This window comes from Massilia pseudoviolaceinigra (genome assembly GCF_030846505.1).
GTDB classification, from domain to species: domain Bacteria; phylum Pseudomonadota; class Gammaproteobacteria; order Burkholderiales; family Burkholderiaceae_D; genus Telluria_A; species Telluria_A violaceinigra.
In genome coordinates this window covers 1-87,827 of the sequence record NZ_JAVCWL010000034.1, presented here as the reverse complement: position 1 = coordinate 87,827, position 87,827 = coordinate 1, and the positions used below count along the sequence as shown (strand labels likewise).

At 64.0% G+C, this 87,827-nt stretch carries 80 protein-coding genes and 2 tRNA genes; 34 read left to right on the top strand and 48 right to left on the bottom strand.

What is annotated here, in order from left to right; all coding sequences use genetic code 11:
* Nucleotides 1-218: 218 nt before the first annotated feature.
* Nucleotides 219-3,626 (top strand): RICIN domain-containing protein, encoded by a 3,408-nt coding sequence (locus RBA40_RS26990; protein ID WP_306651390.1) that lies wholly within the window; start codon nt 219-221, stop codon nt 3,624-3,626.
* 84 nt (nt 3,627-3,710) lie between these two features.
* Here the strand turns inward: RBA40_RS26990 and cueR are convergent, their stop codons facing one another.
* Nucleotides 3,711-4,100 (bottom strand): Cu(I)-responsive transcriptional regulator, encoded by a 390-nt coding sequence (cueR, locus tag RBA40_RS26985; protein WP_306651394.1) that lies wholly within the window; start codon nt 4,098-4,100, stop codon nt 3,711-3,713.
* Between the two features lie 2 nt (nt 4,101-4,102).
* On the bottom strand, nt 4,103-6,328 hold the full coding sequence (locus tag RBA40_RS26980) for a heavy metal translocating P-type ATPase (protein WP_306651389.1): 2,226 nt from the start codon (nt 6,326-6,328) through the stop codon (nt 4,103-4,105).
* A gap of 139 nt (nt 6,329-6,467) precedes the next feature.
* Between RBA40_RS26980 and RBA40_RS26975 the strand changes: the two genes are divergently transcribed.
* Genes RBA40_RS26975 through RBA40_RS26950 form a run of 6 tightly spaced genes read left to right on the top strand, consistent with a single transcriptional unit; the run spans nt 6,468 to nt 10,754 of the window.
* Nucleotides 6,468-6,668 carry a heavy-metal-associated domain-containing protein gene (locus RBA40_RS26975; protein ID WP_306651388.1) on the top strand — a complete coding sequence of 67 codons (201 nt, stop codon included), beginning with the start codon at nt 6,468-6,470 and terminating at the stop codon, nt 6,666-6,668.
* A gap of 42 nt (nt 6,669-6,710) precedes the next feature.
* Nucleotides 6,711-7,070, top strand: coding sequence for a hypothetical protein (locus RBA40_RS26970; RefSeq protein WP_306651386.1), 360 nt, complete (start codon nt 6,711-6,713; stop codon nt 7,068-7,070).
* A gap of 56 nt (nt 7,071-7,126) precedes the next feature.
* Nucleotides 7,127-7,474, top strand: a complete 348-nt coding sequence (locus tag RBA40_RS26965) for a hypothetical protein (RefSeq protein ID WP_306651385.1) — start codon at nt 7,127-7,129, stop codon at nt 7,472-7,474.
* A 2-nt stretch (nt 7,475-7,476) separates the two neighbouring features.
* Nucleotides 7,477-8,889, top strand: a complete 1,413-nt coding sequence (locus RBA40_RS26960) for a TolC family protein (RefSeq protein ID WP_306651384.1) — start codon at nt 7,477-7,479, stop codon at nt 8,887-8,889.
* Nucleotides 8,890-8,902: 13 nt separating this feature from the next.
* The gene (locus RBA40_RS26955; protein ID WP_306651383.1) at nt 8,903-10,297 is read left to right on the top strand and encodes a multicopper oxidase family protein; all 1,395 of its coding nucleotides are present in this window, start codon (nt 8,903-8,905) and stop codon (nt 10,295-10,297) included.
* A gap of 28 nt (nt 10,298-10,325) precedes the next feature.
* Nucleotides 10,326-10,754, top strand: coding sequence for a YybH family protein (locus RBA40_RS26950; protein ID WP_099874869.1), 429 nt, complete (start codon nt 10,326-10,328; stop codon nt 10,752-10,754).
* Nucleotides 10,755-10,804: 50 nt separating this feature from the next.
* Here the strand turns inward: RBA40_RS26950 and RBA40_RS26945 are convergent, their stop codons facing one another.
* The 6 genes from RBA40_RS26945 to RBA40_RS26920 all read right to left on the bottom strand — a co-directional run bounded on the left by RBA40_RS26945 (nt 10,805) and on the right by RBA40_RS26920 (nt 17,199).
* Complete coding sequence (locus RBA40_RS26945; RefSeq protein WP_306651382.1) at nt 10,805-11,335, bottom strand: GNAT family N-acetyltransferase; 531 nt, start codon at nt 11,333-11,335, stop codon at nt 10,805-10,807.
* 10 nt (nt 11,336-11,345) lie between these two features.
* Nucleotides 11,346-12,239, bottom strand: coding sequence for an SMP-30/gluconolactonase/LRE family protein (locus RBA40_RS26940; protein WP_306651381.1), 894 nt, complete (start codon nt 12,237-12,239; stop codon nt 11,346-11,348).
* A 7-nt stretch (nt 12,240-12,246) separates the two neighbouring features.
* Nucleotides 12,247-13,614 (bottom strand): MFS transporter, encoded by a 1,368-nt coding sequence (locus tag RBA40_RS26935; protein ID WP_306651380.1) that lies wholly within the window; start codon nt 13,612-13,614, stop codon nt 12,247-12,249.
* Between the two features lie 84 nt (nt 13,615-13,698).
* A complete protein-coding gene (locus RBA40_RS26930; RefSeq protein WP_306651379.1) occupies nt 13,699-15,279 on the bottom strand; it encodes an aldehyde dehydrogenase (NADP(+)) in 1,581 nt (526 codons plus the stop codon).
* Between the two features lie 20 nt (nt 15,280-15,299).
* Nucleotides 15,300-16,211, bottom strand: coding sequence for a 5-dehydro-4-deoxyglucarate dehydratase (kdgD, locus tag RBA40_RS26925; RefSeq protein ID WP_306651377.1), 912 nt, complete (start codon nt 16,209-16,211; stop codon nt 15,300-15,302).
* Nucleotides 16,212-16,443: 232 nt separating this feature from the next.
* Entirely contained in the window at nt 16,444-17,199 is a 756-nt protein-coding gene (locus RBA40_RS26920; RefSeq protein ID WP_306651375.1) for a FadR/GntR family transcriptional regulator, read from the bottom strand.
* A 97-nt stretch (nt 17,200-17,296) separates the two neighbouring features.
* On the opposite strand from RBA40_RS26920, the gene RBA40_RS26915 reads away from it, so the two are divergent.
* From RBA40_RS26915 to RBA40_RS26900, 4 genes are all read left to right on the top strand, one after another.
* Entirely contained in the window at nt 17,297-17,554 is a 258-nt protein-coding gene (locus RBA40_RS26915) for a YkgJ family cysteine cluster protein (RefSeq protein ID WP_306651373.1), read from the top strand.
* A gap of 372 nt (nt 17,555-17,926) precedes the next feature.
* Nucleotides 17,927-18,589: a hypothetical protein gene (locus RBA40_RS26910; RefSeq protein WP_306651372.1), complete on the top strand. Its 663-nt coding sequence runs from the start codon at nt 17,927-17,929 to the stop codon at nt 18,587-18,589.
* On the top strand, nt 18,586-18,777 hold the full coding sequence (locus tag RBA40_RS26905) for a hypothetical protein (protein WP_306651371.1): 192 nt from the start codon (nt 18,586-18,588) through the stop codon (nt 18,775-18,777). Before RBA40_RS26910 ends, RBA40_RS26905 begins: the two co-directional genes overlap by 4 nt.
* Before the next feature lie 338 nt (nt 18,778-19,115).
* On the top strand, nt 19,116-21,791 hold the full coding sequence (locus RBA40_RS26900) for a TonB-dependent receptor (protein WP_306651370.1): 2,676 nt from the start codon (nt 19,116-19,118) through the stop codon (nt 21,789-21,791).
* 97 nt (nt 21,792-21,888) lie between these two features.
* Here RBA40_RS26900 and axe2C read toward each other — a convergent pair whose 3' ends face one another.
* From axe2C to RBA40_RS26875, 5 genes are read right to left on the bottom strand one after another with little or no spacing between them, the layout of a single operon-like run.
* Nucleotides 21,889-22,935 (bottom strand): bifunctional acetylxylan esterase/glucomannan deacetylase AxeC2, encoded by a 1,047-nt coding sequence (axe2C, locus tag RBA40_RS26895; protein ID WP_306651369.1) that lies wholly within the window; start codon nt 22,933-22,935, stop codon nt 21,889-21,891.
* Nucleotides 22,936-22,941: 6 nt separating this feature from the next.
* The gene (locus RBA40_RS26890) at nt 22,942-23,694 is read right to left on the bottom strand and encodes a GDSL-type esterase/lipase family protein (RefSeq protein WP_306651368.1); all 753 of its coding nucleotides are present in this window, start codon (nt 23,692-23,694) and stop codon (nt 22,942-22,944) included.
* Nucleotides 23,695-23,700: 6 nt separating this feature from the next.
* Nucleotides 23,701-24,909: a glycoside hydrolase family 27 protein gene (locus RBA40_RS26885; protein ID WP_306651366.1), complete on the bottom strand. Its 1,209-nt coding sequence runs from the start codon at nt 24,907-24,909 to the stop codon at nt 23,701-23,703.
* Nucleotides 24,910-24,929: 20 nt separating this feature from the next.
* On the bottom strand, nt 24,930-26,264 hold the full coding sequence (locus RBA40_RS26880; protein WP_306651365.1) for a glycoside hydrolase 5 family protein: 1,335 nt from the start codon (nt 26,262-26,264) through the stop codon (nt 24,930-24,932).
* 6 nt (nt 26,265-26,270) lie between these two features.
* Nucleotides 26,271-28,529: a glycoside hydrolase family 3 C-terminal domain-containing protein gene (locus RBA40_RS26875; protein WP_306651364.1), complete on the bottom strand. Its 2,259-nt coding sequence runs from the start codon at nt 28,527-28,529 to the stop codon at nt 26,271-26,273.
* A gap of 392 nt (nt 28,530-28,921) precedes the next feature.
* Here RBA40_RS26875 and RBA40_RS26870 point away from each other — a divergent pair, with 392 nt between their 5' ends.
* The 5 genes from RBA40_RS26870 to recQ all read left to right on the top strand — a co-directional run bounded on the left by RBA40_RS26870 (nt 28,922) and on the right by recQ (nt 35,142).
* Nucleotides 28,922-29,941 carry a LacI family DNA-binding transcriptional regulator gene (locus RBA40_RS26870; RefSeq protein WP_306651362.1) on the top strand — a complete coding sequence of 340 codons (1,020 nt, stop codon included), beginning with the start codon at nt 28,922-28,924 and terminating at the stop codon, nt 29,939-29,941.
* A 143-nt stretch (nt 29,942-30,084) separates the two neighbouring features.
* Nucleotides 30,085-31,293, top strand: coding sequence for an AGE family epimerase/isomerase (locus RBA40_RS26865; RefSeq protein WP_306651360.1), 1,209 nt, complete (start codon nt 30,085-30,087; stop codon nt 31,291-31,293).
* Between the two features lies 1 nt (nt 31,294).
* Nucleotides 31,295-32,212 carry a carbohydrate kinase family protein gene (locus RBA40_RS26860; protein ID WP_306651359.1) on the top strand — a complete coding sequence of 306 codons (918 nt, stop codon included), beginning with the start codon at nt 31,295-31,297 and terminating at the stop codon, nt 32,210-32,212.
* 261 nt (nt 32,213-32,473) lie between these two features.
* Entirely contained in the window at nt 32,474-33,307 is an 834-nt protein-coding gene (locus RBA40_RS26855) for an undecaprenyl-diphosphate phosphatase (protein ID WP_306651392.1), read from the top strand.
* 11 nt (nt 33,308-33,318) lie between these two features.
* On the top strand, nt 33,319-35,142 hold the full coding sequence (gene recQ / locus RBA40_RS26850) for a DNA helicase RecQ (protein ID WP_306651357.1): 1,824 nt from the start codon (nt 33,319-33,321) through the stop codon (nt 35,140-35,142).
* A 3-nt stretch (nt 35,143-35,145) separates the two neighbouring features.
* Here recQ and RBA40_RS26845 read toward each other — a convergent pair whose 3' ends face one another.
* Complete coding sequence (locus tag RBA40_RS26845; RefSeq protein WP_306651356.1) at nt 35,146-36,033, bottom strand: AraC family transcriptional regulator; 888 nt, start codon at nt 36,031-36,033, stop codon at nt 35,146-35,148.
* Nucleotides 36,034-36,134: 101 nt separating this feature from the next.
* On the opposite strand from RBA40_RS26845, the gene RBA40_RS26840 reads away from it, so the two are divergent.
* A complete protein-coding gene (locus RBA40_RS26840) occupies nt 36,135-37,064 on the top strand; it encodes a DMT family transporter (protein WP_306651354.1) in 930 nt (309 codons plus the stop codon).
* Here the strand turns inward: RBA40_RS26840 and RBA40_RS26835 are convergent.
* The 4 genes from RBA40_RS26835 to RBA40_RS26820 all read right to left on the bottom strand — a co-directional run bounded on the left by RBA40_RS26835 (nt 36,988) and on the right by RBA40_RS26820 (nt 40,019).
* Nucleotides 36,988-38,163, bottom strand: coding sequence for a DUF418 domain-containing protein (locus tag RBA40_RS26835; RefSeq protein ID WP_306651353.1), 1,176 nt, complete (start codon nt 38,161-38,163; stop codon nt 36,988-36,990). The genes RBA40_RS26840 and RBA40_RS26835 overlap by 77 nt on opposite strands.
* 128 nt (nt 38,164-38,291) lie before the next feature.
* Nucleotides 38,292-38,972: a tRNA (guanosine(46)-N7)-methyltransferase TrmB gene (trmB, locus tag RBA40_RS26830; RefSeq protein WP_306651391.1), complete on the bottom strand. Its 681-nt coding sequence runs from the start codon at nt 38,970-38,972 to the stop codon at nt 38,292-38,294.
* A gap of 138 nt (nt 38,973-39,110) precedes the next feature.
* Entirely contained in the window at nt 39,111-39,524 is a 414-nt protein-coding gene (locus RBA40_RS26825; protein ID WP_306651352.1) for a phage holin family protein, read from the bottom strand.
* 282 nt (nt 39,525-39,806) lie between these two features.
* Nucleotides 39,807-40,019: a helix-turn-helix transcriptional regulator gene (locus RBA40_RS26820; protein ID WP_167089216.1), complete on the bottom strand. Its 213-nt coding sequence runs from the start codon at nt 40,017-40,019 to the stop codon at nt 39,807-39,809.
* 88 nt (nt 40,020-40,107) lie between these two features.
* On the opposite strand from RBA40_RS26820, the gene RBA40_RS26815 reads away from it, so the two are divergent.
* From RBA40_RS26815 to RBA40_RS26800, 4 genes are all read left to right on the top strand, one after another.
* On the top strand, nt 40,108-40,815 hold the full coding sequence (locus RBA40_RS26815) for a LexA family transcriptional regulator (protein WP_306651350.1): 708 nt from the start codon (nt 40,108-40,110) through the stop codon (nt 40,813-40,815).
* Nucleotides 40,816-40,889: 74 nt separating this feature from the next.
* Entirely contained in the window at nt 40,890-41,621 is a 732-nt protein-coding gene (locus tag RBA40_RS26810) for a hypothetical protein (RefSeq protein WP_306651348.1), read from the top strand.
* On the top strand, nt 41,618-42,148 hold the full coding sequence (locus RBA40_RS26805) for a type II toxin-antitoxin system VapC family toxin (protein ID WP_306651347.1): 531 nt from the start codon (nt 41,618-41,620) through the stop codon (nt 42,146-42,148). The genes RBA40_RS26810 and RBA40_RS26805 overlap by 4 nt, the downstream gene beginning before the upstream one ends.
* The gene (locus RBA40_RS26800) at nt 42,145-42,426 is read left to right on the top strand and encodes a hypothetical protein (protein WP_306651345.1); all 282 of its coding nucleotides are present in this window, start codon (nt 42,145-42,147) and stop codon (nt 42,424-42,426) included. The genes RBA40_RS26805 and RBA40_RS26800 overlap by 4 nt, the downstream gene beginning before the upstream one ends.
* A 502-nt stretch (nt 42,427-42,928) precedes the next feature.
* Here the strand turns inward: RBA40_RS26800 and RBA40_RS26795 are convergent.
* Nucleotides 42,929-43,002 (bottom strand) — tRNA-Gly (locus tag RBA40_RS26795).
* Nucleotides 43,003-43,101: 99 nt separating this feature from the next.
* Between RBA40_RS26795 and RBA40_RS26790 the strand changes: the two genes are divergently transcribed.
* Nucleotides 43,102-43,278 (top strand): hypothetical protein, encoded by a 177-nt coding sequence (locus RBA40_RS26790; RefSeq protein ID WP_306651344.1) that lies wholly within the window; start codon nt 43,102-43,104, stop codon nt 43,276-43,278.
* 331 nt (nt 43,279-43,609) lie between these two features.
* Here RBA40_RS26790 and RBA40_RS26785 read toward each other — a convergent pair.
* A tRNA-Arg gene (locus tag RBA40_RS26785) sits at nt 43,610-43,685 on the bottom strand.
* Between the two features lie 284 nt (nt 43,686-43,969).
* Between RBA40_RS26785 and RBA40_RS26780 the strand changes: the two genes are divergently transcribed.
* The gene (locus RBA40_RS26780) at nt 43,970-45,094 is read left to right on the top strand and encodes a hypothetical protein (protein ID WP_306651342.1); all 1,125 of its coding nucleotides are present in this window, start codon (nt 43,970-43,972) and stop codon (nt 45,092-45,094) included.
* 27 nt (nt 45,095-45,121) lie between these two features.
* On the opposite strand, the gene RBA40_RS26775 is transcribed toward RBA40_RS26780, so the two are convergent.
* The 13 genes from RBA40_RS26775 to leuS form a co-directional block, all read right to left on the bottom strand.
* Nucleotides 45,122-46,603 (bottom strand): UdgX family uracil-DNA binding protein, encoded by a 1,482-nt coding sequence (locus RBA40_RS26775; RefSeq protein ID WP_306651340.1) that lies wholly within the window; start codon nt 46,601-46,603, stop codon nt 45,122-45,124.
* Entirely contained in the window at nt 46,579-47,811 is a 1,233-nt protein-coding gene (locus tag RBA40_RS26770; protein WP_306651338.1) for a putative DNA modification/repair radical SAM protein, read from the bottom strand. The genes RBA40_RS26775 and RBA40_RS26770 overlap by 25 nt, the downstream gene beginning before the upstream one ends.
* Before the next feature lie 92 nt (nt 47,812-47,903).
* Nucleotides 47,904-48,632: a PEP-CTERM sorting domain-containing protein gene (locus tag RBA40_RS26765; RefSeq protein ID WP_306651336.1), complete on the bottom strand. Its 729-nt coding sequence runs from the start codon at nt 48,630-48,632 to the stop codon at nt 47,904-47,906.
* Between the two features lie 8 nt (nt 48,633-48,640).
* On the bottom strand, nt 48,641-49,453 hold the full coding sequence (locus RBA40_RS26760) for a PEP-CTERM sorting domain-containing protein (protein ID WP_306651335.1): 813 nt from the start codon (nt 49,451-49,453) through the stop codon (nt 48,641-48,643).
* A 160-nt stretch (nt 49,454-49,613) separates the two neighbouring features.
* Nucleotides 49,614-51,860, bottom strand: a complete 2,247-nt coding sequence (locus RBA40_RS26755; protein WP_306651332.1) for a putative bifunctional diguanylate cyclase/phosphodiesterase — start codon at nt 51,858-51,860, stop codon at nt 49,614-49,616.
* 332 nt (nt 51,861-52,192) lie between these two features.
* On the bottom strand, nt 52,193-53,470 hold the full coding sequence (locus RBA40_RS26750; protein ID WP_306651330.1) for a multidrug effflux MFS transporter: 1,278 nt from the start codon (nt 53,468-53,470) through the stop codon (nt 52,193-52,195).
* Nucleotides 53,471-53,472: 2 nt separating this feature from the next.
* Complete coding sequence (locus RBA40_RS26745) at nt 53,473-54,675, bottom strand: THUMP domain-containing class I SAM-dependent RNA methyltransferase (RefSeq protein ID WP_374710556.1); 1,203 nt, start codon at nt 54,673-54,675, stop codon at nt 53,473-53,475.
* 121 nt (nt 54,676-54,796) lie between these two features.
* A complete protein-coding gene (locus RBA40_RS26740; protein ID WP_306651326.1) occupies nt 54,797-55,396 on the bottom strand; it encodes a 2-hydroxychromene-2-carboxylate isomerase in 600 nt (199 codons plus the stop codon).
* 10 nt (nt 55,397-55,406) lie between these two features.
* The gene (locus RBA40_RS26735) at nt 55,407-55,817 is read right to left on the bottom strand and encodes a CopD family protein (protein ID WP_306651324.1); all 411 of its coding nucleotides are present in this window, start codon (nt 55,815-55,817) and stop codon (nt 55,407-55,409) included.
* A gap of 16 nt (nt 55,818-55,833) precedes the next feature.
* Nucleotides 55,834-57,099 (bottom strand): glutamate-5-semialdehyde dehydrogenase, encoded by a 1,266-nt coding sequence (locus RBA40_RS26730; RefSeq protein WP_306651322.1) that lies wholly within the window; start codon nt 57,097-57,099, stop codon nt 55,834-55,836.
* Between the two features lie 64 nt (nt 57,100-57,163).
* A complete protein-coding gene (gene holA, locus RBA40_RS26725) occupies nt 57,164-58,180 on the bottom strand; it encodes a DNA polymerase III subunit delta (protein ID WP_306626176.1) in 1,017 nt (338 codons plus the stop codon).
* A gap of 9 nt (nt 58,181-58,189) precedes the next feature.
* Complete coding sequence (locus RBA40_RS26720; RefSeq protein ID WP_306651320.1) at nt 58,190-58,708, bottom strand: LPS-assembly lipoprotein LptE; 519 nt, start codon at nt 58,706-58,708, stop codon at nt 58,190-58,192.
* Between the two features lie 3 nt (nt 58,709-58,711).
* Complete coding sequence (gene leuS / locus RBA40_RS26715; protein WP_306651319.1) at nt 58,712-61,366, bottom strand: leucine--tRNA ligase; 2,655 nt, start codon at nt 61,364-61,366, stop codon at nt 58,712-58,714.
* A gap of 246 nt (nt 61,367-61,612) precedes the next feature.
* Here leuS and RBA40_RS26710 point away from each other — a divergent pair, with 246 nt between their 5' ends.
* From RBA40_RS26710 to RBA40_RS26700, 3 genes are all read left to right on the top strand, one after another.
* Nucleotides 61,613-62,233, top strand: a complete 621-nt coding sequence (locus tag RBA40_RS26710; RefSeq protein WP_306651318.1) for a hypothetical protein — start codon at nt 61,613-61,615, stop codon at nt 62,231-62,233.
* A 64-nt stretch (nt 62,234-62,297) separates the two neighbouring features.
* A complete protein-coding gene (locus RBA40_RS26705; RefSeq protein WP_306651317.1) occupies nt 62,298-63,065 on the top strand; it encodes a DUF6597 domain-containing transcriptional factor in 768 nt (255 codons plus the stop codon).
* A gap of 72 nt (nt 63,066-63,137) precedes the next feature.
* Nucleotides 63,138-63,500 (top strand): VOC family protein, encoded by a 363-nt coding sequence (locus RBA40_RS26700; RefSeq protein WP_306651315.1) that lies wholly within the window; start codon nt 63,138-63,140, stop codon nt 63,498-63,500.
* Nucleotides 63,501-63,554: 54 nt separating this feature from the next.
* On the opposite strand, the gene RBA40_RS26695 is transcribed toward RBA40_RS26700, so the two are convergent.
* Genes RBA40_RS26695 through RBA40_RS26675 form a run of 5 tightly spaced genes read right to left on the bottom strand, consistent with a single transcriptional unit; the run spans nt 63,555 to nt 66,400 of the window.
* Nucleotides 63,555-63,881, bottom strand: coding sequence for a barstar family protein (locus RBA40_RS26695; protein WP_306651313.1), 327 nt, complete (start codon nt 63,879-63,881; stop codon nt 63,555-63,557).
* Between the two features lies 1 nt (nt 63,882).
* On the bottom strand, nt 63,883-64,305 hold the full coding sequence (locus RBA40_RS26690) for an ExbD/TolR family protein (protein ID WP_306651311.1): 423 nt from the start codon (nt 64,303-64,305) through the stop codon (nt 63,883-63,885).
* A gap of 10 nt (nt 64,306-64,315) precedes the next feature.
* The gene (locus RBA40_RS26685; protein WP_306651309.1) at nt 64,316-64,972 is read right to left on the bottom strand and encodes a MotA/TolQ/ExbB proton channel family protein; all 657 of its coding nucleotides are present in this window, start codon (nt 64,970-64,972) and stop codon (nt 64,316-64,318) included.
* A gap of 8 nt (nt 64,973-64,980) precedes the next feature.
* Complete coding sequence (dapB, locus tag RBA40_RS26680) at nt 64,981-65,790, bottom strand: 4-hydroxy-tetrahydrodipicolinate reductase (protein ID WP_306651307.1); 810 nt, start codon at nt 65,788-65,790, stop codon at nt 64,981-64,983.
* Nucleotides 65,791-65,839: 49 nt separating this feature from the next.
* Complete coding sequence (locus tag RBA40_RS26675; RefSeq protein ID WP_306651305.1) at nt 65,840-66,400, bottom strand: outer membrane protein assembly factor BamE; 561 nt, start codon at nt 66,398-66,400, stop codon at nt 65,840-65,842.
* A gap of 90 nt (nt 66,401-66,490) precedes the next feature.
* Here RBA40_RS26675 and fur point away from each other — a divergent pair, with 90 nt between their 5' ends.
* A complete protein-coding gene (fur, locus tag RBA40_RS26670; RefSeq protein ID WP_054264984.1) occupies nt 66,491-66,919 on the top strand; it encodes a ferric iron uptake transcriptional regulator in 429 nt (142 codons plus the stop codon).
* Between the two features lie 33 nt (nt 66,920-66,952).
* Here the strand turns inward: fur and hrcA are convergent, their stop codons facing one another.
* Together hrcA and RBA40_RS26660 are read right to left on the bottom strand one after the other, a co-directional pair.
* Nucleotides 66,953-67,969, bottom strand: coding sequence for a heat-inducible transcriptional repressor HrcA (gene hrcA, locus RBA40_RS26665; RefSeq protein ID WP_306626187.1), 1,017 nt, complete (start codon nt 67,967-67,969; stop codon nt 66,953-66,955).
* A 118-nt stretch (nt 67,970-68,087) separates the two neighbouring features.
* A complete protein-coding gene (locus tag RBA40_RS26660) occupies nt 68,088-68,804 on the bottom strand; it encodes an HAD family hydrolase (RefSeq protein WP_306651304.1) in 717 nt (238 codons plus the stop codon).
* 237 nt (nt 68,805-69,041) lie between these two features.
* On the opposite strand from RBA40_RS26660, the gene RBA40_RS26655 reads away from it, so the two are divergent.
* Both RBA40_RS26655 and RBA40_RS26650 read left to right on the top strand, forming a co-directional pair.
* Nucleotides 69,042-69,650 carry a hypothetical protein gene (locus tag RBA40_RS26655; RefSeq protein WP_306651302.1) on the top strand — a complete coding sequence of 203 codons (609 nt, stop codon included), beginning with the start codon at nt 69,042-69,044 and terminating at the stop codon, nt 69,648-69,650.
* A 50-nt stretch (nt 69,651-69,700) separates the two neighbouring features.
* Nucleotides 69,701-70,339, top strand: coding sequence for a hypothetical protein (locus RBA40_RS26650; protein WP_306651300.1), 639 nt, complete (start codon nt 69,701-69,703; stop codon nt 70,337-70,339).
* Nucleotides 70,340-70,516: 177 nt separating this feature from the next.
* Here RBA40_RS26650 and RBA40_RS26645 read toward each other — a convergent pair whose 3' ends face one another.
* A complete protein-coding gene (locus tag RBA40_RS26645; protein ID WP_306651299.1) occupies nt 70,517-71,995 on the bottom strand; it encodes a serine hydrolase in 1,479 nt (492 codons plus the stop codon).
* A gap of 240 nt (nt 71,996-72,235) precedes the next feature.
* On the opposite strand from RBA40_RS26645, the gene RBA40_RS26640 reads away from it, so the two are divergent.
* On the top strand, nt 72,236-74,488 hold the full coding sequence (locus RBA40_RS26640) for a PhoX family protein (RefSeq protein ID WP_306651298.1): 2,253 nt from the start codon (nt 72,236-72,238) through the stop codon (nt 74,486-74,488).
* Between the two features lie 139 nt (nt 74,489-74,627).
* Here the strand turns inward: RBA40_RS26640 and RBA40_RS26635 are convergent, their stop codons facing one another.
* From RBA40_RS26635 to RBA40_RS26615, 5 genes are all read right to left on the bottom strand, one after another.
* Complete coding sequence (locus RBA40_RS26635; protein WP_306651296.1) at nt 74,628-74,978, bottom strand: DUF5710 domain-containing protein; 351 nt, start codon at nt 74,976-74,978, stop codon at nt 74,628-74,630.
* Nucleotides 74,979-75,004: 26 nt separating this feature from the next.
* Entirely contained in the window at nt 75,005-75,784 is a 780-nt protein-coding gene (gene rsmA / locus RBA40_RS26630) for a 16S rRNA (adenine(1518)-N(6)/adenine(1519)-N(6))-dimethyltransferase RsmA (RefSeq protein WP_306651294.1), read from the bottom strand.
* Nucleotides 75,785-75,805: 21 nt separating this feature from the next.
* A complete protein-coding gene (gene pdxA / locus RBA40_RS26625) occupies nt 75,806-76,864 on the bottom strand; it encodes a 4-hydroxythreonine-4-phosphate dehydrogenase PdxA (RefSeq protein WP_306651292.1) in 1,059 nt (352 codons plus the stop codon).
* Nucleotides 76,865-76,868: 4 nt separating this feature from the next.
* Nucleotides 76,869-78,263, bottom strand: a complete 1,395-nt coding sequence (locus RBA40_RS26620) for a peptidylprolyl isomerase (protein ID WP_306651290.1) — start codon at nt 78,261-78,263, stop codon at nt 76,869-76,871.
* Between the two features lie 74 nt (nt 78,264-78,337).
* The gene (locus tag RBA40_RS26615) at nt 78,338-80,575 is read right to left on the bottom strand and encodes an LPS-assembly protein LptD (RefSeq protein WP_306651288.1); all 2,238 of its coding nucleotides are present in this window, start codon (nt 80,573-80,575) and stop codon (nt 78,338-78,340) included.
* A 97-nt stretch (nt 80,576-80,672) separates the two neighbouring features.
* Between RBA40_RS26615 and RBA40_RS26610 the strand changes: the two genes are divergently transcribed.
* The 4 genes from RBA40_RS26610 to RBA40_RS26595 are packed head-to-tail and all read left to right on the top strand — an operon-like array spanning nt 80,673 to nt 84,949.
* Nucleotides 80,673-81,728: an aminoglycoside phosphotransferase family protein gene (locus RBA40_RS26610; protein ID WP_306651286.1), complete on the top strand. Its 1,056-nt coding sequence runs from the start codon at nt 80,673-80,675 to the stop codon at nt 81,726-81,728.
* A gap of 13 nt (nt 81,729-81,741) precedes the next feature.
* Nucleotides 81,742-82,464, top strand: a complete 723-nt coding sequence (gene murU, locus RBA40_RS26605; RefSeq protein ID WP_306651284.1) for an N-acetylmuramate alpha-1-phosphate uridylyltransferase MurU — start codon at nt 81,742-81,744, stop codon at nt 82,462-82,464.
* Nucleotides 82,461-83,795, top strand: coding sequence for a Xaa-Pro aminopeptidase (gene pepP, locus RBA40_RS26600; protein ID WP_306651282.1), 1,335 nt, complete (start codon nt 82,461-82,463; stop codon nt 83,793-83,795). Before murU ends, pepP begins: the two co-directional genes overlap by 4 nt.
* Complete coding sequence (locus RBA40_RS26595; RefSeq protein WP_306651281.1) at nt 83,795-84,949, top strand: FAD-dependent monooxygenase; 1,155 nt, start codon at nt 83,795-83,797, stop codon at nt 84,947-84,949. The genes pepP and RBA40_RS26595 overlap by 1 nt, the downstream gene beginning before the upstream one ends.
* A gap of 36 nt (nt 84,950-84,985) precedes the next feature.
* On the opposite strand, the gene RBA40_RS26590 is transcribed toward RBA40_RS26595, so the two are convergent.
* Complete coding sequence (locus tag RBA40_RS26590) at nt 84,986-86,653, bottom strand: methyl-accepting chemotaxis protein (RefSeq protein ID WP_306651279.1); 1,668 nt, start codon at nt 86,651-86,653, stop codon at nt 84,986-84,988.
* A 457-nt stretch (nt 86,654-87,110) separates the two neighbouring features.
* Entirely contained in the window at nt 87,111-87,446 is a 336-nt protein-coding gene (locus RBA40_RS26585; protein ID WP_306651278.1) for a hypothetical protein, read from the bottom strand.
* Nucleotides 87,447-87,827: the final 381 nt, after the last annotated feature.

Here is an 87,827-nt window from a genome sequence, read left to right as displayed (position 1 = left end):
GCTGGTACCGATTAAGTTGCGCCAGATCAGCTAGTCGGTACCGGTTCGCATTGGCACGAGCCTGCCATCGAGCATGTGGGGCAAGCGCAGGCTAACGATCCTAATAGTTATTGCCGTGATCCAGGCGAACTTGAATAATTGGACATCGCCGCGCCGATGGGTCTTCATCGCCTCGTCTGACCACGCGCTTCTCCCTCCAACGTTTCCCGGACCCAACGATGACTGACTTCTTCAAGCCCGTTTTACCGGTGTTTCTCGCGCTGCCCTTCGTATCGGCCCAGGCGGCCGTCACCGTCACGGACGAGGGCTACAATCTGGTCTCCCAGCGCGGCTCCCGCTGCATGGATGTGTGGAAGGAGTCGACGGACAATGGCGCCGCCGCCGTCACCTCCCTGTGCAGCGGCCAGTTGTCGCAAGCCTGGTTTCTGGTACCCGTGGGCGACGAGACGTACCAGATCGTCACGCCGACGACGGGCAAATGCCTGGACGTCGGCGGCGGCTCGCGCGTCGATGGCGCGACCGTCAATCAGTGGCAGTGCAACACGACGCTGAACAACCAGCGCTGGCGCATCACCCCGACCACCACTGGCACGGTCGAGATTGTCGCCAGACACAGCGGCCTTTGCCTGAGCGCCCCCGCTGCCGGCGGCCAGCTCGAACAACGCGCTTGCACCAGACAAGCCGAGCAAGCGTGGGGATTGGTCAAGCAAACCTTTACCGTCAAAAACGTGGCGTCGAACCTGTGTCTCGAAGTGGGCGGCAGCTCCGGCGTGGATGGCGCCAAGGTCAACCAATATGCGTGCGGTCCGTTCAATAACAAAGAGTGGACGCTCAAGCGGCGCACCAACGATCAGTTCAGCGTCGTCAACGGCGGCAGCGGCAAATGCATGAATGCCGAGCCTGGCGCCGCGGGCGCGCCGCCGCTGCTGGCGCAACGCAGCTGCAACGCGGCCCAGCCGACCCAGTCGTGGCGCGCCGATGCGCAAGGCGGCAACCAGTACCGCCTGGCCTCGGCGCACAACGCGCTGTGCGCGGAAGTACCGGGCGCATCGAAGGCAAATGGCGTCCAGCTGACCCAGGCCGCGTGCGGCGCCGCAACCCATCAGCGTTGGGATATGCGCTCGCGCAACGCAGGTCCCCGGCGCGACACGCATACCCAGCTGGCCACGGAGGTGGCCGCGATGCTCGTGCCCGGCACGCCGCTGGCCGATGCCTTCCATGCCGCGCTGCTGCACGGCGACGCGAGCGGGGCGCTGACCGGCTACCGCAACACCGTGCTCGAGCGCTTGCGCACCATGGCGCTGGGCCAGTTTCCCCAACACTCCTGGAAGGCCAGCAGCGTGATCCGCGCCGACGCGGCCTATCTGATCGGCGCGCGGGTGGGAACGGCGCCCGATCCGCGCGATCCGTTCGGCATGCGCGGCGACCCGAAGCTGGCGGCCACCCGGATCAACTGGATCGTACCTCAAGGCAAATCCTATCTGACAAGCTATTGCGACTTCAACGCGCTCGTGTCCCTCCCGTCGGCCTATCATGCCCATCCCCACAACCCCGACTTCATCAGCAAGTGGTTCCAGATTGCCGGCGACTTCGCGCGCAACCAGGCAAACGATATCGCCCCGCTGCTGGCGCAGAAAATCGACTTTCCTTGCCGTTGGGATGGCAACTCCGGCTCGGTCCTGGGTCAGGCTATGCGTACGGGCAATATGATCCAGGCGATGGGTGCCTTTGCCAAGATCCTCGGCGACCAGCAGGCCGAGAGCGCGCAGTCGCCGGCGGCGCATCCGGTTGCGTGGCGCGAGGTGCTGACGCAGCGCGACGGCCCGATCGCGCAGGCGGCCTACGATGCCATTGCCCTGGACGATTTTTACGCAGTCGTGCGCTCGCTGGTCAAGGATCACCCGCCGGCGATGCTGCAGGCTTACGAAAAGGCCGCCTCCGGCCGGGCGCCGGACCAGCGCCGCTTCGGCTTTACGGCACTGCTCTTCATCAACAAGCTGTTTCCTGAATTTCAGGCCGTGCGCGATATAACGCCGCGGGTGGAACTGGCCTTCGAAAAATTCATCGATGAATCGTTTCATCGGGATGGCGCGATGCTGGAACCGTCGTTCAACTACAACTTGAGCGCCGCCGAGGGCGAGTCCGTCCTGCTGGAACTGGGCCACGCCCGCGATGCCGTCTGGGCCAAGCCGCTCGCGGAGCGCTTGCAGGATTTCGAGCGCTTCATGCGCAGCGTGACCTTGCCCACCGGGTATCTGCCGATGGAAGGCGAATACGTACCGAGGATCGCCAAGCCGGTGTGGGAATCGCCTGCGATCTGGGAGCAATGGGCTCAGCAGCAGCGCAACACCCTTGCCGAAAAACTCTATAACCATCCGTTCAAGGGAGACGACATCGACCGCGTGGCCGCCGGCGGCAAACTCGATTTCACCTCGATCAGCTTCCCCTACAGCGGCTACGCGGTGCTGCGCAAGGACTGGAGCACCTTCTCGCCTTACCTGTACATGAGCGCATTCCGGCCAACCGTCGGGCATCAGATGGGCAACCGTAATTCGGTGCAGATCCATGCGTTCGGACGGCCGCTGATCGTCATCCCGGGCGGCGACAGCTACAGCGCGGTCACGCCAGGGACAAAGGAAGCATTCTTCGGTGCCGAACGCACCCGCAAGACTAACACGATCATGGTCAACGGCCTCGATCAAAGCTTCGGCATGGAGCACTGGACGGCAAGCGCGCCCACGCCGATACAGGCACGTTCGGCCTTCACCCCCCACGTCGACTTCGTCGAAGGCTTGCATCGCAACGGCTACGGCGCGGCGCACGGCACCAAGGGCGTGATGACCGATGTCTCCCACGAGCGCGCCGTGATCTTCCTGCGCGACCTGGACCTGTGGATCATGCTCGATCATCTGCTGGTCAAGCCGGAAGCGGCGGCGACGACGTTCAACTACGCGCAGCTGTGGCACTACCCGCCCAAGGTGTTCGAGGTCCCTGGTTTCCAGAATACCGAAGTGAACCCCGACACCAGCAAGCGCACGGTGGCGACAAGCGACGCCGACGGCCCCAATCTGTTCATGTACCACTTCGGCAAACAGGGCGATCCGAGTTTCGGCTACAACAAGCAGTTCGGCGAACTGGCCGCACCCAACCGCGGCTGGTTCGACACCCAGACCAAGCCCGAGACCCGCTACCAGCCCGCGGTGCAAGTCGACGTGGAGTGGCGCGGCACGGGCAGCCAGCAGCTGGTGACCTTGCTGGCGGCGGCCGACACCGGAAAATCCGCTCCGGTAACGCCGGTCGAGACCTCGATCGACGGCATCGCCAGCTTCACCGCCACCACCGCCGGCGGCGTCAAGCTGCATTTCCAGACCTCCCTCGACGCCGTCGGCCTGACGTCGGGAACGATGTCGGTACGGGCCAAGACCTTGCTGCTGCAGCGCCACCCGGACGGCACGGTGCGCGGGCTCGTGCTGGGGGCCCAGGCCGTCGACGGGCCGCTGGCCGCAACGCCGGACGCCATCTTCCATCTGGAAGGCGGCAAGATCGTGGTCGATGCGCCGATCCGGGTGCCGACCACCTTCGAGTGGTCACGTGGCACCCAGGGTTGGCGCCCGGTTTATCAGTAGACACCACGCGGCAGCGGCGCCGCACGGCCATTGAGGCAGTGCGGCATTGACCGTCAGTGGGTAGAATGCGACTGCTGCGCCGCCTTAGCCCAGTGACAGATCATCGAGGATCGGGCAGTCCGGGCGATCGTCGCCGTGGCAGGCGCCCGCCAGTTTTTCCAGCGTGCGCTTCATCGACTGCATGTCGTTGATCTTTTTATCCAGCTCCGCGATATGCTGCTTCGCCATCGCGCGCACGTCCTTGCTGGCGCGCTGCTTGTCCTGCCACAAGGCCAGCAAGGTCTTGATCTGTTCCAGCGAAAACCCGAGCTCGCGGCTGCGGTGAATGAACTGCAGCACCTGCACATCGCGCGGCCCGTACACGCGGTAGCCCGCATCGGTGCGCTGCGCCTCGCCAATGAGCCCGATCGATTCGTAATGCCGGATCATCTTTGCCGACACACCGGACGCCTTTGACGCGTCGCCGATATTCATCATCATGTTTTCCCTCCCGCGACCCAGCGCTTGAGCAGCAGCGCATTGCTCACCACCGACACGCTGGAAAACGCCATCGCCGCCCCTGCGATCATCGGATTGAGCAGACCGAACGCCGCCAGCGGCACGCCGATCATATTGAACACAAACGCCCAGAACAGGTTCTGGCGAATCTTGCTGTAGGTGCGGCGCGAGATATCGATGGCGTCGACCAGCAGGCGCGGATCGCCGCGCATCAAGGTCAGGCCGGCCGTATGCATCGCCACGTCGGTGCCGCTGCCCATGGCCACGCCGATATCGGCCGCCGCCAGCGCCGGCGCATCGTTGATGCCGTCGCCCACCATCGCCACCCGCTCGCCCTTGGCGCGCAGGGCTGCGATGATGGCTGCCTTGCCCTCTGGTAGCACCTGCGCGTGCACCTCGTCGATGCCGAGCTGGCCCGCGATATGGCGCGCGCTGCCGGGGTTGTCGCCACTGAGCATCACCGTGCGGATGCCGGCCGCGTGCAGGCGCTCGATGGCTTGCCTGCTTTCCGGCTTGAGCGCGTCGCCAAAGGCGAGCATGCCGAGCAGGCGCGGGCTTTGTCCGGCGCCGGCCAGCCACGACACGGTCTCGCCAGCCTCCTCGCGCGCCTGCCCTTGCGCGGCCAGCGGGGCGATGTCGATGCCGTGCCGGCGCATCAGCGCCGCATTGCCCAGCAACAGCTGCCGGCCATCGACCGTCGCGCTCACGCCCAGTCCGGGGAGGGCGCGCGTGCCCGTCGCGCTCGCGGGCATGATGCCCGCCGCCCGCGCCGCGTCCCCGACAGCGCGGGCCAGCGGATGCTCGCTGCCCTGCTGCACGGCGGCCGCCAGCGCCAGCAATGCCTGCTCGTCGCCCTGCGTCGCCACATACGCGGTCAGGCGCGGCTTGCCGGCGGTGAGGGTGCCCGTCTTGTCGAAGGCCACCACGGTGACGCCATGCAAGAGTTCCAGCGCCTCGGCATCCTTGATCAGAATGCCGTATTTGGCGGCAACGCCGGTACCGGCCATGATCGCCGTCGGCGTGGCCAGCCCCAGCGCGCAGGGGCAGGCAATGACCAGCACCGCCACCGCGTTGAGCAGCGCCGCGCTCCAGTCGCCGTTGGCCAGCCACCAGCCAAGAAAGGTGACCAGCGCGATGACGATGATGGCCGGCACGAACACGGCGCTGACCTTGTCCACCAGGCGCTGGATCGGCGCCTTGGCCGCCTGCGCGTCCTCGACCGCGCGAATGATGCGCGCCAGCACAGTTTCGGTGCCGATGGCGCTGGCGCGGGCGAGCAGCACGCCTTCGCCGTTGACCGCCCCGCCGATCACGCGCGCGCCCACAGCTTTACTCACAGGCAGGCTTTCACCGGTCAGCATCGATTCGTCGGCATGGCTGGCGCCTTCGATGACGGTGCCATCCATCGGAATGCGCTCGCCGGGGCGGATCACGACCTCGTCGCCGACCTTCAATGCAGCGATCGGCATGTCGCTCTCCACGCCGTTGCGGCGCACGCGCGCCGTTGCCGGGCGCAGGGACTGCAAGGCGCGGATCGCTGCGGTGGTCTGGCGCTTGGCCCGCGTTTCCAGCCACTTGCCGAGACGCACCAGGGTGATCACCACGGCGGCCGCCTCGAAGTACAGGTGCGCCCCATGATGCTGCGGCTGGCCGAGCCACTGGTACAGGCTCAGGCCGTACGCAGCCGAGGTGCCGAGCGCGACCAGCAAGTCCATGTTCCCGCTTCTGGCCAGCAATGCTTTCCATGCGGAACGGTAGAAGCGCGCGCCAATCCAGAACTGCACAGGCGTGGCCAGCAGCCATTGCACCCAGGCAGGCAGCATCCAGTCGATGCCCACCGCGGCCAACAGCATGGGGGCCAGCAAGGGGATGGTCAGGACGGCGGCAATCGCGATTTGCGCCGGTTCGGACAAAGCGCGTGATGGCGCGGGCGGTGGCGCTGACAGTGGCATTGCGTCGGCAGGCGCACTGGCCGTGTAGCCGGCACGCTCGACCGCTGCAATCAGCTGGGCGGGGTCGAGCGATTGGCCGGCGCCGGTAACCAGCACTTTCTCGGTGGCCAGATTGACGGTGGCGCCCTGCACGCCCGGCACCGCGCGCAACGCTTTTTCGACCCGTCCGGCGCACGAGGCGCACGTCATGCCGCTTACTTCCAGCGACGTTTCAAACGCGCCCTGCTTGTCCTGCACTGCCGTGGTAGTCATTTCTTGCTCCTCTTACATACGCATGCCACCATGATTAAGCTTCCCATTATAGTAAGGTCAAGCGAAAAAACCGCTTGACCTTCCCACGGTGGGAACGTCGACAATGACGTTTGTCATATCCACCATCAGGAGTTCCGCCATGATCAAGCTGAGTATCCCCGACATGAGCTGCGGCCATTGCGCAGGCGTCATTACCAAGACCGTCAAGGAGCTGGACCAGGACGCCGTCATCGCATTCGACATGCCGGCGCGCACGGTCGAGCTGAACACGACAGCGGCGCAGGAGCGCGTTGTCGCCAGCCTGGCCGATGCCGGCTACCCTGCGACAGTGGCCCGGTAAGCACCGCTGCGGCCCCGATTTTCCATGTGCTAGACTTTGCCCATGACGTCCTTGAGAACATTGCTGGTCTGGCTGTTGCTGCTCGCGATCCCTTTACAGGGCTTCGCCGCGGCCTCGTCGGCGCTGTGCGAGGCGGCCAGGGCACCGGTCGCGAGCCAGGTCGTCAGTCAGGTCGTCGCCAGCATGGACGAAGGCCATTGCCACCAGCCGGACAGCCCCGCCAGCCCCGCCAAATGCAGTAACTGCGCATTCTGCTGCGTGGGCATGGCCATTGCCCCGGCCTTTGCCGCGCTGGCCGAGGCGCGAGCGCTCGCATCCGAACGGATTGCCTATGCCGCCGTGCACGTGACGGCGCATATTCCCGGCGGCCTGGAACGTCCCCCTCATTCCCCGATCGCCTGAATGCCCTTGGTCCGTCCGCGGACCAGCGACTTTTAACCAACACGATTGAGGTTGTCATGAATTCCCTACGCCTGATATGGCCGCTGCTGCTTGCCGCCGCGTCGCCGGCGCTGGCGCAAACGAGCGCCGCACCACCTGCCTACGACTCGGCGTTTGCCGGGTACCGCACCTACCAGGAGCCAAAAACGGCATCCTGGAAGGCTACCCTCGACCAGCTGCGCAAGGCGCCCGGCCACATGGGCCACATGGGCCACGCCGGTCACGACATGAGCGCGACCAAACAACCGGATGCAGCAAAGGTTGACGATCCGCATGCCGGCCACGACATGAGCAGCATGAAAAAGAGCCCGGAGCCGGCCAAGGCCAAGTCCGACCCGCACCACGGCCACCACCACAAGGAATGACGATGCAACGACTATCGACTCCGCTGCGCCGCATCGCTCTGGCGGCCATCTGCGCCGGTGCCGCCGGCTGCGCATCGTTCTCGCCCGATGGCGGCTACGCCGAGGTGCGCCAGCTCGCGCAGCAGCGCACCGGCGATACGATTCCCGCCACCGCACCGGGCGCCGGCAGCGTCGAGCGCGAGGTCGCCGCGCTGCTGGCCAAGCCTTTGTCGGCCGACGATGCGGTGACCGTCGCCCTGCTCAATAACCGCGGCCTGCAGGCCGGCTACGCGGAACTGGGCATCGCCGAAGCGGACCTGGTGCAGGCCGGGCGCATCGCCAACCCGGTGTTCAGTTTCGGCCGCCTGAAAAGCCACGAGGGCATCGAGATCGAGCGCAAGCTGATGCTGCCGGTGATCGGCCTGCTGACGATGCCGGTCACCACGCGCCTCGAACGGCGCCGCTACGAACAGGCGCAATTGCGCGCCGCCGGCGAGGTGCTGCGCACCGCCGACGCCACCCGGCGCGCCTGGTACGGCGCAGTCGCGGCCCAGCAAAGCGCCGAGTACATGGAGCAGGTGAAAAACGCCGCCGAAGCGAGCGCCGAACTGGCGCGCCGCATGGCGGTGGCCGGCAACTGGAGCAAACTGCAGCACGCGCGCGAACAGGCGTTTTATGCCGATTCGGTGGCCCAGCTGGCCCGCGCGCGCCAGACGCGCACTGTCGAACGCGAAAAACTCACGCGCCTGATGGGCCTTTCAAGCCCGACTGCCTTGACCCTGCCCCAACGACTGCCCGACCTGCCGGCGGCCCCGCGCGAGGTGATGGATGCCGAAGCGCAGGCCATGAACAACCGGCTCGACATGCTGATGGCGCAAAAGGAACTGGCCGGACTGGCCTCCTCCCTTAGCCTGACGCGCGTCACGCGCTTCGTCAACCTGCTGGACCTGAGCTACCTGCGCAACACCGGCGAAACCGGCGAGCGCGCCACCGGCTACGAGATCGAACTGCAGATTCCCCTGTTCGACTGGGGCGGCACCAGGGTGGCCAAGGCCGAAGCGATGTACATGCAGGCGGTGCAACGTGCCGCCGGCGCGGCTGTCGACGCCCGCTCGCAGGTGCGCGAAAGCTATGGCGCCTACCGCACCGCCTACGACCTGGCGCGCCACTACCGCGACGAAGTGGTGCCGCTCAAAAAACGCATCGCGGACGAGCAGCTGCTGCGCTACAACGGAATGCTGATCAGCGTCTTCGAACTGCTGGCCGACGCGCGCGAGCAGGTCGTCAGCGTCAACGCCGCCATCGAAGCGCAGCGCGACTACTGGATCGCCGACGCCGCCCTGCAAGCGGCGCTGACCGGCAGCGGCGAGAGCGCCGCAGCCGCAGCCGCAACCTCGGCGCCACGCGCCGGCAGCGCCGCGCCGGCCCAACACTGAAAGGACATGCAACATGGTTTCACGTAGAAATTTCTTCACTGGCGCGGGCGCGGTTGCCGTCAGCACAGCGCTGGTCTCGCGCGTCGGCGCCGCTTCGCTGCCGGAAGCGGTCATCATGGACAAGGCAGCGACCCAGCCGCCGCTCATGCCGCCTAACGGGCGCCCGTACAACCCGGTGGTCACCCTCAACGGCTGGACTTTGCCGTGGCGGATGAAGGACGGCGTCAAGGAGTTCCACCTGGTGGCCGAGCCGGTGGTGCGCGAAATCGCACCCGGCATGAAAGCCAACCTGTGGGGTTACAACGGCCAGTCGCCGGGACCGACCATCGAAGTGGTGGAAGGCGACCGGGTGCGCATTTTCGTCACCAACAAGCTGCCCGAGCACACCAGCGTGCACTGGCACGGCCAGCGCCTGCCCAACGGCATGGATGGCGTGACCGGCCTGACCCAGCCCGGCATCGACCCGGGCAAGACCTTCGTCTATGAATTCGTGGCCAGGCGTCCCGGCACCTTCATGTACCACCCGCACGCCGACGAAATGACGCAGATGGCGATGGGGATGATGGGTTTCTGGATTACCCATCCCAAGGACCACAACTTCATGCGGGTCGACCGCGACTTCTGCTTTTTGCTCAACGCGTACGACATCGACCCGGGCAGCTACACGCCCAAGGTCAACACGATGCTCGACTTTAACCTGTGGACCTTCAACAGCCGCGCCTTTCCCGGCATCGACCCGATGGTGATCGCGCAGAACGACAAGGTGCGCATCCGGGTCGGCAACCTGACCATGACCAACCACCCGATCCACATGCACGGCCACGAGTTCGTGGTGACGGGCACCGATGGCGGCTGGACTGCGCCGGCGTCGCGCTGGCCGGAAGTGACGACCGATATCGCGGTCGGCCAGATGCGCGCGATCGAGTTCGTCGCCAACGAGCCGGGCGACTGGGCCTTCCACTGCCACAAATCGCACCACACCATGAACGCCATGGGCCATGACGTACCGACCCTGATCGGCGTCGACCAGCGCGAGGTGCTCGGCAAGATCAACAAGCTGGTGCCGGGCTACATGGTCATGGGCGACAAGGGCATGGCCGACATGGGCGAGATGGAGATGCCGCTGCCGGACAATACGCTGCCGATGATGACCGGGAGCGGCCCGTTCGGCGGCATCGGCATGGGCGGCATGTTCACCATGATGAAAGTGCGCAAAGGACTGGCGCGCGGCGACTACAAGGACCCGGGCTGGTACAAGCATCCGCCCGGGACCGTGGCCTACGAATGGAAGGAAGGCGGCATCGCCAAACCGGAGCCGGTGCGCGCGCCGGATGCCGACCGGATGGCGGCAAAACCTGGGGAGAAGGTGCTGCAAGTGACCAAACCGGGCAAAAATCATGCACACTGACGCTTTTTTCAACGACTGAGAGAAGCCGATGCGTAAATACGTTCTGCTTGCCGTCCTCGGACTGGCATCGCTACATGCCCGGGCGGCCACGCCCAGCGAGACGCTGGCGGCCTTCCACGCCGCGCTGCACGCGGGCGACCAGGCGCGCGCGATGGCGCTCCTGAGCCCCGATGCGGTCATTTACGAGGCCGGCCATATAGAACGTTCGCGCAGCGAATATGCGGACCATCACCTGGCGGACGACATTGCGTTCGCCAGGGCCACCACGCGCCGGGTGCTGCGGCACAAGGAGCGGATCGACGGCAACATCGCCATCATCCTGGACGAAACCGAGAGCAAGGGAACGTTCAAGGGCAAGAAGATCAATGCGTTGGGAACCGAGACGGCGCTGCTGGAGAAAAAGGGCGACGGCTGGGTGGTGCTGCATTTTCACTGGTCGTCGCGCAAGGCGAAGTAATCCCGGCGGCCACCAGATCAACCGCCACGCCTATCTACCGCACCAAGCTTTTAATCCTGGGCCTTCAGGGGAGCGAGCGCGCGCCACATGTGAACCTTGGCGAGATAGCGTTCGCCCAGCGCGATGGCGAACGGCTCCACGCCGAAGGCGGTGAAACCGAGCCGTTCGTACAGGCCGCGGGCAGCGCCGTTTTCTTCGGTGACCGTGAGCTGGACGATTTTTGCGTGCGGACGCGAACGGGCGTAGTCCAGGGCGGCGTTCAGCAATTGCTCGCCAAGTCCGCCATGACGGTACAGGGGTGTGACGTACATGCCGAACAAGGTGACCTTGTGGCGCCCTTTTTCGCGCACCTCGAACGACAAGCCGACGGTGCCGGCAAGCGTACCGTCGGCGCCGACCGCACCGAGCACCACTTCGTTCGATGCCGGGTCCGGATTCAGGCGCACTTCCCACCATGATGCTGGCAAGGCGGCGCGCTCAGGTTCGCCGGATGTGTAGGCGTCGGGGTGGAGCGCAAGCGCTTCGAGCGTGATCGACCGGTACGCCGCAGCGTGCGCAGGATCGAGTCGCACGATGTTCACCTTAGCCGCCTCAGTCGCAAAAACGCGTCTCGGGCATGCCCTGCACACCGGGGCGCACCAGCAGCAACGCGCCCGATTCGGTGTCCTCGGGCTTCCTGCCGGCCGCGATCGAGGTGACCAGCAAGGTGTCCATATCGGGGCCGCCGAAACTGCACATCGATGGCTTGAGCAGCGGCAGGTCGATGGTGCGATCGAGCTTGCCCTCGGGCGTGAAGCGCAGCAGGCAGCCGCCGTCGTTCCCGCATATCCAGTAGCAGCCGTCGACATCGACCGCCGCGCCGTCGGGACGGCCCTGGTGCGCGTTCATGTCGACGAACACGCGCTGGTTGTGCGGCGTGCCGCTGTCGGTGTCGTAGTCGAATGCCCAAATCATCTGGCGCGAAACGTGCGAGTCGGACAAATACATGGTGCGCCCGTCCGGCGAAAAACCCAGGCCGTTCTGCACCACCAGGTTCGATACCACCGGCGCCGAGAAGCCCTGCTCCCGCGTGTAGCGGTACAGGGAACCTGCGGCGCGCAGTTCGGGCTGGTCTAGGTCCAGCGTGCCGCTCCAGAAGCGTCCCTGGCGGTCGCAGCGGCCGTCGTTGAAGCGCATGCCCTTCTTCAGGTCGGGCAGCGCGGCCAGCAGCGACGCATGCGCATGCACCTCGAAATCGAGCGTGAGCTCGAACACGCCACTCTCCATCCCCGCCAGCAGGGCGCCGCTGCCGGTGAGCGCCAGACAGGCCGGCATTTCGGCGGTGAACCAGATACGCTGCTCGCCGCTTGCCGCATCGAGGCGCCAGACGCGCCTGCCGAGAATGTCGACCCAATACCAGGCGCCTTCGCGCGCGCTCCACAGCGGGCTTTCGCCCACCTTGCAGGTCACGCCCGGTACTTTTTCGATGCTGGCTTGCTTGCTCATATTTCCCTTACAGATCGGTGATTTCGCGGTAGCGCGGCACCAGTGCTTTCATCATCGACCATGCAGCCAGGTAGGCCAGTGCGCAGATCGAGAACATGATCATGTAGCCGGTGCTGATCTGGCCCATGGCGCCATAATAATCGAACAGCCAGCCACCGAGCTTGGTGAGCAGCACGCCGCCCATGCCGCCGGCCATGCCGCCAATGCCCACCACCGAGCCGACGCTATGTTTCGGGAACATGTCGGAGACGGTGGTGAAGATGTTCGCCGACCAGGCCTGGTGGGCGGACGCGCCGATGCCGATCAGGATCACCGGTACCCAGAAGCTGATGTAGCCGAACGGTTGCGCCAGCAGCACCACCAGCGGAATGAACGCGATGGCCAGCATGGCCTTCATGCGCCCGTCGTAGGGATTGTCGCCACGGTTGATGAAGTAGGTCGGGAACCAGCCGCCGCCGATACTGCCGACCATGGTCATGCTGTACAGGACGGCCAGCGGCACGATGATGTCGGTGCCTTTCAGGCCATAGGTCGCGGCCAGGTATTTGGGCAGCCAGAAAAGGAAGAACCACCACACGCCGTCGGTCATGAATTTACCGAGCGCGAAGGCCCAGGTCTGGCGGTAGCCGAGCAGCTTGAACCACGACGTCTTCGGCTTGACGATGCCGGCCGCGGGCTCCGGAACCACCGCGCAATCGCTGTTGATGTAGTCCAGTTCCGCCTTGCCCATGCGCGCCTGGTTGGCCGGGGTATCGTAGAACACCATCCACGCGGCCATCCAGAAGAAGCCGATCCCACCGATGATGATGAACGCCATCTGCCAGCCCCACGCGGCGGCAATCACCGGTACGGTGAGCGGCGCCAGGATGGCGCCGACGTTGGCGCCGGAGTTGAAGATACCGGTGGCAAACGAGCGCTCCTTCTTGGGGAAGTATTCGGCGGTGGCCTTGATCGCCGCCGGGAAATTACCCGCTTCGCCCAGCGCCAGCACGGCGCGCGACATCATGAAGCCGGCGATCGACACCGGTACCACGGTCATGCCAAGGCTGGTCAGGATGCCGTTGATGCCTTCGCCGATGCCGATCGCGAAGGCGTGCATGATGGCGCCGAGCGACCAGATGGTAATGGCCAGGACGAAGGCGCGCTTGGTTCCGAGCTTGTCGATCACGCGGCCGGCGAACAGCATCGAAAACGCGTACACGAACTGGAAGGCCGCCGTGATGTTGGCGTAATCGGTATTGGACCAGCCGAATTGCTTCGACAGGTCGGTCGCAAGGAGACTGAGGACCTGGCGGTCCAGATAATTGATGGTTGTGGCGAAAAACAGGAGGGCGCAGATCGTCCACCGGTACTTGCCTATGACTTGCTGGTTCATCGGTCGCTTCTTTATGGTTGTTTTTAGAAACAGCGCCGCCGGAAGGTGTCTCCACACCCGGTTCTCCGGCGGCGCAACCAGCTTTTACTGCGGGAGCTGCATGCCTCCGTCGACAAGGCGGGTCAGGCCCAGGGGATTATTGTCGGCAAGTGCGTCCGGAAGCAAGTCCGCCGGCACATTCTGGTAGCACACGGGCCGCAGGAAGCGGTCGATGGCGGACGCGCCGACCGAGGTACTGCGGCTGTCGGAAGTAGCCGGGAACGGGCCGCCATGGACCATTGCATGCGCCACTTCGACACCGGTCGGGTAGCCGTTGAACAGGATGCGGCCCGCTTTGCGTTCCAGCACCGGCAGCAGCGCGGCGGCGTGCGCACGGTCGGCGGCCAGGGCGTGCACGGTGGCGGTCAGCTGGCCTTCGAGGTGTTCCGTGACCTGCTGCATCTGCTCCGCATCGCGGCAGCGCACCAGCAAGGCGCACGGTCCGAAGATTTCGGACTCCAGCGCAGGCGTGGACAGATAGGTGGCCGCTTCGCACACGTACAGCGAGGCTTGCGCGGCGCAGCCGGCGCCGTCCGGTTTGCCCTTGGCGACCAGGGTCACGCCGTCGATGCCGGAGAGCTGTTCCACGCCGCCCAGGTAGGCCTTGTGGATGCCCGGGGTGAGCATGGTGCCGGCGCCCTTGCCTTGCAGCGCGCTTGCAGCCGCGTCGACGAACTGGTCGAAGTGCTCGCCCTGCAGACCCATGACCAGGCCAGGGTTGGTGCAGAACTGGCCCACGCCCAGGGTCAGCGAATCGACGAAGCCCTGCGCCACGGCGGCGCGGTCGTTTGATAAGGCGGCCGGCAGCAGGAACACCGGATTGATGCTGCTCATTTCGGCGTACACGGGAATCGGTTCGGCACGCAGGGCGGCGGTGCGCATCAGCGCCAGGCCGCCCTGGCGCGAGCCGGTGAAGCCAACCGCCTTGATGGCCGGATGGTCGACCAGGCGCTGGCCAATCTGGCGGCCTTCGCCGAACAGCATCGAGAACACGCCTTCGGGCAGCTTGCAGTCGGCCACCGCCTGGGCAATGACCTTGCCAACCAGTTCCGAAGTGCCGAGGTGGGCGCCGTGCGCCTTGACGATGACCGGGCAGCCGGCGGCCAGCGCCGAGGCGGTATCGCCGCCGCCGACCGAGAACGCCAGCGGGAAGTTACTGGCGCCGAAAACGGCGACCGGTCCGAGTGGGATCTTGCGCAGGCGCAGATCGGGACGCGGAGGCACGCGGTCCGGCAGGGCCGAATCGATGGTGGCGTCGATGTAGTAGCCGTCGCGCGCGACCTTGGCGAACAGGCGCAGTTGGTTGACGGTGCGGCCGCGTTCCCCTTCCAGGCGTGCGGTCGGCAGGCCGGTTTCGAGCGCGGCGCGTTCGATCAGCGCGGAGCCGAGTTTGAGGATGCCTTCGGCGATGGTCTCCAAAAAGACTGCGCGCTGTTCCGGCGTGGTGTTGCGGTAGGCATCGAAGGCGCTTTGCGCCAGGGCGCAGGCGGCGTCGACGTCGGCGTCGGTGGCCAGGCCGAAGTCCGGTCCCATCGTGTCGTTACGGGACGGGTCGACCGCGCGCACCACGCCGGCCGTGCCGCGCACGGTGCGTTGGCCGATGACCATTTCTCCATTGATTTGCATATGCTCTTCCTCGAACGGGATTATTGGGCGCCCTGGGCGGTGATCAGCTTCTCCAGCATGGCGTCTTCCTCGGCCGTCATGTCGGTCAGCGGAGCGCGTACGGGCCCGGCCGAATGGCCGACCAGGCGCGCGCCAGCCTTGACGATGCTCACCGCGTAGCCGGCCTTGCGGTTGCGGATTTCGAGGTAAGGCAGGAAGAACTGGTCCAGCAGGCGGTTGGTGGTTGCATGGTCTTCGGCGGCAATCGCGTGGTAGAAGTCCATCGCCATTTTCGGCATGAAGTTGAATACGGCCGACGAGTACACCGGGGTGCCCAGCGCTTTATATGCAGCGGCGTAGACTTCCGCGGTCGGCAGGCCGCCCAGGTAGCTGAAGCGGTCGCCCATGCGGCGCCAGATTTGCACCATCAGTTCGATGTCGCCGATGCCATCCTTGAAGCCGATCAGGTTCGGGCAGCGTGCGGCCAGCTTTTCGAGCGAGTCGGCGGTCAGGCGGCACTGGCCGCGGTTGTAGACGACGACGCCGAATTTGACGGATGCACACACCGCTTCGACGTGGGCGATCAGGCCGTCCTGGCTTGCTTCGGTCAGGTAGTGCGGCAGCAGCAGGATGCCGTGGGCGCCCAGGCGCTCGGCTTCCTGGGCCAGGGCGATCGCGGTGCGGGTCGGGCCGCCGGCGCCGGCCAGGATCGGCACCTTGCCGCGGCAGGTATCGACCGCGGTCCGGATCACATCCGAGTATTCGGTTGGCGTCAGGGAGAAGAACTCACCGGTACCGCCGGCCGCGAACAGGGCGCTGGCGCCGTACGGAGCGAGCCATTCGAGGCGCTCGGCGTAGGTGCGCGCGTTGAAATTGCCCTGGTCGTCGAAGTCGGTCAGTGGAAACGACAGCAGGCCGGACGACAGGATTTGTTTGAGTTTTTGCGGATTCATGCGATCTCCAGAGATAGGCGGGTTGTTTGGCGCTAGTGATACGTCATCGTACAACTAGTCTTTGACATAAGCAAGCACAACGTTGGGACGGCTGGCGGCCGGATTGCGGCGCCACGGGATGAGTTGGAGAACGTGCGAAAGAACAAAGGCGAGGCGGGAGGAAGACAGGACCAGCGGGAGCGCTGCGCGAGGCAGCGCTTCGGTATGCGAGGCGGGTCGGTGGGCCGGGACGTCAGGCCCCGTTCGACTCCAGTTGCTGCTGCGCCTGGCGCAGGCGCTCGCGGCTGTTGCTCAGGTGGGTACGCATGGCGGCACGCGCCGCTTCCGGGTCCTTGCGCAGGATCGCGTTGAAGATGTCTTCGTGCTCGCGATTGACGCGCTCCAGGTAGACGGCCGGCTCGTCATGCCCCAGCTGCGGCATGTTGACGCGCGCACGCGGGATGATGGCGGTGCCCAGCTGGCTCAGGATGTCGACGAAATAGCGGTTGCCGGTGGACTGGGCGATGAGCAGGTGAAATTGAACATCGGCGTCAACGGCGGGGCTGCCGCGCGCCACGCTGCGCTGCATGGCGCCGAGCACCTTGGCCAGTTCGGCCACCTGCGCCTCGCTGCGGCGCGCCGCTGCCAGCCAGGCCGCTTCGGCCTCCATGCTGATGCGCAGTTCCAGCATCGCCAGCACATCCATGACGGTGACGATGCTCTCGGCATTGATCGCCAGGCCGGCGTTGCTGCGCTCGATGACGAAGGTGCCGATGCCGTGCCGGGTCTGGGCCCAGCCAGCCGCCTGCAGATGCGAAATCGCCTCGCGCACCACGGTGCGGCTCACGCCATGCTGCTCCATGATGGCCGATTCGGTCGGCAGCTTGTCGCCGGGCTTGAGCACGCCCTGCTGGATGCTGCCCGTGATGTGCTCGACCACGCCCTGGGCGAGGGTGCGATGTTTCTTGCGGGGTGGCGGGAGCGTTTGGGCAGTGAAGGTGGATGTCATGGCCGTATTATACAACCCGAATAGTTGTACGACATCTTATGATTCGATGCGGTGTATACTTTGGCCACGTATGACTTACCCACAGAAATGAGATGGCATGAATTGCCGTGACAATTGCGGCGCGTGCTGCACCGCCCCGTCGATCACCAGTCCGATTCCCGGCATGCCGGACGGGAAACCCGCGGGTGTGCGATGCGTGCAGCTGGCCGACGACAACCTGTGCCGCATTTTCGGCAAGCCGGAACGGCCCGCGTTTTGCGGCGGGCTGCAGCCGTCCGAAGAGATGTGCGGAACCAGCCGCGAACATGCGATCCAGTGGCTGGGCGATCTGGAGCGCGCCACGGCGCCGGCTTGATCGTCTCACGTCGAATCGCTTTTTCATCAGCCGATGCCGCACAGGCGACGCGCTCGCAAGCTCACACCGGCTGCGGGCAGAACATGCCCTCGAAAGGCGCACCGCGCTTGACCTGACTGGCGATCCATTCGATCTTATTCACAGACTTGCATCTCCACCCGCTGTCGATTTCGATGAAGTTCGATGGCGGCGCTCACTACCGTCAAGCGAGGGCCTGATTCACCTCAAGTGCCCGCAGTTGTCACGCCGGTACAATGATCGACCGAGACTTACAAGAGCTCCCTCATGGCGCGCGGAGAGATGCGGCGCCTCTATGCCCCCTGATCCGCCCGGCACAACAAGCATACACTCCAGACAGACGCAGGCGACACCGTGGATCCCGTAACCGCGAAGTGGTTCGACGATAAAAGCGTTACCGTTACTCGCGCGCCTGAGTTGACGGATTTCATGAGCGATGCCGGCATTGTCCGCATTACCGGCGCCCCTCGGGCAAGCACCATTCATGTTTATAGCGATGAGCACGCTATCGCCTTCAAAGTCGGAAACGACATCTTCGACGAACCCATGTACCTCTATCTGTTTCAAAACGTCAATTCCACGTGTACCTTTTACTTGAAAAACGCCGTGTTCGTTCTGAAGGAACCATTTACCAATGGCGGCATTGGTCCGCGCTGTGTCATTCGCGAGATCATGGAGGCGGCGAACTGGGCGAAGCAACAGATTCCGATTACCCACATCGACGTGTCAGCCATCGGCGATCACGCATCGTTCTCGCTGGAGAAAAATCCGCTGCGGGGATACTATGTGTGGGCGACGATGGGATTCGACGCACGCATCCCTGCTGGCACACTGGCAAGGTTGGCGCCGCGATACCGACACTGCAAGAACATCAGCGAACTGGTCATGACAGAGCACGGGCGCGAACAGTGGCGCATGCATGGACAGAGCGTCGAGTTATCGTTCAACCTGCGTGCCAACTCGACGAGCTGGCTGCAACTGGCACGCTACATGTTTTACAAGGGAATCTCAGCATGAGCGCCAAGTCACTTGCTATATTGAAAAAGCATACGAAACCTAAATCGAGGCAAGAAACTGAGTCGTTCCTTATTGCGCGGCACGGCGTCCTCACGCGCGAAAACGCCAGTGCCGACCTGTCCGCACTCGACGAGCGCGCGCGCAAATCGATTCCGTCACAACGGAAAAAAGTGCCGCGCCCTGTCTGAAACTAACTGGACGATAAGAGCCGGCGCAGCACAGCTGAACGCCGTCATACCCGCCCGTGGCGATGGCGAAGCGCACGCGCTATCGCCAATCCCGCCCTACTCATCGTTGGCGCGCTGACTACCACCTGTTTAGTAAATCCCATGAAACTACTCGCTGTTTCAGGGATTCGTTTGACCCTTCAAATTTCCGAATGCAATACTCAATTCAGTCGATTCGTCCATCCCTGCAAGGCTGCATCGCTTGCCACAGCTGGCGGGTCACCGCTGTGTTGCATATAAGCGCAAAGCGGGCTCGCCAAGCCGCGCGCACATAATCCAAATGGAAAACAGGAGACACGATGCTATTCCCAACGACACGGACCTTGACCAGTCTGGCGCTCGCCAGCGCGTTCGGCTGTACGGTCCTGCCCGGCCATGCGCAAACTGCCGGCAGCGCCGCCGACAACACCGTACCCGCCAATAACGACCCGAATCAAATCCAGGAAGTCAAAGTCACCGCCACCCGCCACTCCACCTCGCTGCTGCGCACCCCGCTGGCCGTCACGGCCCTCAGCCAGGACCAGCTCACGCGCAAGGGCGCCACCAGCCTCAGGGACCTGGCTGGCGAAATCCCCAACGTCGTCATCGAAAACACCGGCCTCGATTCGGCCGTGCAGATCACCATCCGCGGCATCACCTCGACCAACTTCACCGAAACGGGGGACCCGGCCGTCGGCTTTCACGTCGACGGCCTGTACTCGCCGCGCCCGCAAGGCGCGCAGGCGCTGATGTTCGACATCGACCAGCTTGAAGTGCTGCGCGGCCCGCAAGGCACGCTGTTCGGCCGCAATTCGACCGGCGGCAGCGTGAACGTCATTTCGGCCAAGCCTGACTTCACAGGCAACTACGGCAAGGCCAACATCGAACTTGGCAACTACAACAAGAAGCAGGCCAACATCGTCCAGAACGTCGCCGTCAACGACATGCTGGCCCTGCGCGCGACCTACATGAAAGTGCGGCGCGACGGCTACGCCAACCAGATGCGCGACCTGAGCGAAGCGAACGCGCCCGCCTACGGCTGGATCCCGGATGGCATCCCCGATGTCGACCAGCGCTTCAACCACAAGGTGGGCGAAAAGGACTACTACACCAACCAGGACCAGTGGGCAGCGCGCGTGGCCGCCGCGCTCAAGATCAACAGGAACGTCACAGCGCGCCTGGTGTATGAAGAGTTCCAGGATTCCGGCGCCGGCTGGTCGCACTTTCGCGACTGCGAGTCCGGCGCCGGCACGCGCTACGCCTGCACCGGCGGCAAATGGGACATCAACGTCAATGTGCCGGGCATGACGGACCTGAACATCCGCACCGTGCGCGCCGGCGTGAACTGGAATCTGACTGACACCGCCAGCTTCGACTACAGCTTCCAGATCGCCGACCAGCGACGCAAGGAGACCACCGACGACGACAAGGGCTTGCAGCACGCCGCCCCATTCCAGATCAACGGCAACTACCCCAACATCGCCGGCGGCGACTGGGGCACCTGGCCGCTCAACGATGTCTTCCACCGCACCATGGATTCGCGCTACCTGTCGAGCGTGCACGAAGCGCAGCTCAAGCAAACGGTCGGCCCGGTGCAGTACGTGGCGGGCCTGTTCTGGATGCACGAACGCAACCGCATCGACTACGAAATGACCAACGTGATCCAGAAGCCGTACGGCGATCCGGGCAGCGTGCTGTATCACCAGCCGAACCGCCAGGTCGACGCCAAGGCCGCCTTCGCGCAGGCCGACTGGAAGTTCATGCCCACCTGGACAGGCACCCTGGGCGCGCGTCTGTCGTCCGACAGCAAGGAAGACAAGGGTGGTGAAGTGTATGGCCGCAACTGGATCGGCGACACCGCGTATTACCGCGGCTGGTACAACCGCGGCATCCCCGGCACGCCGGGCTTCCGGGTCCACAACGGCAACGATCTGTCGACCGACATGGGCGCCGGCGGTGGCCTTGGCGCGTATGCGGGCTACGCGGCGCCGACCTCGAACGACCATAAGGAAACCTGGAAGAAAACCACCTGGCGCGTCGGCCTGCAAAAGCAGATCAACGCCAACCAGATGGCCTACGGCTCGGTGTCGACCGGCTACAAGGCGGGCGGCTTCGCCGACAAAACCGACTCCTGCAACTACCACCTGTGCGCCGACGGCAAACCGGGCGTGGCAACCTTCCTGCCGTACGAGCCCGAAACCGTCACCAACTATGAAGTGGGCTACAAGGGCAAGTTCCTCGACAACCGCCTGAACCTGTCGGCCACCGCCTTCTTCATGAAGTACAAGGGCATGCAGCTGACCGGTAACTACTTCATCAACCAGATCATCCCCGACAACGGCCTGCCCTGCCCGGCCGACCAGCCCAAGTGCGATGTGTACGACGCCTGGCGCACCATCAACGTCGGCAAGGTGGATATCCCCGGCCTGGAGATCGAAGCGGACTGGCGGCCGTGGAGCGGCGCGCGCATCGGCGGCGGCTTCGCCTACATCAACACCGAGGTGCACGACTTCAAGGAGTTCAGCGACGAGTACCAGTGCGGTGAAGTGCGCGCGGAACTGGGCATCGAACCCTGCCCGGCCATCTACAACGGTCCGGACAAGGCGCTGCTGGGCCGCCGCCTGTACAACATCAATGGCAACCACCTGCCCAATACGCCCAAGTACCAGTTGAACCTGAGCTTCTCGCAGGAGTTCGAACTGGCCAGTGGCTACCGCGTGACGCCGTATGTGAAAGTGAACTGGCGCGACAAGGCTTATTTCGATCTGCGCAACTCGGAGTTCGCGCATATCGGGCGCTATCAGAAGGCCTATGCGATGGGCGACGCGTCGGTGCGGCTCGACTCGCCGAACGACAATTGGCACGCGGAAGCGTTCGTGCGCAACATCGCCGACAGCCACGCCAAGACCAGCGGCGACTCGGTGATGGGTGGCTTCATGCAGGCCAACTTCGTCGAGCCGCGCATGTTCGGCGTGCGCGTGGGCGTGAATTACTGATCCGGTTTACCTGGGTGGCCCGGGCCGGTGCAGCGCGGACAATCCCGCGCTGCACCGCCCCTTTTTTCGTCGACGGCGGATACCGGACGACGTGTGATTACCAGCCGGTCAAATCCCGTAGCTGGGGAACCAGCTCGCGCGCCATCGCGGCATGCTGCGCCTTGGTGGGATGCGCATCGGTCGCGTTGCCCGGATGGTGCATGGTTGTTGCGGCATGCACCCGCGCGCTGCCGACACGCCTGATGGTCTCGGCGATATAGCTCGTCAGGACGGCCTTGCGCTCGCCATTGAGAATAGCGCCTTCGGTCAGTACGATCAGCGCGTGCGGATGATTGCGCAGCAGCGTGCGCACCAGGCGCTCGTAGGCGTTGACATAGGCGTCGCGCTCCGGAATGCCGGTACTGAAATCGTTGGTGCCGATCGCGCTGACAATCACGTCAGGCCAGTAGCCGGCGTGGTCCCAGCGCACCCGTTGCTCTTCATTGGCGATGGCAAGCTCGTAGAATTCGGGAAGATTGTCGTCATCGGTGCGGCCGCTCCAGCTGCGCAGCAGTCCGCGTCCGCCATGGCAGACCAGGTGAACCTGCGCACCGAGCGTCTGCGCGGCCAGCATGCCGTACGACGCGCGCGGGTTCCACCATGACGGCTTCTTCGCCCCGCCGTCAACCCGGTCGATGGCTTCGCCGCAGGTGACCGAGTCGCCAAGAACGAGCATTTTGCGCTGCGGGAGGACCGGCGCGGTGTGCAGTGTGCCGTTGGCGACAAACCGGGCCAGCGTGACGACGCCGTGCCAGCTCTCGGTGCGGTGCATGATGTCGACGCGGTGGATGCCGGCCTGGCGCTCGTCCACCAGCTTGATGCTCCGCGATTTCGCCGACAGCTTGATGATGCGTGCCAGGCCGCCATCGACGACGACTTCGAGAATGCTGCGCTCACCACTGGCTGCGGCGTCCACCGACAGCGCCTTGCCCTCGAACGCCAGCGACAGCTGCACGCCGGGATAGGCGAAGCGCAAGCTGCCGTCCGCCCGGGCCACGGTCCTGCCCATGCGCGCGATGCGCGGGTCGTCCGCGCGCACCACCGCTTCGGCCCAGGCGCCGCCATGGGCCAGCAGCAGCGCCAGTGCCAGCGTGTTACGGTTCATGGCGCCCTACTTCATCAGTGCGTGCACGTCGGGCAGCATGGCGTCGGCCCAGATGGTGTAGCCCTTTGGGGTGAGGTGAAGATAGTCGCCCATGATGTCGGTGCCGATGGCGCCGTCAGGGCGCACGAAGGACGCGCCATAGTCGCGGAAAACCACATGGCGGCCGTCGTCCAGGGTTGCAACCATCTTGTTGAGCGTGACGACATTCTGGCGCCGTTCGCTGGTCGCGGACTCGCCGGTCGGCAGCACGGCATTGAGCAGGATGCGCGCGGCCGGGTACTGCTTGCGCAAGGCCGTCACCACCGCCTTGATACCGGGGAAAGCCTGTTCCGGCGTCTCGTCGCACAATCCCAGGTTATTCACGCCGATGAGCAGCACGATCGCCTTGGGCGCGAGCCTGGCCATGCGCTTGTCCTGCAGGCGCCACAGCACGTTGCCGGTATTGTCACCGCCGATGCCGAAGTTGCCCGCCTTGTAGGCGCCGAAATTCGCATTCCAGATCGCGCGCGGCCAGCCTTCGGTGATTGAATCGCCGATGAACATCAGGTCCACATCCCCCTTGTCGGCCAGGGCCAGCTGGTCTTCGTGCATGCGCTTCCAGCGCCCGATCGACATCCACGGGTACTCCTGGGTACGCGGCTTGATGTTGACGGCGCAGGTATTTGCGCCGGTCCCCGCGTTCGGGTCCGCGGTCTCGGCGTGCGCGACATGGCTGGCCAGCGCACCGGCCAGGAGGAGTGAAAGAATACGCATGTTCATGATCGGTCACTTCGCTTTCAGGTGCAGCATGGCCACGCTGTGCGAGGCAATGGTGAGGTCGAGAGCCTTGCCGGTGTCGCCTGTCTTGCCGGTCCAGGCGTCGGTCCAGCGGTAGGCGGTCTTGTTGATATCGAGTTCACGCTTGCTCAGGTCATCGCTGATCTTGTGCTTCTTCCAGTCGACCTTGTAGCTGATGGCCCCAGGCCCGCGGTTCAGGATCATCAGCGCCCACTCGTTATTGGCCAGCGGCTTGGCCCACAATTCCAGCGTCCCTTCGGATAGGAACTTCCACGCCTGCACGCCCAGCTTATCCTGGTTGATCGCGATGACATCCTTGTTGGTCAGGATCTTGCGCGTGGACTCCGGCATCGAGCGCAGGTCGTTGCCGGAGATGAGGGGCGACGCCATCATGGCCCAGATCGAGAAGTGGGCGCGGTCTTCGTCCTCGGTCATGCCCATGCCGACTTCCATCATGTCCATGTCGTTCCAGTGTCCGGGACCGGCGTGCTTGCGCAAGCCGGCCTGCTTGTCGAGGATGCGCAGCACGCCGAAGGCGGACCACGAACCGTGATTGATCTCGCAATCCCAGCATGGATAGATATCGCCGGTGGTGCGCCACGAATGGCCGATGTCGGCGCCCCACTCCCACGGCTTGTTGTCGCCCCACTCGCACATGCTGAACAACATGGGCCGCCCGGCGCTGCGGATGGCATCGCGCATGGTGGTGTAGGCGGCCGCCGCGTTCAGGCCCTTGGTATCGCACCAGTCGTACTTGACGTAGTCGATGCCCCAGGCGGCGTAAGTGATCGCATCCTGGTATTCGTGTCCGCGGCTTCCCGGACGGCCGCCGCAGGTAGTGGCGCCGGCGTCCGAATAGATGCCCAGCTTGAGGCCTTTCGAATGCACGTAGTCGGCCAGCGCCTTCATCCCGGACGGGAAGCGCTCGGGATCGGGCTGGATGTTCCCGTTCTTGTCACGCTTGCCGTGCCAGCAGTCGTCGATGTTGACGTACTCGTAGCCGGCGTCCTTCATGCCGATCCTGACCATGGCGTCGGCCGTTTCGCGGATCAGTTTTTCATCGATATCGCAGGCGAACTTGTTCCAGCTGTTCCAGCCCATTTGCGGCGTCGCCGCGAGATTATCGAACTTCTGTGCGGGTGCATTCGCGCCCAGCAGGAGTCCCGCCGAGATCAACAGCGTAGGTACGGTTTTCATGGATCGTCCTGTCGAAGAGTTTACTTCTGGAGTAGGCGCAGTTTGGCGGCATGGTCCTTGATCAGCGCCAGCGAAGTGGCATCGGAATCGAACACCGAATACAGGCCCTGCTCTTCCTGCGGCGGATCGCCCATGAAATCATTACCCTGCTTCCACCAGTAATCGGCGTTGGCGGCACGCCCGGCGCCGCCCCAGGCCCAGAAATTCCAGCCCGCGATCGGGTCGCCGTTTGCGGCGCGGCGTTGTATCAGTTCAAAGATCTCGCCATAGAAGCGGTCGCGGATCTTGGTGCCCGACTTGATGTCGAAGGAGGCGCCGTCGCGGTCCAGCCCAAACTCTTCCAGCACGATCGGTTTGCCCAGCGTTCTGGCCATGTCGATGTGCGTATTGAGATAATCGCGGCTCTTGGCAATTGCCCCGTCCCAGCTCTCGACCGGCTTTTTAGAGTCGAACCAGCCCCAGTTTTTGGGCCACAGGTGGTAGGTGAGGTAATCGATGTGCTTCGACGAATGCGATGCCATGAACAGTCTGGCATCCTGCGCCGACCCGGCCAAGCCTTCGCTGCCGCTGCTCACCAGGTGGTTCTTGTCCAATTCATGGATGTACTGCGCGGTCTCGGCGATCCATTTGGTGTAGACCGCCTTCTCCTTGTCGCTCGCCTTGCCGTTACCCGGGCGCGGTTCGTTCGCCAGTTGCCACGACATGATCACCGGGTCGTCGCGGTACGCCTTGCCGTTGATCGTGTTGACCCGGCCGACGATTTTCCTGATGGTGCCGCGAAATTCCTTCTGCGCGTCCTTGTTGGCGTAAAAGCGCGCCGTCTTGGCCATGTAGTCGTCATAGTCCTTGGTCACGTTCGGGTCGAGCGCCGGCGTACCTTCGAACCAGTTCAGGTACTGCGTCATCCCGCCCGACCACTGCCAGAAGTTGTTCAGGTAAAGCACGACCGTCATGTCGCGCTTGCCCAGTTCATCGACCAGGAAGTCGAGGCCCGCCAGCAGGTCCTCGTCGTACTTGCCCGGACCGTTGGTGGTGGCGGGCCGCACGGCGCTGGTCATCGCGGTTTTTTCGGATACGGCCAGCACGCGCACATTGTTGATCCCGAGCGCCTTCATGGTATCGAGTTCGTTGCGCAGGCGCGCGCGCTCGCCCACGCCGGACGGCGAGCCCAGATAGCCGCCGTACCAGAAATTGGCGCCGGCGATGTAATACGATTTACCCTTGCGCGCGAAGTGCGTCTTTTTGACCGTCACGAATTCGCTCTTGCCCACCGCGCTCACTGGCGCCGCCGATGCCGCGCCACTCACCAAACCGGCCATTGCCAGTGCCGCACCCAACTGGTTCATCTTGATCATCGCGTTTTACCTTTTCTCGGTTGAAGGGACGGCTTTACCATGCAGGTCGAGCTTGCGCGCGGGCAGGTCGACCGTGATGCTGCTTTCACCGGTGCCGCCGGCGTCCTGCGCCAGCAACAATCTGTACTTCCCCTTGGCGATGCGCCAGGTCTTGGACGGACCATCGAGCACGGCCAGCATGCGCGGCTCCACCGTGAGCGTCACCTCGCGGCTTTCGCCCGGCTGCAGATCGACCTTGTCCCAGCCGGCCAGGCGCTTGGGCGCTTCCCAGCGCGCACCCGGTGACGCCGCCACGTACAGCTGCGCCACATCCTTGCCCGCTACCTTGCCGGTATTGATCACCTTGAAGCGCACTTGCAGCTGCCCGTCCTTGTACTCGCCCGCCAGACCGGTGTAGGCAAACTGCGTGTACGACAAGCCATGCCCGAACGGGAACAGCGGTGTATGTTTTTTGAGATCGAACCACTTGTAGCCGACCGCCGCACCTTCGTGATAGTCGACCCGGAACTGCATCTGCGGCTTGGCAGGGTCGCCATCGAGCACGGGGCGCGGCAACTGGCTGAGGGACGCCGGAAAGGTGGCCGGCAAGTGCCCCGATGGATTCACATCGCCGAACAGCACGCGCGCGATCGCTTCGCCGCCGCGCGTGCCCGGGTACCAGGCTTGCAGCACGGCCGCCGTCTTGCCCAGCCACGGCATGAGTACCGGGCCGCTAGTCTCCAGGACGACCACCGTGCGCGGATTGGCCGCGGCAACGGCCGCGATCAGGTCGTCCTGCTTGTCGGGCAGCGACAGGTCGACCGCGTCGTTGGCTTCGCCGATCCACTGGGTGCCGAAGACGATCGCCACGTCGGCGCCCGCGACCAGCTGCGCCGCCTTTGCAGGATCGGCACCGCTGTCGAAGACCACGTTGGCGCCGGGCGCCAGCGCGGCGATTTCCTTCACCGGCGCGGACGGGTGATACACCACTGGACCGGGCCAGATGGCCGGCAGCAAACCCTTGACGGCGCTGCCGCCGACCGGATACACCTGCGACGAACCGCCACCGGACAGCACCCCCTTGTCGGCATAGCCGCCGATCACTGCAATCGTTTTCACGTCCTTGCGCAAAGGGAGCACCTGGGCGTCGTTCTTGAGCAGGACCATGCTCTCTTCGGCATCGAGGCGGCTGATCAGGCCATGGGCGGCGAAGTCGATGGCGCCATCCGGCTTGACCGGATGGTCGACCACGCCCTTGTCGAACATCGCGTACAAAATACGGTAGACCATATTGTCGAAGCGCGACTGCGAAACAGCGCCGGTCTTGACCGCTTCTTCCAGCGCACCCGCGAAGTAAGGCGACTTGTCGAATTCGGAGCCGGACTGCTGGTCCAGTCCATTGTTGGCCGACGCCACGGTGCTGTGCACCGCGCCCCAGTCCGACATCACATAGCCCTTGAAGCCCCAGTCCTGCTTGAGCACTTCGTTGAGCAGCCAGGCGTTCTCGCATGCGTAGGGACCGTTGACGCGGTTGTAGGCGCACATCACCGAACCGGGGTTGCCCTGTTCGATCACCAGCTGCATGGCCAGCAGGTCGCTGGTGCGGGCGGCCACGTTGCCGATGCGCGCATCGAGTTCGGTGCGGCCGGTCTCCTGGTTGTTCAGCGCATAGTGCTTGACGGTCGAAATGAGGTGGTTGGACTGGATGCCCTTGACCGCCTGCCCGACCATGATCCCGGATAGGAGCGGGTCTTCGCCGGCGTACTCGAAATTGCGGCCGTTGCGCGGATCGCGCATCAGGTTCACGCCGCCGGCCAGCATCACATTAAAGCCCGAGGCGCGCGCCTCGGCACCGATCATCGCGCCGCCCTGGTAAGCCAGCTTCGGGTTCCAGGTGGCCGCCGTGGCGAGGCCCGACGGCAGCGAGGTGCGCTCGCGTGGATTGGCGCTGGCCTGCGAGGCCACGCCAAGGCCGGCGTCGGTCTCGAACAGCGCCGGCAGGCCGAGGCGCGGCACGCCGGGAATGTAGCCGGCCGACGATGGCAGGGCCGCCGCGATCTTGGTGGTTTTCTTGGGTGCGAAGTCCGAGCCGAAGTAGCCGTACACCCATTGCAGCTTTTCTTCCTGCGTCATTTCCTTGAGCACCAGCGTGGCGCGCAGGTCGGCGGAGAGGGCGCGGTTCATCCACGGCATGGGCGCCTCGGCCGCGCCGGCAATCAGCGGCAGGGCGGCCGCGATGGCAACGGCCAGGGCGTGTTTAATCAGGGTGGTCGTGCCGGTGCTCATCGTGCGTGTCTCCTCTTTGTATTTACCTGCTCGGCGCCTGGAAAGGGTCGCCGGCCGGTTTATATGGATGAGGGGAGTGTGCATGCGGACTGTCGACCGGTCAAACAAAAGGTGGCGCTTTCGATCATGTTTAGCCATGATCGCTAAACACGCGGACCGCCTCGCGCAGGCTGCTACGCCCGGGGAGCCGCATTTGAGCGGCTGCGCAACAGGCGGCGCGACCCTGTTTAGTAAAACCCGGCTAAACTGTTTGCAAACCGGACCAATCGTTTGACCATGGGCTAATCGATATGCAAGACTCTCAGCATAAGAAGGCATCTGCCACTGGAGAAGCTTGTGATCGACCCGACCCCGCATCTGAGCACCGCGAGCACCCCGCCGGCCCCGTTCTGATGAGCGCCGCCAGCCCATCGAACGTCACCATCCGCGACATCGCCAAGTTTGCCGGCGTCTCGGCGGGGACCATTTCGCGCGCGCTCAAGAACGAGCCGGGTCTGACCGAAACCACGCGCCAGATGGTGCTGTCGGCCGCCCATGAACTGGGCTACGATTTTACCAACCTGCGGCGCAAGCGCATGCGGCGCCTTACCTTCCTGCTGCACCGCCAGCACAACACGGCCGCCAGCAGTCCGTTCTATTCGCCGGTGCTGCACGGGGCCGAGGAAGCGTGCCGCAAGCAGGGCATTGTGCTCTCGTTCATGGCGGTCGGTCCTGCCGATGGCGTGACCGAGCAGCTGCGCATGCATGCGCCGGACGCGATTGTGTGCGCCGGCTTTTTCGAACCCGAATTGCTGGGCGCCCTGCGCGCGAGCGGCAAGCCGCTGGTCCTGATCGACATGAAGCTGCGCGGTTACAGCTCGGTCAACCCGGACAATTTCATGGGCGGCTGCCTGGCTACCAGACACCTGATCGGCCTGGGGCGCACGCGCATCGGCATGATCTCGGGTTCCCTCGGCCACTACAGCGTGCGCGAACGCAACAAGGGCTACCGCCAGGCCCTGTTCGAGTCGGGCATGCTGGCCGACCCGCGCCTGGAAGCGAGCCTCCCGGACGGCGTCGATCTCGAAACCGGGGCCTGCGAAGCGATGCAGTCGCTGCTGGCCCTGCCCAATCCGCCGGACGCGGTGTTCTGCTACAACGACAGCGCCGCCCTGGTGGCGATGCGCTGCTGCCTGGCGGCCGGCCTGACGGTGCCGCACGACGTATCGATCGTCGGCTTCGACGACATCTCCAGCGCGGTGCTCGGCCACCGGCCCCTGACGACCCTGCGCATCGACAAAAAGGGGCTCGGCGCGATGGGCGTCGAGCTTCTGCTGCGCGACCAGCAGGACGCACCGGTGGAGCAGGTCGCGCCGGTGGAACTGATCGTCCGCGCCAGCACCGTGTGCGACGACTGGGGTCCGCACAAATGAAGCGAGCGAACACCACCGACTGACCACCCCCATGCAAACGCAGCACAGCGCGCGCCACAGTTGACCGGCGCCAGGGACAACTGCGTCCGCGCGCTTATCCATACCTTATTCAACACCCTATTTTTTGACAACGAGACTTGACGATGGCCCCCGATTTTCATTCGCGCGATACCCTGCTTGACCACATTCGCCACACCAAACGCTTTTACGATCCGCGCTGCGTCGACCCCAGCGGCGGCTTCTATCACTTCTACAAGGACGACGGCACGGTCTACGACGCGCACACGCGCCACCTGGTGAGCAGCACGCGCTTGATCTTCAATTATGCGATCGCGTACCGCGAGTTCGGCGACCCGGCCGACGAAATGCGTCTTCTGCACGGTCTGGACTTCCTGCGCGGTGCGCACCGCAATCCGGCCACCGGCGGCTATTGCTGGCAGCTGCACTGGGCCGACGGCAAGGGCGAGGTCACGGACGGTACCAACCACTGCTACGGCCTGGCCTTCGTGCTGCTGGCCTATTCGCATGCGCTGATGGCCGGAGTGGAAGAGGCGCGCCTGCATATCGAAGAAACCTTCGCCCTGATGGAGCGCCGCTTCTGGGAGCCGCAGTACGGCCTGTACGCCGACGAAGCAAACGCCGACTGGTCGCAGCTGGCGCCCTACCGCGGCCAGAACGCCAATATGCACGCCTGTGAAGCCTTGCTCAGCGCTTTTGAAGCGACCGGCGAGAATGCCTATCTGCGCCGCGCCGAAACGCTGGCCTACAACATCACCGTGCGCCAGGCCGCGCTGTGCGACAACACCGTGTGGGAGCACTATCGCGCCGACTGGTCGGTCGATCACGACTACAACCGCCACGACAGCAGCAACATCTTCCGGCCCTGGGGTTTCCAGCCGGGCCACCTGACCGAATGGAGCAAGCTGCTGCTGATCCTGGAACGCCACCAGGCCCACCTGCTGGGCGAAGCGGACTGGCTGCTGCCGCGCGCCTGCGCGCTGTTCTTGCAGGCGATGGACAAGGCCTGGGATGCGCAGCACGGCGGCATCTTCTACGGCTTCGCGCCCGACGGCAGCATCTGCGACGGCCACAAATACTTCTGGGTGCAGGCCGAGAGCCTGGCCGCGGCCGCGCTGCTGGGCGCGCGCACGGGCGAGGCGGTTTACTGGGACTGGTACCAGCGCATCTGGGAATACAGCTGGACTCACTTCGTCGACCACCAGCACGGCGCCTGGTACCGTATCCTCAGCCCATCGAACGCCAAGCTGACCGACGAGAAAAGCCCGGCCGGCAAGGTCGACTACCACACCATGGGCGCCTGCTACGAAGTGCTCAATGTGCTCAAGGACTGAGATGAACGCACCGATATTCCCGATGTTTGTGGCCGCCGGCGAGGCGCTGACCGACATGATCGCCGAACCGGGCCAGCAACACTGGCGCAGCCAGGTGGGCGGCTCGACCTGGAACGTGGCGCGCGTCATGGCGCGCCTGGGCGTGCCGAGCGCCTTCGCCGGCGCTGTCAGTTGCGACGTCTTCGGCGACCAGCTGTGGGACGCCAGCGCGGCGGCCGGCCTGGATTTGCGCTTCGTGCAGCGCGAGGCACGCTCGCCGCTGCTGGCGATCGTCTACCGGACCGACCCGCCCAGCTACTTTTTCGTGGGGGACGACAGCGCCGACCTGCACTTCGACGCGGCGCGCCTGCCGCACGGTTGGCGCACGCACTGCAAATGGGTGCACTTCGGCGGCATCAGCCTGGCGCGCGAGCCGCTCGCTGGCAAGCTGCTGGCATTGGCGGCGTCGCTCAAGGCCGACGGCGTGAAGATCAGCTACGACCCGAATTTTCGGGCACTGATGGACCAGCGCTACGACGCCACCTTGCAGCGCATGACGGCGCTGGCCGATGTCATCAAGGTGTCGGACGAGGACCTGGCCGGGCTGTTTCGCACCGATGATCCCGAGAAGGCGTTTGCCACCCTGCGCGGCTGGAACCCGGGCGCCACCTACCTGTACACGCGCGGTGCGCAGGGTGCCTCGCTGCACATCGGCGCTGAAACATGGCACGCCGCCTCGCCGCGCATCACCGTGGTCGACAGCGTCGGCGCGGGCGACGCCAGCATCGCGGCGCTGGCCTGGAGCTTCCTGCACGAACCGCGGCGCGCGCCTGCCGACCATCTGCGCTTCGCGGTGGCCGCCGGCGCGGCAGCTTGCCAGGCGGCCGGCGCCGTGCCGCCGTCGCTCGACGCCATCACGGCGCTGATGGAACGCGCTTAGGCGCTGCCCGCCCGCCGCCATGGCGGGCGGTGACCGACCCCGCAGCGCCGATGCGGATTGCGGCCGGCGCCGACGCGGCGGCATTGTTGCTATTTCATCAAGGCAACACCCTACCCGCGCCAGCTCAACAAATCGCGAAATAGCGCGGCGCGCATGCGGGTCGATCAGAAGCCGGAGGCGTGCTCGTGGTAAGCTTCGACCCCGCACCGTGCCGTCATCCGGTCCGACTTCCTCGATAACAATACAAACTGCTTCATGGACATAACTCTCGCTCTCGCACTAAAAGCCATCATCATGGGTCTGGTGGAAGGGTTCACCGAATTTCTCCCGATTTCTTCAACCGGCCACCTGATCCTCGCGGGCAGCCTGCTCGACTTCACCGACGAGAAAGCGAAAGTGTTCGAGATCGTCATCCAGGCCGGCGCCATCATGGCGGTGTGCTGGGAATACCGCGCGCGCATTGCGTCGGTGACGAGCGGGCTGACGTCCGATCCGAAGGCGCAGAAGTTCATGCTCAACCTGATCGTCGCCTTCCTGCCGCTCGCGCTGCTCGGCCTTTTGCTCGGGAAGATGATCAAGTCGGCCCTGTTCAAGCCTGTGCCGGTGGCGCTGGCCTTCATCATCGGCGGCTTCATCATCTTGTGGGTGGAGCGCCGCAACAAGCTCAATCCACCGGTGGTGCGCGTTGAAACGGTGGACGACATGACGCTGCTCGACGCCTTCAAGGTCGGCTGCGCCCAGGCCGTGGCGCTCATTCCCGGCACCAGCCGCTCGGGTGCGACCATCATCGGCGCGATGATGTTCGGCCTGCCGCGCAAGGCCGCCACCGAATTCTCGTTCTTCCTCGCGATCCCGACCCTGCTGCTGGCCACCGTGTATTCGCTGATCAAAGAACGCGATGTGCTGTCGATGGCCGACCTGCCGATGTTCGGTATCGGCTCGATCGCGGCATTTATCTCGGCCTTCCTGTGCGTGCGCTGGCTGCTGCGCTACATCAGCACCCATGACTTCACCGTGTTCGCCTGGTACCGCATCGTGTTCGGCATCGTGGTGCTGGCCAGCTCGCACTACGGATGGGTCGTTTGGGCGGAATAATGGACCCCAGTATGGACCCCGGTCTCTCAGCACGCGCGCTCGACCAGCTGCAAACGGTCTTCGGCTACCCGGCGTTTCGCGGGCAGCAGAAGGAGATCGTCGAACACGTCGCCAGCGGCGGCGACGCGCTGGTGCTCATGCCGACCGGCGGCGGCAAGTCGCTGTGCTACCAGATTCCCGCGCTGCTGCGCGACGGCGTCGGCGTGGTGGTCTCGCCCCTGATCGCGCTGATGCAGGACCAGGTCGACGCACTGGCCGAAGTGGGCGTGCGCGCCGCATTCTTGAATTCGACCCAGACGTACGAAGAATCGATGCGCATCGAGCGCCTGGTGCGCACTGGCGAGATCGACCTGGTGTACGTGGCGCCCGAGCGCCTGATGACGCAGCGCTGCCTGGACCTGTTCCAGGCCTCGAAAATCGCGCTGTTCGCCATCGACGAGGCACATTGCGTATCGCAGTGGGGGCATGACTTCCGCCCCGAATACATCAAGCTGTCGATCCTGCACGAGCAGTTTCCGGACGTGCCGCGCATTGCGCTCACCGCCACCGCCGATCAGCAGACCCGTGCCGAAATCGCGCTGCGCCTGCAACTGGGCGGTGCGCGCCAGTTCGTGTCCTCGTTCGACCGCCCGAACATCCGTTACCAGATCGTCGAGAAGGGCAACGGGCGCAAGCAGCTGCTCGACTTCATCACCACCGAGCATGGCAGCGACGCCGGCATCGTGTACTGCCTGTCGCGTAAAAAAGTCGAGGAAACCGCCGACTTCCTGAACGAGAACGGCATCCGCGCCCTGCCCTACCACGCCGGCATGGACTACCCCAAGCGCAGCGCCAACCAGGCGCGCTTTCTGCGCGAGGAAAGCATTGTCATGGTCGCGACCATCGCCTTCGGCATGGGTATCGACAAGCCGGACGTGCGTTTCGTGTGCCACCTGGATCTGCCGAAAAGTATCGAGGGCTACTACCAGGAGACCGGACGCGCGGGCCGCGACGGCATGCCCGCCAGCGCCTGGATGGCGTACGGCCTTCAGGACGTGGTGCTGCAGCGGCGCATGATCGACGAGTCGGAAGCCGACGAAACCTTCAAGCGCGTGCTGTCGATGAAACTCGACGCCATGCTGGGTCTGTGCGAGACGCTCAGCTGCCGGCGCGTGCGCCTGCTCGAATACTTCGGCGAGCAGTCCACCCCGTGCGGCAATTGCGATACCTGCCTGATTCCGCCGGTGTCGTTCGACGGCACGGTGCCGGTGCAAAAGCTGCTGTCGGCGATTTACCGGGTCGACCAGCGCTTCGCGGCCGGCCACGTGATCGACGTGCTGCGCGGGGTCGAGACCGACCGCATCAAGCAGTGGCACCACGATTCGCTGTCGGTGTACGGCATCGGCAGCGAACGCACCGAAGCGGAGTGGCGCGCCATCCTGCGCCAGGCCATCGCGCTCGGCCTGATCACGGTCGACCATGAAGTTTACAGCTCGCTCAAGCTGACCGACGCCGCGCGCCCGGTGCTCAAGGGCGGCCAGAAGGTGCAGCTGCGCCAGTACCAGAAGCCGGTCAAGCAGAAGCGCGCGCCGTCCGCCTCGTCCAAGGGGCACGTGGAGATGGATCTGTCCAAATCGGAACAGGCGATTTTCGAGAAGCTGCGCTGGTGGCGGGTCGAAACCGCGCGCGCGCACAACGTGCCGGCCTACGTGATTTTTGTCGACGCCACCCTGCGTGAAATCGCCAAGGCCAAACCCACCTCGCTGCAGGAACTGCGCGGCGTGACCGGCGTGGGCGAGAAAAAGCTGGTCTCTTACGGCGACGAGATCGTCGCCATCATCATGGAGATGAGCTAGAGCTCATCCCGCCAGCGCCTGGCGGTAACGCCCGGGCGGCGCCCCCACCGCTTTGCTGAAACGATGGCTGAAGTGGCTCAGGTCCGCGTAGCCGCAGGCTGCGGCAATCTGCTGCAAAGGCAGCTTGCCGGCCTTGAGCAGGGCGCGCGCGCGTTCGATGCGGCGCTGCGCCACCCAGCTTGAAGGCGGCATCCCGAACGAGACGCGGAACATGCGCGCCAGATGAAACTCCGACATGCACGCCAGCTGCGCCAGTTCGCCCAGGGTGATCGGCTGCGCCAGGTGCTGTTCGATATAGTCGGCCAGGCGGCGCCTGACCAGGGGCGCCAGGCCCCCTCGCAGGCGCAGGTCGCGCCGCACGATGGCCTGCGAACGAAGCAGTTCGCTCAGCGCCTCGTGCGTGATCTCGTTGGCGCGCAGGAGCGTGTCGGGCTCTTCCCAGGACTGCCCCACCAGCGCCTCGCACAACTGCACGAGGCGGGGATTTTCAAAGTAGGTGCGGTCGGCCAGGGTCAGTTCGCGCGGTTCCCGGTCCAGTTCCGCCACGGCGCGCCGCGTGAAGTGCTCGGGCATGAAGTAGACATGCAGCATGTGCACATGGCCGCGCACGACCCATTGCGACTCGTGCCAGTCGGGCATGGAGCAGAGCTGCTGCGGCGCCCCGTAACGCCCCGGCACGCCGGCGCGCTCGGTACGGTATCCGCCGCCCAGGTAGCACGACAGGGTGTGGTGGCCCGGCTGCACATAGCTGGTGAATTCCTCCACGGTTTCGCGCTTCCAGATCGCCGCGGCCAAGCCGTCGCCCAGCCACGCGAAGCGTTCGAGCGTGGCATTGGTGCCGCTCATGGTGTTGAAGACGGCGTGCGAAATGAGCGGTGGGCGTGAGTGCATGCTGAAAAGTCTAGCATGGCATGCCCGCCGCTGCCGGCGGCCGGCCCAAAGTGCGCAAGATCAGACAAGTCGCACCAGGCATGCCGGTTCAAGATGGGGGCATGAATATCTTCCTCTACTTTCTCACCGTCGCGATCTGGGGTACCACCTGGATCGCCATTACCTTTCAACTCGGCGTGGTGCCGGCGCCGGTATCGATCGCCTACCGCTTCTGGATAGCCAGCGCGGTACTGATGCTGTTCTTGATCGCCACGCGCAAACCGGTCTGGCCGCCGCGCAGCGCCTGGCGCTATCTGCTGGCCCAGGGACTGGCCCTGTTCTGCTGTAATTTCCTGTGCTTCTATTACGCCAGCCAATGGGTGCCGAGCGGGCTGGTGGCGGTGGTGTTTTCGACCGCGCCGATCTGGAATGCGATCAATGGCCGCCTGTTCATGGGACGCCCGATCCGGCGCCAGGTGGTGGGCGGGGCGCTGCTCGGTCTGTGCGGCATCGCCCTGCTGTTCCTGCCGCAGATGCGCGGACACTGGAACGACAGCGGCATGCTGCTCGGTCTCGGCCTGGCGCTGCTGGGCACCGTGTGCTTCTCGACCGGGAACCTGCTGTCCTCGCGCATGCAGGCACTCGGCCTGACGCCGTGGCTGACCAATACCTGGGCCATGCTGATCGGCGCCACCATTCTCGGTTGCGGCGCCTGGCTGCTGAACATGCCCTTCGCGCTCGAACCGACCATGCGCTACGCCGCCTCGCTGCTGTACCTGGCCATTCCCGGCTCGGTGGTCGGGTTTACCGCCTACCTGCTGCTGGTCGGGCGCATCGGCCCTGACCGCGCGGCTTATTCGACGGTGCTGTTCCCGGTGGTGGCGCTGAGCGTGTCGACGGTGCTCGAGGGTTACCAGTGGAGCGCCCTCGCTGTTGGCGGCCTGCTGCTGGTCCTGGGCGGGAACGTGCTGGCGTTCATGCCGGCTGGCGCGCGCTTATCCAGGTCGCCCGGTGCCACAACTGCTCCAGCGGCCCCTGGGCGTGGCGCCTGAGCCACCACGCGCAAAAGGCGCACTGCAGCGCCGCCAGCACCACGCCGATCAGCAGGCACACGGTGGCGCCGGTGACCTTGTACAGGCCAAGGCCGAAACCGTAGTAGATGAAGGAGCCGATGATCGACTGGGTGAAGTAGCTGGTCAGGCTCATTCGTCCCAAGGGCGCCAGTGTCCGCAGTGCGCGCGTGAAGGCGCCGCCCTGGTACAGCAGCACGAAGCACGCCACCAGCACCAGCATGAACGCCACGTTCGACCATGAAGCGATGATGGTGCCCAGCGGGCGGCGCACGGCGGCGCTGGCGACCAGGTCGGGCAGCATGGTCTTGATCGCGAACAGGGGAATGAACAGCAGCGCGGCGCCGGCGAGGGTGCGGCGCCAGAAGCGCAGGCTTGCGGGCACTGCCTCGAACAGCCCGCGGCGCCCGGCCAGCATGCCGAGCATGAACAGCGACATGATCTGGAATATGCGCCCGTTTTCCCAGCTCCAGTGAATCACCGCCAGCTTGCCGTTGGTGAGGTTGCCGGCCCAGACGCGCAGGAGCGAGTCGCCCGTCAGGTACGCATTCATGCGAGCGAAATACTGCCACGAGACCGGGTCGCCGATCTTCGCGTCCGGATGGCGCATGGCGTCGGCCAGAACCAGCCAGGCGGACGGCTGCAGCATCAGGGCGGCGGCCAGCGCCAGCACCACGCCGTCGCGCATGCGCGCCACCGGCAGCAGGCACAGGCCGATGACGGCATAGATGGTCAGGATGTCGCCGTGGTAGAACATCGAGTTGAGCAAGCCGAAGCCGAACAGGATCAGGAGGCGCCAGCCATAACGAACGCGGAAATCCTCGCCACGCCCGGCGCGGCGCTGCGACTGCAAATGGAAGGTCAGGCCGAACAGCAGTGCGAAGATGGCGTACGATTTGCCGCCGAAAAGGAAGAAGGCGCAGTTCCAGATGATCTTGTCGAGGGCGGCGAGCCAGGCCGGAAGATCGGGCACGACGTAGTACAGGTCGAAGTGCTCGATGTTATGGAGCAGCATGATCGAGACGATGGCAAAGCCACGCAATGCGTCGACCACGTCCAGGCGGGGTGCCGTTGAACCCATCGTATTAACTCCTCGTGAAGAAGCGTACCAAGAAATCGTATTCTAATTGGAAACGCTACCACTTTGGAAAAAATACGTGGCGATGCAGCCTGCATGGCCGCGTCGCCCAAGGTCAGCCCAAGGTCGGCTTATTTTTTGGTAAACACCAGGTCCCAGACGCCGTGACCGAGCTTGATGCCGCGGTTTTCGAACTTGGTCAGGGGACGGTAGGCCGGCTGCGGCGCATAGCCCTCGGCCGTGTTTTGCAGCAGCGGCTCGGCGCCCAGCACTTCGAGCATCTGGACTGCGTAGTCTTCCCAGTCGGTGGCGCAGTGCAGGTAGCCGCCGGGCGCGAGGCGCTCGGCCAGCAGCTTGACGAACGGCGGCTGCAGCAGGCGGCGCTTGTTGTGGCGCGCCTTGTGCCAGGGGTCGGGAAAGAACACGTGCACACCGGCCAGCGAGGCGGGAGGAATCATCTGGTTGAGCACTTCGACCGCATCGTGCTGGATCAGGCGCAGGTTGGTCAGATCCTGTTCGCCGATCTGCTTGAGCAGGCTGCCCACGCCGGGTGTGTGCACTTCGACGCCGATGAAGTCCTTTTCCGGCATGCCCTTGGCGATGTGCGAGGTGGTGTCGCCCATGCCGAAGCCGATTTCGAGGATCACCGGCGCACGGCGGCCGAAGGCTTGTTCAAAGTCGAGCGGCGCCTTGGCGTATTCGACCAGGAACTTCGGTCCCAGCTCTTCCAGCGCACGCGCCTGGGCGATCGACAGGCGGCCGGCGCGCGTGACGAAACTGCGAATCCGGTGTTCGGTCGGGTCGTACAACATCGGGCGGTTCGGGGTATCTGCGGACATGGGGATGGATGAGGAAAAAAAGGCAGGACGACATTATATCGTACGCCGCCGCCAGTGCAGCTGCCGGCGGCGGGCGCCGGCAGCGGGGGAGTGCAGAAGGCGCCGGGACGGCTAGTCCTGCTTGCCGTCGAGGCGCTCCATGCGCGAGATGCCGGCCGACAGGTAGCGTTCCAGCACGCGCGAGCCACCATAGGCGGCGATGGTGATGCAGCCCGGCTGCAGCAGGAGCGGAATCTCCTGCCACGCGCATAGCGAGTACGTCACCAGGCCGGCCACCAGGGAGATCAGGATATCCTTGGCGATTTCCAGCGGCAGCGACTTGATCACCACATCGGGACTGGCGATCTTTTGCAACGTGCCGGCGGCGCCGCCGACCAGCGACAGCGTGACGGCGACGGCCACGCCATCGAGCGGGATGCTCGACAGGTCGCTGGCGAAGTTGGTGGCGGCTGTTGCACTGGTATCCCATGAGGAGAGCAGCCAGGTCCAGCAAAGCCGGGGTTTCAGGTGTAGAAAGGTGCGCATAGAACCTCCTTGAAGCGTTGGTGGGCATCGAAGAGCGTCAGCGCCACCAGGGCTCCGGCGTTCCAAAAAATCGTTGATCAGGCGGCGCGCGGCGCGCAGCCTGACGCGGGCGCGGACATCGGCGCGGCCCGACAACACGCCACGCAGAGCGGTGCGCGCCGGCGCGGCGCGGCTGGCGCATGTCGGTGCCGGAACGGCGCGCTGGACAGGGTGCGGACGTGACTGTCCCGGTGCGGCGGACAGGCCGCTGGCAGTATTGGTCTTGCTCATGTGTGCCTCAGGTCAGGTCAACGGTCCGCTTGCGCGGGCGAGAGGGCATTTCAGCGCGTGCAGGGCGCAGATGGCGTGAAAGGTGGCGATTTTGCAGTCCGCCTGGCCGTTCAGGATGCGGCTGACGGTTGGCTGGGTGGTCCCCAGCGCCGTCGCCATGCGCATCTCCGTCCACCCGGTTGCGTCCTTGATTTCCCGTAACAGGGTGGAGATGTCTTTTTCCATGAGCACAGTCTATACGCGCTCGGATAGATTTTCAACAAGAGCACGCTACGGTTTTGAAAAAATCTATTCATGCGCGTATAATTGGTTCATGACTATTTCAGACCGCCTGACACACGCGATGGAAGAAGCCGGTTTCCAGTCGCAGAGCGCCCTGTCGCGCGCCTCCGGGGTGCCGCAGCCGACCATCAACCGCATCCTCAACCGCAGCGGCACGCGCGGGCCGGAAGCGGCTACCCTGGCGGCGCTGGCGTCGGCCTGCAAGGTGGCGTTCGAATGGCTGCACGAAGGCACGGGGCCGATGGCGCGCCGCGGCGCCGGGGACGATAGCCTGCCCGGGGAGATGCAGCCGGTCATCGTGGCCGAGGATGGCGATCCGCGCTTCGTGCAGATCAAGATGGTGACGTTGCGCCTGTCGGCGGGCATCAGCGGTTTTCAGTCCGATCCCGGGCACGATACCGGCGCTACCTTGCCGCTCGACGCCGGCTGGGTGGGTCGCAACAACTATATTCCGGAACGTCTGGTGGCCACGCGCGTCAAGGGCCAGAGCATGGAGCCGACCTTGTACGAGGGCGATATCATCGTGATCAATACGGCTGACAACCGGCCCGTCGATGGTGCGGTGTTCGCCGTTAATTATGAGGGTGAGGCGGTGGTCAAGCGGCTCTCGCGCGATGCGGGCGAATGGTGGCTGGAGTCCGACAATTCCGACAAGCGCAAGTACCACCGCAAGGTGTGCCGGGGCAGCGACTGCATCATCGTCGGGCGCGTGGTGCGCAAGGAGAGCGACCGGATCTGACGCATCTGACGCATCCGATTATCGCAAGCGTGTCGAGACGAGTGCCGCTATACTCGGAGAAGGCGAGGAATCCCATGGAATCCAAAGAAAAGATTACGTTCAGCATCGACAGCCGCACTCCGGAAACGCTTCCGATGAGCCGGCTGGCCGAGTATTTGTCAGCGCTGTCAACGCTGTATGGGAGTGACGAATACGTTCATTTCGACGTGGTCGAAAAGGGTAGCGCCCTACTGCAAGTGTGGGTCGATGAGCCGGTGATGACGACGGTGATGACGCAACTGGCATCCGTCGGTGCGGGCACGGCAGCCGCCCCTATTCATAAGGCATATAACCAGCTCGACTGTTTGCTGCGCGGAGACAATGCGGTTGGCGCGGTTCACGTGCACGGCGGTGTTGTCCTTGCTTTTCCTGGAAGAAATCGAAAAATTGTTGAAACAGTTTCGATTACCAAACCTACCACAATCGATGGCACGGTGATTAAAATTGGTGGCCGCGACTCGTCGATTCCTGTGACACTGAAAGATCTGGAAGGACAGGTCGTGCGTTGCCAGATCCGCGGCGGCGCCAACGCGAAAAAACTGTCGCGCCATTATCTGGAAGCACCCATCCGGGTGCATGGCAGTGGTCGATGGTCGCGTGGACAAGATGGGAAGTGGATCCTGGACATCCTTGACATCGATAGCTGGGAAATATTGGATCAGAGCTCCCCTGAAGACCTGCTATCTGTCCTTGCGTCTCCGGACAACGGCTGGGCTCAAATGAGTAATCCCCAAGCCGAATGGCGGAAACTGCGAGGACTCGATTGATACTGTTCGATGCCAACGTCCTTGTTGAACTATCCCGGCTGGAAACTTCGGAAACGAAGGAGCGGATTCAGGGTCTCGTTTCTGAACTAAGCGTTAGCAAAACAGTGATTGGCATCCCGGCCCCGGCGTGGGCGGAATATTTGTGCGGCAGCGACGCCTCCGCCAGTGTTTTTTCCACCGCGTTTCGTTCGCGGGCCTATGTCCAGATTCTTCCCTTCGATGATATCAGCGCCTATGAAGCGGCACTGCTACACCAGGAAATCGTTGGCGCCACAGGCACGAAGAAGGGCCGATCCTCGCTTGCATGGCAACAAGTCAAAATCGATCGGCAGATATTGGCGATCGCGCGTCAATATCGCGTCAGCGCGATCTATACGAACAACGACGACATGATCGCGGATGCACAAATCCTGAGGATCCCCTGTTTCCGCCCACACGAAGTGCAGCTCAAACCCGTGCAAAGAATCCTCGACCTGAATGCTGCCCCCGAAGGTTCTCAGGTCCATCGCGACCCGGGCGAGCAATGAAATCTGCCTGCATCGCCGTGGGCGGCTTCGAGCTGGCAATCGTGCTGGTCGATTCGGCCGATACGCTGCCGGAGCGCGGAGCGGCACTGCTGGTGCGCCTGCAGCCGTATTTTCCAGCCTTGCCCATCATGTTGGTGTCTATCGAAAACAATGGCTTTCGCGCATTTGCCACATTCCAGACCAGTGAGCTGCTCGCGCTCGTGCAGCTCGAACATGTGACCTTTGTCGATGTCGATGTCAATGCCGTGCCCGCGGATACCGAAGCGCTCCCGTTCTAGCCTGCTGCTGGTGCATCTGAACGATGGTTGACAAACTATCCGCAAGGACAAGGTTTATGCACAGATGGATGATTGTCAATCCGTCTGCCACAGGATATGGATCGCTTTGGCGATTGAGATAGCGCCCGCATACCGGGCACCCGTCCGGCGCCCGGAATTGCTCCTGGCAGGCGGACTTGCGAACCGGCATTCGCACTGCCGTACCGTATTGCGCTCCGGCTTCCATCTTGCCTGACGGGGATTGCGCTTCGATGCTGCGTAAGGTGGTCGGGATTTGCTCCACGCGATGGCCGACCGGGTAAGCCATCATATGCCCGGCCTTCCGGCGCAAGCGCGATGATGGACTCGCAAAAAGCGGAGCTTCTGTTCATTGAAACCCTGAAGGTTGCGCAGCGAAATGCAAGCGCTCACGACTTCCATGCTCAGCTTTGATGCAAGAGGTAAGAAGCGGGGTTGCCGGGGAAACTGAGTATCGGGAGGGTGCGCAGGACAGGGGTGTTACTGGAGCGGGTGAAGGGAATCGAACCCTCGTCGTAAGCTTGGGAAGCTTCTGCTCTACCATTGAGCTACACCCGCGTGCAGCCGTATTCTACGCGGGTTTTGGTGTTTTTGACAAATTTCAGCCACAGCGGATGTGATGACAACAGTGCTGGCCGCTGATCCTGGGAAGGCCCGATGGTGGCCCTGATCGGCTTAGCAATCGAGGAAATGGCTTACGACAGTGCTGTGCACATGTTGACGTCGGCAGAGCGAAACTGGCTGGTCAAGGGAATGGAACTGCTCTGTGAAGGCGTGACATTTGCTGCTGTCAGCAGAAGGCGTGGAAGGTTGTCCCTCCAATACAAGCCTTGATCGTCCAGACTGTCTCTGTCCGAATCAACACACTGCTTTTTATATGCAACGAGGTTTTCTATTGGTATTATTTTTAATAGTTGTGCAAATCCGAGCATTGTATTTAATAAGCAAAAAATTCAGAATATAGATACCAAGTTGGACTAGCCTGTCGTGATATTTCTCAACGATTCCAGCGATTGCCTTACATTGACGTGGAATCGTTGACGTGCCCACACCATGCCAAGCTGGGCATTGGCGGTGATTACGGCAAGGCGGAGCAGGTAGCCGGCCGGGAGATGCAAGGGCCGCGGGACTGCAAAATGAAAGCGAGTAACGCTGATTGACTTGTTGGTGCGGCTGGCGGGGATCGAACCCACAACCCTTGGCTTCGGAGGCCAATACTCTATCCATTGAGCTACAGCCGCATTTCTGGTCCGATTCGGACGCTTGGACGACCTGAACGGTCGCACGCATTATAGCGCCCGGCCGCCCCGTACCCAAGGGTTTTCGATTCCTTCGCCATCTTGCCCCCTCATCCACGGTTCACCACACCGCCGCGCCCGGCGCCAATCGGTGTTCCGGATTGAAGACTGCCACTACGCTGATGCGGCAGAGGCCCGCCTCTTTGTCGGACCACAAACTACAGCCGATCACATGCATAGACAATAGGCCGCTGGGCTGACGTCCGGGCCCCATGAAGGAGCGCAAAATGAATAGACGCTTTACATCATTCCTCGACATGTCGCTGTGGATCAGCGCCTTGATGGCGCTCCTGTACCACGTCCGCTTCCTCATGTTGGTCGACTACAATGCCCTGACCGACAAGTCCCGTGTCGATCAGGTGTTTTATTTCCTCACCGGACTGGGGCACGAATCCTTTGCGGTGTTCTTCGTCGTCAACGGCATTTTCGCCGGCCTGGTTCTGCGAGACAAGCCGTCGGCGCAGGGTGAACTTGCCCTGCTGGGCCGCTGGTGGCGCTCGCATCTGGCGCTGTTGCCCGTGCTGGTCCTGGGCGGCCTGCTCGACCTGACCGGCGCGCATTTCCTCAATGCGTCGGGCGTGTACTCGGACTTTCCCGCCTTTAGTACGGTAACGCTGAGCTGGAGTGCCTTTTTCGGCAACCTGTTCATGCTGCAACCTGTGCTGGTGCCGACCTTCGGCAGCAACGGCATGCTGTACCTGTACGCTTTCTTGTGGTGGTCATGCTGCCTGCTGGTTTTGCTGCGGCACGCGTGGCGCAGCGGCAAACCGTGGAGCGTGGCGATGAGCGCCGCGCTGCTGCTGGGCCTGGCGGTGTGGATGCCGCCGACATTCTGGCCCTGGCTGACGATCTGGCTGCTGGGCGTAGGCATCGGCCTGCACGGACCGTGGCAGCGGCCTCTCCTCCATCCGCTGGTGGCCTGGGCCTTGCTGGCCGCGGCCCTCCTGTTTTCGCGCCTGGCTGGGGCTCGCACCGATCTGCTGCCGGTGCCATGGGGACCGATGCTGATGTTCTGGAAGTACGTGCTCGTCGGCGTGGGCTTCGCCGCGGTCGCTGCCGTGCTCTACCGCAGCCCGCAGCCCTCCAGGGTGGATGCGGCGGCGCCATCCTTCTTTGCCAGGCTGAATCGCCATCTGGCCGACAGCGCCAGCGTGGCCTTTCTGTTTCATTTTCCCTTGATGATGCTGGTCACCGCCATCGCTGCCGACCTGTTCGGCCACCGCCTGATGCAGCAGCCGGGGATGCTTTGTTATGCCCTCGTGGGATGCGTCGTCACCGCATGCTATGCAGGCAGCCATGCGCTGATGCGCTGCGTTGGCGCGCATGTGGGTGGCGTGCGGCCGGCGGCATAACGGTCCGCACCTGGCACCAGCGCGTCATCAAGGCGCCGCCGCTGGTGCCGCCAGTTCGCGCGCCTGGCGCAAGCCATCGACCATCACGCCGAACGCTTGCGCCTTCATGTCCTCGCCCGGCACGCGCAAGATGTAGGACGGGTGATACACCACCACCACCCAGCGCCCCTCGTGCATGAACGGTTTGCCCAGCACGTCCTTGAGCGTGGCGTGCGGATTGCCCGTCACCGCCTTGAGCGCGGTACTGCCGAGGGCAACGATGACCTCCGGCTGGACCTGCTCCAGCTCGCTGCCGAGCCAGTAGCTGCAGGCGTCGACCTCGCGCTGGGCCGGCGTCTTGTGCATGCGCCGCTTGCCGCGCGGCTCCCATTTGAAGTGCTTAACGGCATTGGTGAGGTAGATCGTGCGCCGGTCCAGCTCGGCCTTGGCCATGGCGCGGTCGAGCAGTTGCCCGGCCGGGCCGACGAACGGCAGGCCGGCCAGGTCTTCCTGGTCGCCCGGCTGCTCGCCCACCAGCATGATGCGCGCGTCGACCGGGCCGACGCCGCCGACCGCCTGGGTTGCGTTCTGCCACAGTTCGCAGCGGCGGCACTGGTCGAGCGTGCTGGGCGCGTCGCGCTGCGGCTGCGCCTTGTCGGCCGAAATGGGAATGACGGTGCCGCCGCGCTGCCCCACGCTGTGCGTCTGGCCCACCTTGCGCGCCCCGGCCGCCGCCTGCGACACCATTTCGGGCACGACCGCGCCTTCGGGCAGGTTCTTCCAGAAGCGGGTGGGAATGTGTCCATGCATCAGGTCGGCATTGAGGCGGGCCGGGTTGAAAATGCTGCGGTAATACGTCAACCACAAGGCTTCGCCGGCGTCGTCGATGTCTTCCGGGCCGCGCATCAGCGGGCCGGTGCTGTGCAGGGTGGCGCCATCCCACAGCACGCTGGCTTCGGGCGTGGCGATCATCCACGTCACCTTGCCCATGCGGCTGGCAAAGTGGCGCGCCACCTGCGGCAGCACGTCGTGGGCCGGTTCGAACCAGGCGACGAAACGGGGCGGACCGGCATCTTCGCGGCGCTCGCGGAAACGGATGTATGCGTGCATGTCGTGCTCCTCGCGGTGCACCGCCTTGACCATGGCGTGCAGGCGGGCACCATCTTCGTCGGCGGCCGAGAGCACGTCCTTTTCGCCCTGCTGCCAGCGCCACAGGACCAGGTATAAAAACGCCCAGCGGTTCGGCACGCGGCAGCAGGCCGCGCTTTGCAGCATGTCCATCAGCTGGCGCGGTATGCGCATGGTGGACTTGCTGTCAGTTTGGACAGCCTCCGACGCCTGCGGTTCCGCGGCCTGCGAAAACAGATCGCCATCATCCTTGTGCGAAATCCACTGCACCGCGTGGGGCGGCACTTTGTGCGCCAGCAGGTCGCGCGCGGCGTGGCGCCACTGGTCGAAGGAATGGACCAGTACCGGGCGCCCGGCCGCGGCCGACGCGGCCGCGCTTACGCCGCCTGCAATTGCGCCCATAAGTCCAGCTGCCGTGGTGAATGTTCGGCCATCGAGCGGCGCAGTACCTCCGACGCGGTGGTGTCCGAGGCCGGGCGGTAGTCGGCCGTGACGATGAAGGGCGCGATTTTTTTCATGCTGCAGCGCAGCCGGGTCAGGTCGGCGTAGCGGATGCGGCGCAGGCGGCGCAGCTCCACCAGGCGCCTGGCGTTGCGCAGGCCGATGCCGGGCACGCGCGCGATCATCGATTCCTCGGCCATGTTCAAGTCCATCGGGAAATGCTCGCGGTGCGCCAGTGCCCAGGCCAGCTTGGGATCGATGTCGAGCGCCAGGTTGCCGGCCGCCGGCAGCAGTTCGGCCGCGTTGAAGCCGTAACCGCGCATGAGGAAGTCGGCCTGGTACAGCCGGTGCTCGCGCTGCATGGGCGGCGGCGCCAGCGGCACGCTGTCGGGGCTTTGCGGAATCGGGCTGAAGGCAGAATAGTAGACGCGCTTGAGCTTGTAGCTGCCGTACAGGGTTTCGGCCGTGTTGAGGATGGTCTGGTCGTCGCTGGCGTCCGCCCCGACGATCATCTGCGTGCTCTGCCCGGCCGGCGCGAACTTGGGCGCGCGCGGCTCCTCGGCCTTTTCGTCGAGCTTGCGGCGGATCGAGCCCATCGCCAGCTTGATGGTGTGCACGCTTTTTTCGGGCGCCAGGCGCGTGATGCTGCCCTCGGTCGGCAGTTCGATGTTGACGCTGAGCCGGTCGGCATACTTGCCGGCGGCGGCGATCAGGGCGGCGTCGGCGTCGGGAATGGTCTTGAGGTGGATGTAGCCACGGAAATTGTGGACTTCGCGCAACTGCCGCGCGATGGCCACCAATTGCTCCATGGTGTAGTCGGCCGACTGGATGATGCCGGAACTGAGGAACAAGCCATCGATATAGTTGCGCAGGTAAAAATCGACCGTCAGCTTGACCACTTCATCGACCGAAAACCGCGCGCGCGGCACGTTGGAGGTGCGGCGGTTGACGCAATACTGGCAGTCGTACACGCAGAAATTGGTCAGCAGGATCTTGAGCAGGGAGACGCAGCGCCCGTCCGGCGTGTAGCTGTGGCAAATACCCATGCCATTGGTGGCGCCGATGCCATCCTTGCCCTCGGAAGTGCGTTTGGGCGCGCCGCTGCTGGCGCAGGACGCATCGTACTTTGCTGCATCCGCGAGGATTTCCAGCTTGTCGGTCAGTTCCATGGGACTTGGTGCTCAACTGTATGTATATACAGTATATTACACCATTCCCACGGACGGGCGCACGCGATGTGCGCCCCGATTCTGCGCGATTGTTACGCCTTGTTGCGGCGCCGCGCCAGTCCGCCCACCAGCGCCAGGCCCGCCAGCATCAGCGCATAGCTGTGCGGTTCCGGCACCGCCGTGGTGTACACGGTCAGGCGCAGGCTGTCCTTCAGCCACAGGTGCGCCGTCGAGGGCGCTGTTGAGTGCCAGGGCCCCTCCGTCCAGGTGGACGGCTTGCTGAAGCCGTAGGTGTAGCCGTCGAGCTGAAGCGCCAGCGCGCCCGTATGGTCGAGCGGGCCGCTGCTCAAAGTAAAGCCGTTGGTGCCGTTCAAGTCGGCCAGGGCGTGAGAGCTGGTTGGCATGCCGCTAGCGTCCGGCAAGCGGGCGCCCAACGACAGGGCGGCGCGGGTGGCGGCCACACCGACGGTACCATTCAGTCCTTCCGGCACCGCCGGCACCGAGAGGGTACCGCCGAATTCGCCCGACAGCGAATAGCCGGTGATCTTGTAGCCCGGGCGGGTATTCAACTGGAACAGCCCGGAGTACGTGTTGTGGAAGAATCCGTAGGAGGGTTGGTCGAGAGGGAGCTGATCGGCGGCGTTGGGCAGGGCGAAGATGGCGACCCCGTTGATGTCCGATATCAAGGTCTCGGCACGGCCGGAGGCGGCGGTATCGAAGGTCAGTCCGGTCGCGTCGATGTGCACGGGCGCGGCGGCGTGGGCGGGTGCCCCGGCGAACAGGGTGGCCAGTACGGCGGCGGCAAACAGTGGCGGGCGCATGGTCATGCTCATCCCTTCAAAGAAGAATCAGTGTGGGCGGCGCGTTGCGCCAGCCGGCGGCGGCGCCGCAAGGCGCCGCCGATCAGCGCCAGTCCCGCCAGGGTCAGGGCGTAGGTATGCGGCTCGGGGACGGCTTGGGTATAGACGGTGAGCAACAGCGGACGGCTGAGCTCGATCTTGGCATAGGACGCATCCCTTCCCCGGAACCCATAATCGAGGTACCACCATTCAGCGTGCGTGCGTTCGGCGTAGGCACTGCCTTCGACGTACAGGTTCAGTAGCCCTGCATGGTCCAGCGGGCCGCTGTCGAGCGTGAAGCCCTGCGTGCCGTTCAGGTTGACCGTCGTATGGGAGAGGGGCGGGACCGCGCCGCCCGTGGCCGGCAGGTCGGCGCGAATCGCCACGCCGGCTCCGGCGTATGCCGCGCCCCAGTCCAGGGGCATGATGTTCTCGTTCGTCCCGGTGGGCAATTGTCCGACGTAGTGTTCGCCCGAAAACGTGCCCATGAGCGAGTAGCCGGTGATCTTGTAGCCGGCACGCACGTTGAGCTGGAACACCCCCTGGTACAAATTGTCGTACGGCCCGTTTCCGGTCCGGTTCTCCGCGTCATACTTGAACATGTCGCGCGCGCCGAGCAGGGAGATCGTGGTGGCCCCATTGGCGTCGGCAACCAGCGCATCGGCCCGTCCCGGCGAGGCCGAATCGAAGGAGAATGCCGTGGTTTCGAGATGGGTCGCGGCGCTCGCGCTCAGCGGTGCGAAGGCCAACAGTGCGGCAAGGGCGATGCTGCCACTGGCAAAGCGGCAAGGAAGGATGGACATTATTATTCCCGCGAGTTAACGTTCCATTAATATTACTGGAAAATAATATGGAAACGATAATGACGTTACAATTTCGTTAGCACGGAATGCACACGCATGCCCCGCGCGCCGCAGCAGGATGAGCGCAGGGCGCGCAAGAGCGCGATGGCCAAACGCGCAATCAGGCCCGCTTGGCCTGCGGCATGGCCCGGCAAGCGGCCAGTTGCACTTCCTGCTCGCGCAGCACGTCGAGGAAGCTGTCCAGGGAAATCGGATGATGGAACAGGTAACCCTGCATGGTCAGGCAGCCGTTCGATTTGAGGTAGCGTGCCTGCACCTCGGTTTCGACGCCCTCGGCGATCAGGTGCAGGCCCAGGCCGCGCGCGATCGAAATGATGGCCAGGATGACCGGATAATGCCCCTGCTCGTCGTGGATTTCCTTCACAAACGACTGGTCGATCTTGATCGTGTGGATCGGGAAGCGGTGCAGGTAGGACAGCGACGAGTAACCGGTGCCGAAATCGTCGATCGCCACCGACACGCCCAGCTGGCACAGTTTGTTCAACTGCTCGATCGCGTATTGCGGGTTGCGGATGCAGATATTCTCGGTGATCTCGACTTCGATCTGCGCCGGCGAAATCCCGTAGCGCAGCAGCGCGCCGCGCATCTTCTCGAAAAAGTCGCCGCGGTCCAGGTATTGCGGCGACAGATTGAGCGACAGGCGGATCGCCTCGCCGCCGTTCTCGTTCCACACCAGCATATCGCGGCACAAGGCGTCGAGCATCCAGTCCGAAATCGGCAGCATCAGGCCATTGTCTTCGGCGAACGGCAGGAACTCGTTCGCGGTCAGCACGCCGCGCTGCGGATGATTCCAGCGCATCAGCCCTTCGGCGCCGATGATGCGGCCGGTGATCACGTCGATCTGCGGCTGATAGTACATTTCCAGCTCGTTCTGCTCGAGCGCCTTGCGCAGGCTCTGTTCCAGCGCGATCTTCTGGTGCGACACGTCGAGCATCGAGTTGTGATAAAAACTGTGGCCGTTCTTGCCCAGCGCCTTGACCTGGTACATGGCGATGTCGGCGTGGCGCAGCAGCTCGTCGATCGACTCGCCGTCGCCCGGATAGATGGCAATGCCGATACTGGCCGATACGTGCACCTGGTGCCCATCGAGGTCGAACGGCAGGTGCAGGCAGGTGAGGAATTTTTCGGCGATCGCCTTCGCTTCGCCGCGTCCGGCCAGTTCCGGCAGCACGATGGTGAATTCGTCGCCGCCCTGGCGCGCCAGGGTGTCGCCATCGCGCAGGCATTGCTTCAGGCGCAGCGCGACCTGCTGCAGCAGCTCGTCGCCCTTGACGTGGCCGAGCGTGTCGTTCACCAGCTTGAAGCGGTCGAGGTCGATGAACATCACGGCCAGCTCGGTGAGCTTGCGCTTGGCCTGGATGATCGCCAGACCAAGGCGGTCCTTGAACAGCATGCGGTTCGGCAGGTCGGTCAGGATGTCGTGGTAAGCCTGGTACGAAATGACTTCTTCGGCGCGCTTGCGGTCGGTGATATCGCGCGCCACGCCGTAGGTGCCGTAGAACTCGAGCTTCTTGACGTCGTGATCCGGCACGTGCATGCCCATCGAATTGAGCGAGATCGTCATCAGGGTCGTGTTGAACGCCCGGTTCTGTCCCGCGCGCGCGTGGCATTTGAGGCGCAGTTCGACATTGCGCGAAGCGCGCTCGTCGACCCGGCGCTCGTTGAAGGCGTAGCGCGCGCGCTCCAGGTCTTCGTCGTGCACCAGGATCGTGTAGTGCTGGCCGATCAGGTCTTCGCGCGCGAAGCCCAGCAGCTGGAAGGCGCGGTCGTTGATGAAGGTGAAGCGGCCCTCGTGATTGAGGGTGTAGATGATGTCGGGCGAGCTGTCGACCAGGTAGCGGTACAGCTTCTCGGAGTTTTCCAGCTGCGAGGCGATGCGCTCGTTGGCCATGGTCAGGCTGCGCTGCTGCAGCGCGTTGCCGACCGTCTTGAGCATCTCTTCGCGGCTGTACGGCTTGCGCAGATAATCGTAGGCGCCGCGCTTGAGGGCGCCGATGGCCGCCTCGATGCCGACGTCGCCGCTCATGACGATCACGTCGGCATCGATATCGCGCTCGTTGATGAAGTCCATGATCTCGTGCCCGCTCATGTCGGGCAGGCGCAGGTCCAGCAGCACCAGGTCGAAACGCCGGGTACTCAGCTGCGCCAGTGCTTCGGCGCCGCTCTTGGCAGTTACCAGCTCGAAGCCGCGGTCGCGCAGCAGGTCGTGCAGGGCCGACAGCAGGCGCGGCTCGTCGTCGATCAGCAGGATGCGCGGCAGCGCGGGGATATCGGCCTCGCCGAAAGAGGCGGTCGGCTCGGCGGCGGAAGCGGCCGGCGACGGTGCGCTGGCAGGATTGTCGTTCATTGGAGCCTTAAACGGAATCCATCGTCCGCATCGGCAACGCGCACTTGCCCGGCTGGTACGGGAAACAGTGGTAGCAGGGCACGCCCTGGCCGCTTGCGAAGATCGTTGTCCGAATGCTGCATTGTGTCGAAAACTGCCGCCAAATGGTCGATGGTTGGAGGTGGCGCACTACGCAATGCGGCCACGACGAAAAAATCAGATTGCACCTGTCGCGCGCGAGGTTTGGGCAGCGTGTCAGGTTTTAAAAACGGCTATCTTAGCATATATGCACGAATGTTGACCCGGGGAACATTACCCAAGGCAAAAGTTTTATTGTTCAGTCCGCTTAATGCTCACGCTCCGATGGCCGCGCGCCGGCGGCGGTACATGCGCGACGCCACCCACAAGCCCAGTGCGCTCAGGGCGAAACCGACCTGCCCCATGGCCAGCCACAGCATCGAGTGCGACAGGAAGGGCGCGATCACGCCCGCCACCAGCGCCCCCAGCAGGGTCACCGCGAACGACTGGCACGAGGCCACGGTGCCGCGGATGTGCGGGAACAGGTCGAGCGCGAGCAGCGTGGCGCCGGGCGCGATCAGCGACATGCCGAAGGTGTAGAAAAACATCGGCGCCACGCTCCACGGCAGCGCTGGCGTAAAGACGCCGTGATACAACAGATTGGCGACGGCGGCCGTCAGCAGGAAGCCGAAACCGATGCCGATCTGGCGCGCGAACGTGATTTTGCCGGCAATGCGGTTGGCCGCCAGCGCGCCCAAAAAGATGCCGGCCACCGATGGAATGAACAGCCAGCCGAATTGATCGGGCCCGAGGCCCAGATGCAGCGGCAGCGCCACCGGCGCGGCCGCAATATACAGGAACAGGCCGGCGAAATTAAAGGCCACGATGCCGGCCTTCATGTGGAACAGGGCCGAGCTGAAAATGGCGCTGTAGTTCTGCCACAGGTAACGCGGATTGAAGGCCTGGCGCTTGTCCGGCGGCAGCGTTTCGGGCAGGCGCCGGTAGCAGTAGATGAACAGGATCACGCTGTAGGCCAGCAGCACCAGGAAGATGGTGCGCCAGTCGGAATACTTGACGATCCAGCCGCCCAGGATCGGCGCAATCGCCGGCGCGATGGTGAAGATCATCGTCACCAGGGAGAGCAGGCGCGCCGCCGGCGCATCGTCGTACAGGTCGCGGATGATGGCGCGGCCCACCACCACCCCGGCCCCGGCCGACACGCCCTGCATGATGCGGAAGATCCACAGGTAGTGCACCGAATGCGAGGCGGCGCAGCCGAAGGTGCCGATGGCGAACACCACCAGCGCGCACAGCACCACGTTGCGCCGCCCGAAAGCGTCGGCCAGCGCGCCGTGCCACAGCACCATGCCGGCAAAGGCCAGCATGTAGGCGGTCAGGGTTTGCTGGACCTCGATCGGCGTCGCATTCAACGACGCCTGGATGTTGGGGAAGGCCGGCAGGTAGGCGTCGATTGAGAATGGTCCCAGCATCGACAAGCCGGCCAGCAAGCTCGCCAGGCCCACCGTGCCGGGTACCGCGCGCCGGATCACGGGCGGCAGGGGCACCGGCGTGACCGGGTCCGGCGGCAGGTCGGGCGGCGGGCTGGGAAACATGCTTACTCCGGTTTTGGCTTGGCTTCTTCGCGCCGGTTGTAGCCGGCCACCATGTCGAACCGGAACAGGCGGCATTCGAGCGCGCCGTTGAAGAATGGCGTCTTGCGCGCTTCTTTCAGGCGCAGCAGCTTGGGCAAGGTCAGGTCGGCCGTGAACAGGAACACGGTCCAGCCGGCGAAGCGCTGCTTGAGCGTGGTGCCCAGCGCCGAGTAGAACGCGACCGACATGTCGTCGGCCGGGATGGTGCTGTCGCCGCGCACGCCGATCCGCTCGCCGTACGGCGGGTTGGTCAGCAGGATGCCCGGCTGCTCGGTCGGGGCTTTGACTTCCTGCGCCTCGATCTGCTTGAGCGGCACGTCGAACATGATGCCGGCAATTTTCAGGTTGTGGCGCGTCATGGCGACCATGTCGCCCGAAATGTCGCTGCCGAAGATGGTCGGCTCGGCCGGCAGCGGCAGCGGCTTGATCGCGTTCTTCATGTCCTGCCACGGGGCGGCCACGAAATTGTGGAATTTCTCGAACGCGAAACTGCGGCGCGCGCCGGGCGGAATGCCCTGCACCATCTGGGCCGCTTCGATCAGGATGGTGCCGGAGCCGCACATCGGATCGAACAGCACCGTGCCCGGCTTCCAGCCGGAGACGCGCAGCATGCCGGCGGCGAGGTTCTCGCGCAGCGGCGCGTCGCCCGTTTCCTCGCGCCAGCCGCGCTTGAACAGGGCTTCGCCGGAGGTATCGAGATAGACGGTGAAGTTGCGGTTGTCGAGAAAGCCCACGATGCGCATGTCAGGCTCGCGCGTGTTGACCGACGGGCGCTTGTCGAACTGGTCGCGGAAGCGGTCGCAGATGGCGTCCTTGATCTTGAGCGTGGTGAATTCGAGGCTGCGCAGGGGCGACTTGACGGCGGTGACATCGACGCGGATGGTATGGTCGACGCTGAACCAGTCTTCCCATTGTTGGGCCAGGACCAGGTCGTAGATATCGTTCTCGTTGGCGTAGCTGGCATGCGCCATGCGCATCAGCACGCGCGACGCGATGCGCGAGTGCAGGTTGATGCGGTAAGCATCGGTCTGGTCGCCGGAGCAGTGCACGCCGCCGGGAACCTGGTTGTGCACCTTCATGGTGGTGCTGGTGAGGGCGATTTCGCCCAGTTCTTCGGCGAGTGCCGCTTCCATGCCGCGTGGGCATGGGCAGAAAAATGATGGCATTTGGTGAACCCTTTGTCCGTTGTGAAAAATGTTTAATCGTTACTGCAAAATCTGCGTCGTTAGCACCGCCCACCGTCGTTCCCGCGCAGGCGGGAACGACGGCGGTGGCGGGAACGACGCGTTAACTTAACGCCCGCTCCACAAATTCAAGCCGGTCCTGTCCCCAGAACCCCTCGCCGTCAACCACATACCACGGCACCCCGAACACGCTGGCGGCCATGGCTTCATCGGTGTTGCGGTCATACTGTTCCTGCACGCCGGTCGTCTCGGACGACTTGACCAGCATCTTCCCATCGAGCCCGCAGGCGCTGGCAATCTGCGCCAGCGTATCGGCGTCGGAGATATTCCGGTCCTCGGCCCACAGCGCCCGCATGATCGCGCCGGTCAGGCCCAGCGCCGCATCGGCGCCCAGGCTGGTGCGCGCCGCGATGATCAGGCGCGCTGCCGCATCGGGCGGCACCGGAAAGTACGTCGGATGGGCAATGAGCGGCAAGCCCAGATGCTTCGACCAGCGCGCCAGCTCCTGCAGGCGGTATGCCTGGCGCTGCGGCGCGCGCTTGGCCAGCGGCAGCCCGCCCGACACGCTGAACACCTTGCCCAGGTCGAACGGCTTGATATCGATCAGCGCCCCGCGTTCCTGCGCCATGGCGACGAAGCGCTCATGGCCCAGATACGCCCAGGGCGACTGCGGCGCGAAAAAATACTGAACCGTTTTACTCATGAAGCCCCCGTCAGAAGGGTTTGACCACGACCAGGATCACGATGGCGGTCAGCAGCAGCACTGGCACCTCGTTGAAATAGCGGAACCAGACATGACTGCGCTTGTTGGCGCCGTTCTCGAATTTTTTCAGCAGCGAGCCGCACGCGTGGTGATACCCGATCACCAGCAGCACCAGCGCCAGCTTGGCATGCATCCAGCCGCCCCGAAAGCCGTACCCGAGCCACAGCCAGACACCCAGCAGCACCGCCGGTACCGCCAGCATGGTGGTGAAGCGAAACAGCTTGCGTCCCATCAGCAGCAATCGCGTGGTGGCGACCGTGTCGGTTTCCTGCGCCAGGTTCACGAAAATGCGCGGCAGGTAAAACAGCCCGGCAAACCATGAGGCGATGAAGACGATGTGAAACGCTTTAATCCAGAGCATGGCAATCCAAAGTAAGTTAAGGGCGCACTTCGCCGTGGCCGAACACCACGTACTTGAGCGAGGTCAGGCCTTCCAGTCCGACCGGACCGCGCGCGTGCAGTTTGTCGTTGGAGATGCCGATTTCGGCGCCCAGGCCGTACTCGAAGCCGTCCGCGAACCGCGTCGACGCGTTCACCATCACCGAGGCCGAATCGACTTCGCGCAGGAAGCGCAGCGCATCGCTGTAGTCTTCGGTGATGATCGCTTCCGTATGCTTCGACGAATACGTGTTGATATGGTCGATCGCCGCGTCCATGCCGTCCACCAGTTTGATCGACAGTACCGGCGCCAGGTACTCGGTGCTCCAGTCTTCTTCGACGGCGGCCACCAGGTGCGGGTAGCCGGCCAGCAGCGCCAGCGCTTCCGGATCGGCGCGCAGTTCGACTTCCTTCGCCGCGAACAGCGCGGCCAGGCGTGGCAGCACGGCCGGGGCGATGGCGCGCGCGACCAGCAGCGTTTCCATGGTGTTGCAGGTGCCGTAGCGGTGGCACTTGGCGTTGAACGCGATTGCCACGGCCTTGTCCAGATCGGCCCTGTTGTCGATGTAGACGTGGCAGATGCCGTCCAGGTGCTTGATCATCGGGACCGTGGCCTCGGCGATCAGGCGCGCGATCAGGCCCTTGCCGCCGCGCGGCACGATCACGTCCACATACGCGGGCATGGTGATCAGCGCGCCGACGGCGGCGCGGTCGGTGGTGTCGACAATCTGCACGCCATCGTTCGGCAAGCCGGCGCCGGCCAGGCCTTCGGCCACGATTTTCGCCAGCGCGCGGTTGCAGTTGATGGCTTCCGAGCCGCCGCGCAAAATGGTGGCGTTGCCGCTCTTGATGCACAGTCCCGCCGCATCGACCGTGACGTTCGGCCGCGCTTCGTAGATGATACCGATCACGCCCAGCGGCACGCGCATCTGGCCCACCTGGATGCCGCTCGGACGGAACTTCATGTTCGAGATCTCGCCGATCGGATCGGCCAGCGAGACAATCTGGCGCAAGCCTTCGACCATGGTGTCGATGGCCTTGTCCGACAGCTGCAGGCGGTCCAGCATGGCCGGCGCCAGGCCCGCGGCGGCGGCCGCATCGAGGTCGAGCTGGTTGGCGGCGCGCAGCAGCGCGCTATCGCGCACGATCGCGTCGGCGATCAGCAGCAGCGCGCGGTTGCGCGTGGCGCTGTCGGACCTTGCCATTGCGCGCGAAGCGGCGCGGGCGCGCTGGCCGACCTGTTGCATGTATTCGGTGATGTTCATTATCTCGTCTACGTAGGTGAAGCGCATCCATCGCGCAGGCACCATGGTAGCGTGCCGCTGCGGTCTATCCGCGCGTTACTTTCAAGGCCAGCTGCAGCATCGCATCCCAGGCGTCGCCCGCGAAGCCCTTGGCGCGCAGGCCCTTGATCATTTTGTCGACCTGCGCGGCGTCGCGCATCGCCCCTTCCAGGGTCGGCAGCGAGATGCGGCGCAGCGCCGGTTCCATCATGCGTTCGCGCGGACCCCAGATGCGGTGTTCCTTGAGCAGCACGCCGAGCGGCCTGCCTTGCGCCATCCCGGATTTCAATTTTAACAGCGTACGGATTTCTTCGGCGACCGCCCATAAAACCAGTGGCAGCGCCTCGCCCTCGCCTTTCAAGCCTTCGAGCATGCGCACCAGCCGCGAGGAATCGCCCGCCAGCATCGCCTCGGACAGCTTGAACACGTCGTAGCGCGCCACGTTGAGCACCGCGTCGTGAATCTGTTCGAACGTCAGCTTGCCCGGATCGTGCAGCAGCGCGAGCTTCTGGATTTCCTGGTGCGCCGCCAGCAGGTTGCCTTCGACCCGGTCGGCGATGAAGTCGAGCGACTGGCGGTCGGCGGAGAGGCCATGGGCGGCCAGGCGCGTGCCGATCCAGCCGGGCAGCTGGGCACGTTCGACCGCCGGGATCTCGATGTACACCGCGGCCTGCTGCAGCGCGCCGACCCAGGCCGCCTTGGCCGTCTGCCAGTCCAGCTTGGGCAGGGTGATCAGGGTCAGGTTGTCGGGACTGAGGTCCTTGGCGTAGCTTTGCAGCGCCGCCCCGCCATCCTTGCCCGGTTTGCCGGTCGGGATGCGCAGCTCGATCAGCTTCTTGTCGCCGAACAGCGACATGGCCTGATTTGCGGCCAGCAGCTCGCCCCATTTGAAGGTGCGCTCGACCGTCAGCACGTCGCGCTCGGAATAGCCATTGGCGCGCGCGGCGCGGCGGATCTTGTCGGCCGCCTCCAGCGCCAGCAGATGCTCGTCGCTGGAGATCACGTACAGCGGCGCGATCGTCTTGGCCAGGTGCCCTTCGAGGGCGTCAACCCGCAGTTGCATCGCTCATGCTCATGTCGGCTTGACCGCCACCAGGCGGCGCAGGACCTGCTGTACCAGGTCGGTCTGCATGTCGCGGTACAGCAGCACTTCTTCCGATTCCTTGCCCAGCACCTGGCTCTCGTTGAAGGTAATCGAGCGCTTGAGCGAGATTTCGGTGGCCGGCAGCAGCTCGGCGCCCTTGGCGTCGCGCAGGCGGAACACCAGGGTGTAGGTCAGCAGATATTCGCGCACGCGGCCCTGGGCGTTGAGCGAGAGGATCTGCTTGCCGCGCGTTTCCGACAGCACGTCGAACAGGGTCTCGGCCTTAGCCGCATCGGTCACCACCTGCACGGCGTCGCCGCCGCGCAGGTTGCGCTTGAGTTCCGTGCCGAGGGCCGACGTTTCGGGGAACGCCAGGTAGATGCTGCGGAACGGCATGTTGAACTGGCCGTTCGAGCCACGCAGCTGGAAGCCGCACGCGCTCAGGCTTGCGAGCAGCACCAGCGCACAGGTGGCGCGCAGCACGGTGGCGGAGCGAAGGATCGTCATCGCTTACACCACGATGCTGATCAACTTGCCCGGCACCACGATCACCTTTTTCGGTGGCGTCTCGATGTACTTCTGCACCGCTTCGCAAGCGAGCGCCATCGCTTCGATGGACGCCTTGTCGGCATCCTTGGCCACCTTGATCGAGCCGCGCAACTTGCCGTTCACCTGGATCATCATCTCGATCTCGGCCTGTTCCAGCGCGGCCGGGTCGACCTGCGGCCACTGCACGTTGAGGATGTCGCCATGCACCTTGGCGTAGCCCAGTTCTTCCCACAGCACGTGGGTGATGTGCGGCGCGACCGGGTTGAGCACGCGCAGGAAGATCGACAGGCCTTCGGCGACGACCGCGTCGGTGGCCGGGCCGTCTTCCAGCTTGGCCGATTCCATCGTGTTGAGCATCTTCATGCAGGCCGACACCACGGTGTTGTACTGGATGCGTTTGAGGTCGTAGTCGGCCTGCTGCAGGACCTTGTGCAGTTCGCGGCGCAGCGTTTTATGCGCTTCGCCGCCTTCGGCCTTGTCGGTCGCGGCCAGGGCCGACGCGATGCGCGGCCACTGCGCGTAGGCAAACGCCCACACGCGGCGCAGGAAGCGGCTGGCGCCTTCGACACCGCTGTCGGACCACTCGAGCGTCTGCTCCGGCGGCGAGGCGAACATGGTGAACAGGCGCGCGGTGTCGGCGCCGTACTGGCCGATCTGGGCTTGCGGATCGATGCCGTTGTTCTTCGACTTCGACATCTTCTCGGTGCCGCCGATGACTACCGGCTGGCCGTCGCTCTTGAGCGTGGCGCCTTGCGGACGGCCCTTGTCGTCCAGGGTCAGGTCGACGTCGGCCGGGTTGAACCAGGACTTGCGGCCCGCTTCATCGTCACGGTAGTAGGTTTCGTTCAGTACCATGCCCTGCGTGAGCAGGTTGACGAATGGCTCGTCGAACTTGACCAGGCCGAGCTCGCGCATGATCTTGGTCCAGAAGCGCGCGTACAGCAAGTGCATGACGGCGTGTTCGATGCCGCCGATGTACTGGTCCATCGGCATCCAGTAATCGTTGCGCGCGTCGACCATGGCGTCGTTGCTGCCCGGCGAGGTATAGCGCATGTAGTACCACGACGAATCGACGAAGGTATCCATCGTGTCGGTCTCGCGGCGCGCCGGCTTGCCGCACTGCGGGCAGTCGCACTTCAGAAACGCTTCGTGCTTGCCCAGCGGGTTGCCGCTGCCGTCCGGGACGCAGTCCTCGGGCAGCACCACCGGCAGGTCTTTTTCCGGCACCGGCACCACGCCGCAATCGGCGCAATGGATCATCGGGATCGGCGTGCCCCAGTAACGCTGGCGTGAAATACCCCAGTCGCGCAAACGGAAAGTGATCTTCTTGTCGCCGAGACCAGCCGTGGCCAGGTCGCCCGCAACCGCGTTGACGGCGGAAATGTGATCGAGGCCGTCGTATTTGCCGGAGTTGACCGATACGCCGCTTTCCTTGTCGCCGTACCATTCCTGCCAGGCGTCGAGCGAATACTCCTTGCCTTCGACAGCGACCACCTGCTTGATCGGCAGGTTATATTTTTTGGCGAACGCGAAATCGCGCTCGTCGTGCGCGGGCACGCCCATGACGGCGCCGTCGCCGTAGGTGATCAGGACGTAGTTGCCGACCCAGACTTCAACCTGCTCGCCCGTGATCGGATGGGTGACGAACAGGCCGGTCGGCATGCCCTTCTTCTCCATCGTCGCCATGTCGGCTTCGATCACGCTACCGAGTTTGCACTCGGCGATAAAAGCTGCCAGTTCCGGGCTGGTTTGGGCGGCGTGCTGCGCCAGCGCGTGTTCCGGCGCCACGGCGCAGAAGGTCACGCCCATGATGGTGTCGGCGCGGGTGGTGAAGACGTACATCTTGCCGTCGTCGATCAACGTTTTTCCAGTAGCGTCGGCGGCGTTGGCGATGGTGTGCGGGAAAGCGAAGCGCACGCCGACCGATTTGCCGATCCAGTTGGCCTGCATGACGCGCACGCGTTCCGGCCAGCCCGGCAGCTTGTTGTCGACGTAGTCGAGCAGTTCGTCGGCGTAGTCGGTGATGCGCGCGTAGTACATGGGGATTTCGCGCTTTTCGATCGGCGCGCCGGAACGCCAGCCCTTGCCGTCGACAACCTGCTCGTTGGCCAGCACGGTCTGGTCGACCGGGTCCCAGTTCACGGTGCCGGTTTTTTTGTAGATGATGCCTTTTTCGAGCATCTTGAGGAACATCCACTGGTTCCACTTGTAATACTCGGGTTTGCAGGCGGTCATTTCGCGCGACCAGTCGATCGCCAGACCCATCGACTCCATCTGCTCGCGCATGTGGGCGATGTTGGAGTAGGTCCATTGCGCCGGCGGCACGTTGTTTTGCATGGCCGCGTTCTCGGCCGGCATGCCGAAGGCGTCCCAGCCCATCGGCATGAGCACGTTGTAGCCGTTCATCCGCAGGTAGCGGTACATCACATCATTGATCGTATAGTTGCGCACGTGGCCCATGTGCAGCTTGCCCGAAGGGTAAGGCAGCATGGAGCAGGCGTAGTACTTGCCTTTCGGGAAACGCGGGTCGTTCTCGACGGCCTTGTAGGCGTCGATCGCCTTCCAGTGGGCTTGGGCGGCTTGTTCAACGTCGGCGGGACTATATTTATCTTGCATGATATGTGCAGCCAAGCGTGGCCCGGCCAAAAGTGAATATGAACCGGTCATTATACTGGCACATCCCGCATCCGGGCGCGGCCGGGGCTTGGGCGCCAAATTTCGCTGAACTATCGGGTGGCGTTGCTGTCTAAATAACATGACAAGCACATTCGACGCTTTGGCTTACACCAAGGGTGGTCGCAGGCCAAGCGATGGACCTGCATGTTCCGCCGAACCGAATACCACATACCGGAGATTGACGTCATGACAATCGAATTCGATCCGATAGACTATGCCCAGCAGTTAGAATCGGCCGGGGTTGCCAGGAACCAGGCGGACGTGCATGCCAAGGCACTGAACGAGGTGGCGAGCGAGGGGGTATCGACATCCGACCGTCTGCAAATGAAGAACGACTTGCAATGCGATATTCACCAGTCGGAAGAGCGTTTGACCGCGCAGATCGATCTGGCAAAGACAAAACTCGGCGCCGAGTTACAGACGTTCAGAGCAGAATCAAGCGCTAAAATTGACCTGCTCGACGCAAAAATCGAGGGATTTCGAACGGATCTGAGCGCAAAAATAGACCGAGTCCGAACGGATCTGAGCGCAAAAATCGGGTTGCTCGACGCCAAAGGTGAAGGTGTCCGAATCGATCTGACCGCAAAAATCGACGGTGTCCGAATCGATCTGACCGCAAAGATCGATGGTCTTCGAGCCGATCTGACCGCAAAGATCGATGGTCTTCGAGCCGATCTGAACGCGAAGATCGAGATTATGGCTGCAGATTTGCGTTCGGTAAAAGATGCATTGGCCATGCACCGCTGGGTACTTGGCCTTCTTATCGTCATGAACGGCGCGATTCTTGCCAGGGTTTACTTCCCATGACGCCATCTTCAAGGACGGTGTGCGCAGGGTAAAATGGCCTCTTTGCCCCGTGCCCGGCACCACCATGGTTCTCTACCAGGAACACCCTCCCCACCCCGCGCTGGCGCCCTATCTGGCCTGCCTGTGGACCTGCCAGGTACTGCCCGGCGCCTCACCGGTCACGCACCGGGTGCTGCCCGATAACTGCATTGATATCCTGTGGCAGAACGTGGCCGCGCTGAGCCGGGTCTCCGGCATGATGAGCACGGTCGTCCACGTTCCCGTGCACCAGAGCGTACGCACCATCGCGGCCCGCTTCAAGCCGGGTGCCGCCGCGTACTTTTTCGCCATGCCGCTGCACGAACTGGCTGACCAGCATCCTCTGCTGGACGACCTGTGGGGCGGCGCCACGGCACGCCAATTCACCGATGCCCTGTGGTCGCGCACACTCTCCGACGCCGACGCCGTCGCCACCGTCGAACGCCTGCTGCTGCAGCGCCTGCGCAGCGCCGGGACGCTCCCCGCGCCCGGCCTGGTCGACGCGGCCGTGAGCACCATCGAACAATCGGGCGGCACCATGCGCATCGACGCGCTGGCCGCGCAACTGGGCGTGTCGCGCCAGCACCTCTCCAGCCAGTTCCGCACCCGGGTCGGGCTGGGCGCCAAGCAATTCGCGCGCGTGTGCCGCTTCCGCCAGGCGAGCGCCCGCATCCGCGCCGCCCCCCATGCAGGCCAGCTCGACTGGGCACGCCTCGCGCTCGATCTCGGCTATTACGACCAGCCTCACCTCATCCACGAATTTCGCCAATTGTCGGGCAGCACGCCGGAATCGTTCGCCACGCCGCCGGCCTGACCGCCTTACATTTTTACAATACAAGCGCGGCACGCCATGGCAGGATGCTGCTTTGCACTCAAGGAGACGAACATGATCAACGGAATGCGCACTGTCTGCTACCCGGTCAAGGATATGGACGCGGCCAAAGCCTGGTTTACCGAGGTGTTCCGCACCGCCCCCTACTTCGATCAGCCGTTCTATATCGGCTTCGAGATCGGCGGCTTCGAGCTGGGCCTGCACCCGGGCGAACCCGGCATGCCCGGTTGCGTGGCGTACTGGGGCGTGGATGATATCGAGGCGGAAGCCGACCGCATCACGGGCCTGGGCGCGAGTATCGACTCGGCCATCCAGGATGTGGGCGACGGAATCAAGGTGGTCGAGCTGAAGGATCCGTTCGGCAACACGCTGGGGCTGATCTACAACCCCCATTTCGACCTCAAGAAGGTGCGTTAAGCACCAGCCGTAACCCATGCGCGGGCACGCGCTGCCCGCGCAGCATGAAGCCGGTCAGCGCAACATCAGCGCCAGCGCCGGCTTCTCGCCGTAATCCTCATAGCGCTCGTTGATGCCGGCGATGCAGAAGGTCATCTCCTCGAGCAGGTCGGGCACGCGCTCGCGCATCGATGCCGCATCCTTGACGACGATTTCCAGGACCTCGTTCGGTTTCAGCCGGAATTTGGTCATGCCGTCTTCGTCGCGCAGGTAGCTCAGGCAATCGACCCAGGCATCCATCGTATTGGCGTAAAACTCGGGAAACCCGAACGCCGCGCGGCTTTCGGAATGAAAGGTATCCCAGCCGAGGATCGAGGCACCATTGAGTTCAGCGCTGGCCATGTTATTTCTCCTTTTTTGGATCGGTCACGAAGCCCAGCTTGCTCAGGCCATGGGACTGCGCCGCCGCCATGACCTGGGCCACGACTTCGTAACGGGTGTTTTTGTCTGCGCGCAGCTGCAGTTCGGGCTGCGGCGCCTGGCGCGCGGCCTGCAGCAGGCGCGCATCGAGTCCGGCCGCATCGACCTGCTCCTCGCCCCAATGCAGCACGCCGGCCGCATCGATGGCGATGGCGACCGTGTCCGGCTGCTGCTGCGCCGCCGCAGCCTGCGCGCGCGGCAGGTCCAGCTTGACCGCATGCGTGAACATGGGCGCGGTGATGATGAAAATGACGAGCAGCACCAGCATCACGTCGACCATCGGGGTCACGTTAATATCGCTCATCATCGACTGCTGCCGCGATGGATTGAAGCTGCCGAATGCCATGCCGTTCCCCTTATTTGCTGAAGTAGGAATGCAAATCGTGGGCAAACCCGTCCAGCTCGGCGAGGGTCAGCCGGTTCAGGCGGTTCAATCCGTTATACGCCAACACGGCGGGTATGGCCACCACCAGCCCGAAGCCGGTCATGATCAGGGCTTCCCCGACCGGCCCGGCGATCTTGTCGATCTGCACGATGCCGGCTGCGGAAACATTCGACAGCGCATGATAAATCCCCCACACCGTGCCCAACAGCCCCACAAACGGGGCGGTGGCGCCGATCGAGGCCAGCACGGTCAGTCCGCTTTCGATGCGATGGGTGGCGCGCGTGATTTCCTGGCGCAGCACGCGGATGATCTGTTCATCCTTGCTCATTTCGCCGGCCAGGGTGGCGGCGCCACCGGCATGGGCCAGCCCTTGCGCGGGCAGCGGCACATAAATGCGCTCGCGGTCGGCCACGGTCAGGAGGGCGATGCCGTCTTGCAGGTTGGGCGCGCCCCAGAAGGCGTCCAGCGCCGGCGCCGCGCGGCGCACGCGCCAGGTGCTGAGCGCCTTGGACAGGATGAAGAACCAGCTCACCAGCGACATCAGCATCAGCACGTACGCCACCGCGTGGCTGATCGCGTCGCCCTGTTCCCAGTAGCGCGCGACGCTGAAGTGATTAACAGGTGGCATGACGCCGCCTAGTCCTTGAGGGCCAGCACGTCCTGCATGTCGTACAAGCCGGTCGCCTTGTCGGCCAGGAAGCGGCAGGCGCGCAAGGCGCCGTGGGCGTAGCTGACCCGGCTGCTGGACTTGTGGCTGATTTCGATGCGCTCGCCGGTGCCGGCAAACAGCACGGTATGGTCGCCGATGATGTCGCCGCCGCGGATGGTGGCAAAGCCGATGGTCGAGGGATCGCGCTCGCCGGTGACGCCTTCGCGCCCGTAGACGGCGCATTCCTTGAGGTCGCGCCCGAGCGCATCGGCAATCACTTCGCCCATCTTCAGGGCGGTGCCGGACGGCGCATCGACCTTGTGGCGGTGGTGCGCTTCGACGATTTCGATGTCGTAGCCTTCGGACAGGCTTTTGGCCGCCAGTTCGAGCAGCTTGAGGGTGACGTTCACGCCCACGCTCATATTGGGCGCGAACATGATCGCGGTTTTTTCGGCGGCGGCGGCAATCGCCGCCTTGCCGGCGTCGTCGAAGCCGGTGGTGCCGATGATCAGCTTGATGCCGTGGGCGGCGCAATATTCCAGATGTTTGAGCGTGCCTTCAGGACGGGTAAAGTCGATCAGGAAGTCGGCCCCGGCCAGGCCGGCGGCCAAGTCCGATTCGATCCTGATGCCTGCCGGCTGGCCGCCGAAGGCGCCCGCGTCCTGGCCGATCGACGGCGAACCGGCCAGGCCGAGCGCGCCGGCCAGCACGGCGTCGGGAGCGGCCGCGACCGCATCGACCAGCATCCGTCCCATGCGCCCATCGGCGCCCGCTACTGCAATTTTCATCTGAGTCATGTTGCTACCCCTCGTGCTACCTGTGCGCTGGCGCTGTGCGTGAAATGGCTTATTTGTTGATCTTGATCGAGGCCGAACCGGCTTCTTCCCGCTTCGGCGCTTCCTTGGCGGCCACCTTGGATGGACCGGCGATACGGGCGATGTATTCCTTCTCGGTCGGCAGATTGCCGCCGTCGAATTTCTCGACCTTGTTGTCCTTGAAGTAGACCGTGACCCGGCTGCTGGTCAGCTCGCCATCGCCGCGCGCCAGATAGAAAGGGAAATCCCAGCGGTCGGCGTGGAAGATGTCGGTCAGCAGCGGTGTTCCGAGCAGGAACTTGACCTGTTCGCGGGTCTGGCCCACCTTCAGCTGGGTCAGCATTTCCTGCGAGATGAAGTTGCCTTGTTGAATATCCGGACGATACGGCGAGAAAATCCACAGGAACTTTTGCAGCTTGCTGGCCTGGACGGTCTGGGCGCCGTCGCCGGGCGAGGCGTTCACCGGGACCACGGGATCCTTGGCGCCGCCGAACATGGTGCAGCCGGACAGGCTCAGAACAGCGCCGGCCAGGGCCGCCACGAGCGGGGCGCGCAAGCTAAAACGGTGCAAAACGGCAGTATCGACAGGCATAGAGGACCTCAAATCGTTGTACGGAAGCCTAGGCACCTCCGTCTAAAACGCTATATGATAAAGCACTACGCCAATATACGAGTAACAAACATGAGTAACAATCCTAGCGACCTCAAAGCCAGCGGCCTGAAAGCCACCCTGCCCCGTCTTAAAATCCTCGAGATTTTCCAGAACAGCGAGGTGCGCCACCTGACCGCGGAAGATGTTTACAAGATTTTGCTGACCGATAATATGGATGTCGGCCTGGCCACCGTATACCGCGTACTGACCCAGTTCGAGCAGGCCGGCCTGCTCAACCGCAACCATTTTGAAACTGGCAAGGCGATTTTCGAGCTCAACGCCGGTTCGCACCACGACCACCTGGTGTGCCTCGACTGCGGGCGCGTGGAAGAGTTCTACGACGAAGAAATCGAATCGCGCCAGCACAAGGTGGCGGTCGAGCGCGGCTTCAAGATTGCCGAACACGCGCTGGCGATTTACGGCAACTGCGTCAAGCCTGCCTGCCCCCACAAAACCTGATGCCGGCCTGATGCTGGCAACGCGCGCCGCCGCCTAGGAGTGGCTGAGCGCGTTCGACAGCAGCTTGGCCGTGATGTCCACGATCGGAATGACGCGCTCGTAAGCCATGCGGGTCGGCCCGATCACGCCCAGGGTGCCGACGATCTTGCCGTTGACCTCGTACGGCGCCGTGACCACGCTCATTTCATCCATCGGCACCAGGTTCGATTCGCCACCGATGAAAATCTGCACGCCGGTGGCCTTGCTCGACACGTCCAGCAGCTGCATCAGCCCGGTCTTTTGCTCGAACATGTCGAACATCTGGCGCAGCGACGTCATGTTCGACGACAAGTCCGACACGCTGAGCAGGTTGCGCTCCCCGGAAATGACCATGTCGTCCGACTGGTCGGCCATCGCTTCGCTGCCGGCCTCGACCGCTGCCTGCATCAGGCTGCCCATATCGTCGCGCAACTGGCGCAATTCGCTGGTCAGGCGCGTGCGCACGTCGTCGAACGACAGGCCGCCGTAATTCTGGTTGATGTAATTGGCCGAGCGCACCAGCTGGGCCGGGGTGTAGTCGGCCTCGGTCAGCAGCAGGCGGTTTTGCACGTCGCCGCGCGGATCGACGATCACCAGCAGGATGCGCTTTTCGGACAGGCGCAAAAATTCGATCTGCTGGAACACCGATTCGCGCCGCGGGCTGAGCACCACGCCGGCGAACTGCGACAGCGACGACAGCATTTGCGCCGCGTTGGCGATCATCTTTTGCGGCTGCTGGGCCGGCAGGCGCAGCCGTCCATCGACGGCGTGCTCGTCCAGGTGTTGCACAGTTAACAAGGTATCGACAAAAATGCGGTAGCCGCGCGGGGTCGGAATGCGTCCGGCCGAGGTGTGCGGACTGGCCACATACCCCAGCTCTTCCAGGTCGGCCATGATGTTGCGGATGGTCGCGGGCGAGAGGTCGAGTCCGGAAATTTTCGACAGCGCGCGCGACCCGACCGGCTGGCCGTCGGCGATGTACCGTTCGACCAGGGCTTTGAGCAGCGTTTGCGCACGGGTATCGAGTTGCATGATTCTAGGTGGGGTGCAGTAAGGACAAAGACAAGGACAAGCACAAGTGCTGATCCCCCTTATTATGCACGTTCGCAGGCATGGTGTGCAGTAATGTCGACTGCGCGTCCCGGCCGCCTCAATCGTGCTCGCGCTTGAGCCAGTCGAGCAGCTCGTCGAAACTGCGGCAGATGGCGTCCGGCACCACGCCGTGTTCGAGGTGGCGCGCGCTGCCGGTGCGGTTGAGCCAGACCGCGCGCAGCCCGGCGCGCTGGGCACCCTGCACGTCGAGCAGCACATCGTCGCCCACATACACGCAATCGGCCGGGTCGACCCCGAGTTCCTCGCAGGCGGCCAGGAAAATGGCCGGGTCCGGCTTGGCGCGGCCGAACTGGCTGGCCGCCACCGACACCTTGAAATGGTGCGACAGGCCGATCGCCTGCAAATCGGCATTGCCGTTGGTAACCGAACCGAGCAGGGAGCGGCCTTTCAGGCGCAGCAGCCCGGGCACCACGTCGTCGTAGGGAATGACGGCGTTGCGCGCGGCATAGAAATGGACCATGGCCTGCTCGACCTTGGCGGCATCTTCGCCGGCCGCCTCGAACGCCGACAGCAGGCCGGCGCGGCGCAGGGCGCCCAGGTCGAGCTCGAACTCGGGCTGCTGGGCCAGCAGGGCCAGGCGCGCCTGGCGCAGGGCGTCGATGGTGAAGCGCTCGGCCACGCGCGGCGCGTTGCTGTGCAGCCAGGTGTGCAGGGTTTGCTCGGCTTGCAGGATGACCGGGGCGATCGGCCACAGGGTATCGTCCAGGTCGAACAGGATGGCTTTGGGCCAGGTGCGGCGCGGCGTGGTGCTCATGTTCTGGCTCGGTAGTGGGTCTGGTTCCAGCATAACGAGGGCGGCGCCGAAAATCAATCGTCGCGCCTGCCGGTGTGCCAAGCCGGCGCGTCAAGGCCCGCCAAGGCGATACGCCCTTACACACCGATACAAGGCAATGAGCCGCCGCGTTAACAAATGCACTAAAATGACGTCCACATCAGGCTGTCCATCGGCGGCCCAGCCTTCCCACCTTACCGCATTCGTTTTGGAGAAAGTATGAAAAATCTGTACCTGCGTTCCGCCGTGGCACTGTCGTGCGCGCTGAGTCTGGCCGCTTGCGGCGGCGACGATGATGGCACCGTGCGGCTGGGCGGCACCTTGGAGAATGTGACCGTGTCCGGTCTGGTGCTGCAAAATAAGGGCGGCCCGGAACTCAAGATCGAACCGAACGCCACCAGCTTCGCATTTCCCGACCTGATCGCCAACAATACCGAATTCGACATCACCGTCAAGTCGCCGCCATCGAACGCCAACTGCAGCGTGGAAAACGGCAAGGGTAAGTCGAGCGTCTACGGCGTCGGCAACATCAAGGTGCGCTGCACCCTGATCCCGCACGACCTCAAAGGCAAGATCAGCGGCCTGACGAGCGGCCCGCTGGTCATCATCAACGGTGACCATCGCCTGAAGATTCCCGCCAACGACACTGAATTCAACATGACCCAGCTGGCTGAAAATAAAAAAGACAAGCTCGGCCAGGTCGGCGAAACCCTGGCCTACGGCGTGAGCGTGCTGCAACAGCCGCCGGGCCTGACTTGCCGGATTGACAACGCCGTCGGCACGATGGGCAAAGCCGACGTCGACAACATCCTCATCACCTGCAACTGATCCCGGCAGCCGCCCCTGCGCGGGCGGCGCCTTTTCCCCTGGAGAATTCTATGAAGTTATCCGTCCTGCGCCATTCGCTGCTGCTGGCCCTCGTTGTGGGCCTGTCCGCTTGCGGCGGCAAAGCGACCTTCCCTGTTGAAGGCAAAATTGAAAACCTGAAGTATTCCGGCCTGGTACTGAGCAACGTCGGCATGCAAAACCTGGCGGTCGATGCCAACGCCACCAGTTTCCGCTTCCCCAACACGATCGAATACGGCGTGCCCTACGATGTCAAGGTCGTGACCAGTGCGCTGCACCAGTCCTGCAATTTGGCGCCGCTGGACAGCGGCAAGGACACCGCCGGGCGCCAGGCTTCCATCAACGTGTTCATCAGGTGTATCGACAACGCGTTTTCGATCGGCGGCGCGGTCAAGGTGATCGGCGCCGACGGCAAGGTCCTTCCCTATACGGGCGACGGCCTGGTGCTGATCAACGGCAGCAACGACAGATACAGCATGCCCAAGGATGCCACGGCGTACAAATTCGCCAGGGCAATCCCCTACGGTACCAGCTACGGCGTCTCGGTGCTGACCCAGCCGGACGGCGGCAAGTATGTGTGCACGGTCGAGCGCGGCGTTGGCATCATGGGCACTGGCGAGAAGGGCGATGCCGACGTCACCAACATCGACGTGACTTGCCGCGAAAAATAAGGCGGCCGGGGATGGTGACGGTGATATTTGCAAAAGCTATAACTGATATTACAAAGATAAATTGGCTTGATATGCTGTAGCGCAGCATAATTGCACCTGTCTCCTCCAACTCTCCTCAAAAAGAATTGGATTTCAAGCCCGCTTCACAGCGGGCTTTTTTTTGTCCTGATTTTCGCGCTACTTCTTTTTTTCCAGCGCTTTCAAGTGGTCCGCCGCATTGCGGTTTTCCGGATTCAGTTCCAGCGAACGCCGGTAATGGCGGATCGCCAGCACATGGTCATCAAGAGCTTGGTACGCTTCGGCCAGGCTGTCATGGGCATTGGCGCTGTCCGGATACAGGCGCGTAGCCAGGCCGAGCACCGCAATGGCCGGCTTAAGCTGCTTGCGCGACAGCAGGCGGTAGCCCCAGCCGTTCAGGCTGCCCTCGGACGGGTTCGGCACCCCATATTGCTGCGTCACCTGCCGCAGTGTCGCGTCGATATCATCAAAACCGCCGCGGCCGGTCTGCTCGCGCAAGCGAAACAGGGCATAGCCGCCGCCGCCGGTGACGCGCAGGCCCTTCACATAAAATCCCGCCACGGTATCGATCATCTGATCCGGCCGGGCGCCGGCCAGGTTGGTCAGGATAATCACCGCCAGGTCGTCGTCGGGATACATATAGAAGGCCGAACGCCCGCCCCCGATGCCCGCCACCGCCCGGTGCGGCTGTTCGCCGCGGCGGATCGCCGGCCAGCCCATCGCCCACGGTGCCGGCCGCCCATCGGCGAAGGACGATGGCGTCCACATCGCGGCCATGCTCGCCGGCTTGAGCAGGCGTCCCTGCTGCAGGGCCACGATCCATTTGCCCAGTTCGGTGGCAGTGGTATTCATGCCGGCTCCCGTGCGCATTGCCGGCGGAAACTCCTCGATCACGTTGCGCAGCGTACCGTCGCGTCCGAAGCGGTAGGAATTGGCCTTATTCCTGATGATGTCCCCGCTGTCGCCGAAGGAGCTGTCGGGCATGCCGGCCACGTCGAACTGCCCGTGCCGGATAAACGCCAGGAAAGGCTCGCCGCTGAGGCGGTCGATGATTTTCCCCAGCAGTACGTAATTGGTCTGGTTATAGCTGAAGCGCTGGCCGGGCGCGAACTGCACCGGCAGCGTTTGCGCGCTCTTCCACGCCCCCTCCATGCCGCCCGGCAGCAGGTCGCCTTCCGCATCGAGGACGTCGGGAAGCCCGGACGTGTGATTGAGCAGCTGGGCCACGGTCACCCCCTGCCACGCGGCCGGCAAGCCATCGAGATAGCGCGACACCGGCGCGTCGAGGGCGAGCTTGCCCTGTTCAACCAGCTGCATGATGGCCACGCCGGTGAACGGCTTGGTCGCGGAATTAAGCGAAAACACGCTGTGCTTGTCGACCGCGACCCCGTGCTGGATGCTGGCCACGCCGAGCGCGCTCGAGAGCACCACTTTCCGGTGGCGGATCACGGCAATCTGCAAGCCCGGAATGCGGCGTTCCTCCATCTCGGCGCGAATGAATTCCAGGACTGCCTTGTTGGCGGCGCTGTCGGCCGTTGCGGCGGCGGCGGTGGCCGTCGGCGCGGCCAGGGCGCTCGCGCCCGGCAGACTGACGGCCAGGCCAGCGAGCAGGAGACACAGTGTGCGGGGAAAACTCATCGGATGACGTTCCTTCATGGTGAGGGCAAATGGTTCGGCAAGCAGCGCCCATCATGGCATAAGCAAGAGCAATGTTGGCCCTTTGGAAACGATTTTTCTGCATGGATCGCCTTGCGCGCCATGCATGCCGAATAAGCGGGGCGCTGCCTGTCATCATCCGGTCATCTTGCCGTCACGGCACGGTCATCTGGGATGGCTAGAATCCGGCTTGCTAAATCAACCCCCAGCCATAGGACCTTCATGAACAAGCCAAACGATCTGGTTCGCACGTCCATCGACCCAGATGATATCGACTGCAACGATTCGCCGAATGAACACTTCAATACAGTGCTCAATGCCCGCCTGAGCCGCCGCAGCCTGCTGCGCGGCGGCATGGCGTCGGCCGCCACGGCGATCTTCGGCGCAGTCGGTTTGTCGGCCTGCAGCAGCGATGACAGCCCAGGACCGGTTACTCCGACGCCGACCCCGACGCCGGTCCCGGCTGAAAAACTGCTGGCGTTCACCGCCGTTCCGAAAAGCCTGGCCGACATCGTCAGCGTCCCGGCCGGCTACACCGCGTCCGTCATTTATGCGCTGGGCGACCCGCTCAACGGCACCACCGCTGCCTACAAGAACGACGGCACCGACGGCGATTTCGAGACCCGCGCCGGCGACCATCATGACGGCATGGAGTTCTACGGCCTGTCGGCGAGCGGCGCCGCCACCACCAGCGGTTCCGAGCGCGGCCTGCTGGCGGTGAACCATGAAGCGACCACCGACGCCAAACTGTCGTCCTTCTTCCTGCACGCCAGTGGCGGCGTGACCACCCTGCCGCGCCCCGCCGCGGAAGTGGACAAGGAAGTGGCGATCCACGGCGTGAGCGTGGTCGAAGTCAGGAAGACCGGCAGCGCCTGGGCCTACGTCAAGGATTCGTCGTTCAACCGCCGCATCACGCCGCTGACCGACATCGAGCTGTCCGGCCCCGCGCGCGGCAATGCGCTGCTGGTAACCAAATACTCGCCGACCGCGACCAAGACGCGCGGCACCCTGAACAACTGCGGCACCGGCAAGTCGCCTTGGGGCTCGTTCCTGACCGGTGAAGAAAACTGGTCCGGCTACTTCGTGCGCGGCGCCGCCGACGATGCCGCCCGTGCCGGCGACAAGAGCCTCGCGTCGCTCAAGCGCTACGGCCGCAACCAGGGCGCCGCCTCGCGCCACGGCTGGGAAAGCGCCGGCGCCGACGACAAGTACGCACGCTGGGACATCAGCAAGAAGGGCGCATCGCTCGACGGCAGCGACGACTACCGCAATGAAATGAACGGCATGGGCTACATCGTCGAAATGGACCCGTACGACAAGTCCAAGTTGGCCAAGAAGCGCACCGCGCTGGGCCGCTACGCGCACGAAAGCGCCGCCTTCGGCAACCCGGTGGTCGGCCAGCAGCTGGCCGTGTACATGGGCGACGATTCGCGCAATGAATACATCTACAAATTCGTCTCGACCGCCGTGTGGGCCGCCGCCGACGCCACCGCGAACGACCGCATGGCCACGGGCGACAAATACCTCGACAGCGGCAAGCTGTATGTCGCCAAGCTCAATGCCGACGGCAGCGGCCAGTGGATCGAACTGGCCATGTCGAACGCCGCGATTGCCGCGTACGGCGCGTACAAGTTCGCCGACCAGGCCGACATCGCCATCAACGCCCGCCTGGCCGCTGATGCGGTTGGCGCGACCAAGATGGACCGTCCGGAATGGTGCTCGGTCAATCCGGCCAATGGAGAGATCTACTACTCGCTGACCAACAACTCGAACCGTGCGGTCGACCCGACCGCCTCGCAGCTGGTACCCGACAGCGCCAACCCGCGCGCCTACACGGACATGAAAGGCAGCTCGGCCCAAACGGGTAATCCGAACGGCCATATCCTGCGCATGAAGGAAGGCGCGGGCGCCGCGGCTGCGACCAGCTTTACGTGGGACGTGTACCTGTTCGGCGCCGAAGCGGGTGCGAATGGCGGTTTTGTGAATCTGTCGAACCTGACCGCGGACCAGGATTTTTCGAGCCCGGACGGCCTGGCATTCAGCCCGTACACCGGCATCTGCTGGATCCAGACCGACGACGGTGCCTTCACGGACGTCAGCAACTGCATGATGCTCGCCGCCGTCCCGGGCACGGTCGGCGATGGCGCCAAGGTCACCTTGAACCACCCGAAGGCCAATGGCGGCACGTTGGCGGTCGATACCTATGTGGGCAAGAAGCCGACCGCGGATACGCTCAAGCGCTTCCTGGTCGGGCCGGTGGGGTCGGAAATCACGGGCATCTGCGAAACGCCGGATGGGAAGTCGATGTTCATCAATATCCAGCACCCGGGTGAAAACACGGCGCAGGCCAATCTGGCCGATCCGTCGAAGTACACCAGCCAGTGGCCGAGCAATGCCGGCTACGGCGCCGGCAAGCGCCCACGTTCGGCGACCATCGTGATTACCAAGAACGATGGTGGGCGGATCGGGACGTAAGGACCATTAGCCACTAACTTAAAAACCGTCATTCCTACCATTGGTAGAAATGACTTCCCGCCTTCGAGGGAATGACGGTTTTAAGGTTTGTGGACGAAGGATAGTAACGAGTGAGCGACGAATAGCATTTGACGCGGCTTCAGGTCGTCAGCCCCCCCACAATCCGCAGCACCTCGGCGCGGGCATCCGTCCATCCCGATGCCGCCAGCTTCGGCTGGCATTCCGGGCACGCCTCAAACGGATTGCACCCGTGTTCCAGCGCCACGTAGCGCGCTCCCACGACCTGCTTGCCCACATACGAATCAACCCTGCCCGCCGGCGCGCCGGAGGCCTTGGCGGGACTCGGCGGCACGCCCTTGAGCACCCAGCGCTGGAACGGCGCCGCATCCACGCCATCGGGCACGTACCACAGCTTGCTATCCTTGTTCCAGCGCGCACCCAGGGCCTTGGCCTCGTCTTTTTCGGCGTACGGGACTTTCAGCATGATCATGACAATGCTCCCATCAGGTCGGCCAATCAGGCCGGTTGCTTGAGCAAATTGGACAGCGCCACATACTGCGCCAGGCTCACCGTCTCAGGACGCGTCGACGGATCGATGCCCGCCTCGACCAGCTGCGCTTCGGTAAACATCCCGGCCACGCAGTTGCGGATCACCTTGCGGCGCTGCGAAAACGCCTTCATCACCACCGCCTCCAACGTCGGGCCGTCACAGGCCAGCTTGCGCGCGACGGGCACCATGCGCACGATCGCCGACTCCACCTGCGGCGGCGGATCGAACGCGGTCGGCGGCACGATGAACATCAGCGACATGTCGTAGCGCCACTGCAGCATCACGGACAAGCGTCCGTACACCTTGCTGCCCGGCGCCGCCACCATGCGCTCGACGACTTCCTTCTGCAGCATGAAATGCTGGTCTTCGATCAGGTGCGCGAATTCGGCCAGGTGAAACAGCAGCGGGCTCGAAATGTTGTACGGCAGGTTGCCGACCACGCGCAGCTTCTGCCCTTCCGGCACCGGGATCTGGCCGTAGTCGAACTTGAGCGCGTCGCCCGAGTGAATGGTCAGCTTCTCGCGCGGGAAGTTGTTTTCCAGGCGCGCGACCAGGTCGCGGTCCAGCTCCACCACGTGCATGTGGTCCAGGCGCTTGAGCAGCAGCGCCGTCATGGCGGCCAGCCCGGGCCCGATTTCGACCATCGCCTGGCCCTTCTCGGGTCCGATGGCGTCGATGATGTTATCGAGGACGAGTTTGTCGGTCAAAAAATTCTGGCCGAAGCGCTTGCGGGCGACGTGTTTCATATTCTTCTTCTCGATTCTGTTCTAAAGGTGCGATGCACCATGGGCCGCGGCGGCGTCCACCATGTGCAATGCGGTGCGGATGGCTTGTTCCATGCTGCCGCAGTCGGCGCGCCCGAGGCCCGCGGCAGCCAGGTCGAGCGCGGTGCCATGGTCGACCGAGGTGCGGATCAGCGGCAGGCCGAGCGTGATGTTCACGCCGCGTCCGAAGGTGGCGTACTTGAGCACCGGCAGGCCCTGGTCGTGGTACATGGCCAGCACGCAGTCGGCCTCCCTCAGGTACTTGGGCTGGAACAGGGTATCGGCCGGATACGGCCCGCGCGCATCGATGCCGCGCGCGCGCGCCTGCTCCAATGCCGGTGTGATGGTGTCGATTTCTTCGCGTCCCAGGTAGCCGTTCTCGCCCGCGTGCGGATTGAGGCCGGTGACCAGGATGCGTGGCGATGCAATGCCGAATTTGGTCTTCAGGTCGGCGTCGATGATGCCGACCACGCGTCCCAAGCCGTCACGGGTAATCGCCGCCGAGACATCCTTGAGCGGCAGGTGCGTGGTGGCCAGCGCCACCCGCAGCGGCAGATTGCCGGGTTCAGTCTCGCCGGCCAGCATCATCACCACCTGGTCCGTGCCGGTCTTGTCGGCCAGGTATTCGGTGTGGCCCGAAAAAGCCACGCCGGCGTCGTTGATGGTGCTTTTTTGCAGGGGCGCGGTGACGATGGCGTCGAACCAGCCGGCACGCGCGCCTTCGACCGCCAGGTCGAGCGTGGCCAGCACCGCGCGCCCATTGGCCGGATCGAGTACGCCCGGCACCACATGGGCGCCGAGCGGCACGTCGATGACGGCGATGCGGGAAGGCCCGAACTGCGGCAGGCCGCCGTTGCGCAGCGCCTGCACCGACAGCGCGGCCAGTTTGATATCGGGGTCGATCAGGCTGGCGGTCAGCGCCAGGAAGGCGGCATCGCCGAGCAGCACGCAGTTGACCTGCGCGCGCATGGCCCAGGCGGCGCGGATCGAGATTTCGGGCCCGATCCCGGCCGGTTCGCCCGTGGTGATGGCGATCGCCGGCCGTGTGCTTGCCTGGTGCATCGGCTTACTTGTTTTCGTCGCGGAACTCGACGTAGGCGCGGTCGCGCACCTGGCGCGCCCAGTCTTCGGTGGCTTCTTCGAGCTTGCGGTCGCGGATCACCTGGCGCGCGGCCATGCGCACCCGTTCCTTGTTCTGGTCGTCGCTCTTGCGTTCCATCACTTCGATCAGGTGGAAACCATACGGCGTTTCGACCACGCCACTGAGCTCGCCCGGCTTGAGCGTGCTCATGGCGGTCTCGAATTCGGGCACGACGTCGCCCGGGTAGAGCCAACCGAGGTCGCCGCCCTTGCTGGCCGAGCCATCGTTGGAGAACAGGCGCGCCAGTTCCTCGAACTTGGCGGCCTTGTTGTCGAGGCGTTCCTTCAGTTCGGTCAGCTTGCGCTTGGCGTCGGCCGCCGTCATGGTCGGGCTGACCTTGAGCAGGATGTGGCGCGCGCGCGTCTGCTGCACCGCCGCCGGCGCGGTGGTGTCGGCCAGGTTGCGCTTGTCGACCATCTTGAGGATGTGGAAACCGGTGGTGCTTTTCAGGACCGGCGTGACCTGGCCCGGCTTGAGCTTGGACAGGGCGTCGGAGAACAGCGGCGGCAGGCGGTCGGTATTGCGCCAGCCGATTTCGCCACCCTTGAGCGCATCGCTCGAATCGGAATAGGTGGCGGCGATCTTGGCGAAATCGGCGCCGGTACGCAGCTGGCGCATCACTTCGTCGGCACGCGCGCGGCGCGCGGCGATCTGCTCGGGCGAGGCGTTTTCGGGGATGCGCACCATGATCTGCGACAGGTTCATTTCGACCTTGTCGGCGGCGGCGGCTTTTTCGGCGGCCAGGTAGGTGTCGACTTCGGCGTCGGAAATCTGGATCTTGTTGTCGACTTCATGCTCGCGCAGGCGCTGCATCATGATCTCGCTGCGGATCTCTTCGCGGAAGGCGGCGAAGGTGGTGCCGCTCTTTTCCATCTGGTTGCGCATCTCCTGCACCGACATCTTTTGCTGCTCGGCGATGCGGCCGATGGCGCGGTCGAGCATGGTGTCGTCGACGCGCACGCCCATTTCCTTGGCCAGCTGCATCTGGGCGCGTTCGACGATCATGCGCTCGACCACCTGGCGCTGCAGGTCGGCCGCTTCGGGCACCGGCGCGTTCTGCGACTTCATCGCGCCTTCGACGGCGCGCACGCGCGCGGCGATTTCGTTGCGGGTAATGACTTCATCGTTGACCACCACGGCGATCGAATCGATGACATTGGCGGACGCCGATGCCGGCGGCAGAAAGCCGCCCGACGGCTTGGCGGCCGGCGCCGCGGCCGGCTTGACCGGGGCGCCCGGCTTGGCCGGAGCGCCCTGCGCGGCGGCCTGTCCGGCGCACAGGGCGCACAGCAGCGTCGCTGCGATCTTGAGTTGGTGCATACGGATATTACGCATAATCTGGGAAGCACTCATATTCAGGTGAAATTCGGTGAATAAAAAATCCGACGTCCCGCTTAACGGCTCGGGCCCGGATTGAGCCTCGTGTAACCTGGAACGCTCTTGTAAAACGATTCGAGCGGACTGCCGAAACCAAGCTTGGACAGGCCGTTCAGCTCAAGCTGGACGAACGCCTGGGTCGAGGTATTGCGCGTGGTCGTCACAAAACGCTGGCCGCCCATGCGGAACACCCAGCAATCGGCCTGATATTCCAGCCCGACCAGGCTTTCGACCACCTTGTGGCTCAGGACCGAGTAATTCATGCGGCCCACGCCATACCAGCGCGCCGACAGCGGCCACTGCGACGATATCATCGCATTCTTGACGCTGTCGCGCAGGAAGCGATATTCGGCGTTGATGACCTTTTTCTCGCCCGGTTGCCACTGCACTCCGTAGTTGGACGCGACCACGCTGCTGGCGCTGGCATTGTATTGCACCGCGCTGTCGAAGTTCCATTTCTCGGAAATCCGTCCGGACGCCTGCAGCAGCACGTCGGAGCGGCTTTCGGTGCGCGGGGCGTTGGCCAGCAGCTGGACGCGCTGCTCGTTCAGGTAAAAGCGCTGCCCGAACACCAGGCGCAGACGCTCGGCGCCGTTCGATTCGAGAAAGCGTGAGACCAGGGCCGCAGTCAACTGGTTCGCGTCCGAGACCCGGTCATGGCCGATGAAGCGGTTTTCGTTGAAGATCTGGGCCATGTTGAAGCTGGCCTCGAACGTATCGAAATTGGGGAACTTGCTCTGGTCCTTGTACGGCGTGTACACATAGAACAGGCGCGGTTCGAGCGTTTGCGTCATCTTGCGCCCGGCCAGCTTGGCGTCGCGCTCGAATACCAGGCCGCTGTCGAGCGAAAAGGTGGGCAGCACGCGCGTGAGCGAATTGGGGGCGGCGGCGGCGTTGGCGGCGGTGTCGGCTCCACGGCTGAGCTCATAGGCGCTGGCGTGCAGGCTGAGCTTGGGCGTGATGTGGTAACCGGGCCGCACGATCGGATAACTGACTTGCGGCATCAGCACCGCACGGTTGCCGGTCGGCAGGTCCGGATGCGAAAAACGGGTGATTTCGGTGTCGACCGCCCAGTCGAAGCCGTTGACGTCGTAGCGGCCCGCGTGAATCAGCAGTTCCGGCAAGCGCGCGTACGGACGCGCGATGAAAAAATTCGGGTCCTGCAAAATCTGGTAACTCTGCGCCCGCAGCGACATGTTCCAGTGCTCGGCGCGATAGTCGGTGCGCACTTCGCGCACCAGCTGGCGTTCGGCGCTGCTGGAAATCGACTGCGAGAAGTCGCTCGGATAATTGTCATCCGAAGCGCCGTTCAGGTTCCAGCCGAACGACAGGCCGCGCGCGACGCCCTGGTTGTGCTGCGAATTGACGCGCCAGCGGTCGGTCTTGGTGACTTTATCGTTGGGCAGGACCTCGGCGTGGGTCTGGCCCGCATAGCCGCCGTAGTCGTTTTCGCCCAGGTAGCGCCCGGTGGCGCCGAACTGGATGCCGCGGTCGAGCATCCAGCGCGGATACAGGGTCAGGTCGCGGTTGGGAGCGATGTTCACGTAGTAAGGCTGCAAGACCTCGGCCCGGCCCTTGGAGCGCAGGCCCACGGTCGGCGGCAGCCAGCCGGAGCGGCGCGCGCCCGACAGCGAGAACGACAGCGCCGGCGTGCCGATGATCGGCACGCCCTTGAAATAGATCACGGTCTTGCCGGCCACGCCCACGTCGCGCCCGGCGTCGAGGCGCAGGGTGTTCGATTTGAGGTACCAGTCGGGCGTGAGGCCTTCGCAGGTGGTGTAGGTGCCGTCGGTGACGATGGCCTCGTCTTCGCTGATGAAGTCGACGCGCTTGGCCGAGCCCTGCGCGTTGTTGAGCTCCATGCGGTACTCGGGACGCAGCACCCAGCCCTTGCCCGAAGACAAGTTCAGCTGCAGCTCCTCGCCCTTGTAGGTGTCGCCGAAGCGTTCCATCCAGACATTGCCGTTGGCGGTGACTTCATTCTCGACGTTCTTGAAACAGGCGCGGTCGGCTTTCATCCGGGTTTGTCCCCGGCTCAGTTCGACTTTGCGCTCAAGAATGAGTTCGCGTTCGGGGCGGCCGGAAATTTCCTCTGCGCGCACGGTAACGGGCAGGTTCGGATCTTCGGTACGTTCGCGCTTTTGGACGTTCTGGACGGTTTGGGCGTGCAAGGGCACCGCGGTGGCGGTGACGAGCGCCGTCAGGGCATAGGCCCAACGCTGCGAGGGGAGAGCTGCCGGTTTTTTCCAGCTCATGAAATGACGTGTGCAAACACCATGGCAGGCGATTTTTTGAGTTTAATCCCTTATTATATGGGAATCTTCACCTTCAATCGGATTCTCAGGCTGCATCATGTCTTCAACGCTCCCCACCACCCCCGCAACATCGTCGGACACCCGCCTGACGCAGCTCACCACCTGGCTCGATACGCTCGGCCTGGTGCAGGTCGAATCGCGCCGTCCGGCCTCGGCCGACGCCAGCTTCCGCCGCTACTTCCGGCTCGACGTCGCGCCCGAACTGCGCGCCAGGCTCGGCGAGACCCTGATCGCCATGGATGCCCCGCCCGAGCGCGAAAACGTGCCGGCCTTCATCCACGTGCAAGGCTTGCTGCTCGCGGCCGGCGTCTCGGTGCCGGCCATCGTGGCGCAGGATGTGGCCAACGGCTTCCTGCTGCTGTCGGACCTGGGCACCACCACTTACCTGCAGCGCCTGGACGTCGACAACGCGCCGTTCATGTACTCGGACGCGGTCGACTCCCTGATCAAGTTCCAGCTCACCAGCGAACCGGGCGTGCTGCCGGAATACGACCGCGCCTTCATCGAACGCGAGCTGAACCTGTTCCCTGAATGGTTCGTCGGCAAGCATCTGGGCGTGACCATGACGCCGGAACAGACCACGCAGCTGAACAAGGTGTTCGAGGCGATCATCGCCAACAACCTGGCCCAGCAGCAAGTTTTCATGCACCGCGATTTCCATTCGCGCAACCTGATGTTCATGGACCAGGGCAATCCGGGCGTGCTGGACTTCCAGGATGCCGTGTTCGGCCCGGTCACCTACGACCTGGCCTCGCTGCTGCGCGACGCCTATGTGCAGTGGGATGAAGAGATCGTGCTCGACTGGGTGGTGCGCTACTGGCAGCGCGCCAAGGCGGTCGGACTGCCGGTCAATCCCGACATCGACGCCTTTTACCAGGACTTCGAATTCATGGCCTTGCAGCGTCACCTGAAAATCCTCGGCATCTTCTGCCGCCTGAACTACCGCGACGGCAAGAGCGCCTACATGGGCGACCTGGCCACCGTGACCGACTACGTGCGCAAGACCGCCAACCGCTACATCGTCCTCAAACCGCTGGCGCGCCTGCTCGACGCCTTCGAGGACAAGGCGCCGCAAGTGGGCTACACCTTCTGATGCGGAGCCCATCATGAAAGCCATGATCCTGGCCGCCGGCCGCGGCGAACGCATGCGGCCGTTGACCGACCATTGTCCCAAGCCGCTGCTCAAGGTGCGCGGCCGTCCGCTGATCGTCTGGCATATCCTGAACCTGGTGCGCGCCGGGATCACCGAGATCGTCATCAACCACGCGTACATGGGCGAGGCGATCGAGCGCGAGCTGGGCGACGGCGGCAAGTACGGCGCGCGCATCGTCTACTCGCCCGAGACGGTGGCGCTGGAGACGGCCGGCGGCATCGCCAACGCGCTGCACCTGCTGGGGGACGAACCGTTCCTGGTGCTGTCGGCCGACATCTACTGCCCCTACTTCGATTTTGCCCAGGTCACCGATGTGCTGATCGACGAAGACATGTGGGGCAATCCCTACCCGCCGGAAAAGCGCGACGCCTGCTGGATCTACCTGACGCCGAACCCCTTCCACAATCCCGAGGGCGACTTCGGCCTGACCATGTACCAAGTGGCCAACGACGGCGACACCAAGTGGAATTTCTCGAACATCGGCGTGTACCGGCCCGAAATGTTCAAGGCGATTGAACCGGGCACGCATGCGCGCCTGGGCACCCTGATCCGCCAGTACGCGCAGCTGGGCCAGGTGGGCGGCGAAATCTACGAAGGCGACTGGGTCAACGTCGGCACGGTGGCGCAGCTCGAAGAGCTCAACGCCCCGCTGGGCGCGCGCAAGGCGGCACCGTGAACAACGCGCCCTTTGCAGCGCGGCGCGCGCGCCTGTGCGCGGCGATGCAGCCGGGCGCGGTGGCGATCCTGTCGACCGCACCGGAAGTGCAGCGCAACAGCGACACCGACTATCCCTACCGCCACGACAGCTATTTTTATTACCTGACCGGCTTCACGGAACCGGATAGCGTGCTGGTACTGGTGGCCGCCCACGGATCGACGGCGGCGCAGGCGATCCTGTTCTGCCGCCAGAAGAACGTCGAGCGCGAAATCTGGGACGGCTTTCGCCACGGCCCCGAAGGCGCACGCGCCACCTTCGGCTTCGATAGCGCCTTCCCGATCGAGGAGCTCGACGCCGAAATGGCCAGGCTGCTGGCCAATGCCCCGGCGGCGTATTACGCGCTCGGGCACAGCGCCACGCTCGACATGCAAATGAAGAACTGGCTGCTGGCGGTGCGGCGCCAGGCGCGCACCGGCATCACTGCGCCGACGGTGGCGCACGACCTGCTGGCCATGCTCGACGAAATGCGGCTGTTCAAGGACGACGCCGAACAAGCCGTGATGCTGCGCGCCGCGACCATTTCGGGCGTGGCGCATGCGCGCGCCATGCTGGCGTCGAAACCGGGCATGTACGAATACGAGATCGAGGCGGAACTGCTGCACGAGTTCCGCCGCAGCGGCGCCCAGTATCCGGCCTACACGCCGATCGTGGCGTCGGGCGCGAATGCCTGCGTGCTGCACTACAACGCCAACAATACCCAAACGCGCGACGGCGACCTGGTGCTGATCGACGCCGGCTGTGAACTGGACAGCTACGCCGCCGACATTACCCGCACCTACCCCGTCAACGGCCGCTTCAGCGGGCCGCAACGGGTGCTGTATGAGCTGGTGCTGGCCTCGCAGGGCGCGGCGCTGGCGGTGGTGCGGCCGGGCCAAAAATACAGCGACATCCACGACGCCGCCACGCGCGTGCTGGCGCAGGGCATGCTCGACCTGGGCCTGCTCGACAAACACAAATTCGGCAGCGTGGACGACGTCATCGCCGAGCGCGCGCACCAGCAGTTCTACATGCACGGCACCGGCCACTGGCTGGGGCTCGACGTGCACGACGCCGGCGCGTATCGCGACGTCACGGTCGAAGGCAAGCCATCGCGCCCGCTGCAGCCGGGCATGGTGCTGACGGTCGAACCGGGCATCTACGTGCGTGCGGCGGACGGCGTGCCGGAACAGTTCTGGCACATCGGCATCCGCATCGAAGACGACGTGCTGGTCACCCCAGGCGGGCATGCCATCCTGAGCGCCGCGGCACCCAAGCTGGCGGACGATATCGAACAACTGATGCGAACCTGATGGACAACACACAAACAACGTTCGATGTGGCGATCTGCGGCGCCGGCCCGGTGGGCATGGCGCTGGCCGCCCTGCTGGCGCGGCGCGGCATGGCAAGCAGCGGCATTGGCCTGATCGACGCCAGGGCGCTGGGCGTGGCATTGAGCGACCCGCGCTCGATCGCGCTGTCGTACGGCAGCCGCCTGCTGCTGGAAGATATCGGCGCCTGGCCTCTGCTCGCCACCGCCACGGCCATCCACCAGGTCCATGTGTCGCGCCGCGGCCACTTCGGGCGCAGCCTGATCGACCGCGGCGAGCATGGCGTGGAGGCGCTCGGTTACGTGGCGCGCTACGGCGACCTGGTGTCGGCCCTGTCGGCGGCGTGCGAGCGCGCCGGCGTGGTGGCGATACGGCCGGCGCGCGTGGCCGGCCATACGGAGCATGCCGATGGCGTCGGGCTGACGCTCGACGACGGCCGCGAACTGACGGCGGCGGTGGTGGTGCAGGCCGAGGGCGGCGTGTTCGGCGAGCAGGATGCCAGGTCGCGCACGCACGACTACCGGCAGACGGCGGTGATCGCGCGCGTCAGCGCCAGCGCGCCGGTTGCGCATCGCGCGTACGAGCGCTTTACCGGCGAAGGGCCGCTGGCGCTGCTGCCGCAGGACGGCGCCGATGGCCATCAGTATGCGCTGGTGTGGTGCGTGCGGCCGGAACGCGCGCAGGCATTGCTGGCACTCGATGACGCGGCCTTCCTGGCGCAGCTGGGCGAGGCGTTCGGACAGCGCCTGGGACGGTTTACCGCAACGGGCGCGCGCGGTGCGTATCGGCTCGGGCTCAATGCCGAACCGGCTGCGACAGCGCGCACGGTGGCGGTCGGGAATGCGGCGCAGACCTTGCATCCGGTGGCGGGACAGGGATTGAATCTGGGGCTGCGCGACGCCGCTGTGCTGGCGCGGCTGCTGGCGCGCGAGGCCGGACCGGCGGCGCTGGCTGCGTTCGCGGGCGAACGGCAAACCGACCGCAAGCTGGTGGTGGAGCTGACCGACACGATGGCGCGCGCGTTCGCGCATGAGGGGCCGGGGCAGGCGCTGCTGGGATTGTCGCTTGGCTTGCTCGACACATTCAACCCAGCGAAGAATGTGCTGGGCGAATGGATGATGTTCGGACGGCGCTGACAACGCCATTCCTGCCAGTGGCAGGAATGGCGTGGCTTAAAACTCTTCCCAATCCTCGGCCGGCGCAGTGCTGGCCAACTGCTTTTTCACCGGCGCGCGAACCATCGGCTTCGGTGCAGTCCGTGCCGCCACATGCCTTGGCGCCGCTACCACCGCGCTGCCGGCATTGAGCTTGAACACGCTGACCACGGCGGCCAGCTGGCGCGCCTGGTCCTGCATCGCTTCCGATGCCGCCGCCGCTTCTTCCACCAGCGCCGCGTTCTGCTGCGTCACCTGGTCCATCTGCGTGACAGCCTGGTTGATCTGCTCGATCCCCAGGGTCTGCTCCTGGGTGGCGGCCGCGATGTCGCCCATGATATCGGTCACCCGGCGGATGCTCTGGACGATATCGCCCATCGTGCTGCCCGCCTCGTTCACCAGCTTGCTGCCCGCCTCGACCTGCTCGACCGAGCTGCCGATCAGGCCCTTGATTTCCTTGGCCGCCTGCGCCGAGCGCTGCGCCAGGTTGCGCACCTCGCTCGCCACCACCGCAAAGCCACGTCCCTGCTCGCCCGCGCGCGCCGCTTCCACCGCCGCATTCAGGGCCAGGATATTGGTCTGGAACGCGATCCCGTCGATCACGCCGATGATGTCGACGATCTTGTTGCTGGCCTCATTGATGCGGCCCATGGTATCGACCACGTTGCCGATCACGTTGCCGCCCTTGGTGGCCACCTGCGACGCCGTTTCGGCCAGGGTGCTGGCCTGGCGCGCGTTGTCGGCGCTCTGCTTGACGGTGGACGTGAGTTCTTCCATCGACGATGCGGTTTCCTCCAGCGAGCTGGCCTGCTCCTCGGTGCGGCTCGACAGATCCTGGTTGCCGGCCGCGATTTCGGACGAGGCGACTGAAATCGTATCGGTGCCCTGGCGGACCTGACGCACCACGTCGACCAGGCTGTCGTTCATCTTCTGCAGCGCGGTGAGCAACTGGCCGATCTCGTCGTTCGATTCGATCTTGACGGTGTCGGTCAGATTGCCCCCGGCGATGCTGTTGGCAAAGCGCAGCGCTTCGGCGATCGAGCGCGAGATGCCGCGAATGAGCGCCGCGCCGACCAGCAGGCCGACTGCCGCGCTAAAGACGATCAGGCCGATGGCCAGCGCGCGGGCCGTCTCGAACCGCGCCGTGGCCTCCTCATACTCGGATTTGCCAACGCTGAGCTGGTACTTGATCAGCGCATTCATGTTCTCGCGCACGGGCTGGAAGGTCTTGGTCAGCGCACCGTTCACCAGGGCGACAGCGGCCGGCACGTCCTTGGCGCGGAACGTGGCCAGGGTCGGCTTGACGCCCTGCGTCACAAACGCTTCCCGGCTGGCCTCGAACTTGGAAGCAAGGATCTTTTCTTCGGGGGTCAGGTAGGTCAGCATGAACCTGCCCCACACCTCGGTGACGATCTTGACGCGCTGCTCGACCTCGTCGGCCACGGCGCCCAGAGCAGCCGGGTCGGCGCTGACCGCCTTCGACAGGGCGGTCTGGTTTTGCTGGATTTCGGTCAGCACTTCGGCCAGCATGCCCACCGCCACCAGACGATCCTCGTACACCGTTTTGAGCGAGGCGTTGGTCACGCTCAGGTTGCGCAAGCCGAGCAGGCCAATCAGCAGGGAAATCACGCTGAGCACCACGATGACGAAAATGAGGCGGGCCTTGATCGTCAGATTTTTGAACATGGTCGGTGACCTTTCAGCTAGCGGTTGCGGGAGCCGGATGCGCACGGCCGGGGCGGCATGAAAGCCTGTCCTCCAAGAAATATACCGAAGTTGGGTAGGGAGTTAAATGGCGCATCATCAACATAGGTCAAATTCAGCGCAGCTTGTGTTTGTGATGCGACAAGCCAAGCGACAATATTGTGTGCTTGCCGTTCCTGATTTCGCCACGCGCGCTGGCGGCAGGGCCGACCAGGCTCAACACGTTCGGGCTAGCCAGGGCTCACGCGTGACGGATGATGACTTGCTGGTAAGTGGGGAAGCGGGAAGGTCGATCGTCACGCCCGAGGCGTGGGCGGGTGAGCGTAATGATCCAAAGCGGGCTGGCGCAAGAGCGCCGTCATTGACGGCGCCAATGCATTCCGATGGGGTGGGGCATGGGCGAAACTGGGGGATCGGCTTGTGGCGTCCCCCTGTACGGTTATCGGTTGCCCGCGTTCTCCGGGGCGTCCTTGGTGCCGGCCGCCGGTTCCTTGGACTCGCCACGCTCCCAGCTCTTTTTTGCTGGTGGTTTGAACACGAATGTATCCCCGGCGTTTTCGCCCCCGGCAGATTTGGCAGCCGCCTTGGCAGGCTTGCCGTTCTTGGCTGGCGCCGCAGGCTTCTCCATTACCATCTTCTTGTTCTTGTCGAATCTGAACGAGTCTCCGGCATTGTTAGTGGAATGCAAATTGCCGTTCCCGTCGTCATGGGCGAAGCCGGTCAGGGCGAAGATCGATACAACAGAAGCCAGAAGGCACAGTTTTGATTTACTCATGATGAAATTCCTGTTTGGTTTTAATCTGCGCGCGATGGGCGCAAATCATCTGAAAAAGCGCATTCCGATCCGACAATGTAACAACAAAGAAAATCTTGCTGTACGACTTATCCCTCGTCTTAGCGAAATGATCAATTAGCGGGGCGGAAAGCGCGTACATCAAAGAAAAAATTCAACCGGCGCTACGAAGATATGTCGAATTCTCTCCAACATACAGAACTTTGTCGGGATTTGGTCGCCAAGAAATTGGGGTTCAAGATAAGTGCAACAATGTCACATACTAATTTAAAAAAATTACGGCAGCAATTCAGAATATTGTTGGTTGTTTCCACTTGCATTGTCAATCCCTATTACATAAATTTTTATCATGCGCAACATATA

Bases quoted from the DNA above. Each gene is read 5' to 3' on its own strand.
- RBA40_RS26735 (WP_306651324.1), bottom strand. From the start codon at position 55,817: ATGCTCTGGATTAAAGCGTTTCACATCGTCTTCATCGCCTCATGGTTT.
- dapB (WP_306651307.1), bottom strand. From the start codon at position 65,790: ATGACTCAGATGAAAATTGCAGTAGCGGGCGCCGATGGGCGCATGGGA.
- RBA40_RS26780 (WP_306651342.1), top strand. From the start codon at position 43,970: ATGAATAGACGCTTTACATCATTCCTCGACATGTCGCTGTGGATCAGC.
- RBA40_RS26940 (WP_306651381.1), bottom strand. From the start codon at position 12,239: ATGAGCAAGCAAGCCAGCATCGAAAAAGTACCGGGCGTGACCTGCAAG.
- RBA40_RS26640 (WP_306651298.1), top strand. From the start codon at position 72,236: ATGAACAAGCCAAACGATCTGGTTCGCACGTCCATCGACCCAGATGAT.
- RBA40_RS26745 (WP_374710556.1), bottom strand. From the start codon at position 54,675: ATGCCATCATTTTTCTGCCCATGCCCACGCGGCATGGAAGCGGCACTC.
- RBA40_RS26900 (WP_306651370.1), top strand. From the start codon at position 19,116: ATGCTATTCCCAACGACACGGACCTTGACCAGTCTGGCGCTCGCCAGC.
- RBA40_RS26870 (WP_306651362.1), top strand. From the start codon at position 28,922: ATGAGCGCCGCCAGCCCATCGAACGTCACCATCCGCGACATCGCCAAG.
- RBA40_RS26930 (WP_306651379.1), bottom strand. From the start codon at position 15,279: ATGCAAATCAATGGAGAAATGGTCATCGGCCAACGCACCGTGCGCGGC.
- RBA40_RS26730 (WP_306651322.1), bottom strand. From the start codon at position 57,099: ATGAACATCACCGAATACATGCAACAGGTCGGCCAGCGCGCCCGCGCC.
- RBA40_RS26840 (WP_306651354.1), top strand. From the start codon at position 36,135: ATGAATATCTTCCTCTACTTTCTCACCGTCGCGATCTGGGGTACCACC.
- RBA40_RS26775 (WP_306651340.1), bottom strand. From the start codon at position 46,603: ATGGGCGCAATTGCAGGCGGCGTAAGCGCGGCCGCGTCGGCCGCGGCC.
- holA (WP_306626176.1), bottom strand. From the start codon at position 58,180: ATGCAACTGCGGGTTGACGCCCTCGAAGGGCACCTGGCCAAGACGATC.
- rsmA (WP_306651294.1), bottom strand. From the start codon at position 75,784: ATGAAACACGTCGCCCGCAAGCGCTTCGGCCAGAATTTTTTGACCGAC.
- RBA40_RS26955 (WP_306651383.1), top strand. From the start codon at position 8,903: ATGGTTTCACGTAGAAATTTCTTCACTGGCGCGGGCGCGGTTGCCGTC.
- RBA40_RS26820 (WP_167089216.1), bottom strand. From the start codon at position 40,019: ATGGAAAAAGACATCTCCACCCTGTTACGGGAAATCAAGGACGCAACC.
- RBA40_RS26650 (WP_306651300.1), top strand. From the start codon at position 69,701: ATGAAGTTATCCGTCCTGCGCCATTCGCTGCTGCTGGCCCTCGTTGTG.
- RBA40_RS26835 (WP_306651353.1), bottom strand. From the start codon at position 38,163: ATGGGTTCAACGGCACCCCGCCTGGACGTGGTCGACGCATTGCGTGGC.
- trmB (WP_306651391.1), bottom strand. From the start codon at position 38,972: ATGTTGTACGACCCGACCGAACACCGGATTCGCAGTTTCGTCACGCGC.
- RBA40_RS26920 (WP_306651375.1), bottom strand. From the start codon at position 17,199: ATGACATCCACCTTCACTGCCCAAACGCTCCCGCCACCCCGCAAGAAA.
- RBA40_RS26965 (WP_306651385.1), top strand. From the start codon at position 7,127: ATGAATTCCCTACGCCTGATATGGCCGCTGCTGCTTGCCGCCGCGTCG.
- RBA40_RS26655 (WP_306651302.1), top strand. From the start codon at position 69,042: ATGAAAAATCTGTACCTGCGTTCCGCCGTGGCACTGTCGTGCGCGCTG.
- RBA40_RS26660 (WP_306651304.1), bottom strand. From the start codon at position 68,804: ATGAGCACCACGCCGCGCCGCACCTGGCCCAAAGCCATCCTGTTCGAC.
- RBA40_RS26610 (WP_306651286.1), top strand. From the start codon at position 80,673: ATGTCTTCAACGCTCCCCACCACCCCCGCAACATCGTCGGACACCCGC.
- RBA40_RS26790 (WP_306651344.1), top strand. From the start codon at position 43,102: ATGGTGGCCCTGATCGGCTTAGCAATCGAGGAAATGGCTTACGACAGT.
- RBA40_RS26810 (WP_306651348.1), top strand. From the start codon at position 40,890: ATGGAATCCAAAGAAAAGATTACGTTCAGCATCGACAGCCGCACTCCG.
- RBA40_RS26645 (WP_306651299.1), bottom strand. From the start codon at position 71,995: ATGAGTTTTCCCCGCACACTGTGTCTCCTGCTCGCTGGCCTGGCCGTC.
- RBA40_RS26755 (WP_306651332.1), bottom strand. From the start codon at position 51,860: ATGAACGACAATCCTGCCAGCGCACCGTCGCCGGCCGCTTCCGCCGCC.
- murU (WP_306651284.1), top strand. From the start codon at position 81,742: ATGAAAGCCATGATCCTGGCCGCCGGCCGCGGCGAACGCATGCGGCCG.
- RBA40_RS26815 (WP_306651350.1), top strand. From the start codon at position 40,108: ATGACTATTTCAGACCGCCTGACACACGCGATGGAAGAAGCCGGTTTC.
- kdgD (WP_306651377.1), bottom strand. From the start codon at position 16,211: ATGAATCCGCAAAAACTCAAACAAATCCTGTCGTCCGGCCTGCTGTCG.
- RBA40_RS26990 (WP_306651390.1), top strand. From the start codon at position 219: ATGACTGACTTCTTCAAGCCCGTTTTACCGGTGTTTCTCGCGCTGCCC.
- RBA40_RS26890 (WP_306651368.1), bottom strand. From the start codon at position 23,694: ATGAACATGCGTATTCTTTCACTCCTCCTGGCCGGTGCGCTGGCCAGC.
- recQ (WP_306651357.1), top strand. From the start codon at position 33,319: ATGGACCCCGGTCTCTCAGCACGCGCGCTCGACCAGCTGCAAACGGTC.
- RBA40_RS26705 (WP_306651317.1), top strand. From the start codon at position 62,298: ATGGTTCTCTACCAGGAACACCCTCCCCACCCCGCGCTGGCGCCCTAT.
- RBA40_RS26960 (WP_306651384.1), top strand. From the start codon at position 7,477: ATGCAACGACTATCGACTCCGCTGCGCCGCATCGCTCTGGCGGCCATC.
- RBA40_RS26865 (WP_306651360.1), top strand. From the start codon at position 30,085: ATGGCCCCCGATTTTCATTCGCGCGATACCCTGCTTGACCACATTCGC.
- RBA40_RS26615 (WP_306651288.1), bottom strand. From the start codon at position 80,575: ATGAGCTGGAAAAAACCGGCAGCTCTCCCCTCGCAGCGTTGGGCCTAT.
- RBA40_RS26970 (WP_306651386.1), top strand. From the start codon at position 6,711: ATGACGTCCTTGAGAACATTGCTGGTCTGGCTGTTGCTGCTCGCGATC.
- RBA40_RS26710 (WP_306651318.1), top strand. From the start codon at position 61,613: ATGACAATCGAATTCGATCCGATAGACTATGCCCAGCAGTTAGAATCG.
- RBA40_RS26740 (WP_306651326.1), bottom strand. From the start codon at position 55,396: ATGAGTAAAACGGTTCAGTATTTTTTCGCGCCGCAGTCGCCCTGGGCG.
- RBA40_RS26905 (WP_306651371.1), top strand. From the start codon at position 18,586: ATGAGCGCCAAGTCACTTGCTATATTGAAAAAGCATACGAAACCTAAA.
- RBA40_RS26595 (WP_306651281.1), top strand. From the start codon at position 83,795: ATGGACAACACACAAACAACGTTCGATGTGGCGATCTGCGGCGCCGGC.
- RBA40_RS26885 (WP_306651366.1), bottom strand. From the start codon at position 24,909: ATGAAAACCGTACCTACGCTGTTGATCTCGGCGGGACTCCTGCTGGGC.
- RBA40_RS26980 (WP_306651389.1), bottom strand. From the start codon at position 6,328: ATGACTACCACGGCAGTGCAGGACAAGCAGGGCGCGTTTGAAACGTCG.
- RBA40_RS26700 (WP_306651315.1), top strand. From the start codon at position 63,138: ATGATCAACGGAATGCGCACTGTCTGCTACCCGGTCAAGGATATGGAC.
- pdxA (WP_306651292.1), bottom strand. From the start codon at position 76,864: ATGCACCAGGCAAGCACACGGCCGGCGATCGCCATCACCACGGGCGAA.
- RBA40_RS26720 (WP_306651320.1), bottom strand. From the start codon at position 58,708: ATGACGATCCTTCGCTCCGCCACCGTGCTGCGCGCCACCTGTGCGCTG.
- RBA40_RS26770 (WP_306651338.1), bottom strand. From the start codon at position 47,811: ATGGAACTGACCGACAAGCTGGAAATCCTCGCGGATGCAGCAAAGTAC.
- leuS (WP_306651319.1), bottom strand. From the start codon at position 61,366: ATGCAAGATAAATATAGTCCCGCCGACGTTGAACAAGCCGCCCAAGCC.
- RBA40_RS26880 (WP_306651365.1), bottom strand. From the start codon at position 26,264: ATGATCAAGATGAACCAGTTGGGTGCGGCACTGGCAATGGCCGGTTTG.
- RBA40_RS26685 (WP_306651309.1), bottom strand. From the start codon at position 64,972: ATGCCACCTGTTAATCACTTCAGCGTCGCGCGCTACTGGGAACAGGGC.
- RBA40_RS26590 (WP_306651279.1), bottom strand. From the start codon at position 86,653: ATGTTCAAAAATCTGACGATCAAGGCCCGCCTCATTTTCGTCATCGTG.
- cueR (WP_306651394.1), bottom strand. From the start codon at position 4,100: ATGAATATCGGCGACGCGTCAAAGGCGTCCGGTGTGTCGGCAAAGATG.
- RBA40_RS26800 (WP_306651345.1), top strand. From the start codon at position 42,145: ATGAAATCTGCCTGCATCGCCGTGGGCGGCTTCGAGCTGGCAATCGTG.
- RBA40_RS26690 (WP_306651311.1), bottom strand. From the start codon at position 64,305: ATGGCATTCGGCAGCTTCAATCCATCGCGGCAGCAGTCGATGATGAGC.
- RBA40_RS26975 (WP_306651388.1), top strand. From the start codon at position 6,468: ATGATCAAGCTGAGTATCCCCGACATGAGCTGCGGCCATTGCGCAGGC.
- RBA40_RS26860 (WP_306651359.1), top strand. From the start codon at position 31,295: ATGAACGCACCGATATTCCCGATGTTTGTGGCCGCCGGCGAGGCGCTG.
- RBA40_RS26675 (WP_306651305.1), bottom strand. From the start codon at position 66,400: ATGCCTGTCGATACTGCCGTTTTGCACCGTTTTAGCTTGCGCGCCCCG.
- fur (WP_054264984.1), top strand. From the start codon at position 66,491: ATGAGTAACAATCCTAGCGACCTCAAAGCCAGCGGCCTGAAAGCCACC.
- RBA40_RS26695 (WP_306651313.1), bottom strand. From the start codon at position 63,881: ATGGCCAGCGCTGAACTCAATGGTGCCTCGATCCTCGGCTGGGATACC.
- hrcA (WP_306626187.1), bottom strand. From the start codon at position 67,969: ATGCAACTCGATACCCGTGCGCAAACGCTGCTCAAAGCCCTGGTCGAA.
- RBA40_RS26765 (WP_306651336.1), bottom strand. From the start codon at position 48,632: ATGCGCCCGCCACTGTTTGCCGCCGCCGTACTGGCCACCCTGTTCGCC.
- RBA40_RS26845 (WP_306651356.1), bottom strand. From the start codon at position 36,033: ATGCACTCACGCCCACCGCTCATTTCGCACGCCGTCTTCAACACCATG.
- RBA40_RS26585 (WP_306651278.1), bottom strand. From the start codon at position 87,446: ATGAGTAAATCAAAACTGTGCCTTCTGGCTTCTGTTGTATCGATCTTC.
- RBA40_RS26760 (WP_306651335.1), bottom strand. From the start codon at position 49,453: ATGTCCATCCTTCCTTGCCGCTTTGCCAGTGGCAGCATCGCCCTTGCC.
- axe2C (WP_306651369.1), bottom strand. From the start codon at position 22,935: ATGAACCGTAACACGCTGGCACTGGCGCTGCTGCTGGCCCATGGCGGC.
- RBA40_RS26915 (WP_306651373.1), top strand. From the start codon at position 17,297: ATGAATTGCCGTGACAATTGCGGCGCGTGCTGCACCGCCCCGTCGATC.
- RBA40_RS26825 (WP_306651352.1), bottom strand. From the start codon at position 39,524: ATGCGCACCTTTCTACACCTGAAACCCCGGCTTTGCTGGACCTGGCTG.
- RBA40_RS26750 (WP_306651330.1), bottom strand. From the start codon at position 53,470: ATGTTTCCCAGCCCGCCGCCCGACCTGCCGCCGGACCCGGTCACGCCG.
- RBA40_RS26935 (WP_306651380.1), bottom strand. From the start codon at position 13,614: ATGAACCAGCAAGTCATAGGCAAGTACCGGTGGACGATCTGCGCCCTC.
- RBA40_RS26875 (WP_306651364.1), bottom strand. From the start codon at position 28,529: ATGAGCACCGGCACGACCACCCTGATTAAACACGCCCTGGCCGTTGCC.
- RBA40_RS26635 (WP_306651296.1), bottom strand. From the start codon at position 74,978: ATGATCATGCTGAAAGTCCCGTACGCCGAAAAAGACGAGGCCAAGGCC.
- RBA40_RS26620 (WP_306651290.1), bottom strand. From the start codon at position 78,263: ATGCACCAACTCAAGATCGCAGCGACGCTGCTGTGCGCCCTGTGCGCC.
- RBA40_RS26950 (WP_099874869.1), top strand. From the start codon at position 10,326: ATGCGTAAATACGTTCTGCTTGCCGTCCTCGGACTGGCATCGCTACAT.